99 protein-coding genes (2 of these 99 running past the window's edge) are annotated in these 115,343 nt (G+C 46.9%); 43 read left to right on the forward strand and 56 right to left on the reverse strand.

Annotated features, from left to right (window positions below; all coding sequences use genetic code 11):
* The 4 genes from MYF79_RS29405 to MYF79_RS29420 all read left to right on the forward strand — a co-directional run.
* Positions 1 to 13 carry the 3' portion of a hypothetical protein gene (locus tag MYF79_RS29405; protein WP_247811421.1) on the forward strand. Its footprint begins 1,580 nt before the window's first position, so the window shows 13 of its 1,593 coding nt (coding positions 1,581-1,593); its start codon lies beyond the left edge, outside the window; the stop codon is at positions 11 to 13.
* Between the two features lie 337 nt (positions 14 to 350).
* Positions 351 to 1,085, forward strand: coding sequence for a helix-turn-helix transcriptional regulator (locus MYF79_RS29410; protein WP_247811422.1), 735 nt, complete (start codon positions 351 to 353; stop codon positions 1,083 to 1,085).
* A 70-nt stretch (positions 1,086 to 1,155) separates the two neighbouring features.
* On the forward strand, positions 1,156 to 1,689 hold the full coding sequence (locus MYF79_RS29415) for a dihydrofolate reductase family protein (protein WP_247811423.1): 534 nt from the start codon (positions 1,156 to 1,158) through the stop codon (positions 1,687 to 1,689).
* Positions 1,690 to 1,886: 197 nt separating this feature from the next.
* Entirely contained in the window at positions 1,887 to 3,902 is a 2,016-nt protein-coding gene (locus tag MYF79_RS29420) for a M13 family metallopeptidase (RefSeq protein WP_247811424.1), read from the forward strand.
* Positions 3,903 to 4,019: 117 nt separating this feature from the next.
* Here MYF79_RS29420 and MYF79_RS29425 read toward each other — a convergent pair whose 3' ends face one another.
* Entirely contained in the window at positions 4,020 to 6,809 is a 2,790-nt protein-coding gene (locus MYF79_RS29425) for a sugar-binding domain-containing protein (protein ID WP_247811425.1), read from the reverse strand.
* Positions 6,810 to 7,090: 281 nt separating this feature from the next.
* Between MYF79_RS29425 and MYF79_RS29430 the strand changes: the two genes are divergently transcribed.
* A complete protein-coding gene (locus tag MYF79_RS29430) occupies positions 7,091 to 7,999 on the forward strand; it encodes an AraC family transcriptional regulator (RefSeq protein ID WP_247811426.1) in 909 nt (302 codons plus the stop codon).
* Positions 8,000 to 8,002: 3 nt separating this feature from the next.
* On the opposite strand, the gene MYF79_RS29435 is transcribed toward MYF79_RS29430, so the two are convergent.
* A complete protein-coding gene (locus MYF79_RS29435; protein ID WP_247811427.1) occupies positions 8,003 to 8,290 on the reverse strand; it encodes a putative quinol monooxygenase in 288 nt (95 codons plus the stop codon).
* A 204-nt stretch (positions 8,291 to 8,494) separates the two neighbouring features.
* Here MYF79_RS29435 and MYF79_RS29440 point away from each other — a divergent pair, with 204 nt between their 5' ends.
* The 3 genes from MYF79_RS29440 to MYF79_RS29450 all read left to right on the forward strand — a co-directional run bounded on the left by MYF79_RS29440 (position 8,495) and on the right by MYF79_RS29450 (position 10,932).
* Positions 8,495 to 9,334 (forward strand): SDR family NAD(P)-dependent oxidoreductase, encoded by an 840-nt coding sequence (locus tag MYF79_RS29440; RefSeq protein ID WP_247811428.1) that lies wholly within the window; start codon positions 8,495 to 8,497, stop codon positions 9,332 to 9,334.
* Between the two features lie 160 nt (positions 9,335 to 9,494).
* Entirely contained in the window at positions 9,495 to 9,920 is a 426-nt protein-coding gene (locus MYF79_RS29445; RefSeq protein ID WP_247811429.1) for a MarR family winged helix-turn-helix transcriptional regulator, read from the forward strand.
* Positions 9,921 to 9,933: 13 nt separating this feature from the next.
* Positions 9,934 to 10,932, forward strand: coding sequence for a phosphotransferase (locus MYF79_RS29450; RefSeq protein WP_247811430.1), 999 nt, complete (start codon positions 9,934 to 9,936; stop codon positions 10,930 to 10,932).
* A gap of 155 nt (positions 10,933 to 11,087) precedes the next feature.
* Here the strand turns inward: MYF79_RS29450 and MYF79_RS29455 are convergent, their stop codons facing one another.
* Together MYF79_RS29455 and MYF79_RS29460 are read right to left on the reverse strand one after the other, a co-directional pair.
* Positions 11,088 to 11,861, reverse strand: a complete 774-nt coding sequence (locus MYF79_RS29455; RefSeq protein ID WP_247811431.1) for an isocitrate lyase/phosphoenolpyruvate mutase family protein — start codon at positions 11,859 to 11,861, stop codon at positions 11,088 to 11,090.
* A 97-nt stretch (positions 11,862 to 11,958) separates the two neighbouring features.
* Positions 11,959 to 12,774: a helix-turn-helix domain-containing protein gene (locus MYF79_RS29460; RefSeq protein ID WP_247811432.1), complete on the reverse strand. Its 816-nt coding sequence runs from the start codon at positions 12,772 to 12,774 to the stop codon at positions 11,959 to 11,961.
* 531 nt (positions 12,775 to 13,305) lie between these two features.
* On the opposite strand from MYF79_RS29460, the gene MYF79_RS29465 reads away from it, so the two are divergent.
* From MYF79_RS29465 to MYF79_RS29475, 3 genes are all read left to right on the forward strand, one after another.
* Positions 13,306 to 14,496 carry a TCR/Tet family MFS transporter gene (locus tag MYF79_RS29465; protein WP_247811433.1) on the forward strand — a complete coding sequence of 397 codons (1,191 nt, stop codon included), beginning with the start codon at positions 13,306 to 13,308 and terminating at the stop codon, positions 14,494 to 14,496.
* 291 nt (positions 14,497 to 14,787) lie between these two features.
* Positions 14,788 to 16,428, forward strand: a complete 1,641-nt coding sequence (locus MYF79_RS29470; RefSeq protein ID WP_247811434.1) for a tetratricopeptide repeat protein — start codon at positions 14,788 to 14,790, stop codon at positions 16,426 to 16,428.
* Between the two features lie 99 nt (positions 16,429 to 16,527).
* The gene (locus MYF79_RS29475) at positions 16,528 to 19,152 is read left to right on the forward strand and encodes a T9SS type A sorting domain-containing protein (protein ID WP_247811435.1); all 2,625 of its coding nucleotides are present in this window, start codon (positions 16,528 to 16,530) and stop codon (positions 19,150 to 19,152) included.
* Positions 19,153 to 19,262: 110 nt separating this feature from the next.
* Here MYF79_RS29475 and MYF79_RS29480 read toward each other — a convergent pair whose 3' ends face one another.
* The 3 genes from MYF79_RS29480 to MYF79_RS29490 form a co-directional block, all read right to left on the reverse strand.
* Entirely contained in the window at positions 19,263 to 19,670 is a 408-nt protein-coding gene (locus MYF79_RS29480) for a DUF6157 family protein (protein ID WP_247811436.1), read from the reverse strand.
* A 127-nt stretch (positions 19,671 to 19,797) separates the two neighbouring features.
* Positions 19,798 to 20,799, reverse strand: a complete 1,002-nt coding sequence (locus tag MYF79_RS29485) for an aldo/keto reductase (protein ID WP_247811437.1) — start codon at positions 20,797 to 20,799, stop codon at positions 19,798 to 19,800.
* 6 nt (positions 20,800 to 20,805) lie between these two features.
* Complete coding sequence (locus MYF79_RS29490) at positions 20,806 to 21,405, reverse strand: NAD(P)H-dependent oxidoreductase (protein WP_247811438.1); 600 nt, start codon at positions 21,403 to 21,405, stop codon at positions 20,806 to 20,808.
* A 102-nt stretch (positions 21,406 to 21,507) separates the two neighbouring features.
* Between MYF79_RS29490 and MYF79_RS29495 the strand changes: the two genes are divergently transcribed.
* From MYF79_RS29495 to MYF79_RS29510, 4 genes are all read left to right on the forward strand, one after another.
* A complete protein-coding gene (locus tag MYF79_RS29495; protein ID WP_247811439.1) occupies positions 21,508 to 22,410 on the forward strand; it encodes a LysR family transcriptional regulator in 903 nt (300 codons plus the stop codon).
* 81 nt (positions 22,411 to 22,491) lie between these two features.
* Entirely contained in the window at positions 22,492 to 22,974 is a 483-nt protein-coding gene (locus MYF79_RS29500) for a GNAT family N-acetyltransferase (protein ID WP_247811440.1), read from the forward strand.
* A 452-nt stretch (positions 22,975 to 23,426) separates the two neighbouring features.
* Complete coding sequence (locus MYF79_RS29505) at positions 23,427 to 24,290, forward strand: AraC family transcriptional regulator (RefSeq protein ID WP_247811441.1); 864 nt, start codon at positions 23,427 to 23,429, stop codon at positions 24,288 to 24,290.
* Positions 24,291 to 24,355: 65 nt separating this feature from the next.
* Positions 24,356 to 25,006, forward strand: coding sequence for an HD domain-containing protein (locus MYF79_RS29510; protein WP_247811442.1), 651 nt, complete (start codon positions 24,356 to 24,358; stop codon positions 25,004 to 25,006).
* A 23-nt stretch (positions 25,007 to 25,029) separates the two neighbouring features.
* On the opposite strand, the gene MYF79_RS29515 is transcribed toward MYF79_RS29510, so the two are convergent.
* Complete coding sequence (locus MYF79_RS29515) at positions 25,030 to 25,350, reverse strand: ArsR/SmtB family transcription factor (RefSeq protein WP_247811443.1); 321 nt, start codon at positions 25,348 to 25,350, stop codon at positions 25,030 to 25,032.
* A 103-nt stretch (positions 25,351 to 25,453) separates the two neighbouring features.
* Here MYF79_RS29515 and MYF79_RS29520 point away from each other — a divergent pair, with 103 nt between their 5' ends.
* The 5 genes from MYF79_RS29520 to MYF79_RS29540 all read left to right on the forward strand — a co-directional run bounded on the left by MYF79_RS29520 (position 25,454) and on the right by MYF79_RS29540 (position 32,280).
* Positions 25,454 to 25,699: a hypothetical protein gene (locus tag MYF79_RS29520; RefSeq protein ID WP_247811444.1), complete on the forward strand. Its 246-nt coding sequence runs from the start codon at positions 25,454 to 25,456 to the stop codon at positions 25,697 to 25,699.
* A gap of 175 nt (positions 25,700 to 25,874) precedes the next feature.
* Positions 25,875 to 27,578: an alpha-amylase family protein gene (locus MYF79_RS29525; RefSeq protein ID WP_247811445.1), complete on the forward strand. Its 1,704-nt coding sequence runs from the start codon at positions 25,875 to 25,877 to the stop codon at positions 27,576 to 27,578.
* 27 nt (positions 27,579 to 27,605) lie between these two features.
* Complete coding sequence (locus MYF79_RS29530; protein ID WP_247811446.1) at positions 27,606 to 29,021, forward strand: FAD binding domain-containing protein; 1,416 nt, start codon at positions 27,606 to 27,608, stop codon at positions 29,019 to 29,021.
* A gap of 6 nt (positions 29,022 to 29,027) precedes the next feature.
* The gene (locus MYF79_RS29535) at positions 29,028 to 31,337 is read left to right on the forward strand and encodes a xanthine dehydrogenase molybdopterin binding subunit (RefSeq protein ID WP_247811447.1); all 2,310 of its coding nucleotides are present in this window, start codon (positions 29,028 to 29,030) and stop codon (positions 31,335 to 31,337) included.
* Positions 31,300 to 32,280, forward strand: coding sequence for an XdhC family protein (locus MYF79_RS29540; protein ID WP_247811448.1), 981 nt, complete (start codon positions 31,300 to 31,302; stop codon positions 32,278 to 32,280). The genes MYF79_RS29535 and MYF79_RS29540 overlap by 38 nt, the downstream gene beginning before the upstream one ends.
* 20 nt (positions 32,281 to 32,300) lie before the next feature.
* On the opposite strand, the gene pucL is transcribed toward MYF79_RS29540, so the two are convergent.
* Positions 32,301 to 33,146 (reverse strand): factor-independent urate hydroxylase, encoded by an 846-nt coding sequence (gene pucL / locus MYF79_RS29545; RefSeq protein WP_247811449.1) that lies wholly within the window; start codon positions 33,144 to 33,146, stop codon positions 32,301 to 32,303.
* A 77-nt stretch (positions 33,147 to 33,223) separates the two neighbouring features.
* Here pucL and allB point away from each other — a divergent pair, with 77 nt between their 5' ends.
* The 7 genes from allB to MYF79_RS29580 all read left to right on the forward strand — a co-directional run bounded on the left by allB (position 33,224) and on the right by MYF79_RS29580 (position 39,309).
* Positions 33,224 to 34,564 (forward strand): allantoinase AllB, encoded by a 1,341-nt coding sequence (gene allB, locus MYF79_RS29550; protein WP_247811450.1) that lies wholly within the window; start codon positions 33,224 to 33,226, stop codon positions 34,562 to 34,564.
* A gap of 199 nt (positions 34,565 to 34,763) precedes the next feature.
* The gene (locus tag MYF79_RS29555; RefSeq protein WP_247811451.1) at positions 34,764 to 36,011 is read left to right on the forward strand and encodes an allantoate amidohydrolase; all 1,248 of its coding nucleotides are present in this window, start codon (positions 34,764 to 34,766) and stop codon (positions 36,009 to 36,011) included.
* Between the two features lies 1 nt (position 36,012).
* Positions 36,013 to 36,759, forward strand: coding sequence for a (S)-ureidoglycine aminohydrolase (allE, locus tag MYF79_RS29560; RefSeq protein ID WP_247811452.1), 747 nt, complete (start codon positions 36,013 to 36,015; stop codon positions 36,757 to 36,759).
* 10 nt (positions 36,760 to 36,769) lie between these two features.
* Complete coding sequence (gene uraD / locus MYF79_RS29565) at positions 36,770 to 37,276, forward strand: 2-oxo-4-hydroxy-4-carboxy-5-ureidoimidazoline decarboxylase (RefSeq protein WP_247811453.1); 507 nt, start codon at positions 36,770 to 36,772, stop codon at positions 37,274 to 37,276.
* Positions 37,273 to 37,611 (forward strand): hydroxyisourate hydrolase, encoded by a 339-nt coding sequence (gene uraH, locus MYF79_RS29570; RefSeq protein WP_247811454.1) that lies wholly within the window; start codon positions 37,273 to 37,275, stop codon positions 37,609 to 37,611. The genes uraD and uraH overlap by 4 nt, the downstream gene beginning before the upstream one ends.
* 14 nt (positions 37,612 to 37,625) lie before the next feature.
* Positions 37,626 to 39,059, forward strand: coding sequence for a DUF6986 family protein (locus tag MYF79_RS29575; protein ID WP_247811455.1), 1,434 nt, complete (start codon positions 37,626 to 37,628; stop codon positions 39,057 to 39,059).
* A gap of 40 nt (positions 39,060 to 39,099) precedes the next feature.
* Positions 39,100 to 39,309, forward strand: a complete 210-nt coding sequence (locus MYF79_RS29580; RefSeq protein ID WP_247811456.1) for a KTSC domain-containing protein — start codon at positions 39,100 to 39,102, stop codon at positions 39,307 to 39,309.
* 18 nt (positions 39,310 to 39,327) lie between these two features.
* Here MYF79_RS29580 and MYF79_RS29585 read toward each other — a convergent pair whose 3' ends face one another.
* On the reverse strand, positions 39,328 to 40,152 hold the full coding sequence (locus MYF79_RS29585) for a ThuA domain-containing protein (RefSeq protein ID WP_247811457.1): 825 nt from the start codon (positions 40,150 to 40,152) through the stop codon (positions 39,328 to 39,330).
* 87 nt (positions 40,153 to 40,239) lie between these two features.
* Between MYF79_RS29585 and MYF79_RS29590 the strand changes: the two genes are divergently transcribed.
* Positions 40,240 to 41,580 carry a serine hydrolase gene (locus tag MYF79_RS29590; RefSeq protein ID WP_247811458.1) on the forward strand — a complete coding sequence of 447 codons (1,341 nt, stop codon included), beginning with the start codon at positions 40,240 to 40,242 and terminating at the stop codon, positions 41,578 to 41,580.
* A gap of 356 nt (positions 41,581 to 41,936) precedes the next feature.
* Here the strand turns inward: MYF79_RS29590 and MYF79_RS29595 are convergent, their stop codons facing one another.
* On the reverse strand, positions 41,937 to 42,914 hold the full coding sequence (locus tag MYF79_RS29595; RefSeq protein ID WP_247811459.1) for a 2-hydroxyacid dehydrogenase: 978 nt from the start codon (positions 42,912 to 42,914) through the stop codon (positions 41,937 to 41,939).
* Between the two features lie 487 nt (positions 42,915 to 43,401).
* Between MYF79_RS29595 and MYF79_RS29600 the strand changes: the two genes are divergently transcribed.
* Both MYF79_RS29600 and MYF79_RS29605 read left to right on the forward strand, forming a co-directional pair.
* Entirely contained in the window at positions 43,402 to 44,091 is a 690-nt protein-coding gene (locus MYF79_RS29600) for a M949_RS01915 family surface polysaccharide biosynthesis protein (protein ID WP_247811460.1), read from the forward strand.
* 19 nt (positions 44,092 to 44,110) lie between these two features.
* Positions 44,111 to 45,160, forward strand: coding sequence for a S41 family peptidase (locus tag MYF79_RS29605; protein ID WP_247811461.1), 1,050 nt, complete (start codon positions 44,111 to 44,113; stop codon positions 45,158 to 45,160).
* A gap of 188 nt (positions 45,161 to 45,348) precedes the next feature.
* On the opposite strand, the gene MYF79_RS29610 is transcribed toward MYF79_RS29605, so the two are convergent.
* The 3 genes from MYF79_RS29610 to MYF79_RS29620 form a co-directional block, all read right to left on the reverse strand.
* Positions 45,349 to 45,891, reverse strand: coding sequence for a YbhB/YbcL family Raf kinase inhibitor-like protein (locus tag MYF79_RS29610; RefSeq protein WP_247811462.1), 543 nt, complete (start codon positions 45,889 to 45,891; stop codon positions 45,349 to 45,351).
* 71 nt (positions 45,892 to 45,962) lie between these two features.
* Complete coding sequence (locus MYF79_RS29615; RefSeq protein WP_247811463.1) at positions 45,963 to 46,850, reverse strand: helix-turn-helix domain-containing protein; 888 nt, start codon at positions 46,848 to 46,850, stop codon at positions 45,963 to 45,965.
* Between the two features lie 41 nt (positions 46,851 to 46,891).
* Positions 46,892 to 47,566, reverse strand: a complete 675-nt coding sequence (locus MYF79_RS29620; protein ID WP_247811464.1) for a TIGR02117 family protein — start codon at positions 47,564 to 47,566, stop codon at positions 46,892 to 46,894.
* A gap of 338 nt (positions 47,567 to 47,904) precedes the next feature.
* Between MYF79_RS29620 and MYF79_RS29625 the strand changes: the two genes are divergently transcribed.
* Positions 47,905 to 48,576: a suppressor of fused domain protein gene (locus MYF79_RS29625; RefSeq protein ID WP_247811465.1), complete on the forward strand. Its 672-nt coding sequence runs from the start codon at positions 47,905 to 47,907 to the stop codon at positions 48,574 to 48,576.
* A gap of 329 nt (positions 48,577 to 48,905) precedes the next feature.
* Here MYF79_RS29625 and MYF79_RS29630 read toward each other — a convergent pair whose 3' ends face one another.
* The gene (locus MYF79_RS29630) at positions 48,906 to 49,748 is read right to left on the reverse strand and encodes a rhomboid family intramembrane serine protease (protein WP_247811466.1); all 843 of its coding nucleotides are present in this window, start codon (positions 49,746 to 49,748) and stop codon (positions 48,906 to 48,908) included.
* Positions 49,749 to 49,896: 148 nt separating this feature from the next.
* Here MYF79_RS29630 and MYF79_RS29635 point away from each other — a divergent pair, with 148 nt between their 5' ends.
* Complete coding sequence (locus tag MYF79_RS29635) at positions 49,897 to 50,430, forward strand: DinB family protein (RefSeq protein ID WP_247811467.1); 534 nt, start codon at positions 49,897 to 49,899, stop codon at positions 50,428 to 50,430.
* Here MYF79_RS29635 and MYF79_RS29640 read toward each other — a convergent pair.
* The 5 genes from MYF79_RS29640 to MYF79_RS29660 all read right to left on the reverse strand — a co-directional run bounded on the left by MYF79_RS29640 (position 50,404) and on the right by MYF79_RS29660 (position 58,204).
* On the reverse strand, positions 50,404 to 51,657 hold the full coding sequence (locus MYF79_RS29640; RefSeq protein ID WP_247811468.1) for an alkaline phosphatase family protein: 1,254 nt from the start codon (positions 51,655 to 51,657) through the stop codon (positions 50,404 to 50,406). The genes MYF79_RS29635 and MYF79_RS29640 overlap by 27 nt on opposite strands.
* Before the next feature lie 24 nt (positions 51,658 to 51,681).
* A complete protein-coding gene (locus MYF79_RS29645; protein ID WP_247811469.1) occupies positions 51,682 to 53,133 on the reverse strand; it encodes a SusD/RagB family nutrient-binding outer membrane lipoprotein in 1,452 nt (483 codons plus the stop codon).
* Between the two features lie 11 nt (positions 53,134 to 53,144).
* Positions 53,145 to 56,564 (reverse strand): SusC/RagA family TonB-linked outer membrane protein, encoded by a 3,420-nt coding sequence (locus MYF79_RS29650; protein WP_247811470.1) that lies wholly within the window; start codon positions 56,562 to 56,564, stop codon positions 53,145 to 53,147.
* 31 nt (positions 56,565 to 56,595) lie between these two features.
* On the reverse strand, positions 56,596 to 57,576 hold the full coding sequence (locus MYF79_RS29655; protein ID WP_247811471.1) for a FecR family protein: 981 nt from the start codon (positions 57,574 to 57,576) through the stop codon (positions 56,596 to 56,598).
* Between the two features lie 64 nt (positions 57,577 to 57,640).
* Complete coding sequence (locus MYF79_RS29660) at positions 57,641 to 58,204, reverse strand: RNA polymerase sigma-70 factor (protein ID WP_247811472.1); 564 nt, start codon at positions 58,202 to 58,204, stop codon at positions 57,641 to 57,643.
* A gap of 145 nt (positions 58,205 to 58,349) precedes the next feature.
* Between MYF79_RS29660 and MYF79_RS29665 the strand changes: the two genes are divergently transcribed.
* Positions 58,350 to 58,937 (forward strand): DUF4291 domain-containing protein, encoded by a 588-nt coding sequence (locus MYF79_RS29665; protein ID WP_247811473.1) that lies wholly within the window; start codon positions 58,350 to 58,352, stop codon positions 58,935 to 58,937.
* A gap of 29 nt (positions 58,938 to 58,966) precedes the next feature.
* On the opposite strand, the gene MYF79_RS29670 is transcribed toward MYF79_RS29665, so the two are convergent.
* Together MYF79_RS29670 and MYF79_RS29675 are read right to left on the reverse strand one after the other, a co-directional pair.
* Positions 58,967 to 59,587: a hypothetical protein gene (locus MYF79_RS29670; protein ID WP_247811474.1), complete on the reverse strand. Its 621-nt coding sequence runs from the start codon at positions 59,585 to 59,587 to the stop codon at positions 58,967 to 58,969.
* A 44-nt stretch (positions 59,588 to 59,631) separates the two neighbouring features.
* On the reverse strand, positions 59,632 to 60,051 hold the full coding sequence (locus MYF79_RS29675) for a hypothetical protein (protein WP_247811475.1): 420 nt from the start codon (positions 60,049 to 60,051) through the stop codon (positions 59,632 to 59,634).
* Positions 60,052 to 60,146: 95 nt separating this feature from the next.
* Between MYF79_RS29675 and MYF79_RS29680 the strand changes: the two genes are divergently transcribed.
* Positions 60,147 to 61,091, forward strand: coding sequence for a hypothetical protein (locus tag MYF79_RS29680; RefSeq protein ID WP_247811476.1), 945 nt, complete (start codon positions 60,147 to 60,149; stop codon positions 61,089 to 61,091).
* Positions 61,092 to 61,095: 4 nt separating this feature from the next.
* Here the strand turns inward: MYF79_RS29680 and MYF79_RS29685 are convergent, their stop codons facing one another.
* From MYF79_RS29685 to MYF79_RS29770, 18 genes are all read right to left on the reverse strand, one after another.
* Positions 61,096 to 62,097: a hypothetical protein gene (locus MYF79_RS29685; protein ID WP_247811477.1), complete on the reverse strand. Its 1,002-nt coding sequence runs from the start codon at positions 62,095 to 62,097 to the stop codon at positions 61,096 to 61,098.
* Between the two features lie 36 nt (positions 62,098 to 62,133).
* Positions 62,134 to 63,123, reverse strand: a complete 990-nt coding sequence (locus MYF79_RS29690) for a hypothetical protein (RefSeq protein WP_247811478.1) — start codon at positions 63,121 to 63,123, stop codon at positions 62,134 to 62,136.
* 10 nt (positions 63,124 to 63,133) lie between these two features.
* Entirely contained in the window at positions 63,134 to 63,958 is an 825-nt protein-coding gene (locus MYF79_RS29695; RefSeq protein ID WP_247811479.1) for a hypothetical protein, read from the reverse strand.
* 606 nt (positions 63,959 to 64,564) lie between these two features.
* Positions 64,565 to 67,555, reverse strand: coding sequence for a DUF5060 domain-containing protein (locus tag MYF79_RS29700; RefSeq protein ID WP_247811480.1), 2,991 nt, complete (start codon positions 67,553 to 67,555; stop codon positions 64,565 to 64,567).
* Between the two features lie 522 nt (positions 67,556 to 68,077).
* Positions 68,078 to 68,551 carry a hypothetical protein gene (locus tag MYF79_RS29705; protein ID WP_247811481.1) on the reverse strand — a complete coding sequence of 158 codons (474 nt, stop codon included), beginning with the start codon at positions 68,549 to 68,551 and terminating at the stop codon, positions 68,078 to 68,080.
* 44 nt (positions 68,552 to 68,595) lie between these two features.
* Complete coding sequence (locus MYF79_RS29710) at positions 68,596 to 69,039, reverse strand: hypothetical protein (protein WP_247811482.1); 444 nt, start codon at positions 69,037 to 69,039, stop codon at positions 68,596 to 68,598.
* 541 nt (positions 69,040 to 69,580) lie between these two features.
* Entirely contained in the window at positions 69,581 to 70,492 is a 912-nt protein-coding gene (locus MYF79_RS29715) for an IS3 family transposase (RefSeq protein WP_247809346.1), read from the reverse strand.
* A gap of 23 nt (positions 70,493 to 70,515) precedes the next feature.
* Positions 70,516 to 70,932 carry a hypothetical protein gene (locus MYF79_RS29720; RefSeq protein ID WP_247809347.1) on the reverse strand — a complete coding sequence of 139 codons (417 nt, stop codon included), beginning with the start codon at positions 70,930 to 70,932 and terminating at the stop codon, positions 70,516 to 70,518.
* Positions 70,933 to 71,497: 565 nt separating this feature from the next.
* A complete protein-coding gene (locus MYF79_RS29725) occupies positions 71,498 to 73,066 on the reverse strand; it encodes a hypothetical protein (RefSeq protein ID WP_247811483.1) in 1,569 nt (522 codons plus the stop codon).
* A gap of 223 nt (positions 73,067 to 73,289) precedes the next feature.
* Positions 73,290 to 73,610, reverse strand: a complete 321-nt coding sequence (locus tag MYF79_RS29730) for a hypothetical protein (RefSeq protein WP_247811484.1) — start codon at positions 73,608 to 73,610, stop codon at positions 73,290 to 73,292.
* A 101-nt stretch (positions 73,611 to 73,711) separates the two neighbouring features.
* On the reverse strand, positions 73,712 to 74,179 hold the full coding sequence (locus tag MYF79_RS29735; protein WP_247811485.1) for a c-type cytochrome: 468 nt from the start codon (positions 74,177 to 74,179) through the stop codon (positions 73,712 to 73,714).
* Positions 74,180 to 74,252: 73 nt separating this feature from the next.
* On the reverse strand, positions 74,253 to 75,269 hold the full coding sequence (locus MYF79_RS29740) for a DUF4421 domain-containing protein (protein ID WP_247811486.1): 1,017 nt from the start codon (positions 75,267 to 75,269) through the stop codon (positions 74,253 to 74,255).
* 431 nt (positions 75,270 to 75,700) lie between these two features.
* Positions 75,701 to 76,990: a RagB/SusD family nutrient uptake outer membrane protein gene (locus MYF79_RS29745; RefSeq protein WP_247811487.1), complete on the reverse strand. Its 1,290-nt coding sequence runs from the start codon at positions 76,988 to 76,990 to the stop codon at positions 75,701 to 75,703.
* Positions 76,991 to 77,009: 19 nt separating this feature from the next.
* Positions 77,010 to 80,132, reverse strand: a complete 3,123-nt coding sequence (locus MYF79_RS29750) for a SusC/RagA family TonB-linked outer membrane protein (protein WP_247811488.1) — start codon at positions 80,130 to 80,132, stop codon at positions 77,010 to 77,012.
* A gap of 324 nt (positions 80,133 to 80,456) precedes the next feature.
* Complete coding sequence (locus MYF79_RS29755) at positions 80,457 to 81,203, reverse strand: DeoR/GlpR family DNA-binding transcription regulator (protein WP_199653137.1); 747 nt, start codon at positions 81,201 to 81,203, stop codon at positions 80,457 to 80,459.
* Between the two features lie 118 nt (positions 81,204 to 81,321).
* Positions 81,322 to 82,515, reverse strand: coding sequence for an anhydro-N-acetylmuramic acid kinase (locus MYF79_RS29760; protein ID WP_247811489.1), 1,194 nt, complete (start codon positions 82,513 to 82,515; stop codon positions 81,322 to 81,324).
* Complete coding sequence (murQ, locus tag MYF79_RS29765) at positions 82,512 to 83,315, reverse strand: N-acetylmuramic acid 6-phosphate etherase (RefSeq protein WP_247811490.1); 804 nt, start codon at positions 83,313 to 83,315, stop codon at positions 82,512 to 82,514. The genes MYF79_RS29760 and murQ overlap by 4 nt, the downstream gene beginning before the upstream one ends.
* 24 nt (positions 83,316 to 83,339) lie before the next feature.
* Entirely contained in the window at positions 83,340 to 84,821 is a 1,482-nt protein-coding gene (locus MYF79_RS29770; protein ID WP_247811491.1) for a sodium:solute symporter, read from the reverse strand.
* 148 nt (positions 84,822 to 84,969) lie between these two features.
* Between MYF79_RS29770 and MYF79_RS29775 the strand changes: the two genes are divergently transcribed.
* The gene (locus tag MYF79_RS29775; protein WP_247811492.1) at positions 84,970 to 87,417 is read left to right on the forward strand and encodes a glycoside hydrolase family 9 protein; all 2,448 of its coding nucleotides are present in this window, start codon (positions 84,970 to 84,972) and stop codon (positions 87,415 to 87,417) included.
* Here the strand turns inward: MYF79_RS29775 and MYF79_RS29780 are convergent.
* Entirely contained in the window at positions 87,410 to 88,657 is a 1,248-nt protein-coding gene (locus tag MYF79_RS29780) for a glutamate-5-semialdehyde dehydrogenase (protein ID WP_247811493.1), read from the reverse strand. The genes MYF79_RS29775 and MYF79_RS29780 overlap by 8 nt on opposite strands.
* A gap of 28 nt (positions 88,658 to 88,685) precedes the next feature.
* Complete coding sequence (proB, locus tag MYF79_RS29785) at positions 88,686 to 89,720, reverse strand: glutamate 5-kinase (RefSeq protein ID WP_247811494.1); 1,035 nt, start codon at positions 89,718 to 89,720, stop codon at positions 88,686 to 88,688.
* Between the two features lie 151 nt (positions 89,721 to 89,871).
* Here proB and MYF79_RS29790 point away from each other — a divergent pair, with 151 nt between their 5' ends.
* From MYF79_RS29790 to MYF79_RS29815, 6 genes are all read left to right on the forward strand, one after another.
* The gene (locus tag MYF79_RS29790; RefSeq protein WP_247811495.1) at positions 89,872 to 92,181 is read left to right on the forward strand and encodes a GH92 family glycosyl hydrolase; all 2,310 of its coding nucleotides are present in this window, start codon (positions 89,872 to 89,874) and stop codon (positions 92,179 to 92,181) included.
* Positions 92,182 to 92,281: 100 nt separating this feature from the next.
* Positions 92,282 to 92,785, forward strand: a complete 504-nt coding sequence (locus MYF79_RS29795; protein ID WP_247811496.1) for a hypothetical protein — start codon at positions 92,282 to 92,284, stop codon at positions 92,783 to 92,785.
* A 757-nt stretch (positions 92,786 to 93,542) separates the two neighbouring features.
* A complete protein-coding gene (locus tag MYF79_RS29800) occupies positions 93,543 to 94,004 on the forward strand; it encodes a hypothetical protein (protein WP_247811497.1) in 462 nt (153 codons plus the stop codon).
* 217 nt (positions 94,005 to 94,221) lie between these two features.
* Positions 94,222 to 94,854: a hypothetical protein gene (locus MYF79_RS29805; RefSeq protein ID WP_089834732.1), complete on the forward strand. Its 633-nt coding sequence runs from the start codon at positions 94,222 to 94,224 to the stop codon at positions 94,852 to 94,854.
* A gap of 53 nt (positions 94,855 to 94,907) precedes the next feature.
* Positions 94,908 to 95,660: a sensor histidine kinase gene (locus MYF79_RS29810; protein WP_247811498.1), complete on the forward strand. Its 753-nt coding sequence runs from the start codon at positions 94,908 to 94,910 to the stop codon at positions 95,658 to 95,660.
* The gene (locus MYF79_RS29815) at positions 95,632 to 96,309 is read left to right on the forward strand and encodes a response regulator transcription factor (RefSeq protein WP_110056301.1); all 678 of its coding nucleotides are present in this window, start codon (positions 95,632 to 95,634) and stop codon (positions 96,307 to 96,309) included. The genes MYF79_RS29810 and MYF79_RS29815 overlap by 29 nt, the downstream gene beginning before the upstream one ends.
* Here the strand turns inward: MYF79_RS29815 and MYF79_RS29820 are convergent.
* From MYF79_RS29820 to kduI, 6 genes are all read right to left on the reverse strand, one after another.
* Complete coding sequence (locus tag MYF79_RS29820; protein WP_247811499.1) at positions 96,306 to 97,562, reverse strand: DUF2264 domain-containing protein; 1,257 nt, start codon at positions 97,560 to 97,562, stop codon at positions 96,306 to 96,308. The two genes, MYF79_RS29815 and MYF79_RS29820, sit on opposite strands and share 4 nt — an antisense overlap.
* Positions 97,562 to 98,755 carry a glycoside hydrolase family 88 protein gene (locus tag MYF79_RS29825; protein ID WP_247811500.1) on the reverse strand — a complete coding sequence of 398 codons (1,194 nt, stop codon included), beginning with the start codon at positions 98,753 to 98,755 and terminating at the stop codon, positions 97,562 to 97,564. The genes MYF79_RS29820 and MYF79_RS29825 overlap by 1 nt, the downstream gene beginning before the upstream one ends.
* Before the next feature lie 126 nt (positions 98,756 to 98,881).
* A complete protein-coding gene (locus MYF79_RS29830; RefSeq protein ID WP_247811501.1) occupies positions 98,882 to 99,949 on the reverse strand; it encodes a LacI family DNA-binding transcriptional regulator in 1,068 nt (355 codons plus the stop codon).
* 22 nt (positions 99,950 to 99,971) lie between these two features.
* Positions 99,972 to 100,736, reverse strand: coding sequence for a 2-dehydro-3-deoxy-D-gluconate 5-dehydrogenase KduD (gene kduD, locus MYF79_RS29835; protein ID WP_262922399.1), 765 nt, complete (start codon positions 100,734 to 100,736; stop codon positions 99,972 to 99,974).
* A gap of 19 nt (positions 100,737 to 100,755) precedes the next feature.
* Entirely contained in the window at positions 100,756 to 101,901 is a 1,146-nt protein-coding gene (locus MYF79_RS29840) for a DUF4861 family protein (RefSeq protein WP_247811503.1), read from the reverse strand.
* 5 nt (positions 101,902 to 101,906) lie between these two features.
* Entirely contained in the window at positions 101,907 to 102,743 is an 837-nt protein-coding gene (gene kduI / locus MYF79_RS29845; RefSeq protein ID WP_247811504.1) for a 5-dehydro-4-deoxy-D-glucuronate isomerase, read from the reverse strand.
* 276 nt (positions 102,744 to 103,019) lie between these two features.
* Here kduI and MYF79_RS29850 point away from each other — a divergent pair, with 276 nt between their 5' ends.
* Positions 103,020 to 104,666, forward strand: coding sequence for a UxaA family hydrolase (locus MYF79_RS29850; protein ID WP_247811505.1), 1,647 nt, complete (start codon positions 103,020 to 103,022; stop codon positions 104,664 to 104,666).
* Between the two features lie 65 nt (positions 104,667 to 104,731).
* Here the strand turns inward: MYF79_RS29850 and MYF79_RS29855 are convergent, their stop codons facing one another.
* The 5 genes from MYF79_RS29855 to MYF79_RS29875 form a co-directional block, all read right to left on the reverse strand.
* Entirely contained in the window at positions 104,732 to 106,090 is a 1,359-nt protein-coding gene (locus MYF79_RS29855; RefSeq protein WP_247811506.1) for an MFS transporter, read from the reverse strand.
* A gap of 806 nt (positions 106,091 to 106,896) precedes the next feature.
* The gene (locus MYF79_RS29860) at positions 106,897 to 107,562 is read right to left on the reverse strand and encodes a bifunctional 4-hydroxy-2-oxoglutarate aldolase/2-dehydro-3-deoxy-phosphogluconate aldolase (RefSeq protein WP_247811507.1); all 666 of its coding nucleotides are present in this window, start codon (positions 107,560 to 107,562) and stop codon (positions 106,897 to 106,899) included.
* Between the two features lie 2 nt (positions 107,563 to 107,564).
* Positions 107,565 to 108,563, reverse strand: a complete 999-nt coding sequence (locus tag MYF79_RS29865) for a sugar kinase (protein ID WP_247811508.1) — start codon at positions 108,561 to 108,563, stop codon at positions 107,565 to 107,567.
* Positions 108,564 to 108,577: 14 nt separating this feature from the next.
* Complete coding sequence (gene uxaC, locus MYF79_RS29870; protein WP_247811509.1) at positions 108,578 to 109,972, reverse strand: glucuronate isomerase; 1,395 nt, start codon at positions 109,970 to 109,972, stop codon at positions 108,578 to 108,580.
* Between the two features lie 15 nt (positions 109,973 to 109,987).
* On the reverse strand, positions 109,988 to 111,493 hold the full coding sequence (locus MYF79_RS29875) for a tagaturonate reductase (RefSeq protein WP_247811510.1): 1,506 nt from the start codon (positions 111,491 to 111,493) through the stop codon (positions 109,988 to 109,990).
* 179 nt (positions 111,494 to 111,672) lie between these two features.
* Here MYF79_RS29875 and mnmA point away from each other — a divergent pair, with 179 nt between their 5' ends.
* Positions 111,673 to 112,776 (forward strand): tRNA 2-thiouridine(34) synthase MnmA, encoded by a 1,104-nt coding sequence (mnmA, locus tag MYF79_RS29880; protein WP_247811511.1) that lies wholly within the window; start codon positions 111,673 to 111,675, stop codon positions 112,774 to 112,776.
* 150 nt (positions 112,777 to 112,926) lie between these two features.
* Here mnmA and MYF79_RS29885 read toward each other — a convergent pair whose 3' ends face one another.
* The 3 genes from MYF79_RS29885 to odhB all read right to left on the reverse strand — a co-directional run.
* On the reverse strand, positions 112,927 to 113,790 hold the full coding sequence (locus MYF79_RS29885) for a hypothetical protein (RefSeq protein WP_247811512.1): 864 nt from the start codon (positions 113,788 to 113,790) through the stop codon (positions 112,927 to 112,929).
* A 15-nt stretch (positions 113,791 to 113,805) separates the two neighbouring features.
* The gene (locus MYF79_RS29890; protein ID WP_247811513.1) at positions 113,806 to 114,966 is read right to left on the reverse strand and encodes an RsmB/NOP family class I SAM-dependent RNA methyltransferase; all 1,161 of its coding nucleotides are present in this window, start codon (positions 114,964 to 114,966) and stop codon (positions 113,806 to 113,808) included.
* 109 nt (positions 114,967 to 115,075) lie between these two features.
* Positions 115,076 to 115,343, reverse strand: the 3' portion of a protein-coding gene (odhB, locus tag MYF79_RS29895) for a 2-oxoglutarate dehydrogenase complex dihydrolipoyllysine-residue succinyltransferase (RefSeq protein WP_247811514.1). The gene runs 1,304 nt beyond the window's last position; the window shows 268 of its 1,572 coding nt (coding positions 1,305-1,572); the start codon falls outside the window, past its right edge — the gene reads right to left on this strand; its stop codon occupies positions 115,076 to 115,078.

Here is a 115,343-nt window from a genome sequence, read left to right on the forward strand (position 1 = left end):
TAATGTTAAATAACTTCTTTCAAGACTTAAAATATAACTTATGGGGGCTGCGATGTGCAGTCCCCATTTATTTTTTTCCCAGCTATTATCCGTGAATAATAATTTAATTCATTGGATCTCCTTTTTACGTTTAGCTTCATGATCATGCTTGGGCCCGTTGTACGGCAATTCTTCCCCATTTTTCCACTTTCAGTAAAAAATGGAGTAACAACAACACACACAAATGCAGCCGGTCTGCATACGCTTTTGTCCGGCAGTCTTCTTCATCGACGCAAGTTTGTAACTGGTTCATATATGGCAAACTTCGTACATTTAGATGTTGGCGCTAATCGTAACGCCAACCAGAAACAATGGAGTACAAAGAAATAAAACCCGGCAAAGAATTAGTCCCCTTTATTCATTCCTATTGGGAGTTAAAAGGGAACGAATATGATAGCCAATGGGAACGAAACTTTCCTGATGGTTGTGCAGGACTAGTGATAAATTTAGGTAATACGTGTTTGACAGACAATGGCTCGGTTTCTATGGAATTTGGCAAAACATACGTAGTTGGCGCAATGACTTCGTTCAAGGACAGTTTTATTGACAGCGAAACTCATTTATTAGGTGTTTGCCTCAAACCTGCGACCTTTGCCAATTTTTATAACCACGCTTCACAAAATGAATTGATTAACAATACTGTTGAGTTTGAGAAAAGCCATTCATTTAACATTGATAAGATCTGTGAAAACCCCTTGACCTATCTGAACCGGTATTTTTCTGACAGAATAAGGAACAAATACAACCCCTTGCAATCAGCTATAAACGACATTCACTCGACGAACGGACAAATTAACATTCATGAACTATCAAAAAGAAATTTTACGACAGTACGACAATTGGAACGTAATTTCAAAAAGCACATTGGATTATCCCCGAAAGAATATTCAAACATTATCCGCTTTCAAAACGCTTTGAACATCATCCAAAACTCAAATGAAAATCGGAGTTTGTTAGATATAGCGTTTGAATGTGGCTATTATGACCATTCGCATCTTGCCAATGAAATCAAGCGAAATACGGGACTAGCACCATCACAGCTTTAATTTGTCGCATTTTTACAAAGCGAGGTGGCCCGTCCGAAAGTAATTTTGCAGAAAACTAAAAACATACAAAATGCGAAAAATATCACTTTTCATTGCAACAAGTCTAGATGGTTACATTGCAAAACCTAATGACGACCTTAGCTTCTTAAAACTCGTTGAAAAAGAGGGTGAAGACTATGGTTACAGGGAATTTACAGACACAATTGACACATTGATTATTGGCAGAAGAACCTACGATTATGTACTTAAAGAAATCGGGCCATCTCATTACGACAACGGGCAAAGGGATGTCTATGTAATAACAAAAAATAAAAGACCGCAATTAGGCAGAACTACTTTCTATACAGGGAGCTTAACTGAACTGGTTGATCGCTTAAAATCTGAAAGTGGCAAGAATATTTATTGCGACGGTGGTGCAGAAGTAATCAATGAATTATTGAAGAGCGACTTAATAGACGAGTTTATAATTTCCATTGTCCCGGTTTTACTAGGTAACGGAATAAGACTTTTTCAGGATGGGAGACCTGAACAAACGCTTGAATTCATCACAGCAAAAACATTTGAAACAGGGCTGATACAACTACATTATAAACGGAAAAAATAGATATGTAACAGAACTATTAAATACAGTATTGATAATCAATCGCCTGCAGAAGCTTTCACTTTTCATAAATACCGGCATTGGCATGCCTTTAAGCTGCTATCCCAATCTTATCGGGCAGGATGTATCTGATAAAGTATAATCAGAATACGGTATCTTTATCAACCATTCACCATTATTTCGCCACAAATCTAAACTGCATGAAAAACTGGCTTTTACTATCCGTTTTCCTGGCTTCTTTTGCTGCCTGTCAACCAGGTACAAAAGAAAAATCCTTTATTGCCATCGAAGGGCTCGACTCTACCATCCGGCCGGGCGATAACTTTTATAATTATGTCAATTTAAAATGGTATGATACCGCACAAATACCACCCAGCCAGTCGGGCGTAGGTGCATACCGGTTTATGAACTTCCAGCAACGCCTCAAGTTACAGGGTATCCTTGATAGCGTATCAAAAAGTCATAATGCCCCTGGCAGCCTTGAACAAAAGATCGGTGATTTTTTTGCTTCCGGAATGGACACCAATATCATCAACCAACGGGGCTTTGAGCCAATAAAAGCTGGCTTATTCCGTATCAATGCCATTACCAGTATTTCTGATCTGCTTACATTCATGGCGGAAGAAATCAAACTGTCCAACGTATCTCTTATTGATTTCCAGGTTTTACCCGATCAGGAAAACAGTAGCATGAATATGGGACATATCTATCAAACTGGCATAGGCATGCCTGACAGGGATTATTACTTCAAGACCGACACTGCTACCCTTGCTATTCAGCAGGCATATAAAAAATATCTATTAGCTCTTTTTACCCTTACTGGAAACGATTCCGCGCTGGCACAGAAAAAAGCAGCACTTGTTTACGATGTCCAAAAGCAATTGGCAACGTCACATAAAACCAATGTTGAGTTGCGGGATGTAAAAGGCAATTTCCATAAAATGGCGCTGGGCGATTTAAATAAGCGACAACCAAATATAGGCTGGACAACTTTCTTCCAACATATAGGCGCCACCATGGATTCGCTGGATGTAGCACAGCCAGGTTATTATGATAAGCTGAACACACTCATCAAATCGATCCCGCTCGAAGACTGGAAGATATACCTGAGCGCGGGTTATATCAGCAATTATGCAGATTATCTCAGCCAACCATTTGTGAACGCGTCCTTTGAATATAACAAAGCCCTCACAGGACAAGCCATGCAGAAAACACGTGGCGAGACCATGTCCAGCGTGGTAGACACTTATCTTGGCCAGGCATTGGGGCAATTATACACGAAGCTATATTTCCCCGAATCGGCGAAAGCACGGATGCTGGAACTTGTAAATAACCTGCAGAAGGCATTCTCCAATAGGGTGGACCACCTCGAATGGATGAGTGACAGCACCAAGCAAAAAGCCAAGGAGAAATTATTTGCCATCACCAAAAAAATAGGATACCCTGATAAGTGGCGTGAATACAATAAGGTAAACGTTGTAAGGAATAAATACTTTGAAAATGTGGTATCGGCAGCCGCGAACAACTTCCAATATAGCCTGGCCAAACTTGGAAAGCCGGTTGACAAGACCGAGTGGTTCACTACACCTTCTACAGTTACTGCTTATAACAACCCTTACGCCAACGAGATCGTATTTCCCGCGGGTATTCTGCAACCTCCTTACTTTGATAACAATGCCGATGACGCGCTTAACTATGGCGGTATTGGTATGGTGATTGGTCACGAAATGACGCATACATTTGATGACCAGGGCGCCCAGTTTGATAAGAACGGGAACGTAAAAAGCTGGTGGACACCCCAGGACTATGAAAAATTTAAAGCCAAAACACAACAGGTCATTGACCTGTACAGCAAGTTCACCGTACTGGATAGCATTCATATTAAAGGTGCACTGACAGTAGGAGAAAACACAGCGGATATCAGCGGGGTGGCTGTAGCATATGATGCATTCAAAATGACCAAACAAGGCCAGGATACAACGAGGATCGGCGGCTTTACGCCCGATCAGCGGTTTTTCTTTTCAATAGCCAGGATCTGGCGGGTGAAAATGAAAGATGAATACCTGCGCTACTGGATCAATAACGATCCCCACTCGCCCCCCATGTGGCGTGTAAATGGCCCGCTGATGAACATGCAGGCTTTTTACTCCGCTTTTAATGTACAACCCGGGGAAAAAATGTACCAGGACGAAGATAAGCGGATCAAGATCTGGTAAGATGCTCAGACATGAAACCGGCTTAATTGTCTTCGCAGTGCGAAGACAATTAAGCCGGTTTCATTTTTACTTAAAGCGCCTCGAACGCAGCAGGCGTTTACCTTTGCGCCTTTCTGTTTAGTCGTACAGTTCCTGTATTTGCGCCAGCTTAACTGCAACTGTAGGATTAAATGCCTTTGTACCCATGTATGACAACAAACTATGATAAAGCTGTCTCGCTGCTAACCTTGTATCCAGATCATGTTGCAGATCGATAGAAGTCACTACTATCTTTCCCTTTCCTACCTTTGCTTCGAACAATATCCCCAGCTTCCTCGCTTCAAACCAGGTATCAATTAACTGTACAGCGGGTTTTAATTCAGCTGGGAAATTATCCAGGTGCATTGGTTGAGCAGTATGAATGATATCCCACCACTGCCAGTTAGAATGGTATTCTGTTGGAAAATCCTTAAAAAGAGGAGCAGCCGGATCACATAGAATACCCAATGTATGAGGAGCCTGTCCTTCGGTCCATGCTGTATTCCAGAAAACCGTAGACATCCCGGTTTTGATAGCAGCCCCCTTATTTTCAGTGATTTTATTGTTTAATCGTAATAGTACAGTAGCACCTGCTTCGAGCTTTGCGGCTATTTCAGGTGTGAGCGCATCTGCAACGGTGATGTCGTCACCGGCCTGCACATTTACCGTGTCGGGATACACCCAGAAATCCCAGTCGTTTACTCCTAATCCATCTGCTATGATCTCCAGGTTGAGCTTTTCTGCTTTGCTGATGCCGGAAAGACTGCAGGAGATATTACCTGCCGGGTTATCATTCTTCCAGTCAAGGTCTGCCGATAAAGCACCATTTGCTATTACCCGCTGGTGGTTGCCGGTGATCTTCCATTTTACCGGTACTTTCTTCAACTGCTCTTTACCGAAATGCGCAATCTGTACAGCGGCCATAAATACTTCCGAGTTCTTCCAGGTAAACTTGCTGATCACTGCAAGTGGTACTGTACTGGAAGAAAAACGGTGGAAGGCGGCAGGTGTGAAATAAGGTTTGCTGTCCCAGAAGGGATCCAGGATTCCCACCAGGGCAGTACCCTGACCAGGAAAATCGTGCAGGTCCAGTAACTGGTAACCTGCATAATCAGTACGCATACCGGCTTCTATATCTGCCTTATAACACAATGCCTGTAGTTTTCCCGATGCCATGAGAAAATCATGTGCCTGCGGCTGCAGGTGTTCTTTCTTCATAAAGTCGTAGAAGATATCGAAGTTCCTCGCCTGCAACAGGCCGGTATATTTCTTTCGTTCTGTAAAATCAGGATATACACACCACTGCCCTATTTCATGTGCTACAACCGGTCTGTCGTCTCTTAGCTTATCCTTAAAATTAAACTGAGAATTGGGCGCCTTCGCATTAATGAGGCTTTTCACGCCTTCTCCCCAGGCCTGGATACGTGGTTCCGGCATCACATGATAATCATTTTCCGCAATAGCCGGCCATCCTGAACCTGCACAGTAAAGACGTCTGTTATCCTTTTCTTTCCAATAGTTTACGAAGGCGGCCAGATACGGGTCGCGGTTTTTATCTCCTGAAGGTTCATTGGTCGGTACCATCATCAAAAAGGAGGGATGATTACCATAGGCGGCAACAATCCGGTTGCTTTCATCATACAGGAATTTATCTACAGACAGGCCATCTCCTACACTTGCCCAGCAGTCTACTTCAACAGAAAGATACACGCCGGCATGATCCGCAGCTACAAATGCAGCCTCCGGCGGGCACCAGGAATGGAAACGCATATGATTGAGGCCATGTGCCTTTATAATACGGAAGATCCGCGCCCATGCGGCTGTATCTGTAGGTGGATAACCTGTCAAGGGGAAAATGGCGCATTCCAATGTTCCCCGCAGGAATACAGGACGATTGTTCACCGTAATTTTTGAATTGGCTGTACCTACACTACGCATGCCAAAACTGATATTTTTGCTATCTGTACTTTTCTTATCCACTGTTCGCAATTGTACCCTAAGTTGATATAGCTTCGGATTAAACTCATCCCACAATACAGGATGGTCGCCCATAGGATAGGTGAACGATAATATGCTGTCACCACTGGTAAAAGACTTCTTTAAGGCAGGTAGCTGATCTGCGGATATAGAAAGGCTGCCTGCCGAAGTTGCATTACCGGTACGCCCCAGCATTACTTTAACCTGAACATGCTTGTTCAGGACATCAGGATAAAGCTGCACCTGCTTTACAAAAACAGGACTACCTGCTGCCAGTACAATGTCTCCTGCAATACCATTCCAGGTGCCTTGTGTCTGATCACTGGCACTGTGGGCATTGATGCCTACTTCTGATAGATAACGGTTGTCTACCCGGATAGTAAGCGTATGTTTACCAGGGCTGAGATGGCTCAGGTCGTATACGTGCGGGGTGGCCAGACTGCTGTCTGCTCCGATAAGCTGGCTGTCGACATAAACCATGGTACCCCAATGGCACCGTTCCAGTGTAAGACTGATATGTTTACCCGTCCATTGGGATGGAACGTCAATGGCCTTCTGATACCATGCAGCCCCCATATAATATTTTCCCGGCGTCAGCCAGAAGGGGAATTTGAAGTTGTCATCTTTCCGGTAAGGTGCATATTTCTCTTCTTTCAGAAAGGCTTCATATCTGTCACCAATCCATTTTGTGTTGACAGAAGGTTCATCGCCATACCCGTGGAATTGCATAGTACCGGGCAATTTAAGGGAATCCTTTAACTGTTGGGTATACCATTGCTGTTTAATACCCTGGTCCTCTCTATCTATGCGGAATCGCCATTTCCCCGCCAGTGAGATCCTGTTTTGTGCCGGCGCTGCAATGTAAATGGCCATCATTGCTGCCAATAATACCAGTTTAACGTGTTTATTCATTTCAGGCATGTTTTATTACATATATCAGTTGTCCAATGTTTGTTCTTTTGTTGGAAACCTGTCAGGAGCAACGGGGCGCCTTCCAGGCTTCCATACCCGCCATGTGGCCACCAGCTGAATACAAGGTTTACTGCACGGTTGAACAATTGCCTGCCAGGACTGCCGCCTGCGGATTCAAAGATTCAAAACTCCTTTACAAAAAAACTTTTTTTACTTTTAATAAGGAGCGACTATATGACTATTCTTGTGGACATTCTTACTTTTTTATCAAAAAAACTACCATGGCAAAGGGGCAGCGAAAAAAGGACGGCTTCCAGGGACAGAAGGCCGTTATCATTCCAAAATCTGTGCTGAACAATAATTGCAGCACACATCCACTGATCAGACAACTATACATCACTGATATAGGCTATTATCCGAAAGCCCGCTACCATTACAGGGAACGTTTACATGGTACAGATCAACATATTCTTATTTATTGTCATGAAGGGGAGGGAAGCACGATCATAGATAAACAGGAATACAAAATATCACCAGGTGATTTTTGCCTGATACCTGCTTTGACAAGGCATACCTATGCAGCTAATGCAAATAATCCCTGGACAATCTTCTGGATTCATTTCAAAGGGGAATCTGCTGATGACTGGGTTAAACAAATACATCAACATTTAAACAGTTACAAAGGTTTTATACCGGACAATGAAAAAACCATCCGCTTATTCAATGATATCTATACTCCACTGGAACGGGGTTTCAGCATGGAACACCTGATGTATAGCAATATGTATCTCTGGCACTATCTGTCTACTTTTATTTACCAGGAGAAAAACAAGTCCAGGATGAATAATACAGAAACGGACACCATAGACAGCGCTATCGACTTTATGCGGAAGAATGTAGATCAGAACCTGACACTGGAAAAGATCGCGCAGCATGTCCAGTTTTCGCCTTCTCATTTTTCGCTGTTATTCCGAAAAAAAACAGGGTTCTCTCCCATTGAGTATTATAATCACCTGAAAATGCAGCAGGCCTGCCAATATCTGCTGTTTACAAGACAGCGGATCAAGGAAATTGCACTGGAAGTAGGCATGTTTGACCAGCATTACTTTTCACGGATATTTAAAAAGACAATGGGAGTTTCCCCGCAGGAGTACAGAAATAAAAGAAGTGCTGAAGGAGGAGCAAGCTAAATTTCATATGAGATCTGTCAATAAAACAACCGGCCTTTCCTGCAGCTTTTCTTCTGCCAGCTCCCCAAATGCTTTAATGTACGGCTGTTGATTATGAGCATCCAGCCCCTCCTTACTTTTCCATATCTCATAAAAGGTAAACAGGTTCTTATCTTCAATGCCCTGATGCAGGCTGTAAAGCTCACATGCTTCCTCCTGACGGGTATGCAACACCATGTTTTGCAGTACAGCAGCGACCTCATCTCTGTAGACTTCTTTTGCTCTCACAATGGCGGTTAAATAAATTTTCATGACACCAATTTTAATGAAGGCAAAATTAGCAAGACCTGCCGGCATGGTTAAATCAGACGATTTATACTCCGCTATTATAATAATGATATATCCCCTCTTCCCCTGTTTGTGATGTACATCACGCATTCGCTACCCCAATCCTTTGCACCTTTGTATTGTCAGGGCAAGCACTTCACCACCCCTGGCTATATAAAACGAAAAGTCATGAACAATTCAAAAGTCTGGTATGTAACCGGAGCCTCACAGGGATTGGGACTCACACTCGTTAAAAAATTGCTCGAAAGCGGTTACCGTGTAGCTGCTACATCCCGTAATGCACAAACCTTAAAACAGGCGGTAGGTCTCATTGACGCAGAACGATTTCTCCCTCTTGTCGTAGACCTGAGCAACCAGGATTGTATCAATGAGTCCATCCAGCAAACAATTGCCACTTTCGGTCGCATTGACGTACTTGTTAATAATGCGGGATACGGCATGATAGGCATCGTGGAAGAAACTGCCGAACAGGATATCAGGAAGATCTTTGACGTAAACGTACTGGCAGCGGTGAATGTGGTAAAGGCCATATTACCTTTTATGCGCAAACAGCGATCAGGCTACATTATCAACATCGGTTCTGTTGCAGGATTTGTGGGAGCGCCAGGCTGGTCTGTTTACTCGGCTACCAAGGCTGCGCTGGCAGCATTCTCAGAAGTGCTTGCACTGGATGTTAAAGAATTTGGTATCAGGGTAACGGTCGCCGAGCCTTCAGGTTTCCGTACAAGATTTCTTACTGCAAACTCCCTGGCAAATATCGAAACCGGCATAGAAGGTTATACAGCAGTCAAATCTACGCGGGAACGCTATCTGGCCAATAATGGCAAGCAGTCCGGCGATCCTGACAAGGCATCAGCTATATTGATAGCGCTCGCAGAAAGTGAACAACCACCGCTTCATTTATACCTGGGACAGGATGCCTACAGGCGCGCAGCCGAAAAGATCGCCAACATGGCTGCGGAACTGGAAGCCTGGAAGCAGACGTCCATCTCGGCCGATTTCGGGTGATCCATATGTTTTCAGCCAGATATCTATTGAATACTGCTATGGCTACCGGTATGTCTGCAATGCCCCATATGACACCCAAATGCCATGATGAGAATTTTCTTCCTGTTTTTTGCTGGTAATAAGAAAATATATACCTTTGAATACTTGACTACTCAAGTATATGTCAACAATAAACCACTCTCTGAAGCTATTAATGAACCTGGCGAAGATGCAGGCAATCATGTCCCGCAAGTTTGACGGCTTAAGCGTGCATGGCATAGGTTTCTCCGATTTTATGATCCTTTACCTGCTGCAACAGGCCCCTGGTGAAAGACTTCGGAGAACAGACCTGGCGGAAAAGGTAGGTCTTACTGCCTCAGGTATTACCCGTATGTTGTTACCTATGGAAAAAACAGGCCTTGTAAGCAGGGAATCCAGTGAAAGAGACGCCCGCGTAAGCTATGCCGTGCTGACCCCTGCCGGTCGGCGGGTATATGAGGAAGCAAAAGAAACCGCCAATGCCATCGCCAAAGAGATTGTTCCCACAGAGATCACCAGGAATCAGTCACTTGCGGCATTATTCAAACTCCTTGGAACGACCATTTAAACCCATGCTATATATGTCACAGACATTATCCCAACACATCCCGGCTCCCCTGACAGCTGCTGTAGAAACAGCTTTGCAACAGGCCTTCGGTACTGCCAGCATAACGGATGTTTCGCTGCTGGCCGGCGGACTATCAGCCTCCCCTGTATTTAAGATCATTGTCAGGGATCAGCCCTATGTGCTGAAACTGGGCAAAAGCGGTTCATTTCCGGCTAACCTGAAACTGGCAGCAGATGCAGGCATTGCCCCTCCCCTGCACTACCACGACACAACAAGTGGTATTTCTATCAGTGGCCTTATCAACAATAAACCCCTGCGCAACGTTTTTGGCCCCGAAAGGCTTCCACAGGAACTGGCCGCAACCGTCAGGGCCATTCATAGTGTGCCTTATCAGGCAACGGCTGATAATCTGCAGGAAACCATTGATGGCATGATTGCTGGATTCAGGAAAAGTAATATCCTGTCGGGGCCTGTAATCGATGAATGTTTCAGCAACTATGATATTATCAGAAGTAAGTACCCATGGAACGACCAGGAGCAGGTATTTAGTCATAACGACCTGAATCCAAGTAATATCCTATGTGATGGAGAAAGGATCTGGATCATTGATTGGGACGTCTCCTCTTTAAACGATCGGTATATCGATCTTGCCAATGCGGCCAATTTCTTTGTATATGGCGAAGAACAGGAAAAAGCTTTTCTCGATACCTACTTTGACGGTGCGGCCGATGAGTACAAAGCAGCCCGCTTTTATATCATGCGCCAGGTAGGCAGGATCATTTACTCCATGCTGATGTTCCAGCTTGCGGCACAAGCTAAACCTAAGGATTATGCACATAACCAGGAGATGGAAGGCTTCACCCTGCAGGAATTCAGAACACAGATGGGCGCCGGCACACTATCACTGGCCACGTACGAAGGGCAGTTCATGTATGGGAAGGCCCTGCTAAATGAGGCGGTGCATCAGATGCGTACCCCCCGTTTTGCGGCGGCACTCGCGGTTATTGGCTAAGAAAGCAATAATACTAAAAGGGACTGACCACCTCATAGCTGATCAGTCCCTTCACAAAAAGTATATACGCAATGCCTGTATACAAGGCATTACTGCCAGCCCCGGCGGAGTCCATGTGTACAAGGGCATTCCTTATGCGCAACCGCCTGTACGAATTAGAACAAACTGGCAAAACTGCCTTCAGACCTGATCTTTGTGATAGTATCCTCCAGTTCTTTGTAAATATGCATGTTCAAAAACGGTCCGTCACTTACCCTTTTTACCCCCGCCTTTTGTAACTCATCGAAGGATGGCAGACCAGGTATACACATCACACTTACAGGCAATTTTGACGCGGCTGTGATCTCTTTAATATCGGCTATTTTGTTGATGCAGGGAAAAAACAATCCATGCACGCCGCTTTCCTGGTAAACATCGATTCTTGCAAGTGCATCTTTTAATGCGTTCGGCATATCGAGTAAAAAGCTATCAGACCTCAGGTTAACAAACATGCGGACGCCATCCCTCTGAAGCAGTTCCATTACCTGTCGCAGTTTCTCTGCAAACACTCCCGCATCTATGATATGTCTTTCCCCATCCCTTATAACAGAATCTTCGATATTGATACCGGACACGCCCAGCTCATACAGGCGCCTGATATTACGGCTGATCACTTCCGCATTAGGCCCGTACCCGCCTTCAATGTCTACCGTTACCATCGCATCTGTCGATGCGAGAATACGTTGAACAACGAATAAATAATCATCAAAAGCCATTTCCTCGCCATCAGCAAACCCCAGCGATGCCGCCACCGCGGCACTGGATGTTCCTACTGCCTTAAAACCCTGCGCACCATATATTTTAGCGCTCTGTGCGTTCCATACATTTCCGATACGCAAGAGGTCATTGTCATGATGTAGCGCCAGGAATTCGTCAAATCTGTTTTCCATATCTGTATTATTTTGAATGATGTATTTGATTTACCAGTTTATTTATTGGCAAAGCTATTACAGCAGGACAAGCACAAATTGTAAAAAACGGAAAAGATCAACTGGCAGCTAAAACCTGGTTGAGGGGGGAAGCCTGTTTGGCAAATGTATTGGGAGTAACGCCGGTAAAAAGCTTAAACTCTTTGATAAAGTGCGCCTGATCGAAATATCCTGAACTGTATGCAATACTGGTCAGCTTTTCCTCCTGCTGGGAAATAAGGTTCAGGCTATGCTGAAAGCGGTTTATCTTATAAAATAATTTGGGTGGCAAACCGGTATATTCTGAAAACAACATGTTCAGGTAGCGCGTAGATATGTTGTGGCGATGAGATAAGGAAACAATATTATCATCGCTGTAGTTCTTTTTAAGATAATGAACAATATCACCAACGAAGCTGATCTTGTTGTGCCTCTTTTCTGAGGCTTCCAGTTTCTTCCACAGATATGCTTCAATCAAGCCTACCCTTGCCTGCAGCTCGGGTGTTTCCAACAGCCTGTCGTGCAATGTCCTTAGGGAGGGACCTAATACATCAGCGGCATCAACTATTTTATTATTAAATACCGATACCTGTCCTTCGAAGAAATAAGCGGCCGAATGCGCGTAAAATTTAAACCCGAGCATGATGTTCCTGCCGGCGGATTGTATAGCCAATGGCTTTGTTATCTGTCCCCATAGCTCAATAGGCGGATTCGTATAAAAGGCATCTCCCTCTTTCGACCGCCACTTGCCCGTTCCCAAATTAAAGATCACTTCCATCGTGCCGCTGGGGAACACAATGTCGTCATAGCTCCTGTCCGAATCAGATTCGTAGTAGTAGAAGCATTTGATATATGGCTGCAGTTTTGCGCCCGGAAGTATTTCTTTGAAGATCATCAATACAAATATAACGGTATTGCCCAAGGCTGCATTGTAAAAAACGGAACAACTTTCCTGCTGCAGATTCACCGACTCAATCCCTGCTTTTACCGGTTTTTTCCGCGGGTTTTACCTTCAGCAGGTTGCAATCCCCTGCTGTACTGACTACTTTTGTATCATGAAAGAGATATTGTTTCAAGCTTGATAAACATACCTGGTTATATCTTATCAATCAAATAGTTACTATGAGACATCCATGCGAAACCATTTGCTTTGACGCAATTCCCCCTGTAATTTGGCGTATTTGCCTCCCCTGATATTAAGTATTTCACACTAAGTTTGTGTCAGAGGAAGCAGTTTATGCAAATACAGATCAACAAGAATCATATTAACATCCATAATAACACGTAGACCCCGCCGGCAAGGCCACTATTCAAATTCATAAGTCTCAATTTCAATTCTATGCATACAACCAGAAAGTCTGCAATTGGCTTTATTTTTATTACTTTATTGATTGACATTATGGGGTTTGGGCTAATCATCCCCGTTATGGCAGATCTGATTGCCCAGTTAAAAGGTATACCAGTGAATGAAGCCAGTCCCTATGGCGCATTGTTGTTATCCGTTTTTGCTATCACGCAATTCATTTTTGCGCCTGTAATAGGCAACCTGAGTGACAGGTTTGGCCGCCGCCCGGTTTTATTGCTTTCACTCCTTGGTTTTGGTATCGATTACATCATCCTGGCCTTAGCCCCAACATATGGCTGGCTGTTCATCGGACGCGTTATTGCAGGTATGACGGGTGCCAGCTTTACCACGGCCACTGCCTATATTGCTGATGTCAGCCCCGACGAAACAACCAGGGCGAAGAATTTTGGCATGATCGGTGCGGCCTTCGGCCTCGGCTTTATACTTGGGCCTGCTCTTGGCGGAGTACTGGCTAAGTGGGGCATTAGGGCGCCATTCTACGGTGCTGCCGCTCTCTGCCTGTTGAACTGCTTATATGGCCTCTTCCTGCTGCCGGAATCACTTAGCAAAGAGAACCGTCGTCCATTTGAATGGAGACGTGCAAACCCTTTCGGGTCGTTGAAATTCCTCACCAAACACCCTGAGATCGGGGGACTGGCATTCAGCTTTTTCCTCATTTACCTGGGTGCTCAGTCTGTGCAGGGCAACTGGAATTTCTTTACCGCTTACCGTTTTCACTGGAGTGAGGGAATGATAGCTTTCTCTCTCGCCGTGGTGGGTGTATTGGTAGGCGCCGTACAGGCAGGGTTGACAAGAGTGATCACTCCTAAGATCGGTAATGAAAAAAGCATATATATAGGTCTTTCGCTTTACACATTAGGATTGATCCTTTTTGCCTTCGCTACACAGGGTTGGATGATGTTTGCATTCCTGGTCCCTTATTGCCTGGGCGGTCTCTGTGGCCCTTCGCTGCAATCCGTTATCTCCGGACATGTGCCACCTAATCAGCAGGGAGAATTACAAGGTGCACTTACCAGCCTGATGAGCCTCACAGCCTTCATAGGTCCACTGATCATGAACACAACTTTCAGTTATTTCACAACAGATAAAGCACCGTTCTACTTCCCCGGAATCCACTTCCTGATCGGCGCGGTGTGTATGTTGCTCAGCATCATTATTACTTACAAGGTATTGTCACGTGAAAAGAAAGAGCATCCTGAACTGAGGAACGTGATTGCCGGTAAGGATCTGACAGATGTGCCGATGCATTAATGAATATTATTGTTGTACATAAAAAAACAGGCTGTATCATATTTTGATACAGCCTGTTTTTATTCGTTTACCCCTCATCCAGGCTTACGGGCAATCATACCCGTGCCGGCCAGATCATAAAAGCCCCGATCCTGCTGCAACAAACTCCACCGGTACTACATAAGCCCCGACTTTGTAACATTCTATCTGCATAAACGTTATACCCTTTATTTATTTTTTACTATTTTCAAAACATCCGCTCCGGCGGAGTGCCAACCAAGATCTGTATATCCAAGCCATCTCCTCGCAACGATGAAGCATATAAAATATTTAATAACCGCTGTACTCCTGTTCTCCAGTCTGTACGCCCATCCCAACAGCAGGCCTTACTGCGATTCCCTTATCAGGAAGGGCATCGATTCAATGTTTGCCAAAAAGTTCGTACCGGCTATCACGCTGCTTACAGAAGCACAACGTCTCTCCGGCGAAAAGCACTGGCAGAAACAATTGTTCCTGGCCACCAACAATATCGGCCTGACCTACTACTTTATGCTGGACTACGGCGAGGCATTACGGAACTATCTCATCGCCTACAACATCGCGATGGAAGAAAAAGACGCCACACTGGAAATGACCGTCCTGAACAACATTGCCATCCTCTATTCCAAGGAAAAAAACTTCGATAAAGCCATAGAATACTTCCTCAAGGCCTACAACATCGCCAGGGAAAAAAAGGACAGGATCAGGATCGGCAATTACGCCCTGAACCTGGGCATCGTGCACAATGAAATGCACAAGCTGGAAAAAGCCCGGGAATACCTTCGGGAGGCCACCACTTACCTGCAGGATGACGCCCGGAGATTGCTGAACGCCCAATACTCCTATGCCCAGAACCAATTTCAACAGGGCAATATCATCGAGGCCGGGCGACTGGCCACCAGATTATTTTCTACCGCCCGCGATTCGGGGTACAGGGATGAACAGATTACCATCTGTACCCTGCTGGCCTCCGTAAAACTGAAAGAGAACAACCTGGACCAGGCTATCTTCTACGCCAATGAAGCCCTGGCCCGCTCCCCCAACCTCGAAGAGAAAATAGAGATCCATCAGACATTGTCTGATGTCCATTTTAAGAACTATGCCTATGCACTCGCATTGGCTCACAAAGACTCCGTATTGCGGTTCCGGGATTCCATCAATATTGTCAAGAACGGGCAGCTATTTGAGAACAGCAAGCTGAAATTTGAGCTGCTGAACTCAAAACATACACTGTCCCTGAATGAAGCGCAGCTCAGCAGCCAGCGCCGCTTACTATATACGGCCCTGGCATTTATGGCCATTATCATTGCCTTTTTTATCTGGCTGATACGCATCAAAACAGTGGAAAATCGCCAGAAAGCAGTGATCGCTGAGCGAAGCCACAAGATCATGGCCCTGGAAATAGAAAATGAAAAAAGCCAGAAACTGCTGCTGGAGGAACAGCTGAAAGAGAAAGAAACAGCCGCCCTCCTGGAACAGGAAAGACTGAAAAACGAGATCGAGATCCGGAACCGGAAACTGTCGGCCAAAGCCCTGTACCTCTCCGGCAGAAATGAGCTGATCGACGAGATCATCACCACCCTCTCAAAAATGCCTGATTTAAGTAAGGACGGCAGCAGGCATATTTCCCAACTCAAAAGCTACCTCCGAACTGACGATGAATGGGATGACTTCAGTACCCATTTCCAGGAGGTGAACCAGGGCTTCCTGAACGCCCTTCGTCAGAACCATCCGAATCTCACCTCAAACGATGTCCGCTTCCTTTCTTACATATACATGAACCTGAACACAAAGGAAATCGCATCGCTCCTGAACATCACTCCCGAAGGTTGCCGTAAACGGAAAGAACGTATTACAAAAAAGATGCAACTAGCTGATAATACCTCACTTTTCGAGTATTTGTCGGGGTTATAACACAGATGTCACACTTTGTCCGGGTCCTGTCCTGTTAATTACATATGCGCTTTGGGAGAAGCGGGGTACTTTCACACAGCATCCAATCGACCAAAATACATGAGAAAATTTCTACTCTTTAACTTATTACTCTTACTGTTTTTTTCATCCAGGGCCCAGCAGTTTTCCTATGAAGCTACCGGCGACCATGGGAAGCTATGGAATGTTATCCAGGATCCCTCAGTGCCCGAAAGGCTATATGCCATCAGCCTGATCAATCATGTCATGGTTTCGAACGACCGGGGCAACAACTGGGAGATCTTTTATTCCTTTGAAAACAGTGCTACCCAGATATCATCACTCAAACTACTGCCCGGCAACAGATCATTTGCTTTTGTAGCCCAATCACCCGATATGTCTATGAGCGGCCTGTATGTGGTCGACATTGAAACCAAAGCCATCATCAAACACTATATTACACCAGATCAATACCTTGGTGCATGGGTAGCATCCTATGATATCTATGACCCGGAAGGAATGGTGGCCGTCATTAACACCCAATATATGGAAGGATTCTCCCTTGTGATCACAGAGGTCTATCTGACCAAAGACGGTGGTGAAAATATGCCTGGCATTTATTACAGCAGGGAAAACCAGAGCGTCCATATCAACAATTCCTTCTTTCACCCTGACGATCCGAAAAAGATCTATCTGGCCAGAGGTTTGGGCTCAGAGGGTGTGAACGGAGGATTGTTCATTTCCTCGGATGAGGGCAATACCTGGCGGGAAGAACTGGCCGGCAAGGGATCATTATCCGCCGTGGCCTTTAATCCCAAAGATCACAAGGAATTCTTTATCGGCTCCTTTATCAATTTTGGGGTTGCTCCCCAGGCGCTTTTCCATACACTGGACAGCGGGAAGACCTTTGAACAGGTACCGGTCAGCTTTACCGACCAGACACTGAATAATATTGTGCAGATAGTATACGATCCCGGAAATAACAGGAACCTCTGGATGACGGACGAAAATGAAATACTGAAAAGTACCGATGGCGGCGCCCACTGGTCATCTACCACTTTTCAACCCAGGTCGCCTGTATACTATTACGGTACCTCCCTGCTCGTCAATCCTAAAAATAGCAATGACCTGCTGATCTTCTCCGATGCCTGGCCGCAGCACAGCACCGACGGGGGAAAAACTTTCACGCAGGTCAAACTGCCTTTCTGTGTGGCCACCTCAGTAGGACTGGGCAATGGCGGCAACGGGCAGCTATATTATTCTGTGTTGGGCGGCTATGTATCTAAAAATCTTACTACCGGCAAAGCAGCCGCATACAATATCCAGGCCTACGACATGGTGAACGTCCGCGAAATGCAGGTCATACCAGATAGCACTGTGCCGGGACGCATTTTCCTGTTCCGCGCCAGTGACGGATTTGCCAATCCTTCTGAACTGTTTTACAGCGATGACCAGGGGGCCACACTCAGGCAGCTGCCTGCTGACCAGTTTGCGACCGGCCTCGGATTCATTCAGCGGGATCCCGATCATAAAGACCGCTACTGGATCTCCTATTCTTATTATTCATCCTTCTCCACCCTTTTCCGGGTCGATTTCAGTGATGCTGCCAATCCGGAGGTCATAGACGTACCGCTTACATTCAATGGCGTACTGACAGCCGCATATCTGCCTGCAGGCAACAGCGGCCAGACAATCTACATCTCTGCCGGCAGTAAGGTATATCTGTCGCAGGATGGTGGCGCCACCTGGGGGGAAAAGATCCAGGGACTGGACCTGACGGATGGTTATGACATGATATGGGACCTGAAAGCCAATCCTTTCGACGACAAAACAATGGCAGTCGCTACTACCCAGGGGATCTTCCAGACCACAAACGGCGGCGATCAGTGGATATTGTCGCTGGCCGCTACCGACCTGAAAAGGGTAAGCTATTCCGATGCCGTCAACGGGCATATTATCGCAGCTTCTTTTACCAGCAACTATACCGACACACGTCTCGTGTTCAGTACCAACAAGGGAGCCAAATGGTCAGATGTATCTGCAGATATGCTAGCCTACCTTTCCTGCGGTTCCCCTATTGAACTTAAATATTACGAAGATCATGCGGATATCTATTTTGCAACGCCTGACCTGGGTGTGGTAAAATACCAGCTGAAGCATCTTTTATCTCCTCAGCTGCTGTTCCTCACATCATTTACCGGCAGCCTGCAGAGAGGAAATGCATTCCTGGAATGGAGAACCAGGAATGAAGAAGGCTTATTACATTATGAACTGGAAAGAAGTACAAACAATAAAGACTTTTCCCTCATCAATACACAACAGGCAAGCAACAGTAACGGTACTTTCTATTACAAGTATGAAGACCTGGAATTTCCCGGCCTTGCAGCTCAATTTGGTAACGTTTACTATCGCTTAAAGCTGGTAAGTACCGATAACAGTTTTGCTTATTCAGATACGGTCAAACTGACCGCGCGGGATATGTACATTTACCCTGTGCCGGCCAGCAATGATATCAACCTGCATATACAGGGCCTTACCCAGCCGGCCAAATACAGGATACTACTGGTGGATGTTTCGGGCAGGCAATACTCCATTCAGCAGTACAATATTCCCGCAGGACAAACAACTATCAACATGCCTATCACACGCCTTGCCAGCGGCATGTATATCATGCTGGTAGAAACCCGTCCGGGAGATATAAGAAAGTTCAAGTTTATTAAGTTATAGCTGTCCTATGTAATCCTGTACCTACAAAAGCGCCTTTCGGGGCGCTTTTCTTTTCCCCTTGTATTTATATCTGTCCCCGGCTGTTCATCCATTGAAAAAATTAATAATCCTTAAGCCTTTTTTGAGCGTACGGCTTTCATTTGTGTAAGACTTCTGTCTTTTGAAAATCGTTGGTATTCATCAGACTCTACTGCATAGATCGCCATCCTTCCTTCTGCATCAAAATGAGCGCCCCAGCCATAACGCTTAGTGAGCGGGGAGGCCCGGAAGCAGGCCTGTCCCTTGGAAAAGAACTGCTCTCTCTCTACATCAAATTCTTTAGTTTTCAGCCGATTTTTTGCAGCGTAGACATGGAAAAGCACATCGTCTGAAGTAAACTCGTAAGGGTTATCGATCAACAATTCAAATTCGATATTGGCAATGGTCTTCTCGCCTCGCATGGGGGGAACTTCAGCGGCTTTTACAGGGCAGTCTTCCGCCACTTCTATGAACGTGTTGTAATAATTGGTGGTCTTCATCTACAAACTTTTTACGGGTCAGGTTAATATTACATTACCTGAAATATAAAAAAATCCTGGCAACTTTAGTTACCAGGATCAGAAACTCTTCCGAAAAAGCATATATTAGTTATTTAGCACCTCCTTTCTATACAGCCGTTTCCCTATATACTTTCTCAAGTTCCTTATTGATAAATCCAAGCTCTTCCGCCTTCAGTTCTAAGTTCATGGCCTGCGCATTCTGTTCCGCCTGCGCTGCATTACGGGCGCCCGCCAATACGATGGTGATACCTGGCTGTAAAGTGGTCCAGCGTAATACCAACTGTGACAGGGATGCTTTTTTGCTTTCTGCCAGCGGTGTGATACTATCCAGGAAGGTCTTTACCTTATCAGCAGAGAACTGGCCGAAATAACCGTTACGATGGTCATCTGCCTTCAGGGCTGCGTCCCTGAAATATTTACCTGTCAGCAAGCCTCTTTCCAGCGGGCTATAGGCAATGATCCCTATCTGATGTTCGATAGCATAGGGTACTATGTCCTTTTCGATACTCCTGTTCAGCATACTATAAGCAAGCTGGTTGGACGCCAGCCGGATCGTTTTCCCTGCGGCCTTCATCAGTGCAAGATCGTAGTTGCTGACGCCGGCAGCCCTGATCTTTCCCTGGCTGATCAGGGTATTCAGCGCCTCCATCGTTTCTTCTACCGGCGTGGTGGCATCCGGCCAGTGCAGTTGCAGCAGGTCTATATAATCTGTGCCCAGGCGTTTCAGGCTTGCTTCCAATTCCCTGATGATGTTTGCTTTTGAAGCCAGCTTATACACGGGAATTGTTTTTCCATTCTCAGATGCATCAAAGAAGTATTCGCCCTTTGCCTGGTTGCTGCCATCCCATACCAGTCCGAACTTTGTGAGCAACTGCACCTTACTTCTATCCCTGCCTTTTATAGCGGCGCCTATCAGTTCCTCACTCAATCCGAAGCCATAAAAAGGCGCGGTGTCTATGCTTGTTACACCATTGTCCAGCGATGCCTGTACAGCCGCTATAGAATCTTTCTTTTCATTACCACCCCACATATTACCGCCTATGGCAAATGCACCATATGTAATAGCTGATAACTGCAGGTCTGTATTGCCTAATGTCCTGTATTCCATGTTGCGTTAATTCAGATTTGTAAATACATGCTCGAGGTGTTCCCGGTACTGCCCCAGATCCCTTTTCACATCCGCATTCTTTTCAATATCATGGAAATGCATACCTGGTAAAGGTTGCAATCCGATGAATGCGTTCATGCGGTGAAAACCGAACAGGATCCCTTCATCCACACTTGTCTGCTTAAAGAATTCACCCGGCAGTGTAAATGCTTCCTTAGGAGCATTCCAGGAAGTGGTGACCATATATTTTTTCCCATGCAGCATACCACCGGTGCCATAGTTGATGGCAGGATTAGCAGCAGAACGTCCATCGCTGCGATAGATACCGGTACCATGCCCTTCTGTGAAAACTTTGTCTATATACTGCTTGAAACCGTGCGGCAGCTGAAACCACCAGATGGGCGTGTGATAGATCACAACATCGGCCCATGTATATTTTGCGACCTCTTCTTTCAGGTCGTAGTCATGATTGATGTTGGTGGTTTTAACTTCAAAACCAGGCCGGTTACGGAAAAATTCAGCGGTAGCTGCTGAGATGGTCTCGTTGAACCGGCCGCCGGAATGGCCGAACTGCTGACCTCCATTGATGATAAATACCTTTGTCATAGTGTGTTATTTTCTTTTTGACAAGACAAAAGTACCCCGGGCCCCGGTATTATTAAAACAAGTTAAATCATACCTTTGTATCAGAATTATAATAGTACTCATATGGTCAATCTTGAATGGTACAGAACATTTAAAGCGATATATAAAACAGGTACGCTGACCGGCGCGGCGGAAAGCCTGTTCATTTCACAACCTGGTGTCAGCCTGCATTTAAGTTCGCTGGAGAACTATGTGGGATATAAATTATTTGACAGAACAGGCAGGAAAATGGTGCCTACCGAAAAAGGAAAGGTCTTCTACAATTTCATTATTGAACCGCTCAATAAGCTGGAAGATGCAGAAAAGAACTTTCAGAAAAGCACAGAGAAGCATACGCCTACCATCAGCGTAGGAATGTGCTTTGAAACCTTCCAGATCACACTGGAACAGTATATCTCCACATTACCTTTCAATGTCATTATCCGTTTTGGGGACTATCCTGAGATGCTGGATAATCTTGACAAGGGCATACTCGATCTCATCATCACTCCGCAAAAAGGCACTTCCGGCAATATTGATCATGAAGCCTTTTCTTCTGAAACGATCGTATTGGTTGCCGGCAACGATGTAGATGCAAAATCATTCAACAAAGTAGCCAAAGGAAAAGATCCGGCAGCCATCGAGGAGTGGCTCAAAACCCAGAAGTGGTACGGTACTACCGGCGATATGGAACACCTGTTCAGGTTCTGGAAGCTGAACTTCAATCATCATCCCGACTTCAGGCCCAACTACATTGTACCTAATTTAAACTCCATCGTACGCTGCCTGAAAAGCGGGAAAGGAGTAGCCGTAGTGCCGGATTTCCTTTGCAGGAAAGAGATTGAAAACGGCGAGATCAGGTTATTGTGGGAAGGCGCTACTAAGCTGAAAAACACATTATACTTCGGTACACGTAAAAAGACCGCATATGCCGATGAGATCAACCTGATCAAGAAATTGTTCAGAAAAGTAATGCTGCCGGTATGATGAAAAGACAGGCTGCAAAGCTCATTTTCACTATCTTTCGGGAGGAATCATAAGGATTAACCAATAACAACGGAACACACCATGCCAATCACCATCAGAAACATTGCCACCACAGATAATGCCGCATTAGCCAGGATTATACGGGATACATTCGACGAATTTGATATTCCCAAGGTGGGAACGGTCTATTCCGATCCCGAGACAGACCGGCTGTACGACCTGTTCCAGGTACCTGGCAGCGCTTATTTTGTAGCCGAAGAAGACGGCGTAATACTGGGCGGTTGTGGATTGTTTCCCACAGCAGGCCTTCCCGAAGGCTGCGCGGAACTGGTAAAATACTATCTCTCCGGCAACGCCAGGGGTAAAGGTCTTGGAAGAACACTGATGGAACATACCTGTGCGGCAGCCAAACAACAGGGATACACACAGCTTTACCTCGAGTCCTTCCCTGATTTTGCCAAAGCCGTTACCATCTACGAAAAAGCTGGTTTCCGACACCTGGACAAAGCGTTGGGAAATTCCGGGCACTTCGCCTGTACCATCTGGATGCTGAAAGATCTGTAATATGAAAGCCGCAGCAACCCCGCGGTTTTCTTTTTCCTCCCCGTTTTCGGTTATTTCCACATTCAGGAAAAAGATGAACCTTGCATACCGTATTCATTGGTTTGCCCCTTCCGGACAACAACACCGGTAAAAGACATCACGGAAGCCATATCCTGATTAGAACAAACACTATGCTCGATTTCCATGTTATGTATGCCCCCGGGGTTATATATACGGCCCCGGGGTTGGTTATCGCCGGCATTACATACGCGCCATCCGGGGATTATCACCCGTGTTACAACACAACGTCCCGGGGTTATCACCGGCGTTACAACGCAACATCCCGGGGTTATCACCCCGGGCTACAAACACGCGGCTCCCTGACGGAGCCGATCACCACGTATGATGCCGTTATATATCTATACCGCTGGCTCGCCTCCCTCTCAACACGCATATTTTCGTAATTTTACCCTATGCATGCGGCTCATATACTGAACATCGATATCAATCCTGCATTGAGGGATTCTTTTTCTGTGGAGGAGATCAGCGGACAATTGTTCGAAGACGATACACTGCGACGCATTTCCTTCAATGAACTGATCCTGGTGAAGGAAGGATATGGTATCATTTCCATTGATGGCGCCAGCTATCATATTACGCCGCATAGTCTTTTCATTATTTCGAAAGGACAGATCTATGCCCTGGAAGGCAATAACCACCTGGAAGGATATGTACTGCAGTTCGGGGATTGCTTCTGGGAAAAAGCCCCGGCCAGTGCCAGTAACTGTAAGGCGGTGCTCTTCAATGATCCTTCCGGTCACCAGCAGATGCAGTTACATCAGCAGGATGAAGAAACGATTGTCAGCCTGCTGAAGACCATGCTAACTGAATTCAATACGCCTGACTACATAAACAAAGCCGATGCCCTTGCAGCCTACCTGAAGATCCTCATGATAAAAGTGGCCAACATCAACAGCCTGCTGCACACTGGGCACAGCAGCAATGAAAACAAGCTATACCGGGAGTACCTGGAGCTGGTTAGCCGCGAGTATCGCAACACCCACGAAGTGAACGATTATGCGGAGAAACTGGGCATTTCCTACCGGCAGCTGGCGGACCTCTGCAAACGTTGTGGCGGCAGAAGAGCCAAAGACATCATCAATGGTCAGCTGGTGGCTGAAGCGAAAAGAATGCTGCAATTCTCTTCCAAACCCGTAAAAGAGATCTCCTACCTGCTGAATTTTGCCACCCCTTACCAGTTTAGTAACTTCTTCAAGAAAGAAACACAGCTCTCCCCAAATGAGTACCGCTCACAGTTTGTGAAAATTGGTATCTGATCCGCAGTTTTTAGCATTTTCCGGAGCTCTCCCTCCCGGTAATTTTGTGGCATAAATTGAAAATTATGCCAGTAGCAAGATTAACAAGACTAGCCGGAATAGACATACCAGACAGCCAGGTGGCAAAACAGGCTACCGAATTACTGTTGGAATATGGTACAGAATTTCTCTACAACCATTCTCTTCGTGTATTCCTCTTTTCCTCACTCAATGCTAAAAGAAGTAACATCAAACATGACACTGAGTTGTTGTATGTCAGTTCGGTCTTCCACGACCTGGGCCTGACGCCTCATTACAGTAGTCCTGATAAACGATTCGAAGTAGACGGGGCCAATGCGGCAAGAGACTTCCTGAAAAGTCACGGATATCCTGAACAGTCGCTGCAACGCGTGTGGGATACCATTGCCCTGCATACCACTATAGGCATTGCCGAATATAAGGAGCCGGAAGTAGCGCTGATGTATGCAGGTGTGGGCCTGGATGTGATGGGGGAAGGATATGAGCACCTGCATGAAGAGCACCGGAACGAGATCATTAAGGCATTTCCAAGAACGGATTTCAAAAAGAAGATCATCCCTGCTTTCTTTGATGGGTTTAAACATAAGACAGATACCACCTTCGGAAATATCAAGGCAGATGTCTGCGCTTTTATGATCCCCAATTTCCAGCGGAAGAATTTCTGTGACTGTATCCTGCATTCGCCATGGAATGAGTAAGGCATCACCACGTCAACCAGGTGTCATTTGCCTTCTTTCTTTTCCTTTTCCAGGAAATCTTCCAGTGCGTCGAGCTTCTGCATCCAGAACGACCTGAACTGATCTGTCCAGTCAGACACTTCCTGCAGTTTCTGCAGATTGGCTTTGCAATAGCGCTCCCGACCCTGCTGGGTGATCATCAGTAGTCCGCACTCTGTCAGTATACGGATATGTTTGGATACCGCCGGCCTGCTGATGTCAAAATTGTCGGCTATCGCATTCAGGTTCAGTGTCTGGTGTGCCAGCAGATTGATAATCTCCCGCCTGGTAGGGTCAGCTATTGCCTGGAAAACATCCCTTCTCATCGTTGATAAACGTATTTTAAGCAACCGTTCGGTTACAAAATTAAGGAAAGCCGGCCTGCTTTCAATGGCCTCCATTTTGTTTTGATAAAAAGAAACAGACGCTATGGATACACATGAGCTAAAGGTTGAATATGGCGGCCAGCAATATCTCATCCAGGCAGGCATAGAGAAGATCGGTCATGAGTACAAGATCTCAGCAACAGTCAATGGTACTGAGATCATTTTCTATGCTGATGACAAACAGCGCCTGATACCAGATTATGTAGAAGAAGCGAAACACCTGAACCGGGAACTGCTGGACAAAATTGCCCTGACCATTGAAGAAGAATGCCTGCAAAGAGATGAATAAGTGTTTGTGTACCATCATTCAGATATTGTGTCAGGTTGTACTCATCATTTGTACAGCGTACCTGCTTTTCTCTTCTTTTTGAATGATCAACACTCCTGCATATCGGCAATTCCATGCCAGAGCGCTACAGACTCGGTTGGCGCGGCAATTGTAAAAAAACACCGAATTGTATGATATGAAAAAGCAACGCTTTCTCTTACTTGCTATACTGCTGTGCACAGCCTTGTCTGCCTTCGCACAATACCCTGACAGCAGCATCTCGAAAGATCTCTGGTATAAGAACACCATCATCTACAACCTGGAAATAGGCACTTTCAAAGACAGCGATGGTAATGGTACCGGCGATATCGAGGGACTGATACAGCAACTGGATTACCTGACGGCCCTTGGTATCAATACGGTATGGCTGGCCCCATTCCAGCCATCTCCCCGGAAAGATGATGGTTATGATGTATCAGATTACTATGGTATCGATACCACTTACGGCACCGGTGGCCATTTTGCGGAGCTCATGTACCAGGCCCGGAAAAGAGGGATCCGGATCATGATGGATATTGTGCTGAATCACACCTCAGACCAGCATCCCTGGTTTAAGGCAGCAGCGGCCAATCCTACATCGAAATACCACGACTATTATTCCTGGTCCAAAAAGCGGCCGGCAATCTGGAACAAGGGCATGGCCTTCCCGGGTGTGCAGACAGAGACCTGGACTTACAACAAGGAAGCAGACGCTTATTATTATCACCGGTTCTATGACTTCCAGCCCGATCTTAATTTCATGAACCCCATGGTGAAGTCTGAAAGTAAGCGCATACTAGGTTACTGGCTCAACCAGGGCGTTTCGGGCTTCCGGCTGGATGCAGTTCCTTTCATCATTGAAAAACCGGGCTCTGATCCGGACAAACCGGAACATGACCTCAACATCATTCCGGAAATCAGGCGTTTTGTGCAATGGCGGAACGGGGAGGCACTCATCCTGGGAGAAGCCAATGTGATACCGGAAGAGAACAACGACTATTTCGGTAAGGACGGCAGCGGTATGCATACAATGTTTAACTTTTATGCCAACCAGTACCTCTTCTACGCCCTTGCTACGGGCGATATCGCGCCCCTTAAAAAAGCCCTGCAGGATACCCGGGATATTCCCCCTACTTCCCAGTGGATGTTCTTCCTGCGCAATCATGACGAAATAGACCTGGGCAGGCTTACCGACAAACAGCGGGAAAAAGTATACCAGCAGTTCGGCCCTGAAAAGAACATGCAGTTGTACGACCGTGGTATCAGGCGCAGGCTGGCGCCCATGCTGGGCGGCAACAGGGCAAGACTGGAAATGGCCTACAGCCTCCTGTTCTCACTTCCCGGCACTCCTGTGATACGTTATGGCGATGAAATAGGTATGGGCGACAACCTGAACCTGAAAGAACGTCTCGCCGTCAGAACGCCCATGCAATGGACCAACGGAAAGAATGCCGGCTTCTCCACGGCCGGTCACACATTCCGGCCGGTGATAGATACCGGCGCCTTTGCTTATCAGCAAGTGAATGTTGCCGTACAGCAGCGGGACCCGGCCTCCCTGCTGAACTGGACCATTAACATCATCCGCCTGCGTAAAGAATGCCCGGAAATAGGCCTGGGCAAATGGCAGATCCTGGAAACAAATACACCCGGTGTGCTGGTCATGCGCTATGACCTGCACGACAAAACCCTGATCACGATCCATAACTTCAGCAATACCGCACAAAAAGTAAAGTTCTCCGCACCCGATGCCAGGTACTATAACCTGACGGGCCATGATGTAATACAGACCAGTCAGGGCACCTTTACAGCCGACATTCCTGAATATGGCTATAGCTGGTACAGGATGGAAAATTTTCGTTAACTTCAGAGAAACCACATTTTGTTACCCTTGCTGAAGTTTATTCTTAACAATGAAGACGTTGGTACCAGCCTCCCACCTGGTATGCCGCTGCTGGATTTCATACGTTACCATCAGCACCTGACCGGTACAAAAACCGGTTGCAATGAAGGCGACTGCGGCGCCTGTACCATCCTGGCCGGTGAACTGCAGCACGGATCACTGGTATACCGCTCTTATACCTCCTGCCTGATGCCGCTGGGCAATGCACATGGCAAACATATCGTTACCATTGAAGGCGTCAATATGCTGCCGGCGCTCAATTGCATACAGCAGGCCATGGTGGACAATGCCGCCACCCAATGCGGGTTCTGCACCCCGGGATTCGTGATGTCCCTCGCAGGCTTCTGCCTTGGCAGGCAGGCACCTACACCTGAAAATGCTATTACCGCTATCGACGGAAATATCTGCCGTTGCACCGGGTATAAATCCATAGAAAAAGCTGCTGCTGCCGTGGCTGCAGTACTTGCAGGGCGAAATCAGCAGGAACCGGCCCAATTTGCCGCTGAACAGCAAATCCTGCCCGAATACTTCTCCGGCATAAAAGAGCGGCTAAAACGCCTTCTTTTGTCCTTAAACGGGGAATTAAGCCCTCCTTCGGGAACAGTACCCCGTTTCGTAGGCGGCGGAACGGATCTTTACGTTCAGCAACCGGAAGAGATACAGGAACACCCCCTCCGCTTCCTCTTCGGCCAGGAAACGCTGAAGGGCATCACCCGGGAAGACAACCGCTGCGTGATCGGTGCATCCTGTACGGTGAACGACCTGCTGGCTTCTCCCGTCATGCGGACCTGTTTTCCTGCGCTGGAAACTTATGTCGGCCTGATCTCTTCTACCCCCATCCGCAATATGGGCACCATCGCGGGAAATTTTATCAACGCCTCTCCCATCGGCGATCTGACCATCTTTTTCCTGGCCCTGGATACTACCATCGAACTGAGTGACGGCGTCAGCATCCGAACATTACCACTGCGGGAATTGTATAAAGGCTACAAGCAACTGGATAAACGACCGGAGGAATATATGACACGCTGCTGGTTTGACCTGCCCGATGCCAGCACCGGGTTTCATTTTGAAAAGGTGAGCAAACGTACCCATCTCGATATTGCCAGCGTGAACACGGCTATCTGCATCAGTATGAAAGAAAACCTGATCGGTACGGTCAGGATCTCGGCAGGCGGCGTAGGACCTGTGCCCACATTACTTACAGATACCGCCGCATTCCTCACAGGAAAGGCGCCCGGCGGGGCGCTGATAAAGGTGGCCTGTGCTATTGCACAATCGGAGATCACACCTATCAGCGACGCCAGGGGTACGGCAGTATATAAACGGCTGCTGCTGGAGCAGCTCATTAAAGCGCATTTCATCACCCTGTTCCCTTCCCTGCAGGTGGAACTGCTATTATAACGTGGTATGAAAAATATTGATTCCAACACCCATGTCAGCGGTACTTCTGTGTACCTGGACGATGTGCCGTTACTCGCCGGCACCTTGTTCGGAGCGGCGTTTGGCTCCCCCGTAGCACATGGCGCCATCAGGGAACTGATACTGGAAGAGGCCCTGCAGATGCCGGGCGTAGTACGCATATTCACCGCTGCAGACATCCCCGGACACAACGAGATAGGCGGCATCATCAAAGACGAGCCCCTGCTGGCAGATCATCATGTCCATTTCTGTGGCATGCCCATTGCCTTCGTGGTAGCACATACCCGCGAGGCGGCCAGGGCTGCCGTAAAGCATATCAGGGTAAAGATCGACCCACTGCCCCTTATTACCGATCCCCGGGAAGCACAGGCCAAAGGCGAGCTGATTATCCCTCCCCGTACTTTCACACAGGGCGATATAGACAATGCATGGCGCCAGTGTACACACATCTTTGAAGGCAGTGCGGACATTAACGGCCAGGAACACCTGTACATTGAGACACAAGGCGCTTATGCTATTCCGCAGGAAAATAACAGCCTGCGTATCTACTCCTCCACCCAGGGACCCACTGCCGTACAGCGGGCGGTGACTTCCGTGCTCGGACAGCCCATGCATCGCTTTGAGGTAGTCGTTACCCGCCTGGGCGGCGGCTTTGGCGGTAAGGAAGACCAGGCCAACACCTGGGCTGCCCTCTGTGCACTGGCCGCCTGGCTGCTGAAAAGACCTGTTAAATATGCCCTTCACAGAATGGAGGATATGGCCATGACAGGCAAACGGCACCCCTATGCGGCAGATTTTAAAATAGGACTGGACGATGATCTGCAGATCATTGCCTACGAAGTATCCTTCTTCCAGAATGCCGGCGCTTCTGCTGATCTTTCTCCCGCCGTACTGGCCAGGACATTGTTCCACTGTACCAATGCATATTTTGTTCCGCATGTAAAGGCTACTGCCTGGAGCTGCCGCACCAACCTGCCGCCGAATACCGCTTTCAGAGGTTTTGGCGGCCCACAGGGCATGTTCGTCATAGAGGCCGCGATCGCAAAAGCAGCACAGGCACTGCAGGTAGACGCTGCCGTCATCCAGAAAAAGAACCTCATTCAGACAGGACAGGAATTCCCCTACGGGCAGATCGCGAAAAGCGAAGCACTGGCCTCCTGGGAAAAAGCCGAAACACTGTACAAGCCGGACGAGCTCCGTAAGGCCATCAACAGTTTCAATGCTGCCAATAAACTGTTTAAAAAAGGACTGGCCTGCATGCCCGTATGTTTCGGCATTTCTTTTACCAATACCATGATGAACAATGCCCGCTCACTGGTGCATGTTTATTCCGATGGCAGTGTCGGCATCAGCACAGGAGCTGTGGAAATGGGCCAGGGCGTCAATACTAAAATATTGCAGGTAGCTGCGCAGACATTTGCTATCGCTCCTGAAAGAATAAAACTCAATCATACCAGCACCTATACCATCGCAAACACCTCTCCTTCCGCGGCCAGCGCTACGGCAGACCTGAACGGGAAAGCCACCCTGATGGCCTGTACCGCCATCCTGGAACGCCTGAAATGCGTGGCGGCAGCCGGCCTGCAGGCATCGCCGGAAGATATCTCGATCGTACATGAACAGGTACTGGTAAAAGGCACTCCTTCTTCCTGGAACTGGCAGCAGCTGGTTACCGCTGCCTTCCGGCAAAGAGTGAACCTTTCAGAACATGCCCATTATACGACCCCTGAAATTTGCTTTGATGAGACAAAAGAGAAAGGCCATCCTTTCGCTTATCACGTATATGGCACTGCTATACTGGAAGTAACGGTCGACTGCCTCAGGGGTACTTACACCATCGACACGGTAAAGGTCGTACACGATTTTGGTCACAGTATGAATACAGACATTGACCGCGGACAAATAGAAGGCGGCATTGTACAGGGTATAGGATGGATGACGATGGAAGAAGTGATCTACGACAGGGAGGGCAGGTTACGTTCCAATGCCTTATCCACCTACAAGGTACCGGATATCTATTCCGTACCTGAAACGATCGCAATAGACGCATTACAAACCAATGACGACAACCTCGCGGTATTCCGTTCAAAAGCAGTGGGAGAACCGCCCCTGATGTACGGTATAGGCGCCTGGTTTGCACTCAGCAATGCAATACGGGCATTTCACCCGAACGCTGATATCCCTTTCAGTACACCTATGACACCGGAAAAAGTGTTGATGGCGCTATATTCAAAAACCATTCAGGAAACTAATCAGCAACATGAAGAAACAGTTAGCCACCTGGGAATTGATCTGTAAAAGCCTGCGGCAGAATATACCGGTTATGCTGCTCTATGTACTGGACAGCCATGGCAGCAGTCCGGGCAGACAGGGATTTTTTATGGCAGTAAACCATGCAGGGGATATTGAAGGCTCCATCGGAGGCGGTATCATGGAACACAAGTTCGTGGAAATGGCGAAGGAACAGTTAGGCCATTTCGCCACTTCGTATTCCATTCATCAGCAGTTCCACGACAAGGAATCGGCCAGGCATCAGAGTGGAATGATCTGCTCCGGCGATCAGTCTATCCTCATGTATAAACTGCTGCCCGAAAGCATCACACCCGTCAATAAGATCATTGCCTGCCTGTCGCAAAACCAGCAGGGCATCCTGGAATTATCGCCACTGGGCCTGCGCTTCACCGCCGAGATACATGGTGAGCCGGACTTCCATTACAACATGCAGTCAGAACTGGATTGGGTGTACCGGGAGAAGATAGGCTACCGGGATTTCCTGTATATCATTGGCGGCGGGCATTGCGCGCTGGCGCTGTCAGATATGATGGAGCGCCTGGACTTTTATGTACACGTCTTTGAAGACCGGCCGCAGGTACATACACTGCTGCAAAACAGTTCAGCGCACGAAAAGACGGTTGTGCGGGATTACAGCCAGTTGAAAGTAATGATCCCCGGCGGCGACAATCACTACGTAGTGATCATGACCGTTGGATACAGAACAGATGATATTGCGCTGAGAGCACTGCTGCATAAATCGTTCAGGTATTGTGGTGTATTGGGCAGCGCCGCAAAAATTGAAAAGATGTTTGACACCTATAGGGCGGAGGGCATTAGTGAAACACTATTGAACAGGATACATGCACCGGTGGGAATAAACATCAGCAGTCAGACGCCGGCAGAAATTGCGGTGAGCATTGCCGCAGAGCTGATCAAAGTACGGCATGAAGTGCCGGTCCTGCACTAGCTGGCCATGCTGCGACCCTGCTATTCCCGTGTCACAGTGGCCACAATCAGGCCATAAGGCTCGTCTGTGGCAATGAAGATCTCATTCTGGTTCTGTATATCAAACTGTTCCAGGTTGAATGGAATATGGTGTTTATTGGGCATTTCCAGATGGATCTCCCTGACGCCCTCATAAACCTCCAGCACTGCCTGCCCCATCGCGTATAAAGTTTGTTGCACAGAAAGGCTTTTGTGGCCGGCAAATGTCTGCAACAATAATTCACGTATGCCATTGAACTGTGCTGTATAGTCAGCGGGCAGTTTATCGTAGGTCCATTGTATTTCACACTTTGTGGCCAGGATGCGGTCCGCCGTTTCTTTCAATGTAGTATACTTATCCCTGATATATTTTTCAAAACCGGAATCGGTGGTTTTCAGGATCAGCAGGTCTGTAATACCGGACTGCACACCGACATCGGAAGCGCTCTTTATCACCCGGCATGTGCGTTTCTCCCCGCCACCACTGATGTATGCATGCGGATGCTCCACTCCATCAAATACCATCCGGTGATACAGGTGCTCTGTTATGTCGATAGTCGCTTCATCTACCTGCGCCTGGCTCGTTACAAAGTAATTCGCCAGGTATAAAGCAAAGTCTTCTATAGAGTGCTTAAAATGATCTTTCGCCAGGGCATACACGGTGTTTTTCTGTGTGTCTGTCGGCAGGATCTTACTGTTATCACCTATAGTATGCGCCTCATCAAAATCGCCCTTCAGCGATACATTCACTGTTACCTGTCGGAATTCGTGGTAGGCAGGGTGGCGGATGATCTTCGACAATTGCACTGCATTCTTACCGTAGCTGTTCTCTCCTAGTTTGATTTTCATAATGGGGCATTTTATTTGATGATAACATACCCTAATATAAAGAATTAATTGCCTACTTTTACTTAGAACCCCCATATATGTATGACCTCATTATAAAAGGAAATAATATACTCACACCTGATGGTTTACAACAGGCTGCAGTACTGGTCAGAGACGGCAGAATACACGCTATTCAGACCGGCTTGCCTGATGATGCCTCCAGCATCGTTGACATAGGCGATAAGGTCCTGATGCCGGGCATTATCGACCCGCATGTACATATTAACGAGCCGGGCAGAACAGACTGGGAAGGCTTTGACACAGCTACACGCGCCGCCATAGCAGGTGGTATTACTACATTAGTGGATATGCCACTGAATTCTTCCCCTGTTACTACTACCGCACAGGCATTGGAGCAGAAGCTCAGCGCCGCCGCACCACAGTTGCATGCTGACTGTGGTTTCTGGGGAGGTATTGTTCCGGGTAATGAAAACGAGATTGAAGCACTGATCAACAAAGGCGTGCTGGGCTTTAAAGCCTTCCTGACGCATTCAGGAATCGACGAATTTCCCAACGTTACAGCAGCAGACCTGGACAAGGCTATGCCCATCATTGCGAAGTATAAGCTGCCGCTGTTGGTGCATTGTGAATTGATGGCGGAAGACCGGCATCCGCCTATCCAGGAAAATAAGCGTTCTCACCGGCAATACATTGCCTCCCGGCCAGCCGCCTGGGAACAGGCTGCCATAAACCTGATGATCCGCTACTGCGAAAAATACCACTGCCGTGTACATATCGTGCATCTTTCTGCAGCGGATGCCATTCCGGAGATCGTGGCAGCGAAGGAAAAAGGATTGCCATTAACTGTTGAAACTGCCCAGCATTATTTGTATTTTAATGGGGAGGAAGTACCGGATGGTAATACCAGTTTCAAGTGCGCCCCTCCCATCAGGGACAGGGAAAATAACCAGCAGTTATGGGAAGCACTGAAAGCAGGAATGATAGATTTTGTGGCCACAGACCACTCTCCTTCCCCACCTGAGCTGAAGGAACTGGAGACAGGCGATTTTACCAGGGCCTGGGGCGGCATCTCTTCGCTGCAGCTCGCACTGCCGGCATTATGGACGGCAGGCAGGAGCCACGATGCAACATTAGCACAGATAGCGCAATGGCTTTGCGAAAAACCGGCCATACTGGCCGGCCTGCAAGACAAAAAGGGTAAAATAGCGGCAGGGTATGATGCAGACTTTGTAGTATGGGACCCCGACCGCTTATTTAAGGTCAATGCGGAAGAATTATACCATAAACATAAATTGACACCATACCTGAACGAAATGCTTTATGGTGTGGTAGAACAGACTTATATACGCGGCGTGAAGGTATTTGACCAGGGAGCATTTACAGCCCCTCACGAGGGAAAAACGATATTAAGAAAGTAATGAGTAGATCCGGATCCCTGCAGATAATAACGATGGCCCAATGCGGCGGTGACGAAGCGTAATTGCTGTACCAGGATTTCCGCAGGTGATACATCCCGGGTTACACAAAACATAATTCCGCATCCGGATTTCCACGGATCAGCAACAGTGCAGACAGGCCCCTTGATGACAATGAGTTCTTAATTCCCAAATGTCTGATATGGATTATTTAGAAAGAGCAAACGCAGTATTGTCCAGGATCCAGGAACTGGCATGCATCAGTGAAGATGCACATTGCGTGACCCGTACATTCGGTTCTTCCGCTTTCCTCAGCGGTTGCGGTAAAGTACTGTCATGGATGCAGGAAGCCGGTTTGCAGGCCAGGATAGACAATATCGGGAATGTCAGGGGCCGGTGGCCCAGTAAGGAGCCCAATGCCCATACCCTGGTCATTGCTTCGCATATAGACACGGTGAAAAATGCCGGTAAGTTTGACGGTCCGCTGGGAGTAACCATGGCCCTCGACCTTATCTCACACCTCCAACGGGAAGAGATCAGCCTTCCTTTCAACATAGAACTGATCGCCTTCAGCGATGAAGAAGGCGTACGCTTTCACACCACCTATCTTGGCAGCGCAACCGTTACCGGTCATTTTGATACCAGGTTGCTGGATAAGACCGACAGCGCCGGTATCACGCTCAGAGATGCCATCACGGCCATCGGCGGGAATATAGACGCACTGGCGGCAGATGCTATCCCTGCAGAAGAATGGCTGGGCTATTATGAGATCCATATTGAACAGGGACCAGTGTTATACGACCAAAACCTCCCCGTTGCCGTCGTGCAGGGCATAGCGGGGCAACAGCGCATCCGCGTCAGGTTTCACGGCAGCTCAGGGCATGCCGGTACGGTACCTATGGAAATGAGGAAAGACGCACTATGCGCCGCAGCTGAATTCGTCCTGGCAGTGGAACGCATTGGCCTGCAATACGCCGATAACCTGGTTGCTACCGTGGGCCTCCTGGAGGTTGCCAATGCAGCCAGCAATGTGATACCCGGTGAGGTGACCTGCTCGCTCGACATCAGAAGTACAGACAAAGTACTGCTTAAAAAAGTACGCCGCTCACTAAAGGATGTTGCTTCGCAGATATGTGCGGAAAGACAGCTGACTGCCGACTGGGATATTGTACAAAAAATAAAGCCGGTGGAATGCGATACAGCCCTCAATCATTTGCTGGCGCAATCCATCACGGCAGCAGGTTATAATGTGAAAGAGCTGGTTAGCGGCGCGGGGCATGACGCTGTTGTGGTAGCAGCCGTAGCGCCGGTATGTATGCTGTTTGTAAGATGTTACAAAGGCATCAGCCATCATCCTGAAGAACATGTGGATGCAGCAGATATCGCTGTTGCCATACAGGTATCAGACCACTTCATTCATCGCCTTACAGCAGTTTACAAAACGCAGTAACATGGAAATATCAGCACTGACGAGATCTGTAGTAAAAAGAAATCATGCCCTTATCTGCCCCGATGGATATGTAAACAGTGTAGTGCCTGGATGGACACATTGCAAAGTGAATGTCATCATCAATGAACAGATGGGCGCAAGATTGGGACAAACACTGATCACCGCAGAGAAAGAGGCTGTCATTGCAGGCGATACAGCCACCGCACAGATCTTCTTCTATATCATCAATGGGCAATGTACCGCCAGGGCCGATGCACAAACCAAAGTGCTGAGCGGCGGACAGTTCTGCTATGTGCCCCCCGGCCATCCCTACCGGCTGGAACATTTCACGGAAGGTACACAAATCGTCACCTTTCACAAGATATATGAGAAACTGGCAGGACATGATCATCCGCCTGTGATATTCGGAGACGCAGCTTCTGTACCGGGACCGGCTTTTCTCGGAGACCCCGCACTGCGGCTACAGGTATTGCTGCCGGAAAACCTGTCATTTGACATGGCGGTGAACATCTTCACCTATGATCCCGGCGGGCACCTGCCCTTCGTAGAAACGCATATCATGGAACACGGGCTGTTATACCTGCAGGGACAGGGCGTATACATGCTGGATCATGAATGGTACCCTGTTAAAAAAGGAGACGCCATCTGGATGGCGCCCTACTGCCAGCAATGGTTTACCGCAATGGGAAAAGAACCTGCCGTTTACATCTATTACAAAAACGTAAACAGGTTTCCCACTACTATATAAATTCCACTCAATGACTTTGACAGCACTTAATGCACTACCACCAGAACAATTGGAAGCCACGCTCAGCACCTGCTGTGGCGCTGCCGCATGGATTGAAAAAATGAAAAAAGAATTCCCCGTAAAAGACGAAGACGCACTGCTGGCTGCTGCCGCTAAACACTGGCATGCATGTACAGAACAGGACTGGCGGGAGGCCTTCAGCCATCATCCGAAGATAGGCGACCTCCATTCCCTGCAACAGAAATTTGCGGCTACAGCACAATGGGCAAGCAGGGAACAGGCAGGCACTATTGATGCATCTACCGTTATACTACAGGCCTTTGCAAAAGGCAATAAACTCTATGAAGATAAATTCGGCTACATCTTCATTGTATGCGCCACAGGCAAGTCGGCCCCGGAAATGCTGTCCATTCTTACAGAACGCTTAAAGAACAACCCTGCCGAAGAAATAAAGATCGCTATGCTGGAACAGGAAAAGATCACTGCCCTCAGGCTGAAAAAACTGTTAACTGCATGAGCCAGATCACCACACATATACTCGATACGGCCAGCGGCAAACCTGCACAGGATGTAGCGGTCAGCTTATTCCGGCAGGAGGAACAGCGCTGGACCTGCGTGGCGGAAAGCATTACCAACAAGGACGGCAGGGTCACAGACCTCCTGGCAAAAGATGTGATCATACCTGCAGGCATCTATAAGCTCAGGTTTGAAACAAAGCTCTATTTTGAGAGCCGTGGCATCGCTACCTTCTATCCCTTTATAGAGGTCGTCTTTTATATCAGCAGCAGTGAGCATTATCATGTTCCTCTCTTAGTAAACCCATTTGGTTACTCCACTTACCGTGGCACTTAAACATCCATCAGACTATGCAACTGGCAATAGCAGAAAATGAAAAAGAACAACTGCTGCAGGAACTCGGCAAAGCCAACCTGCGCTTCCAGCAGGTGTACCCCGGCGATAAACCCGACCGTCAGCCTGTTCATACTGTATATGGCGGCGCTAATCTCTTTAAGGCCGATACCTGCGTCCGGATGGGAGAAATTGCACGCAGGCACCTGTATACCTATGCGCCCAACTTCGTAGCCCTGGCCAGGGCCTTACAACTGGAAGGACATAGCCAGTTACCGCAACGGCAGGCGGATATTGCCCGCCTGGAAGAAAAACTGGAAACACTGTCTGACGAAGCCAGGAAACAGGAACCTGCATGGCTGTATTATACCGTCTATAAAAAGATAGTAAGAAAACTTACTGTGGAAGCGGTAGAAGATTTCCGTATCGACTTTGAAGACGGATTCGGCAACCGGCCCGATGAAGAAGAAGATGCCACGGCCATTGCTGCTGCAAAAGAACTGGCACAGGGCATGCAGCAGAAAACGATCTCTCCGTTCATAGGTATCCGTATAAAACCATTTACGGAAGACCTCAAACATCGCGGTGTGCGCACCCTGGACATTTTCCTCACTACACTGCTGCAACTGACAGGTGGTGTGTTGCCGCACAATTTCGTGGTCATGCTGCCCAAGGTGACCATCCCTGAACAGGCTGCCACCCTGGTGCGGTTGTTTGAGCTGCTGGAAAAAGCCCATGGCCTCACAGCCGGTGCCCTGAAAATGGAAACCATGGTAGAAGCCACACAGATCATCATGGATGACGAAGGCAGGAATCCGCTGATGCGCATCATACGGGCCAGCGAAGGCCGTTGTATTGCGGCTCACTTCGGTACCTACGACTATACCGCCTCCTGTGGCATTACGGCAAAGTATCAGACCATGGCGCACCCGGTATGCGACTTCGCCCATCATATAACCAAAGTAGCCCTGGGAGGCACCGGCATTTTCCTCTCAGACGGCGCTACCAACGTCATTCCCGTTGCGCCGCATAAAGGCGACCAGCTTACGTTTGCGCAATTGCAGGAAAACCAGGACAATGTACATCAGGCATGGCGCATCGGTTACGGGCATACTATGCATTCGCTGATCAATGGTTTTTACCAGGGTTGGGACCTCAATCCGGCGCAATTGCCCATGCGTTATGCAGCTACCTATCATTTCTTCCTGAGTAACTACGACGATGCTGTATTCCGGCTAAAAACCTTTGTGGAACGCGCCGCCATCTCCACGCTGACAAAAGACATCTTCGACGATGCGGCTACCGGCCAGGGCCTGTTGAACTTCTTCCTCAAAGCCATCAATTGCGGCGCTATCTCGGAAGAAGAAGCACTGGCCACCGGCCTCACCCTCGAAGAGATCAGGAGCCGTTCCTTTTACAGGATACTGGAAGGCAGGAGAAAGCACCGCTGAAGCCGCTGACATTGGCCCGGCAATTGTATGACGGGTTATTATGCCATCGTCTGTTGTATATAGGATGCATTACGACAAAGATACGGCCACCCTGCGGGTCATCTTCGTTTCAGGACTTGTCTACGACTATAAGAACGTCCCTGAAGAAGTGTATCTGGCCATGAAGACTTCCGGCTCCAAAGGCACGTACCTCAACAAACATATCAAAGGGCATTATGCATATGAAAAGGTCGTTGAAACAGACCGCTAGCAGTATGTTGAAACGGTATCAGCGCCCTCCCAGCCACAACAGTGCATCCAGCGTGAACTGGTCCTGTTCTTTGTTTCCAAAAGTGTGTGAAAGGTCTTTGTTGGTATGATGCTCGTAGTCAATATCATTATGCCCCATATTCATATAGATCATCCTGTATTTCTTGTTTGTCCACACTACAGGATAGTAACCGCTGTGCCAGATCTCATGCTGCTTGGGTCCCGTACCGAGGGGGAAGCTGCTTGAATCGATTGACAACAGGATGCTAATGTCCTTATTGGCTTTCAGGTCGTTCGACCAGCGATACCATTCATTGGGAGAAGCTTTGAAGGTAGTATGCAAATGTTTCAGCGCAGGATGTCCCGGCTGTTCTACCCGCAGAATAGCGGAAGTAGGCCTCCAGGTATTACTGCCATAGGAACCGGAGCCAAGGAATTCATTGTGATACCAGTCCCAGTTCTGCGGATAGTCGGATGGTGTGAGGGCAAAAGCGGAAAAGTGGAAACCCATCCAGGCGCCGCCATTTTCCATGTACTGCCTGAAAGCCTCCCGCTGTGCAGGCGTATCGGGCCTTGTATCGAGGAATAACACTACCTGGTAGCGGGCAAGGAATGCAGGATTCATATTGCTCCAGTCATTGGTGGAATCGTAGGTGAAGTGATGCGCCCTGGCCTGGGCGGCAAACCAACGGTTCGCTTCGTGCACAAAACTGATATGTGCCTGATCGTGCAGGGCCGTATAAAAGCCGATCACTTTAAAGGGCTTCCCTTTCTTTTGAGCATTTACGCTTATAAAAACCAGGCAACAAAGGACTGTCAGCAGGAACTGCCATATTCTTTTCATGAGACGTGGATTAATATAATTCCAAAATATAACATTATCTTTAGGTTCACAACATAGCCCCGCCGTCTTCAAACCTCACATTTTACCATGAAAAAGTTATTATGCCTCCTTTTCCTCCTCGGTGGCCTGCAGTATGCGCATGCCCAGGACTCGACAATTGCAAAACTGGACACTTTGCTCAGCACCTACAACCGCTTGTACAAATTCAATGGTACAGCCCTGATTACACAGCATGGTAAAATATTGCTGCATAAAGGTTACGGATTCCGTAACATCAGCGAAGGCGCCCGCAACGATACAGGCACCATTTTCCAGCTGGGCTCTGTTACAAAACAATTTACCGCCGTTCTCATACTGAAACTGGAAGAAGAAAAGCAACTCAGTGTACAGGACAAAGTATCGAAATACTTTCCTGATTTCCCCAAGGGAGACAGCATTACCATACAACATCTGCTGACACATACTTCCGGTATCTATAACTACACCAACGACAGGGCTTTTATGGAGAGCGAAGTATTCAAGCCGGCCAGCCGTGAAAAGCTGATGGCATTATTCAAGGATAAACCGCTCGACTTCTCTCCCGGCACCAAATGGAATTATTCCAATTCAGGCTATTGCCTGCTGGGATATATAGCGGAGAAGGCCGCTAATAAACCTTATGAACAACTGGTCAGGGAATATATTTTCAATCCGCTGCACATGACCCATAGCGGGTTCGATTTCAAACGCCTTGACAATAAGGACAAGTCCACCGGTTACTTCTTCATTAACCAGGACAGCAGCAAGGTGGCGCCAGGTGTAGATTCCTCAGTATCATTTGCTGCAGGCGCCATGTACAGTACCACCAGGGATCTGTATAAATGGCATCAGGCGGCCCAACAGTATAAGATCATTTCCAAAGCCGACTGGGAAAGGGCTTATACGCCTGTCAAAAACAATTATGGCTATGGTATGATCATCGACTCTACAAATGGGAAGAGAAGGATCAATCACGGTGGCGGCATTCACGGTTTTATCACTACCCTGATCAGGATCCCGGAGGATGATGTATGTATCGTGTTGCTGGACAATGCATCCGATAATACTATCGGCAGAATCGGCGAATCTGTTCAGTCTATACTCTATAACAGGCCTTATACGCTTCCTAAGGTACGGAATGCCATACAAGTGCCTGAAGTTAAGTTACAGCAATACACAGGCGAGTATGATATGAAAGGCTTTACAATTACGGTGGCTGTGAAGGATGGCATGTTGACAGGTCAACCCAGCGGACAGGGTCCTGCTACCTTATATGCAGAGAAAGAGGATTTCTTTTTCCTGAAGATCGCTGATGTACAGATCAAATTCACCCGGGGAGAAAACAATGAGGTGAACGGTATCATTCTCTATGAGAATGACAGGGAGAGAACCGGCGCAAAGATCAAATAAAATCTTCCTTGTGTCGGAATGACACGACCGGATAGCCATACGGATCTGAACAACGATTTCACAAGGAGGAAAACTCAAAAGTAAAAATAAGCACTGAGAATCGCTTAAAGGACTACCTTACCCAATCGGGTATCCGGATAAAGCCAGGGTGTATCATACTTTTGATACGCCCTGTAATTTATCCGGGTATCTATGGAGACTGATTATCGTTCAAGTGATTCTCAAAGCCTTCAATTTACTTTTTGGTCAGCCCCTATAGCCCTGAGCGTCACGTACTATAACCGAGCCAATATACACATACTGCAGCAACCCGCTTGCCGAAAGCACCAGCAGCTGTGTTGACGGGGGCATTTAGTTTAAGCCAGGTGTATGTTTTCAACAACCGCATGCTCCAAAGGACGTTTTCCGAGCGCCAGGATCACATTTTTTGCCGCGATCACCGCCATGGCATTACGCGTATCTACAGTAGCAGAGCCGATATGCGGCAGCACAGCAACATTGGGCATGTTCAGCAAAGGATTATCGGCTGCCATCGGTTCAGGATTTGTAACGTCCAGGCCAGCGCCCCAGATGGTACCGCTTTCCAATGCGGCGATCAGGTCTGCTTCATTATGCACACCTCCCCTGGCGGTATTGATAAAAATGGAAGATGGCTTCATTTTACTGAAGGCATTTTTATTGAAGAGGCCCTTCGTCTCCGGCGTCAGGGCCGTATGTACAGATACCACATCACTCTGCTCTAACAATTCATCAAAAGAAACACGTACTGCGCCAAACGCTTTTTCAGCTTCCTCATTTTTACCACGGTTATGGTAGATCACCTTCATATCGTATGCGCCTACACATCGCTTCGCCATCTCAAAACCGATCTTACCCAGGCCGACGATGCCCAATGTTCTTCCTCCCAGTTCCAGGCCGAGATTTGCAGTAGGGTCCCAGAAATTCCAGTTGCCACGTATAATTTCCTTATGCATGTGGAAGGCCTTCCTGGAAGCAGCCAGCATCAGCAGGAAAGCAGCATCTGCTGTTGCACCGCTTAATACGCCGGGTGTATTTCCTACGGCAATGCCCAATGCCCTTGCTGCTTCAGTATCAACATTATCGTAACCGACAGACATTAGCGAGACTATTTTGAGATGGCGGCAGGACTCCAGGAAATGGCGGTCTACCTTTACCGGACCGGACACCAGCACAGCGTCATATTGCTGCAACACTTTAATCAGTTCTTCTTCAGGCTGGTGGTAGTTTTCCGTCCACACAGCAATGTCAAGACCGGCATCTTTTAACAGCTTCAGGCCAGCTTCGGGAATATTCCTTGTTATATACACTTTCATATCACTATATGGTTTGTATTTACATTCCGTAACAAAATACATAAATGCCGGATTTCAGGGATACTTTCGGCTAACTTGTTCAAGTAATTTTGCACCGCATAACAAGATCGCCTTTTCCCTCGTACCATTTGAGAACACAGGTCAATGGTTAAAGCGCTTAGTTTATTTGTTTATTTTAGTTTAGTCAGGAAAGCCTTTTAAGCGCTGCTTAAGAGGCTTTGCCTTTTTAAAGGCTTCTTCCCCGGGTATAGATGACATGATGTATGTTTTTAGCCATCCTGCCAGTCCGGCGTCAATACTGGTAACAACAATTGTACTTCTTATTGTTTTGTTAAAGCTCTGAATTCTGCTCTATCTACATTGCAATAATTAGTGAATAATGATAACTTGCACAGCGTTCAATTGCCCGCCCATACAGCGTTAACAATTGATTTAAGATACTAACAATCTGTTTAAGATCATAACAATTCATTTAAGATTCATCAGTATGAGAATGTTCCTGGCAGCTATGTTTATTGTCGCAATAAGCGGGAAACAACTGTATGCACAACAGGTGAAAACCAAGAGTGTGATACTGTCACAAGATCTTATTTCAGCAACATTTACAGACGATGACATAAAACAGTACAACATCAAATATCCTATCAGGAGAGTATACGCTTATGATGACCAATCTGGCCCTAATTATCTCATTCTCTGTGAAAGCATAGATGATATAGTAAAGGACGATACACTGCACCGGAAGATACAGGCCGTCAACGTGCGGAAAGTTGATAAAACGTGGGAGCTGAATGACTTTATAAACAGTAATGACCAGAACAGTGGACAGGAAACCTCCATATGGTTCTGGACAAAGTTCTGCGAAGTAAAGGACCTGGATGGTGATGGTAATATTGATCCGCTTCTTGTTTACGGCAGCAGTGGCGATAACGGGTATGACGACGGAAGGATCAAGATCATTCTCAATTATAAGGGACAAAAGATCGCTGTCAGACATCAGAACTCAACGCTGGATGAAGGACGGCATATCCAGGTGGATGCCGCTTTTTATACACTTCCGCAACCAATACAACAACACATCAGGAAACTGATGCAGACCTTATCTGACAAGGGTTTTGCATTATATCCGCATGAATACGAAAAAGCGATGGCACAAAAGAAACTGCTGATTGATTAAACCAACTTACAACCTTTTTATGAAACTAAACTGCTATAAACCCGTTGCCCTGCTGGGCTTACTTTCCCTCCCTCTTTTCATGTCGGCACAAACGACAGCGATATCAACCAAAGAGGCTGCACCTGTAGTGAGTAAAGAAGCTACACACGAGATCCTTGAAAAGATCAGCAAAGGACTGGATGAAAGCTATCCCTTCCCCGATATATCAAAGAAATATATCGCTGCGCTGAAGAGCCAGGAAACAAAGAAGGCATACGAGAATCTCACTGCTGAACAACTGGCAAAAAAGATCACGAAAGACCTGCGTGATGTGCATAAAGATGTACATCTGACCATCTTCTTCAGTAAAGATTATTTTGAGCAACTGACCAGGACATATACCAATACCAGCACACCGGAAGACGAGCAGAAGGAACTGGAAAGGAAAAGAAAGAACAACTACGGCTTTGATGCGGTAGAACTGGACAAGAAAACATCTACTGCCTATATCAAAATATCCGGTGGTTTCCACGGAGACCAGGAAGCATTTGAAATGGCTGCCAATGCGATGAACATGGCTGCCTATTCAAAGAATATCATTATTGACATCAGGGACAACGGTGGTGGTACCGGTATGATGGGCCGCTTCCTGGCAGGTTATTTCTTTAACCCCGGTGATGAACGTTATTACCTGCATGGCTATCACAAAGACAGGACAAAAGATATCCAGGAATGGACATATCCTTTTGTACCTGGCAAAAGAATGGCAGACAGCAAGCTTTATATACTCGTAAATAAACGTACTGCATCCGCTACTGAAGGCTTCGCCTTTGCCATGCAGAAAATGCATCGTGCTACCGTTGTTGGCGATACCACCGCCGGCGCAGGTATTGCTGGCTCTATGATACCATTGAAAGAAAACCTGGTAGTATTCCTGCCGGTGAAAATGGTAGCAGCACCCGATTCTGACCAGGGATGGGAAGGCATCGGCGTACTACCCGACGTAGCTGTAAAAGGTGAAGATGCAAGAACTGAAGCAGAACGCATCATCAAAAAAGAGCAGGAAGAAGTGGCCACAAAAACTAAATAGGTAATTATAAATATCAGGCCGGTAAGAGGCTGTATTGTTCATAAAAATGCCCGCGAAAAGATAAATCTTTCGCGGGCATTTTTTGTGTATGATATCGCTGCTGTTGTATTCAGCCGGCAGCTAAAGACAGGTTTCGTTCTAAGTGATTATCTACGCCGTTTTTCTGCTGGTACTACTCTCCTGCTATATCATGGATGCTGTGAATAAGCAACAATAGATGCCTTTGCAAGCAGGTTTAAATTAAGGAACACGCCTACATATGCAGCAGGTGCATTTTTATCCAGCTCCAGTTTTGTTTTCAATGCATATACGGTAATGAGATACTGGTGAGGCAATCCGGGAAGTGGTGCTGGTCCGATATAACCGGGGGCTCCTGCGTCGTTGATACCATTCACAGCGCCGGCAGGTAAAAGATGGTGGTTCAGATCTCCGGCGCCTGCTTTCAGCTCTTTTACATCTGCGGGAATATTGTATACCACCCAGTGCCAGAATCCACTGCCAGTGGGCGCATCCACATCATACATAACAACAGCGAAGCTTTGGGTACCGGCAGGTGCATTCTCCCATGACAATTGCGGAGAGACATTCTTCCCATGATACCCCATCTGATTCCATAACTGGTCATTCACAAATTGTCCGCCAAGATCATTGCTTTTCAGCGTGAAGGTCTGCGCCATTGCAGCAGAACAGCCGAGTATGATCACTGCGATCAGTGTGCTTATTCTTTTCATAGTGCCTTGTTTTTAGTGATACAAAGCTACTATGCAGCTATGCGCAGCTATTAGGGCTAATCGGTCAAAACCTAAGGCTGAACAGTCAATTTCTGTTGCTGGTATTCGCTGGGTGTAAGACCATAGATCTGTTTGAAGGACTGCGTAAAACTGGAATGATTCTCATATCCTATTTTATGATAGACCTCACTGGGCTTTTCACCCCTTGCCAGCAGCATCGTGGCGGCCATTTCCATCCGCTTCTGCAGAAACCATTTTGCAGGGGTCATGCCATATACTTTATTGAACTTCCTTTTATAAGTAGACAGGCTCATATTGCAGAGAAAGGCCAGCTCCTCCACCGTCACATTATTATATAGATTTGTTTCGGCCGACTTCCTGATAACCATATCCTCTTCCGATTCATGTACCGCGGCCCGCAGGCTCAGTAGCTGCTGCGGATAATGTTCCGCAATGTACAGGAGCAACTCCTCAAATTTCAGCCGCTTCATATCCATGGATAAGGGTTTTCCTCCTTCCAGTATCAGCCATAAAGAGTCAATAAAATTCCTCAGGAATCCATCTTTGTTAAAAACAATAAAAGGTTCGCCTGCGCTGCTACTTTCGGTTCTGTCCGGACAAACATGCGGATATTTCAGAAAGAAGCCGGTTAACACGTTCTGCTCGAAAGAGAGCATGACACTTTTATATAGCCCGCCATCCGATATCTGCTTTTCACTCATAATGCAATTGCCGGCCGATAAGAGCAGGAATTGCGAATTATCTATTACGGCATGTTTCTCGGCATAATACACCCGCTTCTCCCCTTCCATCAGGAAACTGAACAGGTTGTGGCCCAGCATGATCTTACTTCTCGACCGGGTTTCGCCGGTTTGAAAAGACAATATATGGATATCGTCCTGCCTGTCATTATCAGCCAGCAGGAAATAAGGAAATGAATAGCTATCTGGAATTGCCATAAAGCAAAGTTACACAAATACCGGATCAGGGGTATCCTCCCTTACCTGTACTGGTAGAAAATGCCCTTATCGAAGGGCGTCCACAGACAGGCTTTTTGTCCGCAGTGTTTCAGACCGCTGTTTGCCCAGGTATTGCAGGTATGGAACAGGCTATAGCTTCCTTTTGCCTCGTAGAAGGCATCCGTTTTGCCGTAATTGGCATTGGTGACGATATGGATAATATTACCATTGGCATCCCTGTCAAAACTCTCCCGTATATAACTGATCAGCCTTGCATATTGGGCACTGTCAACATTCAGCCTGATACAATCCTTACTTTCCCTGATACCACGATAATAAGTGGCATGGATAGCGGATGTACTTAAACCTGTTGCCGCCTTAAAAGCAGTGCTGAACTTCAGATCTGCCCAGGTGGGCGTTTCCAGGTAAAAGCCTTTGTCGCCCCAGCCAAAAGCGATCCATTGCGCGCTGGTATCCTTACCACTTGTATTCTCAAAAAGCACCTCCTTACTCCAGTCTATCTGCTGATTGCGTACTGGCATGACGAGGTCTGTATGCACCCCGTTGGTCAGAATATAAAGGGGAATGTCTGCGCGGGCAGTGTCTTCTTTTGCCACAGCGATACGGGATAATAAATAAGCGGCAGAGAGGTAGAGGGCCACCAATAATACGGGGGTTAAAATTGTCCACCCAATGATCTTAAACGTCTTCTTCAAGTTGCTGGTATTTAACGGGATGATTGTTCTTATAAGAAATATTGATCTGATATTGTTGTTACCGGGCGTTATACATTTCCGTGTTATGACCAGGTGTCGTGCGTTTCCCCCGGGTTGAAAACCCGGGGCTACAAACACGCGACTCCTACGGAGTCATTTCAGCGACCTTCGCCGTTGCTTGTTCGTCCCTTTGCCGTCACTTGTTCGTCGCTTGTTCGTTGCTTGTTCGTCGCTCCGTCGTCCCTGTTTGTTCTCCCGGCGCCGTTATTTAAGAAATTGTGAACCCTTTGTTTCACAGGCACAAAGATATATATTACAGGATATTAAATATAAAATCCATGGACACCTACGAAGAACACTTCGAAAACTCCTGTAAGTTAAGGAATGAATACTGGGAAGCAATCGGAGCACTGGACCCTGACGTTATTGCACATCTGATCAATCCAGCCTTTATGGGCGGCCCGGCCTGGCCTTCCCTCAGGCAGGCCTTTGTCACCGTCCGGCTGCCGGAACATACCATCATTGCCAGCGACGGATTGAGTGATCCTTACGACGATATGGAAAGCAATACCACCAATGCGGCTTACAACGGTTTCGGCATGGAGGTATATGTAGTGGCGGAAGAGATCACCGGCCGGGTAAACACCACCTGGGAATTCCAGCTGGCTTACCAGGCAGCACAACTGGTAGCGAATCATGGAAGCGTGGTAAGCCTGCTGGATGAGATGACCTATATCACGACTGAATTTTACAATGTGGATGTTCCTAAGGAATTTGTCAACGCTGAAGGAAGAGTGGGCGCCATACTGGGACTTCCTGATAAAAAGCTACCCGCTACGGTGCAGCTTACACTTGAACCGGTAAAAATGGTAAACGTAAAGCTACTGACGCTGGCCGAGCTGGATTATGTGATCGCACATGGAGAGGAAGGCCGTACAAAACTGGCCGAGATGTTGATCCAACAGGGAAATGCGACGCTGTCAAGTTTAAAAAGGCCATCAGTGGTTTAAGCTAATGTAAATCGTATGGATTGCTTTATACCGCGATTGACACCTGCCGCCCGTTTTGATACATTCCGGGGGAATATCCTACATCGGGTTCCCATCCCCCGGGTTGCACCCGGGGCTACAAACACATCGCTCCTACGGAGCGGTTACACATTGTAGCATTCACACCGACTGCGAATATTTCTCCAGCGTATCCCTTTCCTTCACAAACACATCGCTCCTACGGAGCAGCTATACATTGTAGCACTCACACCGACTGTGAGTACCTCTCCAGCGTATCCCGTTCCTTCACAACACATCGCTCCTACGGAGCGGCTATACAATTGTAGCATTTACACCGACTGTGAGTACCTCTCCAGCGTATCCCGTTCCTTCTTTGTCAGGCTTTTTATGCCCTTCTTATGGATCTTTTCCAGGAGGAAATCTATCTCCTGTTGTCTATCCATGCGGCCGAGGTTATACCGGTCGTCAATATCGTAGTCGCCGACATGGGTTTTGAAATACTGGTTATCAACCAGCAGCATATGGGGGCGGGTGATGATCAGGTATACGGCCAGCGCCCCAGGGAAAAGAATGGACAGTATGGTGGGATAATTTTCCGCAATTGCTTCGGGCACCATACAAACAGCTACCAGCATGCCTATCAGGGCGCCGCCAAGATGTGCTTCATGCCCGATATTATCCTTCTTTGACCTGATGCCATAGATGGAATAAAGCACATACAGCAGCCCATAGATCCACGCGGGAATAGAGAAGGGCAGGCCGAAGAATCCTATTCTCATGCCCGGAAATAAAGCGACAGATGCAAAGATGATCCCGCAGACAGCGCCGGACGCCCCTACGGCACTATAGTCGCCATGATGCCGGTGTATCAGTAACGACAACAGGTTCCCTCCTACCAGGCTGGCAAAATAAAGCGTCAGGAAACTGGATGGCCCCATCCGCAATTCCAGGCTGGTACTGAAAGCATAAAGCGCAAACATGTTGAAAAACAGGTGCATCCAGCTCACATGCAGGAACCCCGACGTAACAAGGCGCTTGTAATCCTTGTATACGAGAATATTGTCCACTTCAAACGAATATCTGTCAAAAAAGGAATGATCTTTCAATCCTCTGTAAGACACAATAATGTTTACAACAATCAGTGCCAGGTTAATGAGACCAATGTATGCCATTCAATGTGGGTTTTAGAAAAACTATAGGGAACGGTCAGCCGGATATCTTGCTCACTGCAATATTGTTATTACTGCAAATATATCCAAATCTGCCGCCACGAATTCGCGCTTTACGGAATTTTATTTAATATTAGCAAAAATCGCACCCATGATATCCAAACCTCAACCTGGCGAATTTCTGCCCTACCAGGGAGTATACATCGACTGTGTAGGTAACGCCGAAGTTCCCGCTATCCTCCAGGAACTGAGAGACAGCACGTACGCTTTTTTCACTTCCATCCCTGAAGAAAAGGCAAGCTATGCCTATGCTCCCGGTAAATGGACCATTAAAGAAACACTGGGACACATGATCGATACGGAAAGAGTATTCGCCTACCGGCTCTTATGTTTTGCCCGGGGAGAGCAACAGGGCTTACCAGGCTTTGAACAGGACGATTACGTCCTGAATTCATATGCCAACGACCGCACCTTGCAGGACCTGGCAGATGAATTCAGGATCGTACGTGATTCGTCTGTTTACCTGTTACGTCATCTGAAGAAAGACCAGGAAGCCATTATCGGGAAGGCCAACAACAACCCTATTTCAGTACGGGCATTGGCCTATATGATCCCTGGTCATGAATTACATCACTTAAGGATATTGAAAGAACGTTACTTACCTGGACTTGGTATCCAGGCCTAACCACTCATTCACCGTATTGGCGGCAGTTTCCAATACGATCTTATAAAAGCCGGATGGCAGTTTTGTTACATCCAGCAGCGCATGACGGTCCTGTACGGGTACTTCTGCCAGCAGTTGATACTCGTCAGTACCGCCTGTCTTGAAAAGATTGCTTGTCGTTACCCAGATCTTCACCTTACCTGTGTCCTGCAACGCCGTCCACTTAACATCAATATGCCCTTGTATAAAGTTGGCTGAAGTATTGGCGATGGCCACCTTCCCGATCATCGGGATACCATCTACTTCCCTGGCTGTATGCTGTGGAATATCCATATTCAGGTAACGCGCAATGGTTGGCATAATATCCACAATAGCCGGTTCATAATAACGGGCATAGTCATTGGCAGGCTTGTAGCTGGTCACCATCCAGGTGCTTCGCTGGCGGGGCGACTGTCCGCCATGATTGCGGCCGGACTTTTCATCACGCCCATGATCTGTGGTGATCACCAGCATCCAGTCTTCCGCAAAATGCTGCTGCCTGTAAGTAATTGCCTCCCACAGGCGTCCCATCTGTTTGTCCATCATTTCCACGGCATTGTAGAACTCAGGACTGTCGCCATATCCGTGCCCCATATCGTCAGTATACTCCAGGTATACCCAGGTCAGGGAAGGCGCATCTTTCTTTATGCCGGCGCTTGCTTCGTCGATCACTTTCTCGTCGATGCGATGCATGAAATCTCTTTTCTTATCATGCGGAAAGTTGACAGTATCCAGCTCATAACCATCCGCATGCAGGTCGATCTTTACATTGCCAGCCTCCGGCAATCCGTCGCCCGCCAGTTTGGTACGGTTATCCAGCCAGCTGGAATAGATAGCCGTTTTCTTTTGCGGATACTGTGTCTTAAACAGCCGGAAAAGGTTATAATAATGGTAGTTAGGCGCTTTGATGTCGTTGTCGGGCACATTGTGCTTGTTCACCCATACCCCTGTGAGCAGGCTGTTATAGCCCACCGCTGAAATGGTAGGCGTCTCATTATAAGTACCCTTGCCTCCTCCTACATGCATGCGGGTATACCTGCCCACTGCAGCAATACGGTCAATATTGGGCGTGTTCAGTTTTTCCAGCACATCTGCAGGAATACCATCCGCAATAACAAATACTACTTTCTTCTCCCGCTTTTGCTGGGCCTGAAGGCCTCCTGCCAGCAAGAGGCTGAGGCAGGAGACCAGGTATATTTTCTTCATCATGAACATAAAAATATAAAATACGATTTATTCTGCTTTCAACAGCCACATTACCCCATTGATATTATCATCTCCTGCAAACTGCCTGTTGATAGCCGCTTCCACATTTACCTGGTTGGTCTGCGATTCGGTTACAGGGTACATCCAGCGTTTCGGCACTTTCTTGTTGTTCAGCACACCGGCGCCTGATACGTCAAATACCGGCAGGCCGGTACGGCGCTGCTCGTAGAAGAAATGCCAGTCGCTGTTCATAAAGGAAGCAATATATTTCTGTGTCATGATCGCTGCCAGCTGTCCGGTAGCCGGGAATGGATTCAATGCCAGGTAAGCGTCAATCGAGGCCTGATCTATACCATAGAACAGCATAGAGGCCTGAACGCCTTTCCTGTAATAAGCAGCCGCATCGCCGTTGATCCAGCCACGCAATACCGCTTCTGCCAGGATGAACTGCAGTTCTGCATAACCGATGGCAATACTGGGCTCATTCACAGGGTTGTTGAAGTAACGGGATTTGATCTTGGAAACCTCACCAGCCAGTACCTTGTTACTGTTATCATTTACCGGATCGCTGCCCCTGGCGCCACCATAAGCGCTAAAGTCATTGTCAGGCAATGAAGCATACTTAGGCGCTTTCTCTGCAAAACGGAACAGGCGTGGGTCTTTCAAACCTTTCAGCAGGTCCACAAAAGTAGCATCCAGGTAATAAGCCGTTTGCAGGTCATTATCATTGTATGTCGGATAACGGGTGCCCAATACGTCATAGAATACCAGCTGACCGTTGTCGGCATTACCTGTCATCAGCGGATAGGTATTGGGATCGTTTACGATCTCGGCGAAGCGTCCCTTCACATTCAAAGTTGTATTGTTCTCCTTAAGTGATAAACTCATCAAAATGCGGAGCGACAAGGTATTGATCAGCCTTTTCCACTGCTGCATAGAACCATTGTAGAGAATATCTCCCTGTACTTCTGTAGTTGTACCGGAGATCAATGCATTCGCTGCTTTCAGATCATTCAGCACAGAGATATAGATATCCTCCTGTTTGTCATACACTGGTGCAATCGTATCCTGTTCTCCTTTTAATGCCGCGGAATAAGGAATGTCACCAAATGTATTCGTCAGCTGCATGAAGTAATAGGCCCTGAAGAATTTTACCAGGGGAATATATTCCGGCTTCTGCATCCTGTTAGCTTCCTGCTCCATTTTTGCTACCTGGCGCAGTTCCTTATAGGTATCAAAACCAGCTCTTGTCCAGCCATAATATTGCTCGTTGGACACACTGTTCACAAATACCATCTGCCGGGTAGCCAGTGTAGCGCCAAGGGTGGTAGACTGAAATGCTTTCTGGATCACTGTTGACAACAGCAAATCCGGGGTAGCATTTGTTGGCTTATTGGGATCTGTCTGAAAATCGTCGAACTTCTTACAGCCTGCTGCAATGATCAGCAGCAGTACCGCTATGCTATATATTTTTCTCATGGTAGCTGACATTAGAATTTAAGATTAAGGTTCACACCAAAGCTCCTGGTAGATGGTGTCTGCAGGTTATCCACACCAGCATCCGGATCTACGTTGGGCATTTTAGAGAACAGCAACAGGTTACGGCCTACAGCAGAAATGTCTGCTGCGCGGAAGATGTGCCCTTTCAGCCATTTGGATGGCAGCCTGTAGGTAAGCGTCACCTCTCTCAGTTTCAGGAAAGTCTGTGAGTAATAGTTGTAGTTCACAAACTGGCTGTTGCTGGTGTTCGTCATGTAGTCGATATAATTCACCGCTTGCTTGTTCGGCGCAAAGGTCCTGTTGTCCGTAACGATGTTCCCATCCCTGTCGTAAGTAGCCTGACCGGAAGTCACGATCACACCCTGTCCTACGTAAGTGGATTTACCTTCATTCGCTTCATCCCTGAAATGATTTACTGTACCGGGATTGGTACCACCCCACCACATTTTCTGGTTGGTAGTGGAATACATTAAACCGCCGATGCGACCATCTACCAGGAAACGGAAACTGAAATTGCCATAGGAGAAGCTGTTTTCCAGGCCATAGATCAGGTCAGGATCGCTGTTGCCCACCAGGCGCTGTATATTATCCTGCAGCGGGAATCCATCAGCCCTGTAAATCACGTTACCGGAAGGATCTTTCTGATAAACAGAAGCGAAGATCTTATCGGCCCTGTCGCCTGCTTTCAGGTATCCGAGCCTGTCGCCACCGGTGATCTCTTTCAGGTAACGGCGATAAGTGCTCAGGTTCAGCAATACATCCCATCTGAATTTCTCTTTACGTACCGGTGTAGCGGTAGCTACGATCTCAATGCCTCTGCGTTGATACACGTGGCCATTCTCCAGGCGGCTGGTAAAGCCACTACCCAGTGATACCGGTATTTCCAGGATGTTATTAAAATCTTTCGTCTGGAAGTAAGTAAGCTCCAGGCCCACTTTGTTGCCAAAGAATTTGGTTTCCACACCGGCTTCCCAGCTGTCGGACGTTTGCGGATGCAATGACTGGTTATAGATCACATCCTTGTAGGTCAGACCTGGTTTACCATTCCATGTGGTGCTCTTATCATACGAAGGAAGATATCCGTAAGTGTAACTGTTATCCAATGTACCGCTGGACACCCTGGATACCGCACCTCTTGCCTTCAGGAAAGAGAACCACTCAGGCAGACGTACCAGTTGCGATACGATCACGGAACCTGACAGTGATGGATAGAAGAAACTATTGTTGGCAATTGGTAATGTAGAGATCTTGTCATTACGCCCGGTAACAGAAAGGTAGATAGCGTTATACAATTCTACATCCACCACCCCGTAAAGACTCGCTGTTCTGCGTTCTTCCAGTGAGTTGGTTGACTGTACGGGATTCGCAGAGTTACTCAGGTTATAGAGCCCGGGAATAGTCAAACCATCCGTGTTGCTGGATGCATTTTTCTGATTGCGGTAATAGTTGGAGCCGCCGGCCTGTGCATGTATCTTGAGTTTATCGCTGAAAGTATGGTTGTAGTCAACGATCAGGTCAGATACGATGTCAAAATAGGTGCTGGAAGTAATGGTATATTGTCCCCTTGACTTATTGCCATAACCGATATAGCTCTTAGGCTCATTATAGTTACGGTTCAGGCTATACTGGTTAATACCGTTGCGGAACCTGACATTGAAGGAAGGACTGATCTTATAGTTCAGATCAACTGATCCGAATGTATTGTTCTTATCATACCCTCTCAGGTACTCATAGGCCTGGAAGTAAGGGTTGTTATAATAGGAGATGTTGTAGTGACGTTGCTGAACACCTTCCTTACCGGGCACCCAGTAATTGCGCAGGTCGCGCACATCGATGTCCGGTCCTGTCCAGAGGATCAGGTTGTACAGGTAGTTGGTAGGGCCATAACCTGTTTCCGGGAAGTTGTGCGTGTACTCTTTGTTATAGCTCATACGGCCGTTCACACTGAAATTCTTACTCAGGTTGTAGGTACCTGACAGGTTGAAGGAAGTATTCTTCAGATCTGTATTGGGTACAATTCCCTGCTGATAGATATGTGAGGCAGAAACCCTGAAACTACCGTTGTCTCCGGCTTTGGTGAAACTGAGGTTATTGCTGCTGACAATACCGGTACGGAAGAAATTCTTGACGTTGTTCTTACCGCGTGAGAGGAATGGTAATGGTACCAGCTTGCCTGTAGTAGGGTCTACAGGGCTGTTGAACTGGGGCGTTTCCCAATAGCCACTTGGTGTGGACGCATCACGCTGATCCAGTTTAGGTCCCCAGATCCAGCCGAAGCCTTCGGGGCCACTACCAGAACCATCTATATATTCATATTCGCCTTTGAAGCCGTTACCATAAGTGGTCTGCACTGTAGGTATGCGGATAAAGCTGGTCTGCAACTGTGTGGAAGAGTTGAACTCAACACTCAGATCTTTGGAACCACCTCTTTTTGTGGTGATCATAATAGCGCCATTTGTACCGATAGAACCATATAAGGCAGAAGCAGAAGAACCTTTCAGCACGGTCATGCTCTCAATATCATCTGCATTGATCTTATACAGATCCGCAGTCTGGTCGGGAATACCATCTATTACGATCAATGGCTTGGCGCCACGCAGAGAGATACCCGGGTCCTGGAACAGGTCTGTCGTATTCCTGATGGTCAGACCTGCTACGCGGCCTGTCAGGGAACTGATCACGTTTGGTTCACGTGCCTTTACCAGGTCAGCGCCTTTTACTTCCTGGGCAGCATAACCTACCTTGGCTTTCTCTTTCTTAATGCCTAAAGCGGTTACCAGTACTTCAGATAATTTCTTTTCATCATCCTGCAGGGTTACCTGGTAACTGACGCTTTTATCCACAGTCAGCAGGTAGGGCTGATATCCTGTAAAGAAGAACTGTAATACTTCTCCTTCATTGGCCTTGATCTGGAAATCGCCATTCTCGTTAGAGATAGTCCCGCGCTTAGTACCTTTCACCATGATAGACACACCAGGCAAGGGCTGTTTCTTTGCATCAGTCACTTTACCGGAAATGGTCTTCTCCACGGGATCTTCCACTGCTACGGGCGCAGCGCCGGCTTTGACGATAATATTATTGTCAAGGCATTTGTAATTAAATGCTGCCTGACCTGCCAGTTGCTGTAATACATTTTCCAAAGTTGTATTGCGTGCATTCAGGTTCACTTTCCTGGCCATCAGCCCGGATTGGTCCATGCAGATAATGGAGTAATGCGTTTGTTGTTCGATCATTTCGAACACTTCTTCTAATGACTTGTTCTGTACGATCAGTGAACAGGGCACCTTGTGCAGATCTACCCGTGCGCCTGCCTGTACAGAAGCGAATGGAAGGGATAATACACAACAAAGCAACATACATAAGATGGCTTTACTGCGTGCGATACTCAGATGTTGGTAAAAACGAAACATAAATTCATGCATTTAGCGTGATTGATAGGCATTACTTTGTGGTGAAACGGATCTGTTTTCCGTTGATGGTGTAATCAAGATTGTCCGTTGCTTTGATCACATCCAGTATATACTTCAGCGGTTTGTCATTGAACCTGGCAAACAGTTTGTAACCTGCCACAGCAGAATCGGCGAAGGAGATCTCGACATCATATAATTGCTCCAGTCTTTTTGCTACAACTGACAATGATTCATTACGGAATACCAGCAGGCGCGATGTCCATCCCGTAATGGATTCCACATCATACTGCCGGGTATAGGCGTGCTGCGCATGACGTTCATAATACAGTTCCTGTCCCGGCTGCAGTTCATACAACTGCTTTTGTGCAGGTACATTTACCTGCACCTTTCCATCTACCAATGACACGGCCGCACTATCCACTCCTTTATAACAGGTTACATTAAAGCGGGTACCCAGCACCTGCACAGACAGTTCCCCTGCCTGCACTGTGAAAGGCTGGTGCGCATCTTTCGTGACGTCAAAAAACGCCTGTCCCTCCAGCATAATGTTCCTGTCATGTTTTCCAAATTCCTGTGTATAGCGGATGGTACTCTTTGGCGCCAGGTGTACAATGGTTCCATCAGGCATCGTGTCTTTCAACAGCTGCCCTGGCAACGTCCTTTTCTCTATATAGGCGAGTGCCTCATGGCGTGGTTGCTGCCTTAAAAAGAGGATGCTGCTGATAATAATACCCGCAACAGCAGCGGCGATACCTGCCTGCCAGGAATAACGTCTTATTAATCCTTTCTGCCGCTGGCTACGGATGCGTTGCTTTACATCCTGCAAAGCCGTGGCTACGAGGGCTTCATTATGCTGTTGCTGACTGGCCAGCCATATTTCCTGCAGTACGCGATAGGTTTGTCTGTTTTCTTCCGCACTTTCCAGCCATTCAGCCAGGAAATCTTCTTCCCAGGGCAGGGCCTGTTCATTAAAATGCCGGGTGATCAGTAAATAAAGGTCCTTTTGTTCCAATCTTTTTTGCGTTTACAAGACAAGGACGAAAAGAACGATCCTGCTCGTGACAGCAAAAACGGAGTTAACATATTGGTAATATTGGGTAGGAAGTCTTGAGAATTTTCAATGCGCGGAACATATGTGTCTTTACGGAGTTAAGAGATATATTTAACAGATCCGCAATCTCGTCATAACTGAATCCTTCATAACGGTGCATCTTAAACACCAGCTGCATCTGGGGTGGCAGGCGGGTGATCAGCTGTTGTATCTGCGAGGTAACGTCTTTGTATATGAGCTGATGGTCCGGCTGTTGATGATCATCACCGGCAGCTTCCGCCAGCACCTCGTCCGGCAGGCTGAAAATGGTCTTGCGCCTGCGGTAATAGTCAAACACCCTATTCCTGACAGAGACATATAAATAGGCGCTTAAAGTAGTAGAAATAGTGATCTGGCGGCGGTTATGCCACAGCGTGCAGAACATCTCCGCGACGATATCTTCTGCTTCGTCGGTCGGGTAAGGCAGGAGTACTTTGGCAAACTGCAACAATCCTTCATAGTAGCGTTTGAAGATAGCATCAAATGCATCTTCGCTTCCGGAGATGAAGAGTTGCAGGTGTTTGTCTTCGTCGAATAAATGGCGTGCCATTATCGCAAAGCTAAGGGGTGGCAGTCGGTTTCAATGTTAGGTTTTTATTAAGTCTGGATTATATAATATTGATGCCGTCTCCCCGACATCTTTATGCCGATGTTTTTTTCTTTATATCTTTATTGCCATAAATCGAGTACTTCTAATGAAAGAAAAGGTAATCAGGGCTTTATATGATGAGAAGACTATAACTGTCTACCAGGCGTACAATAAAACAATTGCATTGCATGCCATTAAAGCCCAGACATTCGTTTCTCCTCCTTTCAAAAGGGAGCGGATGACATGGATTAAACCTTCTTTTCTCTGGATGATGTACCGTTCAGGATGGGGAACCAAAGAAAACCAGGAATATATTTTATCTGTTAAGATAAAGCGGGAAGGATTCGAATGGGCATTACAAAATGCCTGTCTGTCGCATTTTGATAATGCCGGCCATGCAACCTTTGATGATTGGAAGAAAAAGCTACAGACATCGCCCGTACGTATTCAATGGGATCCTGAAAGGGATATTTATATGCAGCCGTTACATGAACAACGTGCTGTTCAAATGGGGTTGTCGGGGATCGCTGTAGAGAAATATATAGATGAGTGGATTGTGAGTATTGAGGATATTACAGCTTATGCACAAAATATCCGTGAGCTTATTAAAGCTGGTAAAATAGATCAGGCAAAGGAGTTGTTGCCGGTTGAGAGGCGTTATCCTTTGCCTGATGGCATCCAGTTGATGCATTGATTAAATGAAATTAAAATATTCGCCCAAACTCATTGATTAGTACTGCCATCGGCCAAACGAACGAGGTTAAAATCAATTCTTTTATTAAATGGTTTGTCAATAGAAGTGATGTAATACTCCCTATCAAGCAACGGCTTTATAGTATCAAATTCATCTTCATTAAAAATGAAAATGTTTCTTTGGTTCACTCTATATCTCGTACCATCCGCTTTTATAGTTGAAATACCATTTCTATTACAGTAAGCAGAAACTATCAGCTGTTCAAAAATATCACGGAAATCCTCTTCATTCAGATGATACAGATAACCTGCGTCATTCCATATGATAAATCTATTCTCAGGTTCAGTTTCAAAATTCAGTAACAAATCAAAAAGCGCATGGGGATTTGTACCTAATTCATAACCAACTGGCAAAGCCAAATTAGCCTGATAAACAAATGATTTATAGTCCGGGATCAATCTCCCGTATAGCGTTGCCACTTCGACATTTCCACTCCTGATGAGGAACTGTGTATAATTAGTAATAAACCAGATCATTTTGTCACGATCCTTCTCTATTACAATAAAATCATTGGCAGACGCAGCTTCCAATAAGCGATGCCATTCAAAAACCGGTTGGTCAATGTTGACTTTAATCTCATTCAAATGCATGTATAAAGGTTATGTCTTAGATTCCAAATGGAACCTGTTATCACTTACTTTAATAAAAACCACAATACCTGGAACATTCCTTGTACAGGATCGCCGCTTTCGGATTTTAATATATACTTTTCTCCTGTCTTATCAGTTAAAATAAGTCTGCTAAATCGGCCAGGCGCGATGCCTTCTGCGCGCTCTAATAAAAATGCAGGCTCTACATTGACCAGGTTATCAAACAATATTTCATATGGAACACTTTCTGCCCCTGGTTTAGCGATTACCCGCCTATTGGTAAGCAGGGACCATTCCTGCTCATTATTGAAATAAACAATTATGCCCTTTTCGCCTTCTTTAAGCCGCTTTAATATACCTGTATACAAAATGCTGTTTTCCTCCGTTACTATTTTTGTAAGTACTCCCTCACCACCTTTCCGTTTGAATATAGCGACCATAACAGATGATCTGTCTTTCTCCATAATTATTTTACGATAAAATTGAGTAAATTTAATAACAATTCCCCGGCATCTCTATCCCCCCTTATCAGATTGTCATTTCACCTAACTCCAACCACATGAAAACGTGTATACTCATTATCTGCATGCTGCATATCTTATCGTATCGCTTATTCGCTCAGCAGACAGACACCGCCAGCTACTACCAGCAGCTGGAAGAAAAGTACCAGCGGCTAAAAGACTCTACCTCCCGCTTGTCTCCGTTTATTCCCGCTGTTTCGTCGGTACTCGTCAATCACCGGCAACTGGAATTAAACTTCTTTGCATCTATTATATCTGCTAACAATTACAGGGATGACGACGGCCACCTGGGCGACCTCAATGTCCGTCAAACGTACCTCTACCGCACATTACAGGCAACATATGGCGTATCAAAACACGCACGCTTCAATGTCGGAATAGATGTAAATATTGTGATGGGAAGGATAGACCAGGACAGGAACAGTTCTATATTTAAGGTCTTTGATACAGATGTGGAAGGTAACAGCAAATCAGCAAGAGCCATTACATCTGTAGCGGCGAGGATCAGGTGGAGGCCCCTGAGAAGGAATTATAATTTCACCATACAAAGCAGTGCCATCTTCCCGACGGGTATCAGTCGCGCGAAGCAGCAGGTATTAGGTTATAACCAGTTTTTTCTGCTGACACAATTCCTGTACAACCAGCCTTTGAGTGAACGCCTGTTCCTCTTTTCCCAGCTGGGTTTGCAATATGGATTTGAGAGAGACAATACCCCGGCAGCCTTCTTCTCTCCCATCTCCCTGTACTTAAGTTATTTAATCCCCAGGAAAACTATCCCCTTTATTTTGTTTAATTATATTCCTATGTTCATGAAAGATAACAGCTGGTCTTACAGCCGCTATACGATGCAGCTTGGCGGCGGATTACAATACCAGATCACCCGCCGGCTGCTCATCAATGGCTTTTATGCCAATGATATCAAAGGAAAGAACTACCCGGACTTCAACACTTACAGTCTCAGTTTGCGCTATGTGCTACACTAATGTATCACTGATCGCATTGCAGGTCAGGCTCATTGGATCTCCTGTCAAACGTACATGTTGAGATAGTACCTGTTTTAGAAGAGATCAGCACCATTTTCAATACACAGGGATTCGCTGTAGGAGAAGAGAATTGTCCGGCGAAAGTTTCACCTGTCGTCTTATTGGTAAACTCAATGTAGTTTAAGTCATTATAGTCCTTGTTCTTATCAAAGTGATATTCGTAGCTGCCGGTCACGTCATAATTGAATGTACCGTCATCTGTATTGAGATCAACGAAGTTATTCCCATCCTGCAGGGAGAACAGCCCGCAGCTCCAGTTGTTCGAAATACCCGGAACATAGTTGGGCGGTGGGATTGTAATGATTGAGAAGTTAACGCTGGCAGGCCCTGCAGGTGGCGGACCTGATACCTGGAAATTGATCGTAGACGTGCCTTTAACAGTTTTCACCTTTACGGTCGCCGTGCCTGCAGGCAGGTCTTTGGGTACGGTAACGGTGATCACCTTCTTATTGTTAGTATAAACAACAGCATCTTTATCATTAAAGGTGACACTGATAGCACCTGAAAGATTATCGCCGTAGATCAGTACAGGATATTCTGTGAAGTTGGCCGCCGGAATGATCTTACTGAGCGTTGGCGGCAAGGGATCTACATTGTCCGGTTCTTTTATTACTTCGAACTGCAGTTCATTGGACTTTCCTCCACTGGTGTACACTGCGATCTTGTTCATACCTACAGTGGCTCCTGACGGCACAACTGTTGTAATAGAAGTGCCGGTATTACCCACAATTGTAGAAGCGGTACTATTGAACGTGATCTTGTCGGCATTACCAATGTTCTGCCCATTTACAGTTACAGGATCGCCCACGATACCTTTCAGGGGAGAGACAGAACTAAGTGCCGGCACCGGGGTGACCTCCTTTTTGGATTTGCCGCAGCGCGGGCCTGTAAACAGGATGATCAGCAACAGCAGGAATAGCTGTCTGCCCCTTATCAACTGTTTCATAAGTGTCGTTTTATATTACTTTGAATAAGCTGTCTGTTACATGGCCAATCTGCTTAAGAGGATCTGCGCCCTGTTGTCCAGCTCCTGCAGCCTTCTTTCGAGTTGCAGCTGCGAAGCCTCTATTTCACGCATAACGGTATCTTTAAATTCTTTTCTCCGCCCGCCTTTTATCTCTCCCCTGTTATATTCATTGATATCTCTTATCTTTAAGTTCAGGGTGAAGATATTGGCGCTATGCAGTTCACCCAATGCATAATTGAACCATTCCCGTACTTCAGTGGCCTTTGCTTCACTTTCCCATAAGTCCGCCACCATTTCCTCATATCCGCTATGTTTCCTGTTAATATCTTCAAAGGCTTCATTATAACTGGTCACGGCGTCTGTAAGCACCTGCATCGCCTGCGGGTCATCAAACGCATGCCTTGCGGTGAACTTGAAGGCATCTTTCAGATCTTTTGCCTCGTTCGTATAGTTATTGATAGCAGCAGCCAGCTGTGGATAAAAGTCCTTTCTTCTTCTGTCAAGATCTATCTGGTCTTTCAGATCTTCCAGCTTGATGTTGGTCATCTTCTGGATCTCATCCCGGAAAGCAACCAGTGACTGCTCTATACCATCCTGTTTCACGCCCAGTTGCAGCAGGCCATTCTTGATCTCATTATTGCTTCTGGCTACAGCGCGGGTGAGAATATCCTTCGGGGAATCTCCCACAATGAAAACAGTGGCAATACTGCTATCTCTCGGTACTGCTACACTTCCTCCGGGTGGATACAGAATGCTCTGGTCACTGTCCACCAGTTCCAAGGTTACGGTACTGACATTGTTGTTAATGGGAATAATGAATTGTCCGTCTGAACCAGTCGTTCCCCGCCCCTGGTCTACGAGCCTGACGGAGATATTGTTCAGCGCTTTACTGCCGTCGAAAAGCACCACCCTTCCTTTAAATCTTCTGACGTTCTGGCTGAAACAAACATGCGTAAGCAATAGCAAACATATTGCAAGGCGGCATCTCAAACATCCTTTTGGCATATATATCAGATTAAGGGGTCTTATCTATTCTCAGATCAATCGGTATTGTCGATGAAATAGTCACTACTTCGTTGAACCTGGTGATCCCATCTGTGACCACCTTCAATTGCGCCTTCTCTCCTGGTGGCAATGGTACTGTCAGGGAAAAATTTCCATTGGGATCTGTGTAACAGGTAGCCAGTCCGCTGGAAAAATCAAGCAAGGCATGCACAACGGCCATATTCTTCTGATCCAGCACGGAACCTCTAACCAATGTGGACAATGATTCTTTGGTCCTGGTAACATGGATATCCACATAATCTTCATTCTTAGAGATCAGCACCTCATTGGAATCTGCCAGTTGATAACTGTTAATAGCAGGTACTATCCTGACTTTCCTGTTGTGATACTTTTCCGGTATATTATAGAATGCCACCTCTCCATCATGGATATTCACTGTTTTTGGTTCTTTCCCGATATACAAGGTCACCGTACCTTCATTCAGGGTAGTCATGGGACGGTCATTGCTGACAATGCGCATTTTCACATCAAACTGTTCCTTCCTGTTGAAGTTAGGCATAATAAAGCCACCGCCTACTACGAGGGCGAATATCACGATAGGACCTGTCAGCTGCAGCTTTCCGTAAGAGACGCTTTCATTTGATGTAAAGGAAGCATACGATTTCATTGCACCGGCAAGAAAAGCTGCACTGCTGAATCCGAGGGGGATGAGAATGATGTAATAAATATTTCCCGTGATCCCAAGATCTTCCAGTTCTTTACCAAAGAAGATCAATACACCTGCAGCCAGGAAGGACAACAGGAAAGCCACCCCACTGATCCATATCCAATTCATACGGCGCCTTGAGGCTGAGCGTCCGTTTGCAACAGTCTTCATATTATTATTCACATGAACTTATATACAAGCCATAAAATAAATGCTATTGGTGATTGGCATACTGTATCGCCTGGCTATATACCTGGATTATTTCTTTAGTGACGAATGAAATATTGCGGCCTCACATGTATTTCATCTTCGTGCTACGCGCCTAAACCATCATCTTATTGCGCTATAGAGGAAATTGGGGTGAGGGATCTTTATAACGAATTTGCTTATGTTAAGTTATAAATATTTTTTCAAACTGCTATCAGTATTTTTTACTATTATATAAAATTGGTTCATAGATGAAACGCAGTTCCACAGAGGACTATAGGAGATTATTATAATTTATTTATTTTAATCATCGGTCAATAGTACACTGATGATAGGACAGTGATGAATGCAAGACACTTTGCACATAAAAGATCAGGGCTTAGTTATACAGAGGGTAATAAGCCGCGCAAATACAGGCAGCCGCCCCAATTACTTTGAGACGGCTGCACTGCATACTGCCTGGAATGCATTTACAAACACTACTTATTCACAGCTTTCTAACGCTTCTGGCAGTCTATGTAACGATGACTATAAAACATCAAACACCAGGGTATCAGACAGGAACCAGTCTCCACCCAGGTTGTCGATGGTAATGTTGTGCGTACCAGCTTTAAGCACCACAACATATGAGAGATTGGCAAATGCTACCTGGTCTGTCAGCAGCACACCATCTGCATAGATACTCACCCGCGCACCATTCTGTGACACTGAAGCAACTGTCAGCTTAAAATATCCGTCCTGGGGAAAGCTGACATTGATGGTAGCAGGATTATAGAACTCCGGATGAGCAGGTTTGCCATATACATACATGGCCAGGTTGGCAGCGTCCGGTGTTAATGTACCGTCAGCAGCCAGCGTAAAGGTGTTCACCGGTGGTTTACTGCCCCACTGGTATCCCGGTAGCACTGTTCTGGCACCGGCAGTTTGTCCGGGCGCTGGAAGGCCCGACGCAAGTGATGGCACAAAAGCATAATGATCCACCTGTGTCCAGTCGCCACCGAGATTGTCTACCGTGATCCTGTGCAGTCCCGGTGTGAGCGCAACCACATAAGAGGTGTTAATAACAGCAGATTGGTCAAGCATTTTAACGCCGTCCACATATATGGTTACCCGTGGAAAACCTACCGAAATGGTAGCAGCGGTACGCACCTCGAAATATCCCGCCTGTGCGTAGTTGACAACAAAGGTAGGCGGATTGCGGTATTGCGTATTGGCCTGACTGCCGTACACAAACATTCCGAGACTGGAGGCACCTGGCCTTATACCGCTATTATCTACGGTAAAGACAGCAGCAGTTGTTGCAGCCCAACCCAGTACAGGCGACACAGATACAGGCGAGCTAAGCGCATCCGGCGTGCTAAGGGTAGCAGTAAATGCAATATCCCACGGCAGTTCCGGCAGATCGAAGCTTAACACACCATTGGCTGTGGTGGCTATCCGGGTATCGACAGGTTGCGCGGGAGCGGTAGTTGCGGCGGGCGCACAACTGTAAAAGTTGACGGTGTAGGTCCCGTTGCTCATACCGGGCATATTTACAATAGCGCCGGCAGGCACTGGTGGCGGAGGTGTGGTCGTGTTGTTATCTATAAAATACTGGTGGTTGTACAGCCTGTATTGGATATAACCTGCCGCCTGGCTGCTATCAGCGCTTTTCAGGGCATATAGATTTAAAGGCCCTACTGCGTTGATAAACCTGAATTGGCCCACCAGTACCCAGTCAGTCCCCAGGTTGTCGACTTTAATAGTATGCTGTCCAGCACTGACAGGCACCGTATAGATACCGTCTTTCTGAGCCACCTGGTCAAGCAGTTGTACGCCATCCACATAGATATTAACGTTACCGCCATGAGGGCTGACATCTGCCGCTATCACGCTAAAGCTTCCGTTCTGCAGGTAATTGACATGAAAGGTGGGGGGTCTGCGCAAAGTACTGTTGTTTGTTACGCCCCAAACAAACTGTGAAAGCTCGCTTAGCCCCGGCGTCAGCTCGCCTTCATTATCCAATGTGAAGTCAAGAACAGGCGGAGGATTGTTGGGATTGCCCGCATCCACAGGCCACATTCCTTCGGGTTTGATGGTCAGGTCGGCCGGAGCTGTATTATAGTACGTCGGGGACGCTTTCTGATAATTACCGCTCACAAAAGGCACGATATCCTTAAACGCAGCCAGCCTTGAAAAGTGCGGATACAGGTTTTGGTCGTCCACCCAGTGTTCCCACCAGGGTATAGCACTGCCCATGGCGCCACTTAGCAGGGTTGCCCACATTGCATTGTGCATGCTGACGCCGTTCGGATCCACTAATTTCTCATCAGTAGCAATCACTGTCATGCCAAACTCGCCGTCCAGTACCGGTTTTGAATAGGTACTGAGACGTTGTTGATTCAGGTTGGCGAGCAGGCGTGGCATACGTGGATCCTGCTTGTACTTATGCACCTGCGTAAAATCGATACTGGTACTACGCCAGGTACCATCGCCATACTTCTCATCACCAAAGGATGTCGTAACAAGATGGTAAGGGTCGATCGATTTCAGATAGGCAGCCATTTCGTTATGCCATTGATCAATGACAGCCGAGTTGTCAAACTGTATAGTGTCGTCGGGCTTACTCTTATAGTAGGGTGTGTTGTCCACTTCATTGAACAATTCCCAGCTTTGCAGGCTGCCTGCATATCCCCATCGTGCTACCAGGTAGCGCAGGCGGTTTTTGAAGATCTCTTTCGCGGTACTGTTACTAAAGAATGACAATGGATCATCGCAGGGACCACCCTGTGCTACATTGTATGGATTGTTTTGCCACTCATCGCCTGCTACGAACTGGTTATGATAGTTGATGCAAAGCATAATGGCATAACCGTTGGTTTGTCCGCGGGTGAGCAGGTAGTCGATCTGCTTGGCAGCTGTTTGCTTGTACTTTTTCAGCTTGTCAAATCCCGTTATACCTCCAACGTTGGTCCATTCCAGGGCCACTCCCCAGGTAGCCATCCAGATGCGGACAAAGTTGACACCTGTAGGCTCCAGCTTATTGAGATGATAGTTATAATTAACAATAACATCACCATCGGGGAAGGCCAGATTTTCTCCCACGGGGATGTATTGTGCACCGCTATCCCATTGGAGATAACTGGTGTTGGTCTTACGAATGTATCCCTTGCCGGTAGCTGACACACCGGAGCAGTTGAAGGAATATACAGGACTTGTGGCAGGGGCTCCGCCTTGCAGCCTGCCGGAGAGAACATACGTCCACGCACCTTCTTCATCCGGCGTAAAACGTACACGGAATGCGGCCGGGCCATTGATGGAAAGATCGCCGGTAGATGGATTGAGGTTGTAATCCTGCATCCAGAAAGCATCCACCGTTCGCTGCACACCTCCGGGGGAGGTAAAGGTAGCCTGCACGGCAATGTCTGTGTAATCGTAAGGGTTGGTGTAAGTAGCACTGAGGTCAATAACGGCCTCAAACAGATCCCATTTGGCCACGGTGGCCTGGGTTGGGCTAACGCCATTAAATGTAACTGGCATGATAGAAAATTAAAGTGATCAATAATAAATATGGTACCTGACTTGTGCGGGATGTCTCGTCATGACGGGTTACAAATTTGATGGGATCATCCTGGCACTTTTTTGTAAAAATGTAAACGTTGGAAAAGGGTTTAATTAAGGAGACGGTTATTCAATATTTCCATTTTTAAAATCTCTGTTTGGGGTTACAACAAATCGAAAATACTAATTTTTTTAGTAGAAAAAAAGTTTCTGAAAAATTAAGTCTGGAGCTAACTGAGCCGTAGTATTAAATGAAATTCACACTCAATCCGGTTAGAAAATAGACGAAGACTAAAATGAAAAAAGGAGGATGTATATAAACGAGCCGTTTTAGGCGCCTGAAAGGAATTACGCATAGACAAACTCAGCTCGTAAGTTTGATCGTACTGTTGAGGCTAAAAATGGCGGCAAATTGAAAGCAACGCAAGAGATCCTACCAGGCAGGTGGTGATGTAGTTTGCAAGTGGGATATTGGGGACATCAATAAGATTTTACTCTTCTTTAGGCCAATTCTTTCATGATATACTTCAGCATATCGAATGGCCCATAGGGCTCCCATTTCGCATTCAGGATAAATTCTTCTGCCAGGGAAATAAACTCCTCCCGCCTATTCCATCTGTATCTGTTATTCCTGTTCAGGATAATAAAGTTAAATGCAGCCAAAGGTTCATTCAGATCTGATGTCAACATACCAAGCGCCAACATGTCGCCAGGGTGAGTAATCAGGTTCCCATCAACAATACACCTCGCTTTAGCACCGCCTGTTACGTTATCAAGTTGCTCTATTTGATAGAACAGGCTATCCTTTAGCGGATGCCCGTCCAGACAGGCAACGTGCATACCGGCATCGCTGAATACAAAGAGGGGGTCTTTGGTATTACTTGTCAAGGGCGGAGCTGCCGTAATTTCGTCAACACAATTCAGCTTTTGTCCGCACAATACGCATTTGCTTAATCCTTCAAAAATGATTGCCATCTGGGAACTACATTAAGAGACTCCGGATTTGCGCTGAAGCCCTGTTAGTTGAAATAAATATCAATGTAGTCTGTAACGTTATTGCCCTCACAGTTCTCCATTTCCTGCAGTCGCCAGTACTTTCTCGCACCTTTGGCGAGGAAATGATAGGTACCGGTCCTTTCGCATACATTCCCTTCATTAATGCTTTCGTACAGGCTCATAATCGTACCGGTGAATATCAGTTCAGTGGCAGAAGCAACTTTCAAGGTGCCGTCAATCGTTACAAAACTGTTGCTTTGTGCATCACGCTGTTCTCCTTTGATGGTGTAGGTGTTCTTGTTCTTTTTGCGGATCTGTACCTTACCAGGCTTGTCCCAGCTGATCCATTGGAGGGTGAAATTATGCGTGCCTTCACGGAGCGTGGGGGTGGTTTTCTTCTGGGCATAGGAGCTGTGAGTACAGATCAGGATAAAGATGAGACACAGCCAGGCGGATATTCTTTTCATGTTTGAATGAATCATTTTAGCGGCCAAATTTAGACAAATTAATAGTTCCCAACTATATCCGATCAGGCTCCGCTACCAACGGTGTACCAATGGCCTTAACTTACGTTCAACTTACGTCTTGAACGTAAGTTGAACGTAAGTTAAGGCCATTGGTACTATAGTGGTACCGAACTGCTAATGAATCAATACATGGTTTCAGAAATAGCTGTGTAAAGCTTAATTTGCGCAGCTGTAAAGTACACAATGAATTTACAATTACCTGTAATGTCAATCCTGAAACTCCGCACAAAAACTGTAAAGTTTTTCTGTATGCCTTATCGTGGTATAGGTTACACTTTTGTTGATATAACCCGTTTGAATTTCACACTATTAAACGATAATCCTGAAAAGGTTGTTTTTTCTGGATTTTAGTCCCGGATCGTGTTGACAGTATCCGTCTTGATTGTCTTATCCTGGTATAGGTTTACACTTTTGGTGAGATAATCCGTTTGAATTTTACAATATTAAAAGATAATCCTAAAAAGGTTGTTTTCTTTAGATTTTAGTCCTGGATCAGGTTGACAGTATCTGCTGTTAATCCTGATTTTGGACCATCTTTTTTCTTGGTTCGCCATCTCCTTACTAATTCCCCTTGTTTTGTATGTGCCTGATTCGGAGTCAGATAGTCGCAGCTTGTATGAGGCCTTTGTTCATTGTAGATGCGGATAGTCTCTGCTACTATAGCAGCCGCGGCTTCATAGTTTTTAAATAACCGGTCCAGGCCAAATTCTAACTTTAATATTCCATTTACTCGCTCAGCAATGGCATTTTCATACGGGTTGCCCTTCTCGGCCATACTAATGCCGACGTGACTATCATTAAGTAATTCTATGTAGTTTTTACTACAATATTGTGACCCTCTGTCAGAGTGGTGAATCAGGCTATATTTGATGGGATTCTTTATATCCGATAAAGCCATTTTTAAGGCCTCAATAGGCCCTTCGGCCTCCAGTGATGGATGTAAGCAATAACCGACGATTTTTCTTGAATAAGCATCAGTTATCAGGCTCAAATAACAGAACCGGGAGCCTACCAAAGGAAGGTAAGTAATATCACTAACCCACACCTGGTTAGCCTGACTAAGCTTCAGCTCTTTAATCAGATTAGGATATTTTTTGAAGGGATGATTAGAATCGGTAGTCCGTATTTTCTTACGTTTTCTTTTACGGACAAGCATTCCATTTTCAGCCAACAGATTGAAAAATCGATCCCTGCCTAATTTAATTTTATGATGTTGAAGAGTTTGTGAAAGCATTCTATGAAGTTTTCTGGCGCCCAGTCGCTTTTGTGAAGCTCTGATTTGCTCCGCTTTGTCAAGAACGATGGCCATTTCCAGGCCAAATTGATGATCGCTGTTTTTCCGCTTATAAAAAGCTTGTCTGCTTTTACCAAACAGTCCGCAAACATTACCCAAATCCTTGTCCGGATAATGTTCTTTTACTCTGCAGACGGCTTGGTACCAGGCTTTTTTTGGATCTCAATATTAAATTGTTCTTCAGCAACTTCGATCATTGTCTGAAAAGCAAATGCCTTTAAATTGGCATGTTCCAGCTTTTTACGGAGTTCTTCATTTTGCTTTCTTAAAGCATCAAACTCCTTTTTTTCCTGTTCTGTCATGGCCGTAGATATTATGGGTTTTTCCAAAGTCGTTTGCCTAAGTTCGGAAGAAAAAAGAGAGTACCAATAAGCTATTTGTGGTTTAGTGATCTTATAACGAGCTGCGACCTGGCTCATGCTTTGGTCTCCGGCCATGTAATCGGCTACGACTTTGTTCATGAACGACTGCTCATATTGGAACTGTGGTCCCAGGCGTCCCTTGCGTCCACCTTTGTTCTGATTGTTTGAATTTTGCATGTTTTACACTTTTTAAGGTGTAAACCTATTTCAGGACCTGACAGATACCGCTTTGATACCGCTAATCTTACGTTAATCTTACGTTCATGGACGTAAGATTAACGTAAGATTAGCGGTATCAAAGCGGTATCAAGACGGGTCTAAAACAGGGTCATGACATACCTGAGATCCGGTCGAGATTCGCTCAAGGTAGCCTCATCCTCCCTTAATCTTCCGTTCCTGAACGGAAGATTAAGGGAGGATGAGGCTACCTTGAGCGAACCTGTACCGAACCTCTGCTAAAGTTTAAGCACCTATTGCCTCATGAAAAGCCAGGTTCCCCTGTTGAGACCTTTAGATGAAACACGCATTCAATATAATGTAAATCAATATCTTAAACCACATTAAGAGGCAGCAAAAATGCGTATTTCCCGCATGTCTTTTCTACTTAGCTTTGTGATATGATCAGAAAAAAAAGTGCAATGACCGGGCGGAAAAAAGCGCTATAATTCTCCCGGAGTGATGAATGGCTACAAGTTCTTTGACATAAAAAAAGACCTCCTGAAATGGACGGCTTTTGCGCATTTTACGGCACCAGGATCTCGATCCAGGGATTCATTAACGTATAGGGTCTTACCGGTGGTCCGGCCACAGTATTATGCGCCCGGATGGCGTCTATTGCTGTGTCACGGTCCTGCGAACCGCCGGGGATAAACTCATGCTCGCCTGCCGCATTGACGACCAGCGCCCAATATTGGTAATGAGATAGCGTCAGGTACACACGGCTGTTGATATAATCCAAAACAACTTTAATATTATGAATGTGAGCGGTACCAGCTCCTGTGTATTCCGCAAATCCTACCGGCGCTGTTGGGGCGCCTGCGCCTCCTGCGGCCGTACCGGAACCTGTTCTGGATGTAGCGGTGTAATGTGCATGCAATGCGGCTGCTCCGGCAGGAATAGCCGCTGCCGTCGCCGGCGTGGCTCCAGCCCGGCCGTTACCAGGCAGGAGACCTGTAGAATCTTCATGCCAGCTCCTCAATGTTCCCGGCACCGTCGATGTAGCATTGCGAATACGGGCATCCAGATCGTAGGGGGTTCGCTCATCTACCATAGTTCCACCACGCAATTGATTTTTTACATCAAAGAGTAAATTCAACAGTGGTTTAGGCAAAAACTCCTTTGCATTATCCCATGACAACTGTTTGATCTGCGGTCGCGCCACTCCCGCATCGGCCGCAACACGCGGGGCTGTTTCCTGTGTTGTAGGCGCCAGCAGCGTTGCCCCGGCAGCACGGCCAAAAGCACTTTGCGCTGCGGCCTCTGTAGCCCAGTTAATGGCAGGAGATGCAGCATCTGCAGCAGCCTTCTTGACGGCCCTCGAACCTGCCGTTGCCGCATATGTAGCTGCCCATGTAGGCCTTACATTCTCATGCGCATAACCCTCAACCGGAGTTACGGAATAGGCCGTCCTGGAGTTAGGCACACTAACCGTGGCTGCTGTTCTTGTAGGTATGGGCGCTCCTCCCTTCGGAGGCGTGGCCATCACCAGCGTATGGTCGGCTATAGTCGTGGTAACCCTCCTGAGGATGACGTTGACCAATGCAACAAGACCGTCAAGCGCCCTGACATGGGAAGCGTACAAAGGGGCTGCCGCGGCGGCAGGTGCTGCGAGCGCCGCTTTGTAGGCCGCAATGGCGCCTATTTCACCTGCGTTCTCGTTTCCTTCATCTCCCGCAAATGCCACGTTTCCCGGCCCTGTTGCCGGCAATCTATTGTCAGCACGGCCTTCGGCCAGCGCAAGGTCGCTCTTCACAAAAAAATTAGTATAATCACGGATCTGTGCCATGGTAAGACCACCAGCACCGCCAAAGGTGTTCTGATATTGTGTGGCAGTGAAATTTATCACACGCTGCACAGGCGCTACACCCGGCACAGACTTTTTAACAGCGCTATTGTCTGCCATGGCCTGAAAAGCCTCTAACTGCCTCACCCGCGGACTTTCCATAACGGCCTGCTGCAGTTTTCTCTGTGCAATCGCTTCCGGGCGCTTGTCCACAGCGTGAAAACCAGCATTACCTTCCTGCTGCACTGATGCAGGACTGTTTGTAGCTGCCTGTCTGTTTACAGTAGATCTATCGGCGTGAGCACTCATACCAGTGTAAGTTTTTTGATACCTGCCATTCCAGGGGTTCAGGACATTAAACACAATAGCACATTCATTCCGGTATATTAGATATAATATACTTCTAAATATATAGCTATTTATTAATACAAATTAATATTCTTCCAATGCCGGCCTGGCTATGTAAGTACCTGCATAAAAAAACCGCCTCAATTTAATGAAAGCGGTTTCTTTTAAAGATGTTGAAAGTGTGTTACTTCTTCTCCAGCTGATATTTTGGTATCACCAGGAAGTGTACAATAGTGTGAGCCGCTAAAGAGAGTACAACCACGATACCGGGGATCAGCAATTGTTTGCCTGGCGTATCAAATACATCCAGTATGGATGATTCATCTTTACCAGCATATAGCACGGCCAGTAAAAACAATAATCCACCACTGATCCATAAGGTAAGATGAGAATAAAAGTATCTCAGTTTCCTGTACCCGCTTTTTCCAAACGAGGTGAACAGCAGCATAACGTGGGCAATGAAAAATACCAGTGCCAGTGCAAGGAGGGAGTGAAAAGCAGTCATAAGTGTCTTTTGAAGTTCTGAGGTTTGTAATAGTTAATACGACAATAGGTAGATGTATCTATATAAAGATATCGTTTTTAACTATTTCCTCCAAACACTGATCAATGCTGCTGAGGCGCTTCCTGTGCTGCCTGTGGAGCTGGTGGCGCCGGTGGTACCTGTGATGCCGGTGGTTTGGATGCAGGCTCCTTCTGCCCGTTGTGACAGGTATAACAGGTCACCGTCATCACTTGCGCGCCCTGCGCATCTTTACCGGATTTGAAATATTTCTTATTGATGCGCATGGTCATTTTCAGCATCTCACGGGCTGTTTCCTTTTCTTCCTTGTCGTCACTGGCAAAATCCAGTTTCTTGGGATTGTCCGTCTGCCTGACATGGCAAAAGTCACATTTTACGCCCAGCGCCTTATTGTAACCGCGCATCTCTTTTTCGAGATCTTCATGGCTGATGTTTTTAGGCAATACTTTCAGATTCTTTGCTCTTTCTTCCTGCTGCGGCAATGATAATGAACATAGTGAGGCCGCCAGCAACAGGGACAGTGGTACAAGATAAGACCGTTTTAAATGCATAACGTTATAATATTAAGCTTCCTTAAATTCAGGCTAGGAACTTACAAAAAAGTCTTTACACTCTTACAAATTATTATATGACTCCCAGGATTTTATGTTTAAGGGAGGAAAAACGGTACCCGAGTGTGACAGAGAAATCACTGTTCTGCAGGTGAAGATGGGCTGCCGGCAGGTGATTACGGGCATAATCATGGCTGGCGCTGAGGTAACTGAAAAAGTGCTCGCCATTATACCCACAGTTCATACGCGCCAGCGCACTGTATACAAGTGTGATCTGTTTCGGATTAAAACGGCTGTCGTATAGCGGATACTGCCCACCTGCCCCCAGCAGTAAAGTAGGATTGATGCTCCAGTGCCCTCCATCCATCACCAGATTGAAAGCGTAACCAACATAACCGATCGTGGAAACCCAGGTAGGCTGCGGCTTTACAAGCTCATACACCATAGAGTCTTTCATCTCGTTGCCTACCAGGTTTGCATGTGAAAAGCTGAATTGCTGGTATTCAGGACTGACCATAAACAGCCAGCTTCCGGCGGTGCGCTGCTGCAACTTGCTGTAAAAGTTGGCTGCACTATAGGAAAAATGCTTAGGGTTGGCAAAAAGATAAAGGTTCAATGCGTATTTCCGGTAGCGGATATCTTCAAATGTAACGGGCGGTTCACTGCGACGGCGGCGAACCTCAAACAACATCCCGTTCACATGCTGATAACTGGCTTCCAGTCCGAAGCGGCTGCCAAACTGCGACAATTCCAGGTTGCGGCTGCGCAGACCAGTTTTCCGGTCGGCCAGACTGGTATAAGGCAATGTGAATTCATAAAAGAGCGAGAGGTATTTATAGTTGAGGTTTACGCCGGTATAACCGCTGTTATTGGCCAGCAGGTGCAGATAATCGCGGGGCGTCTTCTTGGTCTGGAAAATAAAGCTGCTGCCGGCATAACCGCCGTAGAGCTGCATATTGTTATCTTTCTGAAATGGCTTTATCCATGCACTATCGTTCGCATGCTGAGCGTACAAACAGCCTGCTCCCGAAAATTGTAAAAGAAGGAACAGGCTGATGTGCAGTTGTAGGTTTAAAAAAAAATATTTCATCTCATCTCATAGTCAACGCTATCACAGATATTTCTACCAACGGGCTTTTTACAGGCAGTGTAAGCACAAGATCCCTGCTTCCCTGATTTCCCTTCCAAGATAGTTCATTTCTGAATTACCGGACAGAAATTGCACATATTTAACTTTTTGATTAAAACCTGGCAGTGCCAGTTCCCCGATGTCTATAGCGGTACCTGTACATACAATTTCCCGGCCGCCGGATGGCTTTTCAGTTGCATCCACTCTCCCATCGCAGTTAATACGCCCTTGCACAGGGATCGTATAAACCTTGTACGGCAGGACCCGGGATTCCTAAAATAACAAACTATCCGGAAATACCCAATACAAAATAAACTAATCTGTAAAAAGTGAAAGAGCCGGATCCTGTATTAACACAAGCCCGGCTCTTTCTTTTTTAAAGTCCCCCAATCCTAAAATGTCGGATCGTCAGGTATGTTGACGTTATCATTCCTTTCTACGAAAGGAAATGGCAGCCAGCTACGTTTACGTTCTGCCACCGGTCTGTCAAACCTGCGCTGGTCTTCCAGTTCAAGTCCGCTCATGAAGAGTTCTATATGACGATGCTTGTAGATCAGTTCCAGCAGTCTGTCTTTCGTGGCAGCCACTTCGGCGGGCAAGCCTGCACCTACGCCAAACGTATCGGCAGCGGGCGCCTTGGTCACTACTTTGTTCAGTTGCAGTAAACCATTCACCAGGTCATCTTTACGCGCATAACATTCTGCTTTGATCAATGTGATCTCACCTGGCAGATATACGGGAATACTTTGGGTCGTAGCGGTAAAGAATCCTTTTACACGAAAACGCGGATTAACATCAGTCCCTACATAAAATGGTACGCGTTTATCTCCAGGGTCAGGTTGCAGACCCACAGGAAGCCCCATTGTAGAATCCACTACCTGGTAAATGTTGTTGGTGGCTGTTACCAGTGTGAAGATCGGGTTTGTGGTCAGTGAATTGTAGTTGAAAGTCGAATAAACCGTTACCTGGCTGGCAGCGGCCAATGCAACGTCATAATCGCCTGCAAACAAGGCATAACGCGCCTTCAAAGCATACAGGGTGTTCACAAGATCGAGGCCTGCAGGTATGTTCGCTTTAAAGCCTGCACTAATAGCATTGGCATTCACAACAGTCAGCGCATTATCGATCACACGCACCGCTTTTCTGTATCCTTCCTTACTGGTGATGAAAGGTACATCCACACCAATAGTATCAGGTACATGTGTCCAGAACATAGCAAGATTGCCCAGTGCCAGCGCCTTATATATGGAAGCATAAGCAATCACACCGCTGGCATAACCAGGGTCGGTGATAACGCTGTTCGCAGCATTCAGCACACGGTTGGCATCAAAAATGATCTTGTTTGACACTGCCCACATACCGGTAACAACAGCGTTTGTGTTCTGCACGGCGGCAGCGCCTGTGTATAGCTGGCCTTCATCTGCATTACCTGCGTTGACAACATAAGTGCCGCGGGTCAGCAGACTGGCGGTAGCAATAGAAGTGTATAAGGTACTTGTCCTGTTGGCAGTATACCAGTTCTGCAGCCCCACCGCTACGTCTGTCAAGGCATTCGCTGTGCTGACAGCATCATCATAAGCGGGGCCTGAAGGGTCTGTATATTCTTTTTTACAGGATGCGGCTACCAACAGCAGCATACCTGCCAGAAAAGAACGACTGTATTTATTGAGATGTATTTTCATAAAACTACTTTTTGATGATTTAGAATCTGGCACGAAGCGCTACATTATATGTCCTGGGAGCAGGTACACTACCGAAATCGATACCACGCAATACAGTGCTTTGTCCTGCCGCATTTACCTCAGGGTCATATCCTTTGTAGTTATCCCATGAATACAGGTTACGGCCGCCTATGCTAAGCGTCAGATCACTTAGTCCTTTGATCTTACCGAAGTTATAGCTGAAAGCCACTTCCCTCAGTTTTACAAAAGAGCCATCATCTATTCTCCATTCCTGGATATTGTAGTTGCCGGCAATGAATCCACGGGGCAACTGTCCCAGGTCTTCCTGTTCGGCTATCTTTCCGTTGTCCACACCTTGCCTTGTTCTGAAATCAGCGTTAAATACATCAACTCCCTGTACGATATCCAGCTGTGTGTGCAGACTGAGTCTCTTATAGCTGAAATCGTTGGTGAGGGTACCTGTCCAATCGGGATTAGGATCGCCTATTTTCTTCTGCAGCGCAGCCACACCTGTAGTTGGCGGTAAACCGGTATTCGGATCTCTTACAGGAGTGTAAGAAAAAGGCGAGTGCTGTACACCGCCCTCTGTAACCGGAATACCATTGGGTTTTGTCAGCTTATTACCATTAGCATCGCGGGCAAAGAAACTACCATAGAAGAAGCCAATGGGCTCTCCATTAGCAATAGCAACCGGCGCACCACTCACGGTTGGATACAGCAGGATGGACTGCCCGATGTCCAACGCTTTATTCCTGTTACGGTTGAAGATAGCTGTCATATCCCAGTTGAAACTTTTGCTTTTCACAGGCGCTACATTCAATACTACTTCAAAACCCTTATTGGAAAGTGAACCAATGTTATCCAGGCGGGTGCTGTAACCCTGTGTTGGTGCGATAGCACGGGCAATCAGCAGGTCTTCCACTTTCTTGCTGTAGTAGTTAACGGAGAGGTTGATACGGTTGTCCCAGAAGGCCAGATCTGTACCAAACTCCAGTTCCTGCTGTCTTTCAGGTTTGATATTGGGATTGGTGTAAGTGGTCGGCGATGTGAAAGATGCCGCACCGATAAAGGCAACTGCCCTGTAAGTATTGAAGCGGCCATAAGCAGGGATACCTGTCAGGTTGCCGGACTGACCATAGGCAGCCCTGAGTTTAAACAGGTTCCACCAACGGGATACATTCAGCGATTTCCAGTAATCTGTACCTGATAACACATAACTGCCGCTTAGCTTTGTGTAGAGCTGGTTGCGCTCATCTTCGCCAAATACGGAAGAACCATCCATTCTCAATGCCCCTGTAACAAAGAGCTGATCACGGTATTTAAAGTTCTGTTGTATGTACTGACCGGAGATAGATAAACGGGTACGCTCATCTGCACCGGGTATAGGTGTAGCAGCGCCGCTCACCGTCTGTACGAATGGAGGCAATCCCCTGCCCTGTTGGAGGGAATAATGCCCACGCTGGTATTGCAGGGAATATCCTACCTGCGTTACAGATGCCAGGTCAGCAGTGATCTGCGCATCGTAGGTAACGTTCACATCATGGTTGATCAGGAAGGAATTATTAACACCGGCACTGGCATAACCATTCTGTGTAGGATCAAGCTTTGCGCCACCACCAAAGAAGCCAAGGCTTACATTGTATGCAAAAGGAGGAATAAAGGTGGTGCCGTCCTGGCTGTAGTTATCGATCCCCATGTGATAATCTACGGTCAGGTTCTTGATTGGCCTCAGCTTGATACCGGCGCCGGCAATCAACCTGTTGGTCTGCTGTTGCTGCTGAAAATCCTCAATGACAGAAACAGGGTTCACACGTCCGCGCTCTCCCACTGCCAGCAGGTTACCCAATGCATTACGCTGATGAATATCGTAGTAGTTACCAATGATCGTAACGGAGTTGGTAGGAGAAAAGAAAGAGTTACCATCCGGCTTTTCATTGGTCTTACTGTAAATGTAGTTCATGGTAGCATTGAAGCTGATCCATTTGTTGAGCTCCTGGTCCAGGTTCAGGCGAAAGCTGTAACGGTTGAAATCAGTATTTCTTACAATACCCTGGTTGTACAGGTAACTGGCAGATGCATAGTACCTGGTTTTGTTCTGCCCGCCTGTTACAGATACGTTGTTGTCTGTACCGATACCTGTGCGGAAGATATAGTCCTGGTAGTCGTAACGTTTTACAGGTGTTGTACGCACGATGGTATCTGTCAGGATCGTCTGTGTAGACACGTCAGGCGTACCACCAAACTTAACAGGCGCCTGGTTAACGTCCAGTTTCTTACGCAGTTCGTTCACATTAAAGCTGGTAGAGAAACTTACCACCGGCGCACCGCCCTTGCCTTTCTTTGTAAAGATCTGCACTACACCGGCATTGGCACGTGAACCATAGATGGCAGCTGCAGCCGCGCCATTCAATACTTCTATGCTTTCAATATCTGCAGGATTGATATCTACCATACGGTTCTGCCCCACATTACCGGCAAAGTTACCACCGGCATAGGAAGCGTCAGCATTTGTGACGCGGGTAGTGGAGTTGTCGATGATCACACCATCGATAATATACAGTGGTTCAGTAGAACCGCTGATAGTACTGATACCACGCAGTTTTACAGACATTCCGCCGGCAGGATCGCCGGAGTTCTGTGTGATCTGCGCACCGGCAGTTTTACCCTGCAGTGCTGTCAATACGTTGCCGGTAGCGCCTTTGGTGAGCTCGTCCGATTTTACAGTGCTGATATACGTACCCAGTTGTTTACGCGTAGTACCGAGAGAAGCACCTGTTACCACTACTTCATCCAGTTTGGATACCGAAGTGCTTAACTGCTGATTAAGCGTATAGGTAGTGGCGGTACCAATTGTTAATGCACTTTCTGCAGGAGCAAAACCTATTCCTGTAAATACGAGTGTATAACTGCCGGGTTTCAGATCGGCATTGATGTTATAGACGCCATCTACTGATGTAGTGGCGCCCAGTTTGGTTCCTTTGATCGCTACGGTAATACCGGGCAGGGTAGCGCCCGTTTCGTCTGTAACCTTACCTGACAGCTTTACCTGCGCAAAAGCAGCGAAGGCAGTAAAGCATTGTAAGACCAGCAAAAGCAACAGATACCTGCACCTGGCAAGCCGGAATAATTGATAGCTCCTCATAAATGATTTTTAATAGTAAGCGAAATGTAATGGCATGGATATCCCCCGTCATTCGGCAGTCTTGACTCCGAATAACTGATTGACCACACTGGTTGATAAACGCGCGTTATATGTACAATGAATTCCCGGTTATAACCGGGACGATCAATAAGTTCTCATAACAAACTCTTTTTAGTTAAAGCGATAAATATTTGCATAGATGTTCCTTGTTGTCCGGGAACATCGTCGGTGAATAACCTAATAGATTACAGGCTGGTTGATAAGCACGTTTACATGTTACAATACGTTCCTGCAATGTGGCTGGAACAAGTAATAGCTGTTTTATTATAAAATCTGTATACCCTTCTTTTTATATGGCTGCAATTTTTTAGCATCGGGTGGCAGCTCAGTAATTAATATATCTATCTCATCCACATCACAGATCTTTAACTGTTCGGATGTATTGATCTTCTCTGAAATGGTCAATACCACTACTTTCTTGGCAGTGCTGATCATGGCTCTTTTTACCTGCACTACATCCCAGTCATTATCTGTTAAACCATCTTCCGCATCAATGGCATTGTTTCCGAGGAAACACAGGTCTGCTTTGATCATTTTTATCTTTGAAATAGCCTCCCCCCCTACTGTGATCTTTGATCCTTTGGATAGTTTATCGCCTATCACGATCACTTCTATATTCGGGTGATTGGCATATTCAAAAGCAGCAGGGAGGCTTACAGTAATGAACGTGGCCTGTAACTCTCTTGGCAGCACACGGGCCAGCTCTGCTATCGTAGTCCCCCCTGTAGTTAATACAAACATGCCGTCATGTATCAGTTCAACGGCTTTTAAAGCTATGGTCTTTTTATCTTTTACCGCGTATACATCCTGTGATGTGATACCCTGATGAAATGAATTGGAAAGTGCGCCGCCATGCACTTTTATGATCTTCCCCTCCTGTGCCAGCTCTGCAAGGTCACGGCGGATAGTATCTTCCGATACCTGTATCTGTTCGCTCAGATGAGAAGACAACACCTTGTTGTGCAGGTTTACCTGATGAAGTATGTATGCATGGCGTTCTTCCTTTAACATCTGGCGATGATTACTTTGGTTGAATACAAGGATCAATTTCTGCAAAAAAACGCAGAAAACAAAATATAACCCGCATTTTTTTGCTGCTTTTAGCCGGATTAAAAAGATTCATGCGGGTTTATGCCGGAAATGACAGTTTTCCCATGGTAATAGCCGGCATACCGGGCTTACCGAAGTTGATGCCTTCTCCACAAATCGCTTCATTGGCAAGTATGGCAAAGAGCACGGCTTCTTTTGCATCTCCGGCTATGCCCAATTCATCGGTAGTATGCCATTGCAGACGTGGCAGCTTTTCCCTGATCAAGCTTGTCAGCAAAGGGTTATGTGCGCCTCCGCCACTTGCATATATCGCATAGTCTTTTTCCTTCCGCACCACCCACTGCAGAGCCTCGGTAATCGTCTCTGCGCTAAAATGCGTCAGTGTAGCCATGATATCATATGGGGAAAGATCGGTGGTCTTGCTGCGCTCCTGTGCCATTTTTACATATGCTTTGTTAAACAGTTCAGGCCCTGTTGTGCGGGGGAATGTAGCTTTCAAAAATGGCTCGTCTTTCAATGCCGCCAATAAACTTTCGTTCATCGTGCCTTGTTTAGCAAATACAGCATCTTTATCGTATTCCACGTCGAAGAACTCTCTCGCAAAAGCATCCAGCAATGTATTACCTGGCCCCGTATCTGTTACAAATACGCATTCCGGATCAAGGTCTCCCGGCAGAAGCGTAAAGTTGGCGATCCCCCCCATATTCAGCATGATCCTGTTTTCGCCCCTTTTGGAGAACAGACAATAATCTCCATACAAAGCGAGCGGCGCACCTTCTCCACCTGCAGCAATATGCTTCTGTCTGAAATCACTCAGGGTGATAATCCTTGTATTTACAGCGATATGATCTCCATCTCCTATCTGCAAAGTGGCATTCAGGAAACCAGATCGGTTGTGTAAACGTTTGGGACTATGATACACTGTTTGTCCATGGGAGGCAATGAGATCTACTTCACCCGGAAGAATACTCCATTTCCGCAAGCAATTCGATATCCAGCGAGCGTGCAGGATTCCCAGCCATGGATTTAAGAGGCAAAGCTGCTGAAAAGAGATCGTCTCTTTTGCAAACACCTTCCGGATCTCATCTTTCACGCGTGCCGGGTAAGGCACCGTTTCAAAATGTTCCACCGTAACACGCGTATCCATTCCACTGCCACTGACAGCACATAGTGCTACATCCAGCCCATCCAGTGAGGTACCCGACATCAGCCCGATAATGCGCCTTACCGGCTTTTGCGCAATTGTAAACAGCCGTTGGAGGTTTGTGTTCATGATTTCCTGCTTTCTATGGCGGCCCTTACACTTCCTTTTTCTGCTATCAGCTGGCGTGCGGTGGCTTCATCCACATTCAGCTCACTCATCACCATCCTTGTAGCACGGTCTACCAGTTTATGGTTGCTCAGTTGCATATCTACCATCTTATTTCCCTTCACCCTTCCCAGTTGTATCATGATGGATGTGGAGATCATATTCAGGATCAGCTTTTGCGCTGTGCCTGATTTCATGCGGGTACTGCCGGTCAGGAACTCCGCTCCTACTTCCGCTTCCACAGGATACTCCACTGCGGCAGCCAGCGGACTGCCTGTGTTACAGGTTACACATCCCGTTACAATACCTCTTTCCCGCATGGTCTTCACCCCTCCTATTACATAAGGCGTGGTGCCCGACGCCGCAATGCCTATGACCACATCCTTATCATTGATATGAAAACTATCCAGGTCTTTCGCTGCCTGCTGCCTGTCATCTTCAGCAAATTCCACTGCCTTGCGGATGGCTTTATCGCCCCCGGCAATGATACCCACTACCAATTCATGCGGTACACCAAATGTAGGCGGGCATTCTGATGCATCGACAATGCCCAGCCTTCCGCTGGTACCGGCGCCAATGTAGAACAGGCGACCTCCTTCTCTCATTTTCTCCACTGCTGCCATTACCAGTCTTTCTATCTGGGGAATGGCTTTCGCTACCGCCTGGGGCACTGTAGCATCTTCACTATTGATCCCTTCCAGCAGGGCGCGGACACTCATCTTCTCCAGGTCATTGAACCGGGAAGACATTTCAGTTGTAAGCATAGTTCTAGCATTAATTTTTACAGATCAGGACAGCAGTCCTTTTTTCTGAAAGTTCCGGGAGCTCAGCCACAAACCGATGAACATAAACAATCCGTTAATGACAAGCAATTCCAGGCCTATTTTATAGTCTTTGAAAAGATATGTCTGCGTCATTTCCAGTACATAACACAGCACCGGTGCAGCCAGCGCAATACCAGGCACCATGTTATCATTCACCGTACGTTTGGTCAGAATACCGAAAGCAAACAGCCCCAGTAGCGGCCCATACGTGTAGGAGGCCACTTTCAGTATGACAGAGATCATACTCTGGCTGTCAATATGTTTAAACACCAACACTATCAGCAGGAATACCGCAGTGAAGGCAAGGTGCACGATACGCCGGGTCTTCTTTTTTTCTTTTTCCGACAGATCTTCTCTCCGCTGAATGTTCAGGATATCGATACAGAAGGAAGAGGTCAGCGCTGTGATAGCGCCATCAGCACTGGGGAATAATGCGGAGATCAGGGCGATGATAAAGATCACAGAAATAGCTGCCGGCATACGCTGGGCATCCAGGGCCAGTGTTGGGAACAGTTTGTCGGAGGCCGCTGTCACACCAATGGTTTCAGCATATAAGTACAACAAACCACCAAGGAACAGGAACAGGAGTATTACTACGCCGAAGATCAGGCTCAGTGTCATCACATTCTTCTGTGCATCTACCAGGCGCTTTACGGAAATGTTCTTCTGCATCATTTCCTGATCCATACCTGTCATCGTGATCGTGATGAAGGCCCCGCCGAGTATCTGTTTGAAAAAGAACAGGGGACTGTTCGGATCTGTGAAGAAGATCTTTGACATGCCTTTCTCTCCCATGGCCTGCAGGCTGCTGCCGATGTTCAGGTCAAGGCGGTTCAGGATATACACGATACAAATGACAAGACCCGCCAGCATACAGGTGGTCTGCAGGGTATCGGTATATACGATCGTTTTCACACCGCCCTCGAATGTATACAGGAGGATCATCAGCAGGATGATCAGTGTAGTGAGCCAGAAAGGTACCTGGAACTGATCTTTGAATGCTTCCTCCAGTAAGTTCTGCAGGATATTTACCACGAGGTACAACCTGGCTGTGGCCCCCAGGGTTCTTGATAATATAAAGAAGGAGGCGCCTGTTTTATAAGACTTCGTGCCGAAGCGCGTACTGAAATAGTTATAGATGGAGGTGAGCTGCAGGCGGTAATATAAGGGCAGCAGTACGAATGCGATGACAACATATCCCATCATGTTCCCCAAAGCCACCTGGAAGTAACCGAAAGCCGTTTTACCTACATCTCCGGGCACGCTGACAAAGGTGACGCCGCTGAGCGAAGTACCGATCATCCCGAAAGCCACCAGCATCCAGTTACTGTTACGGTTGCCTATAAAGAAAGACTCATTGTTTGAATTACGGCCGGTATACCAGGCTACGATCAATAGGATAACGAAATACGCAATGACAATAGAAAACAAAAGGCCTGGTGTCATAACAAGGTAGAATTTCAGTTGATTAAAACCGCACAAAAACGCACATTCACATTTCAATATAAACACAAAAACGCAAAAAACGCAGAATTGTATGCAGAAAAACGAATAAATTTATATTTTCACAGTACTTCCACCAAACCGCGTATATATGAAAAAGCTGCTCCTGCTGGTATTGTCCGCATTTTTCAGCCTTCCCCTTCTCGCAGACTGGATACGCATTAACCAGCTCGGTTATGCGCCGCACAGCTGCAAGGTGGCAGTATGGTGCAATAAAGAACAAGATACATTAAAATATTTTGAACTGGTCAATGCCCGAACAGGCCAGGTAGTATTCAAACACGCTGCAGGCAGGGCCGCAGGGGCTTACGGACCTTTCCGGCAAACGAGCAGGCTGGATTTTTCTTCCTTTACGAAGACCGGACAATATTATTTACAGGCAGGTGGGGCGAAGTCGCCCGTATTCTCCATCAGCGATACAGTATATAAAGGCACTGCTGACTTCTGCCTGCGATATATGCGTCAGCAGCGGAATGGCTTCAATCCCTTCCTGAAAGATTCCTGCCATACGCATGACGGCTTTCCGGTATATGGACCCGACAGCGTTTTTGTGCCGGTTTCGGGCGGATGGCATGATGCATCAGACTACCTGCAATATGTCACCACTTCCGCCAATGCCACCTGGCACCTGCTGGCAGCCTACCGCGACTTCCCAAAGGTGTTTACAGACTCATTACAGGCCAATGGACTGTCTGGCAACAATGGCATTGCCGACGTACTGGATGAGGCAAAATGGGGCCTGGATTGGCTCGTAAAAATGAATCCACAGGACGACAGGATGTATAACCAGGTAGGCGACGACCGTGATCACCAGGGCATGCGTATTCCCCGGCAGGATACTAATTTCTATGGCCGCGGATTGGAGCGCCCTGTATATTTCTGTACAGGTGCACCGCAGGGTTTATTGAAGTATAAGAACCGCAGCACAGGCATCGCCTCTACCGCAGGAAAATTCAGCAGCTGCTTTGCATTGGGTACCCAGTTGTTTGCAGGTTTGCAGTCATCTTATGCAGCTACATTGAGGCATAAGGCGAAGGCCGCCTATGAACTGGGCATGCAGCATCCGGGCGTTTGCCAGACGGCGCCCGGCCGTTCGCCTTATTTTTATGAAGAAGATAACTGGACGGATGATATGGAACTGGCAGCGGCCTCCATGGGTGGTCCGTATCTCACTGATGCCCGGACCTTTGCCAGACAGGAACCTGTTACGCCCTGGCTCGGACAGGATACTGCCCGCCACTATCAATGGTATCCGTTCATCAATCCAGGGCATGCGGAACTGGCCAGGTTATCAAAAGGTGCACAAAGGGACACATTGATGCGTTACTATAAGGAAGGTATAGAGCGTGTATGGCATAAGGCTTCGCAGAATGCTTTCTACCGGGGTATTCCTTTTATATGGTGCAGCAACAATCTCACGGTAGCCTTTGCCATCCAGTGTTACTGGTACCGGCAACTAAGCGGGGATGATACTTACATACAACTGGAACAGGCCTGTTTTGACTGGATCTTCGGCTGCAATCCCTGGGGTACTGCTATGGTATATGGCCTGCCACAACATGGCGATACGCCCGCTGATCCTCACTCCTCCTTCACTCACCTGAAACAGTACCCTATAGACGGTGGCCTGGTAGACGGACCTGTGTATACCAATATCTTCAGGAACCTGATCGGCATACAGCTACAGGAGGCTGACGAATATGCCGAGTTCCAGAGCGACCTGGCCGTATATCATGACGATTATGGCGACTACAGTACCAACGAACCTACCATGGACGGAACAGCGGTATTGATCTATCTCCTGGCGGCGCAGGAAAATGCGGCGATGTCGAAAGGATATACCATTACACAGGGAGGCATCACAAGAATGGACAGCAGCAGGAAGGAGATAGCACTGGTGTTTACGGGAGATGAATTCGGCGAAGGCCTGCCACATATTAACAATGTACTGCAACAACAACAGGTGAAAGGATCGTTTTTCTTTACGGGCAATTTTTATGGCAATACCCGTTTTCAGCAACCTGTCAAACAGCTATATGCCAATGGCCATTACTTAGGGCCGCATTCTGACAAGCATCTGCTGTACTGCGACTGGCAACAGCGGGACAGCCTGCTCGTTTCACAACAACAATTCACTGCAGACATGCAGGCGAACCTTTCTAAAATGCAGCAACTGGGCATCGATACGGCAAAGGTGCATACCTATATTCCACCTTATGAATGGTGGAACAATAGCATTGCTGCATGGTCAGCAAAGATGGGATTGCAGATCGTTTGTTTTACGCCGGGTACCGGCAGTAATGCAGATTATACATATCCGCAAATGGGTGCATCTTACAAAAGCAGCGAAGCGATACTGCAATCTGTAAAAGCATTTGAGAGGAACAGACCAGCAAAGCTGAATGGTGTAATATTGCTGATCCATGCAGGAACAGACGCCAGAAGAAAGGACAAATTCTATCTGCAGTTAAATACCCTGATCAGGTACCTGAAGCAACAGGGTTATAGTTTTAAAAAGGTAGATGAGCTGGTTATCTAACCTGCCCATCTCCTCTTACAAACCATTTTTCAGTTACGAGTTTCTCTAATGCAAAAGGACCTCTTGCATGTAATTTCTGCGTAGAGATGCCTATTTCAGCGCCTAATCCGAATACCCCTCCATCTGTAAATCTTGTAGAGGCATTCACATATACGGCGGCAGCATCCACTTCATTGAGGAAACGTTCACTGATCGCAGTATCTTTTGATATAATAGCTTCAGAGTGTTTGGAAGAATACTCCTGGATATGCTGCAGGGCTTCGTCTGCACCGCTTACCACTTTTACCGAACATTTGAAGTCCAGGAACTCGCGCCCAAAATCGGCGGGTGTAGCGCGTATCAGGTAAGGGTATTCCAGTGCCTGCAGCAGGTTGTACGATACTTCATCGGCAAAGATCTCTACATCATAATCCCGCAGGGAATCGCCCAGCAGGCGCAGTAGCCCTGGGGCCACCTGTTCATCGACCAATACTGTGTCAAGCGCATTACATACGGAAGGGCGGGATACTTTTGCATTGGTGATCACTTTGCTGGCCATTTCAAGGTCTGCCGTCTTTTCCACATAGGTATGGCAAACACCGGCGCCGGTCTCGATCACAGGCACTTTGGAATTGGCGCGTACATAGTCGATCAGTTGTTGTGAACCGCGGGGAATGATGATATCAATATACTTTACTGCTGTCAGCATTTCACCGATCAGGGCCCTGTCTACCGGCAATAACTGCACAGCATTCACATCTACCCCGAACGCTTCCAGCACTTCACGGATCAGCTTTACCAGTATGATATTCGTATGGAAGGCATCGGTGCCGCCACGGAGTACGGCTACATTACCGGACTTGATACACAGGGCGGCAACATCCAGCGTTACATTCGGGCGGGATTCATAGATCACGCCCACTACGCCCAGGGGAGCGGTACGTTTCTGCAGGTGTAAACCATTGGCCAAGGTCCTTTCCAGCAGCAGCTGGTTAGCCGGATCGGGTAACTGCGCTATATCTTTCAGACTGTCGGCCAGTTGTTGTATACGGCTGGCATTCAGTAATAACCTGTCTTTTTTGGGGTCTTCGTCAGACATCTTGTCCAGGTCCTTTTTGTTCTCCGCCACAATATCAGCGGTATGCGCTACAATCTGGCCGGCCAGTTGCAGCAATAGTTGCTGCTTCTGCCCGTCAGGCAACGTTTTCACAGAACGTGTAGCTGCCTGTGCCTGTACCAGTAAAGGTTGTATGGATTCCATCTTCCGCTTGTTTTACTTTGTTTATGTGTTACAGGAGCACAATATCATCGGCGTGCGCAATTTCCAGGTTCTGCGTTTTACCGTCTTCCGACAGGAGGTCGGAAGAGACCTTGGCGCGTGCCACGGCGATCACATTATGTTCCTCGTCGACGATCTCGAATACCTCGCCACCTTCAAATCTTTCCAGCACGGTCAGTACGCCCACTGCCAGCAAGCTACGTCTTTTCTGCAGTGCTGTCAGCGCACCCTCGTCAACCAGTACCCTGCCGGTTACCAGGCTACCGCTGGCCAGCCACTTCTTACGGGCCGGCATACTGCATGGCTGCGGCAGGCACAAGGTACCTGTTTTTCCGGCGATGGCATTCAGAATGCCATCAGGAGTGTGTATACCGAATATCACCACCCTAATACCCATGCGGGTAGCGAGGCGGGCGAAGGTCAGCTTGGACACCATTCCTCCCAGTCCCAGGCTGGATTTTTTAGTATCTGCCAGTGACAATACAGATTCGTCGATGGCGTCTATCTGCGGTACCACATTGCCCTGCCTGTCCAGTACACCACCTACGGAAGTGCTGAACAACAGCATGGAAGCGCCGAAACCTACGGCTATCAGGGTGGCCAGTTCATCGTTGTCGGAGAATTTCAGCTCCAGATCGCTCACCACGTCGTTCTCATTAGCTACGGGTATCACGCCGCTGGCCCAGAGCTCTTCATATGTTTTTTTCAGTTGCAGGAACTGCGCCCTGTTACTGAAATGCCTGCGTTCACAAAGGCTTTGCGCAATGGCAATGTCGTAGGGGGAAAAATACCGGGCGTACTTGCTGAGCAGCAAAGGGTTGCCGATGGCTGCTGCCGCCTTACGCTCACTCATAGTGCCACCGTAATGTTTCAGGTATTTCTTACCTGCAGCAACCGCTCCTGACGATACCAGTACGATATTATATTCTTCTTTCAGATCTGCTACCTGCCTGGCGATGGAGGCTACTATTGTTTCATCCAGCTCCCCGTTCTCGTGTGTGATGGAGGCTGTCCCAAATTTTATTACTAATATCGGTTTTGTCACTGCTCGCTGAATTTGCCGACAAAATATTGAAAATGCCTCATTTTTTCATTATTTACATTTCATTTAAAGTCTTTTACCGGGCTGTGACATCCTGTTTATACCGGAACTATTATTTTGCAAGGTTCTCTAATCGTTAAAACACTTATTGACAATGGGCTCACGCTTGGCTACCCGTCTTTCCTTATTCACCGCATTTTCTATATGCACCCAGCTTTCCCTGCAGGCGCAGGACAAAAACCTGGTACAATACGTAAAACCCATTATCGGTACAGAAAAAATGGGGCATACCTATCCTGGCGCCACTGTTCCTTTCGGGATGGTGCAGTTAAGCCCGGAAACGGATACGCTCCCTTACGAGATGAATGGACGGTACAATCCGGATGTCTATAAATACTGTGCAGGATACCAGTATGTTGATAAAACCATCACAGGATTCAGCCATACACATTTCAGCGGTACCGGTCATTCGGACCTGGGCGATTTCCTGATCATGCCTACAACGGGTAAACTGTATCTGAACCCGGGCACTGCCAGCAATCCTGAGAGTGGATACCGTTCCACCTTTTCGCACGATAACGAGGTAGCTGAAGCAGATTACTACAAAGTAAAACTCGATAAATACAACATCACCGCCGAGCTGACCGCCACTAACAGGGTGGGCTTTCATCAGTACACTTTTGCAGACGCAACAGACCAGGCGCATATCGTACTCGATCTGATGGCGGGTATCTATAATTATGGCAATAAAAATGTGTGGACCTTTGTAAGGGTTGAAAATGACACACTGGTAACGGGTTATCGCCAGACTAACGGATGGGCGCGTACGAGAGTAGAGTATTTCGCGATGTCTTTCTCCAAACCTATCTCGCATTATGGTCATCAGAACTATGCCAATGATGTGTACAGAGGCTTCTGGCGTAAGTTCGACGTAGCGCACGACTTTCCTGAAATGGCAGGCCGCAATATCAGGGCCTGGTTCGATTTTAAAGTGCAGGCAGGAGAAAAGGTCAAGATCAAATTCGCATTGTCGCCGGTAAGTACGGAAGGTGCGCTGGCCAACCTGCGTGCTGAGATACCGGGATGGGATTTTGAAAAAGTAAAACAGGACGGACAGGCGCAGTGGAACAAAGAACTGCATAAGATCACGGCACAGCTGAACAGCAACGATGAGATGATCAACTTCTATACTGCCATGTATCATGCTTTCCTGAGCCCGACCACTTACATGGACGTTGATGGCAGCTACCGTGGCCTGGACCAGAACAATCACAAAGCGGAAGGATTTACCAACTATACCACTTTCTCCCTGTGGGATACCTACAGGGCATTGCATCCATTATTCAACGTGATACAGCCTAAACGTAATGCCGACATGATCCGGTCCATGCTGGCACATTACGATCAGAGCGCACAACATATGCTGCCTGTATGGTCGCATTACGCAAACGAGAACTGGTGCATGATCGGTTATCACAGCGTATCGCTCATTGCTGATGCGATCATTAAGGGCAATGCCCCATTTGATGCGGAGAAGGCACTGGCAGCCTGCGTAACAACTGCCAGGCACCGCACTTACGATGGCCTGGGTTACTATATAGATATGGGTTATGTGCCGGAAGATAAAAACAGCTCTTCTGTATCCAAAACGCTGGAATATGCTTATGACGACTGGTGTATAGCACAGATCGCAAAGAAACTGGGCAAACAGGATATCTATGATGAATTCATCAAACGTTCCCAGAACTACCGCAATGTGTACGACGCAAGTATTGGTTATATGCGCCCGCGCCTGAACAACGGAACATTCCGTGCGGCATTTGATCCGTTGAAAACAGATAACCAGGGCTTTATTGAAGGCAATGCATGGAATTACAGCCTGTATGTGCCACAATATCCTGCCGAGCTGATTGCGCTCAACGGCGGTAAGAAGAGATTTTCCGGCCACCTGGACAGCCTGTTCACGATGCACCTGCCGGATGAATTCTTTGCTGAAACTGAGGACATCAGCCGCGATGGTATCATTGGCAATTATGTACATGGAAATGAACCATCCCATCACGTAGCTTATCTCTACAACTGGACAGGCGAGCCATGGAAAACACAGGAAAGGGTACGTATGATCCTGAAGAAAATGTACCACCCGGGTGCGGATGGCCTGGGAGGAAATGATGACTGCGGCCAGATGAGCGCCTGGTATATATTCACCTCGCTGGGCTTTTACCCGGTATGCCCGGGGTCTGATCAGTACATACTGGGAAGCCCGGCAGTAAAAGAAGCCACTATCCAGCTGGAGAACGGCAATACTTTCACTGTGGAGGCGCCTGGCCAGAGCGATAAGAATGTGTATGTGCAGAAAGTAACGCTGAACGGACAACCAGTGCTGACCAACAGCATCAGTCATGCAGATATCATGAAAGGAGGCCGCCTGGTGTTCCAGATGGGAGCGAAACCAAAGAAATAATCCGCATTCCCGGATAGAGAAAGAGGGATGGATGAGAGGATATTACTCTTGTCCATCCCTCTTAGTTTTTACGTAAATTTATATATACTAACCCGTATATATGAAAGCGATCCCGCATCAGTACAGCTTCAGGTTTCATAACCTGGGCATTGGGGATATACAATTGGGCAAAAAGCCGGAACAGATACCCGGCATGTTACCTTTTCCCTCCTATACCGGTAAGCATTATTTTCGGGTGTATCCTGATGCCGCTCATTATCATGCATTTAACGGAAGCGCCAGGGGCACTATAGAGAAGGATGATCCCGGTATTGACCTGCAGCACCTGTTGACGGGTATCAACGAAAACGGGTTTATAAACCGGATATTCCTTTATCCGCTGGTGCCGAATGAGCAATTGGCATGGCGATTGAGTCAATTGTACGGTGAGCCGTTGACGGGTAAAGCGCAGTCGGGAGAACAAAACACATGGATTACGGAGAGTGAAACGGAGGTAACGCTATTCAATCCGGCAGATAATAAAACTGCCAATACGGTCATTTCATTTCGCTTTTTTTATGACTTTTCAGCACTGAAGGAATATATCATTGAAGGTAGTACGTAGTGAACATATGCAAAAGAAAAGGCCTGCTAAAAAGCAGGCCAGTTATGGTACTTTGGGGGGGACAATACAATTAGGGTTTTCAAAGGGTACAATATTTTAAATCAGCATTCAGGCTTAATTGCCTTCTCAATATTAGAGAAAATAAAGTTCCGGAAGTTGTCATTAAAAGCGTGTAAGGATCATGTGAATCCTCATTTAGAGATACCTGTTACAACACGAAAATAAACATCGGGAGAGCAAAATGCCTGTGATTCATGCCAATAGAGCATTTCAAAGAGATAAATAACTGATAAACAGCAATTCCTATACAGGTAAGCGGGGCGAAAAAACCGGCAATGAATCAAGAGGAAATGTATAAGTACGTAAATGCAAACTTCGTAAATCACGGTAAACAGCCAACCGGTATTTCACGGTATCCGGCATCTCGATTTTCAGGCTATATATAATGTATGACCAATTTTGGGCTTAATAGCCCGAAAAAAGTTGTTCTTATATGTTATTTTTTCTGTCTACCGATATTATCCGGTAAATTTGTGCCGATGTTTACGCAGAAAATTCTTCATATTTATACAGAAATACAGCATAAATACACGGGTTTTATATTATAAAAAACTACATATAAACTGACCTGGAAGTAATTACAAATTTCTTATGTCTGTAATGTTGTGATTATCACAAACTTACAATGATTTCCCTATGCTTTAAACCCTAGTTTTAGCTTGTAAATGAGATTGATAAACCTAAAATACAATATCTTATGTCAGCCGCTAAAACCATGAAAGTTGGTCAGTTCGTAGACAACAAGCACGTCACTATGCTGCGCGAAAATTATACAGAGAAGAGATGGAAAGCGAATTCTGAGCGTCTTGGCAAACCCGATTCTCTGAGCGTATGGTATAGCCTTGACGAACTGAAGCAATACATCGCTACCGCAGAAGAAGCTGGAGCTGACGGCATCAGGGTTTATTTCGGGGTATACCCTTCTGTTTTTCCGGAAAACATTTTATTGCAGGATAGACAAACTATCGTTTTTGTGGCTACAAGACAGAAAATCAGTGAAACCGGTAAAACCGAAAACAAAGACATGTATGTTTCCACACCGAAAGGGCCAGAAATGGTGGCATTCAACTGGGGATTGCCCTGCCCTCCCGGCTGTGTAGGCGACCCGCAGTGGAAAAGCGTTTGTGAAAATACAGAGCTGCAGCCTGCGAACCGATAGCGTTTCCCCATCCCTCATAAATCAAGTTTTAAGCTGCCTGATGGTATCCGGCAGCTTTTTTTATAGCATCTGAATTTATTTTATCGCCACTTTTACTAATTTACCGGCCGCGTCAAAGTCATTAATAACAGTTTAAAATATTTTCCACCAATATTCTATGTCATGTGCACATATATATATGCTCTTGATTTCTAAAGCGGTTCTATCACGAATACCTATGCATGTATTTATTATCATTATCTGCTTTATCATCGCATTGCTGGCTAAGCTTCAGAAAAACCCTCCACGGTACCTGAATACGTTTATCATATATATCCTGGTGACCATTGCTGTAGAAATGATGGCCTGGTGGTATAACATACATAACAAGCACAACCTGATCTTCTATAACTTTTATGGAATAATCAACTTCACTTACCTGATCTTTCTGTTACGTTCATTCATGGCCAATAAGAGAATGATCAATGTAATGGGAGTCCTTATGATCATTTATCCGGTATTGGCACTTATTAACCTGGTCTTTATACAAAAGCTGGACACTTTCAATACTTACACATTTCTATCGGGTTGCATCATAGTGGTAACAGCCAGCATCTGTTACTTTTATGAGCGTATCAAATATCCGGGGCCGCATAGCCTGCTGCACGAGCCCGCTTTCTGGGTATCCACCGGCCTGCTGTTCTTTTATACCTGCAGTCCGCCGCTAACGGGGGTACTGAATGCCATCTCACTAATGCCATTCTATAACTATAAAACGCTTTATATCATAAATCTTATGGTAAATATTATCCTATATTTATTGTTTAGCATTTCGTTCATATGCAATCTGATTTTCAGGAGGTATTCCTAGTCATTTTTACATCCCTCTTCCTACTTGTTTTACTGGTGGGCTTCATCGTTATTATGTTGATATTGAATCAGAAAAGCAGGCAGGCACAGGTGCAGGAACTCAGATTAATGAAAGAAAGGTATGAACAGGAACTATTAAGATCACAACTTGAGATCCAGGAGAATGTGTTCGGACATTTGTCTCAGGAGATACACGATAATATCGGGCAATCCCTCACGTTCGTAGCATTATCCTTATTAACAGTACCGGTAGAAAACAACAGTGAAGCACAGGAATATATAGAAGAGAGCAGGAAAGCTTTGCAAAAAGCCATCACGGAACTAAGAGACCTTTCACGCAGTTTACATACTGACCGCGTTACCGAAGTAGGCCTTGCCAACTCCATTGATTTCGAACTGGAGCGACTGAAGAGGACCAATTTATACGAAACTTCCTTTAATTTTGCTGACATTCGGAACCTGCTGGACCATCAAACAGAGATCATACTTTTCCGCATCGTACAGGAAATGCTCAACAATATCGTGAAACATGCCAAAGCGAGTAGAGTAGATGTCAAACTTTCCCATAATACAGACATCCTGGTGATGGAGATCAAGGATAATGGCGTAGGATTCGATCCTGAGGCACTGTTCGCGAAACAGGAAAGGTCAAAAGGACTGGGACTGATGAACATTCGAAAAAGAGCATCCCTGATAGGAGGCACATTCCATATCAATAGTGCGAAAAATAGCGGAACCGCCATTCGTATCACTATACCCGTAAATAAACAGTCATTTCATGAGCATAACCAGGAAAGCGAAATATAGTGTTGCCATTGCCGATGACCATGTGCTCGTAAGAAAAGCACTTGGCAGGCTGATTAATACCTTTGCTGATTACTTCATACTTTTTGAGGCCAGCAATGGAGAAGAAGTGATCAAGATCATCAATAACCGTGAGTTACAGTTGCCGGATATCCTGATACTGGATGTAAACATGCCCGGCATGAACGGTTATGAAACTGCTACCTGGATCAATAACCATTTCCCTCAGATCAAAGTACTTGCGCTCTCTATGCTGAACGACGAGTCCGTGATCATTAAGATGTTAAAATCCGGCGCCAAAGGTTATATTATGAAGAACGTTGAACCTGACGATCTGAAAGAAGCCTTTGATTCTATTATTAAGAAAGATTTCTATCTGCCTGATTACATTTCCGGGAAGGTGATCTCCGGCCTGCAGAAAGATGTATTATCACTTAGCGAGAAAATAGAACTGACACCTAAGGAAAAGACATTCCTGCAATTCCTTTGTACAGAACTATCGTACAAGGAAATAGCACAGAAGATGTTTGTAAGTCCCCGAACCATTGATGACTATAAGAGCAGTCTTTGCGACAAACTGAAAGTTAAAACCCGTGTGGGGCTTGTTATTTTCGGTATCAGGTACGGACTGATAGACATCAATACCGACTAAAGCGCATGGTCTTTCTTCACTGTTTTGCCCGCCCATGCTTTTTGACCGGTCCACTCTTCAGGTGAAGCCGTCCAGAAAGCATTTTTTTCTGGTAGTCCCAGTGCCAGGAAACCTGTAGTACACAGGTATAAACTGCCGGTGGATGTATATACATCTGCTATTTCCGGCTGATGGCCACAAAAGCCTAATTGCAGCCAGCCATCTTTGTCGAACGTGCCAGGCGTTTCAAAGATATTCTTCATCACAGCGGTCAGCGCCGCCCTTACCTGGCCAGGTTTCAGTTCAGCCGGCAGCTGCTCATGAAGCGCCAGTTGCACCAGCGGCTGAAAAACAGCATTCCGGTAGGTCATGGAACGGCCTACCACAGGAAAAGTACCCTCCGGAGAGATCAGTCGTTCCTGGATCACGCCGTAACGCTGCATCCTGGTAATGGCCTGATCGTATTCTTTTTGATTGATCTTACCTGCATATGACAGTACTTTCAGAATATCTGTCAGCATAGGTTGTATAACAAACCCATTGTAGTAATCAAAATGGAAATCAGCCCCATCGCCATACATACCATCGCCTTTATACCACTCCTCGTGCTTTTTCACTGCATAATCCACCCGCATGCCATCCCACTCTTCTCCAAAGAGCAATAATGCAGCTTCAATGATGGCTGCAAACAGCAGCCAGTTATTGTACCCCGGCCTGATGCCGCGCAGGCTCTTAAACCCGGCTATCACCTGTTGTTTAACGGCAGCAGAAAGGGGCTGCCATAGCTGTCTGGGCGCCCTGATAAAAGCATGTGCAAGAAAGGCGCCGTCAACAAGCGGCTGTCCGTCAAACTGGCCGGTAAAGTTCATATAGTCAGGGCTCCCCGGCTGCACTGCCTGTTCCGTGGCCTTTAATGCATAATCGATAAAACGGGCCCTTATTTTACCTTCAGGCGTATTATCGGGCCCCAGCTCCAGCCAGGAAGAGATCCCCGCCATAGTACGTCCAAAAGCCTCTAAATAGGTCACCTTTTCGACCGGCTTGTTATAACCTGGCGCTTTCTCGGTTGGCATTTTCTGCCGGAGCTGTCCGAGGCTCAGATTCTTCATGACCGGTTCAGCTATACGGGTCAGGAGTTGCACCCAGTATTCCCGGTCTGCCTGTAAAACAGCACTTCCTGCAGGCTGCTGTGCTGCCTGCAGGAAGTTGCCAGATGGTACCGCTCCGGCCATACCTGCCAGCGGAACTGCTTTTATAAAGTGACGTCTGTGCATTACTTAGACCATTGTTTGTATCGTAACAAAGCTTCCACAAAATAATAGTCTGCATATGTGAGCGGTACATCCACTTCCGAGTTGTGTGGCAGAGAACCAACGCTATGCATCAGGATAAAGTTATTGTTCTCCCCCTCTTTTGCCAGATAAGCCGGACCAGCCAGGCTTTCCAGCATCTTCTCCCCTGCGTTCCAGTACCGTACGGACAGCTCTCCTTTTGTATAACGACTGAGCTCCAGCAGGGCCGATGCCGCTACCGCACCGGCAGAAGCATCTCTTGGCACATTTGGAATGCCCGGAGCATCGTAGTCCCAGTAAGGGATCAGATCTGCCGGCATACGGGGATGGCCCAGGATGAAATCAGCAATGTGCTTTGCCTGTTCAAGATAGGCCTTATCTTTTGTTTCCCGGTACATCATGGTGTAGCCATACAGGCCCCAGGCCTGTCCGCGCGACCATGCAGAAGTATCGTTCGCCCCCTGATGCGTGTTCCTTGCCAGTACAGCGCCGGTAGTCGAATCATATCCTATAACATGATAAGAACTATAGTCCGGACGGAAATGGTTCTTCATAGTTGTATTGGCATGTGTACGCGCAACCTGGTCAAAAGAACGGTCTTTACTGGCCCTGGTAGCCCAGGTCAGTAATTCCAGGTTCATCATGTTGTCAATGATCACGGGGAATTCCCATTGTCCATGATCCCATGATTTGATACATCCTACTTTAGGATTAAAACGGGTGCAGAGAGAGCGTGCACTTGTCAGCAATATGTCTTTATACTTAGGATCTTTGGTGATACGATACGCATTCCCGGCGCTGCAATACAACATAAAGCCCAGGTCATGCGTGCCTTTATTGTTCTTCTCCCTTTCCACCTGTGCAGTGCGTTTCAGGGCTTCCTGCTTCAGGGTATTGTCTTTTGAATATTCATAGAGGTACCAGAGTGTACCTGGATAGAATCCTGCTGTCCACCAGTTTGTTTTAGCGGTAACAAGACTACCATTCGTGTTGCTGGTGGTACGTGGCAATACGCTGTCGGGCACATGCTGCATCATCAGTTTATACTGATGCACGGCGCGGTCCAGTGCGTTGTTGACAAGCCTGGTCATTTCCGGCTTAGCCGGTCCCTTCTGGGCATGTACAATACTGCAGGATAATAATAAAGCAAAGAAGAGGAGCTGTAGTTTTTTCATCTCGTGTAATTTTATTGACCGCATTACTGGCATTGCGGCTACTTACCAAATATATTTACGCAATCGTTTGCACTTTAGTGGATAATAAAAGCAGGTTTACTGCTGAGAGCAGGCCTGCCTTTGTTTTTATTTAACTTTCTTTTTTACGCTTGTTTTAGGTTTTGCAACCGACGCCGCTGAAGATGCACGTTCTATCAGCTGGATAGGCACCAATTCTTCCGAGTAACGTTGTGGCGTTGTTGCGGGCTGCCGGAGTAATTCCAGCAGTGCATTGGCCACCCGCTCTCCCATGATAGCCGGGAACTGGTCAACGGAAGTGATAGAAGGAGTAATGATCTCTGCACGCGGATCATTGGAGTATCCCACTATTTTGAGATCTTCCGGTACCCGTACATTTATCTTCCGGCAATATTCAAGAATGGTAATAGCTGTTGTGTCATTGGCAGCAAAAATACCATCAGGATAAGGCGTCCGGGAAAAGATCTTCTCACAGGCCTGTAAAGCATTTTCTTTCGTCAGCTCCTGGTAGAATATCCTTGATTTCTTAAACGGGATCTTATGCTTGCGCAGGGCATCTTTATAGCCTGCTACCCTTTCCACGTACAGGTTACAGGTGAGCGGTCCCGAGATATGCACAATGTCCTTACAGCCTTTTTCTATCAGGTGTTCTGTAACCTTATAACCTCCCAGGTAATCGTCTCCTTTTATTACTTTCACCTTATAGTCTTTCGGCACGCGGTCAAAGAATACCAGCGGAATATTGTTATCCTTGAAGATATCAAAATGTGAGAAATCGGTCGTATAGAGTGTGCTGGAAACCGCCAGTGCGTCGATCCTGGTAGAGTACAGGGTCTCAGCCAGCGCTATTTCCTGTTCAAGGGAATCATTGGACTGACAGATCAGCACATGATACCCATGTTCATGCAGTTTATTCTGGATAACGGTACTGATGGTAGCAGGAAAGAACATAGAAATACGCGGCACTACCAAACCGACGGTACGGCTTTTACTGTTGCGCAGACCAGCGGCCATGGCATTGGGGCGGTATCCGAGCTTATTGGCCATCTTCTTTACCTTTTCCTTTGTGCGGGTGCTGATGTTCGGATGATTGTTCAGTGCGCGGGAAACGGTAGATACGGAAAGTTTCAGCTCTTCCGCAATATCAACGATTGTCTTTTCTGTTCTTTTGCTCATAGATCAATATTCAGGGTGCAGTTTATCGCCCCATCCACCCTCCGTCTACAGTCAGAATGGTACCATGCACGTAATCAGATGCCGCAGCAGCGAGGAACACAACAGGCCCTTTGAAGTCTGCCGGTTCTCCCCAGCGCCCCGCCGGGATACGCTCCAGTATGGAAGCGCTGCGTTTTTCATCTGCGCGCAATGCGGCTGTGTTATCAGTAGCAATATATCCCGGAGCGATCGCATTTACATTGACCCCCTTACCGGCCCATTCATTGGCAAAGGCTTTTACCAGTGAACCTACCGCTCCTTTACTGGCGGCATAACCAGGTACATTGATGCCTCCCTGGAAGGTGAGAAGCGATGCTGTAAAGATAATCTTTCCGCTGCCACGTGCTATCATTCCTTTACCGATTTCGCGGGTCAGGATAAATTGCGCGTTCAGGTTAATATTGATCACTTCATCCCAGTATTCGTCCGGGTGCTCTGCTGCCGGTTTACGCAGGATGGTACCCGCGTTATTCACCAGGATATCTATCACAGGATGTTGTTCCGTCACTTCTTTGATGAAGGCATACAATGCCTCACGGTTACCCATATCGCACTGGTAACCATGGAACTTCCGCCCTGTGGCCTTTACCGCCTTTTCCACTTCACTGCCTTCCTTTTCCAGCGATGCTGACACACCGATGATGTCAGCGCCCGCTTCAGCCAGCCCCACCGCCATGCCCAGGCCAATTCCTCTTTTACATCCTGTTACCAGCGCGGTTTTGCCACTCAGGTTAAATGATTGTAAGATCATATAAGTATTATACTTTTTACTGATTGATGTTTACTTCCAGCGGAGCCGCCAGCTTTTCGGCAAATGCCTGCAGGTAAGCGAACCATTGCGCAGCATTGGTATAATGCCCCGCCTTGTTCCAGGCTGCACCAAAATAATATACAAAAGGCTGTTTAGCACTGGCTTTGGCGTGCGCCAGCAAGTGCTGTGCGGTTAACTCCATCTGCCCCTGGTGTACCGGCAATACCAGTCCCAGGCCGGTAATACCGTCAGCGCCATGCTCCGGCTCCCAATATCCGGCGATGCCTGTTTTCTCATCGAGCAGGATGGTGCCCGGCGCCGGACGTTTTACTATACCCGCTACTACCGGTAAGCTATCCCCTTGCTTCAGGGTGTATTGTACACTCATTTTATTGAGCTGGGAGCCGGCGTCCAGTGAGACCGTTTTCACGACAGACACTGTTGTGTTGCCCACCTGCCAGGCTTCATAGCCCAACTGGAAGGTACAGCGCAATGGGCCACTGTCCAGTACTTTCCAGGTTCTGTAATTACGCGGATAATAGATAGAGTCGTTGACGTAAGGCGCTATGTCGCCACCGCCCAATGTCATACCGACATGATAATAGTCAAGTCCCTGGCCATTATCATGGTGGTAATCATTCGTTTTATACCATTTATTCAGCACAAGATCGCTGGTGCGTTTAGTCCATACGTCTATACCATGTGCATTCTCAGACGGAAAGTTCTCCAATGCAGCCCCATACATGCGGAAGGCAATACGGTCGTTCTCCCAGGCAAAATCATCCTTCCTTTCCGGCACATAACGCGCATAAGTGCGGGACGCTAATGTAGCCGGCTTGCCTGGTACAGCGGTGAGCACCACCTTGCCATGAGCGGGAACGCTTACCTGCACCAGCAATAACTGAGGTTGCGGAGCACCTTCATATGCCAGCTGGTAAGGCACTTCCTTTCCGGTCTGTTTGTTGATCAGCTTAAAAGGGCCGGTAACAGCACTTAGTCCGGCATAGGGTATTTCCACAATTTCTTCATTGCGGGCAACAGCAGCAGGATTTTTAATCGTGATGCTTGGCGGTGCAGCAACTGGCTTTTTTTCCGTGGAACCGGCCAGCAGGCTGGAATGCCATATACCTGTGGCCATTAACAACAAAAGTATCCGCTTCATGTTTTTTATTTGAGATCAGGTATTGCGCAAACATCCATATCGCCATAATCCAGGTTCTCACCGGCCATTCCCCATATAAAAGTATAGTTGCTGGTGCCGGCGCCGGAGTGAATTGACCATGGCGGAGAAATTACAGCCTGTTCATTCTGCATCCAGATATGTCTTGTTTCCTGTGGCTGGCCCCAGAAGTGGCATACTGACTGTCCCTGGGGTACTTCAAAATAAAAGTACACTTCCATGCGCCTGTCATGAGTATGTGCAGGCATCGTGTTCCATACACTGCCGGGCTTCAGCTCGGTCATTCCCATCTGTAGCTGACATGTGGGCAGTACGGTACTTACAAGTAATTTATTGATAGTACGATGGTTAGCCGTTTCCATAGCGCCAAGCGTAACTATTTCAGCATCCTTACGGGTAACAAGACGGTTAGGATATTCGTGATGCGCCGGTGTTGAGTTGAGGTAAAACTTAGCCGGAGCAGCGGCATCTTTGCTGCTGAACAGCAATTCCTTCCTGCCTTTCCCAATGTATAGCGCCTCCTTAAATCCAATCTCGAAAGTCTCGCCATCCACTTTTACCATGCCTGGGCCACCTACGTTTATGATGCCCAGCTCTCTCCTTTCCAGGAAATAAGCGGCTTTGAACTGGTCTGGCGGCGTCAGTGCCAGCGCCCTGGTAACGGGAAATATTCCGCCCGTTACAAATCGATCGTAATGACTGTACACCAGTTTGATCTCGTCCTGTATAAAAAGCTGTTCTATCAAAAGTTCCTTCCTGGTCTGTGCGGTGTTCCAGCTCAGCACCTCTGCCGGGCTGGAGGCATACCTGGTTTCTGCAGTCATAGTTCTCGACATATTAAATTAAGAAATGATAATTCATGTTGGGGATGCTGTATCAGTTGCATCTCTTTTCATAACCTAAATGAAGGTAATGCTTAAAGCGGAAAATTGCAAACGTTTGCATTAAATAGGGAAAATAACAGGAGTGCTAATCTCATAACGCTAAAATGTTTTAGCTAAACACTTGTACCGCCTGGACTGTTCTAAAGGCAAAATCTCATCAAGGATTAAGATTTTAGTATTAACAGTGGGTGCGGTTATTTTTATACTTTAGCTATTATGAATACGTTTCTACAAATACATCCTGACGACAATGTACTGGTAGCCTTGCAGGACCTGCAACATGGCACAGCTGTCAGGTTCAATGGTTCCACAATTACTTTGCTGAAAGATGTTCCCGCTAAACATAAATTCATGATCTCCGACATTCAGGCCGGCGATCCTATTACTATGTACGGTGTACTTGTTGGTAAAGCAAATACTGCCATCCGCAAGGGAGAAATCATTACTACTGAGAATATTAAGCACGATGCCAATGCTTTTCACGAAAAGGAAGGCACCATTGAATGGCAGAAACCTGATGTCAGCAAATGGAAAGACCGCAGCTTTATGGGCTTTCACCGTAAAGACGGGCAGGTAGGCACCCGCAACTACTGGCTGGTGATCCCACTGGTTTTCTGCGAAAACCGCAATGTGAGCGTGATCAAAACAGCCTTTGAAAAAGGCCTCGGATTCTCTCCGACAGAAGTATACAACGAGCAGGTACAGGACCTGGTATCCCTCTACAAAAGCGGCAACCTGGAAGCTATAAAAACTTACAAGGCGGAAGCTGTAACGCTCACCAACAAACGTAATACAGTCTTCTCTAATATCGATGGCATTAAATTCCTTACACACGAAGGTGGCTGCGGTGGCACACGGCAGGATTCAGATGCACTCTGTGCACTGCTGGCCGGTTATATCCACCATCCTAATGTGGCGGGAGCCACCATATTAAGCCTGGGATGTCAGCATGCTCAGGTATCCATCCTGAAAGCGGCATTGAATAAATTGAATCCGCAGTTCGATAAGCCGGTACTGGTGTTTGAACAGCAGAAAAGCCCTTCAGAATTTGAGATGCTCTCAGATGCGATCAGGGAGACCTTCCTGGCACTGGTAGAAGCTGACAAGATCTCCCGCCAGCCGGCTCCGCTCTCCAAACTGGTGATCGGCCTGGAATGCGGTGGCTCCGACGGTTTCTCCGGTATCTCAGCCAACCCTGCCGTAGGTCATACATCCGACCTGCTGGTGGCGCTGGGCGGCAGTTCCATCCTTTCTGAGTTCCCTGAACTGTGTGGCGTAGAACAGGAACTGATCAACCGCTGTGTTGAGAAGAATACTGCCGACAAATTCATCCATATCATGCGGGCTTATGAAAGCCAGGCAGAGTCTGCAGGCTCGGGTTTCTATATGAACCCTTCGCCTGGCAATATCAAGGACGGCCTTATTACCGATGCCATCAAGTCTGCCGGCGCTGCTAAAAAAGGCGGTATTTCTCCCGTTGTGGACGTGCTGGACTATACGGAATACGTTACCAAACCAGGTCTGAACCTCCTCTGTACGCCTGGTAATGACGTGGAATCCACTTCTGCGGAAGTAGGTTCCGGCGCCAACATCGTATTGTTCACCACAGGTCTGGGTACCCCAACCGGCAACCCGATCGCTCCTGTCTTAAAGCTGGCTACCAACACCAAACTGGCTAACCGCATGCCCGACATCATAGATATCAATACAGGTACTATCATCAGTGGTGAAAAGACTATTGAGGAAATGGGAGAAGATATCCTGGAATATGTGATCAAAACGGCCAGTGGCGAGCTGAAAACGAAAGCTGAACTGTTAAATCAGGATGATTTCATTCCATGGAAACGTGGGGTGAGCCTGTAACTCATCATATTAAAAAAAGGCGGGGCTCATCGTGCGATGAGCCCCGCCTTTTTTTAATATGATGATCAATCCAGTTTTACCTGCTCCATCCTTGGAGCGAAAAGGTGCATGATAAACCAGGCCAACAGATACATTGAACCACTGATCAGGAACAGGATATTATACCCTGCACCGATATTGCCCTGCGCTTTATAGTAATCCAGCAGGTACCCCACTAATATCGGGAACAGGCTCCCTCCTATCGATCCGGCCATTCCACCGATGCCCACTACTGAGCTGACAGCATGTTTAGGGAACATATCCGAAGCCGTTGTGAAGATATTGGCAGACCATGCCTGGTGTGCGGCTGCGGCCAGACTGATCAGACCTACAACCACCCATATATTGTTAGTGCTTTTGGCAAACATGATCGGTACAACGCAGATAGCAAACAGCAACATGGATGTTTTACGTGCCTTGAACACCGGCCAGCCAATTTTGATCAGCCAGGAGGAGAGATATCCACCGCCAATACTACCTACCGTGGTGGCGGTATAAATCACGAATAACTGCAGGTTGGGCTTTTTGAAATCAAGATTGAAGGTAGTTGCAAAATATGAAGGCAACCAGAAAAGGAAAAACCACCAGATGGGGTCTGTCAGCAGCTTACCAAATACAAATGCCCAGGTTTGTTTCACTCCCAACAGTTGCTTCCAGCTGATGCTTTTCTTCTCATGAGGTGCGGATGCGGAAGCTACCGCTGCAGCGGTTACCGGCTTAACACCGGCAGGGAGTTCCTCTGTAGCAGCCATTGCGTCATCACTATGAATATGATCGTATTCTGCCTGTGTCAGTTTCTTATGCCGGGCGGGAATTTCGTACATAACCGCCCAGAATATCAACCAGATAAATCCTATTAATCCCGTCCAGATGAACGCATGTTGCCAGCCATAGGTACCAGCCAGCCAGGGAACTACAATGGGAGCAATTACCGCCCCGATATTAGCGCCTGAATTAAAAATACCGGTGGCCAGTGCCCGCTCTTTCTTCGGGAACCATTCTGCAACAGTTTTAATGGCTACGGGGAAGTTGCCGGATTCTCCCAGTCCCAGGAATACACGCGCCAGTCCAAATCCGAATGTTGTTTTTGCAAGTGCATGCCCCATTGCGGCAATGCTCCATACAACGATAGATAAGATATATCCCATCTTGGTGCCGATCCTGTCTACGAGGCGGCCGAATACCAGGAGCCCGACTGCATAAGCTGCCGCAAATGCCGACATCATACCACCAAAATCCTTCTCTGTCCAGTTGAATTGGTCCGGGGCCATTAGAATAGGCTTCAGCAGGCCTATTACCTGGCGGTCTATATAGTTAATTGTAGTAGCAAAGAAGAGCAATGCACAAATGCGCCAGCGATACTTACCAATTGTAGTGGAATCCATGCCTTTCATTTTGGAATTTATAAAGTGTTATCAATTTACAACACTCCGGTGAATAATGCAAACGTTTGCATGTTTTACTGTTTTTTCGCTCGTTTTGATACTTATCCGGCAAGGACAGCGGCATTTTTTTTGATTTCCTTTACCGCTTTTCATCACCGCGAAGGCCGTACGCGGTTTTCAGATGGGATCCCTGGCTGTAGTTCTTTGAAGTTCCCGGCTATTAAGCTTTGAGGAGCGCGTTGGGCTTTAGTATTACTATTTAACCCCTGCAAGGTCGCGTCAGCATACTTCAAATAACTAAGGCCAGGGATCTCCATCTGAAACCGCCGGATACTTATGTTCTTCCAACTGCATTTATGAGATACATTGAGCAGCTTGCCGTTACCATTACCATACTGTACCTTAACCCTTGCTGTTACCATCACCGTTATCTTACTTCACCTTCGTTACTTTACTTCACCTTACCTCACTGTTACCTTACCTCACTGTTACCTTACCTCACTGTTACCTTACCTCACTGTTACCTTACCTTAACCCTTACTGTTACCATTACCACTGTCAGATGGCATTCCATATGCCTGGTTAACCATAGCCCAGCGTGCGTCTGCAACAAGGCCTCTGCCCTCAGCCAATACGTTTACACGCTCCTTTATTCATACCGACCACCTGATGAATGCTGGTTACATTTGGCGGTTTTCCACGTAATTACTTATGAAGTACAGCGAGACGATAGCTTCAACCCGGGCTCCTTCACCAGCTGTCTTTCTTAGTCAAGACCTGTCAGGGCACACACGCAGGTAAGGTGCTTATTTACTGATGCTTTTTACCAGTTCTACAAGACCGGACATCTGCACACGTAGTGCGGCCCAGTCCTTTTTATCTATCAATTCTTTATTCAGCAGGTTGGAACCCATTCCTACACATACTACACCTGCATCCAGCCATGATTTTACACTCTCCCTGGTTGGTTCTACTCCGCCGGTTGGCATAAACTTCATTTTAGGGAACAGCGGCTTGATCGCCTTTACAAAACCAGGTCCCAACACATTGCCGGGAAACAATTTCGTCAGCGGCGCTTCATGCTTTTCAGCTACTGCAATTTCCGAAGGGGTCATACAACCGGGTATCCACACGATATTCTCTTTACGGCAACTGTCTGCTACACCGGCATCTATGATGGGGCTTACGATGAAGTCGGCACCCATATCTGCGAATACCTTTACATCTTCCCCGTTTTTAATCGTACCAATGCCCAGATACATATCAGGCATAGCCGCTTTCTTCTTCTCCTGCATGGCGGCAAAATTGCGACGTGCACCTTCGCCACGGTTCGTGAACTCAAACACACGGAGCCCTGCATCATAACAGGCCTGCAATACTTCTATACATACTGCGGCATCATCATGATAGAATACAGGAATTACTTTACTGCGCTCAAATGCGGCAATGATCTCTGCTGCTGGTGCTGCCATGTCTATATCAGTTTTAAGATGTCTGCTTTATCTGTTAAATTAAAATCTCCCCTGACGAATAATTTGGACCAGGCTGCTGCTGCTGCAAAAGAAATGGTCTGTTGTGCATCCATCCCGCTTACCTGCGCATGTATCAATCCCGCCATAAAACTATCTCCGCTGCCAACACGGTCTACTACTTCATTCGTTTCATACTGTTTTGATACTTTCAGTGCTCCGCCTTCATACCAGGTGGCATAATAAAGGTTATGTGTAAACGCATTGGAAAAGCGGAAGGTAAATGCCACCTGTTTGCAACGGGGATATTTCTCTGTAATTTCTCTGGCCACCGATGCAGCTTCTGCGAGATACGTGTCTTTCGTAGCTGATTCCAGCGCTACCGTATTCAGAGAGGTATCCAGCATCTGATGGGCGGCCCAGATATTTCCCATCACCACATCACAATATTGTACCAGTTCCGGCATTACCGCAAATGGTTGTTTACCATACTGCCATAACTTACTGCGATAGTTAAGGTCTGTTGAGATCTTCAGACCTTTGCGTGTAGCCGCTTCCAGCACTTCTTTGCAGATAGCGGCCGTATTTTCATTCAGGGCGGGTGTCAGGGCACTCCAGTGGAACCATTCAGCATCTCCCAGCAGGCTGTCCCAATCTACCGAACCGGGTTGCATCTGGCTGAAAGATGAATACTTCCTGTCGTATACAACACCTGCATTTTTCAGGTCGGTGCCCTGTTCCAGGAAATAGATGCCGATACGGTCACCTCCTTTCAGCATACGATCTGTTGCTATTCCCAGCGATTCCAGCTGCTCGAGCACCTGTGTGGCAATACCATTGTCAGGCACCTTGCTGATATACGAAACGGGTGTACCCCAACGTCCCAATGCTGCGGCTACGTTGGCTTCTGCACCGCCTACGAACAGGGCGGCGCTGTTTTTGTTCCACTCCGGCGACAAGCGTAATAATATCTCTCCAAATGAAATTACTTTAACTGGCTTCATGCTCTTGTTGGGTCTTAAAATCCGAAATACGATCTGGCATTGTTGAAACTGATGTCCTGCACCATCTTACCCAGCCATTTGATATCTGCGGGCAGCTCTCCGTTCTCTACATCGTTACCTATGAGGTTACACAAAATACGTCGAAAATATTCATGTCGGGAGTAGGAAAGAAAACTTCTCGAATCCGTCAGCATACCCACAAACCTGCTCAATAATCCCATATTGCTCAAGGTGTTCATCTGTTTCTCCATACCGTCTTTCTGATCGAGGAACCACCAACCCGATCCGAACTGCATTTTTCCGGGTACAGTGCCATCCTGAAAATTTCCCACCATGGTGGCAAATACCTCGTTGTATGCCGGGTTCAGATTATATACTACTGTCTTCGCCAGTTTGTCATTTTTATCCAGCCTGTCCAGGAACACAGACATCGCCTGCGCTACCTGCCAGTCGCCGATGGAGTCAACACCGGCGTCTGCACCAATGCGGCTCAGCAAACGGCTGTTATTATTGCGGATAGCGCCTACATGGAACTGCTGTACCCAACCACGCTCATGATTCCATTCACAGATAGTATGCAGGGTGCCTGCTTTAAAAGCGTCTGCTTCTTCCGGTGTAAGCGCCTGCCCCTTACGCAGTTTTGCATAAGAAGCAGTCAATCCTTCTTCGGTAAAACTACCTGCATAAAATGTACTGATACCATGGTCGGACAAACGTCCGCCATTTGCATGAAAGTAGTCGTGACGGGCGCGCAATGCATCTATGAACTGACTGTAATTATCCGTATTGATACCTGCTGCTGTGCCAAGTTTATCTGCATAGCTGTTAAAAGCTGGCACATCTTCCACACCTATTGCCTTGTCGGGCCTGAAAGTAGGCAATACACGCACGTTAAAAGAAGACTGGCTGATGGCCTGGTGATGCTCCAACGTATCGCAGGGATCGTCAGTAGTACATAATGCATGTACCTTGAAATGCTGTAACAGGGCCTGGGTAGTCCACTTCGGTAACTGATCGTTGCAATGTCCATACACCCATTCTGCACTGTCTTTATCCAGTAACTGCTTTACGCCAAATGGGTTCAGCAGTTCCATATGCGTCCAGTGATACAGCGGGTTCCGCATGGTATAGGGCACGGTTTCTGCCCAGCGTCTGAACTTTGTATAGTCGTCCGTATCTCCTGTAATATCCGCCTCGGCTACCCCGTTTGCACGCATTGCACGCCACTTATAGTGATCTCCTTTCAGCCACATGGCGGTCAGGTTCTCGAACTGACGGTTAGCCGCTATTTCATCCGGAGGCAGGTGATTATGATAATCGATGATGGGCATCTCTTTTGCATAATCGTGGAATAACTGTTTGGCCGTTTCTGTCTGCAACAGGAAATCAGCATCTAAAAATTGTTTCATAAACGATCTGGTTCCTTATAATACTTTACTGTAGCTATCTGCATATGCCTTTACGCCTTCCTGCAACATCCCCTGCAGATGTGCGGAAACTGTTTCCACAAAACCGGGGACCTGCGACAGATCACTTTCCCATAAACGTTTGTCGGCACTGATGGCCTGGACCATTGCTGCGATAGCAGCGCCTCCCCTGCCAATGATATCCGCCCAGTACGTTGCAAAGATGGCGATATTGTCGTCTGTGATAGTGTAATATTCTTCGCCCCGTTGGCCAAAATACTGTCCATTCTCCTGCTTCACAGGGCGCAGGAACAACAGCATGGCGGCAAAGCCCAGGCACATGGACGCCGGCAATGCTTTCTGCTGCTCATAAAAACGGGTAATGGTGCGTACGTTCCGCGCATTCATCTTCATACTTTCCTGGAAGGTGATGCTCAGCAGCTTATGCGCGATATTCGGGTTGGCAAAGCGGTCCAGCACGTCTTCCGCAAATTCAGGCGCCTGCGGACAGATCTCCCTGATGGTAGGCAGGATCTCTTCGATAATAACTGTCCGGAAGAAGGAACGCATATAGGCATTCTCCATACATTCAAAAACAGTGTTCAGGCCAGAGAGATAGCCCAGCGGTACTGATATGGTATGACTTCCATTCAGTATCCTGAGTTTTTGTTCACGGAAAGGCGTGATATCCGGCGTTATCAGCATCCGGGCGTCCGTCTGATGGAATCCCAGGATTTCCCGGACACGCTCATCTCCTTCAATGGCCCAGAGGAGGTAAGGTTCTGCGTCGATCCATAAACTGTCGCTATATCCGGCCTTAGTTTCCAGGGCCGCCAGGTCTTTCGGTTTTCCTGGCACGATCCTGTCCACCAGCGAGCTGCAGAAATAGTTATCACTTTCTATCCACTGGAGGAACGCCACCGGCAGGTCATTATATTTTGCCAGTTTCAGTACTATCTCCTTCAGCAAAGCTCCATTGTTCACCACCAGCTCGGTCGGTACGATCACAAAGCCGGTATGCGAAGCCCCTTTAAAATACTGGAAACGCTCCCAGAGCACGGCCAGCAATTTTCCAGGGAAAGATGCCGGTACGCCATCAATTTTTTCGGCTACGTATTGGATACCTACCTCGGTAGTATTCGAAACGATTGTTTGCAGTGCGGGCTGGTGTACTGCATCTAATATCTGCCGCCAATCTGCATTCGATTGCAAAACACGACTAACGGAAGCGTTGATCAGCACCTCATTCACCAGTTCCCCTTGAGAAACGCCCTTGATATTGGTTGTATACAGGTTGTCCTGCTGGCTGAACTCATTGGTATCTCCGCCGGTAGACTTTACCACTACGATCCTTCCGCCGTAAACTCCTTTTTTGTTGGCTTTATCCACCAGGTAATCCACTAATCCTCTAAGTAATACGCCTGTACCGAACTGTAATATCTTCTCCGGATGGTTAAAATAGCTCTCTGACACCCCCAGTTCCGGATGCTTCAATACATGAGCTTTATTTAAAATAGGTAACATATTAGTTTTTTTATTAAACGCAGAACTCTGACCATTAAATATAAAACGAATACTTGACAGTCCATAGCACCTGTTCAATATCGGAGTAGAATTACTCTTTCCCATTCATGTCATAATATTACCCCCGGGGAGGCTTCTCGACTAATTTCTGTAATTTTGCGCACTTAATATTATTAACGATGAGCAGACATGGTAAGGTTCTGGTAGCGATGAGCGGCGGTATAGATAGTACCGTTACCGCCCTGATGCTTCATGAACAAGGGTATGAAGTGGTGGGAATCACCATGAAGACCTGGGATTATGCATCTGCCGGCTCCAGCAAAAAGGAAACCGGGTGCTGTAACCTGGATTCCTTCAATGATGCCCGTGCAGCAGCCGTACACCACGGTTTTCCTCACTTCGTACTGGATATCCGGGATGAATTCGGGGATTTTGTTATTAATAACTTTGTAGACGAATATATAGCAGGCCGCACACCTAATCCTTGCGTTCTGTGCAATACCCATATAAAATGGCGTGCGTTGATGAAACGTGCTGACGCCATGGATTGTGCTTTTATTGCTACAGGACACTACGCACAGATCAGGGAAGAAAACGACCGCTTTGTGCTCAGCAAAGGTATTGATGACCTGAAAGACCAAAGCTATGTATTGTGGGGACTTCAGCAGGATGTGCTGGCCCGTACCATACTTCCCCTGGGTAAATACCGCAAGACTGAGATCCGCCAGATGGCGTTCGATTTCGGTTATCCGGAACTGGCAAAAAAAGCAGAAAGCTATGAGATCTGCTTTGTGCCGGACAACGACTACCGCGGTTTCCTGAAGCGTAAAGTGGACGGACTGGAAGAACAGGTAAATGGCGGCAATTTCGTACTGAGAGACGGCACGATCGTCGGTCATCATAAGGGTTATCCCTTCTATACCATCGGGCAGCGTAAAGGGCTGGATATTGCCCTGGGACGCCCGGTATTCGTAACCGAGATCATCCCCGAGACCAATACCGTTGTACTGGGTAATGAAGATGAACTGAACCGGAATGAAATGACCGTTGCTGGTTTGAACCTGATAAAGTACGACCACATTCCTGAAGGTATGGAAGCCATCACCAAGATCCGTTATAAAGATAAGGGTGCGCTCAGCAATCTTTACAATGTAGACGGCAAAGTGAAGGTGAATTTCTACGAACACGTGAAAGGTATCGCTCCCGGTCAGTCAGCCGTTTTCTATGAAGGAGACGATGTGATTGCGGGAGGCATTATACAGCGAAGTGTTTTACCGCAATGATATTCAGATCAAATATAAAAAAGGTGCTTCATGACTGAAGCACCTTTTTTATATTTGCGAATTTGAATATTGGTTAACCAGCCCTGGAAAAACTGATTACGAAGCACTGAAGACGCTCACGATATATCTGATCTCTACACTACCGCTTTTCTACCTGTAAGTGATCTTTCTTGCTACAACTATCGCCTGACTTTTATCTACTGCCTGCTTTTTCCTGGACGTCCAGTTTCCTTTATTGTCATACGTATATTCAAACGTATAACTCAAGGTTGCATCCATTTCACCAAAACCACCTTTCGTCGTAGTATCAGCCCGGTAATATTCCCATTTTACGAGGTTTCCATGGCTGTCATATTTTTCGATCACCTTACTGTCTGCAACTCCATTCTGATAACAGTATAAAGTGACCGGCCTGTTCTGCCCATCATACTCATATACATATGTTGCTCCCTTGTAGCCCTCGCCGAATGCCCGTGTCACAGTTATAACGTCGCCATTCTTCCGGATATAAATACTATCTACATTATCTTCCTCTCCCTTCCTGATCAATAACGAATCTCCTGCTTTATTATACTCATACAGATGACGGGTTTCAATACTGAAAATACGATTCATCTGTTCAATACGCCGGCCGGCTGCATCATATCTAAAGCTATCAATATTGTAGTTGCTACGGCCATCCGAATTGATAAGTGACAATATTCTGCCAGCAGTATCATATCGAATGGTGAGTGTATCTTTCGGCATTCTTCTGGTAATCGCAGAAATCCGGTGCAAACGATGATCTTTAAACCAATATTCCTTCGAAACCGTATCCGTCTCTACAGGACTATCTTTATAAATAACTTCTGAAATATGGTCTACCTCACCCTCAAATGTCTCGGGTCTAAAATCCGCGATGATATTTTCATTCAATATCTTCTCCCTGATCACTGTGATCCTGTCCGCTTCCTGATCGGATGATGATGATTTACATGCTGCCAGGAACAGTAACAAATACAATATTCTCTTCATAAGGTGATAAGGTACTTACTTTTTTAACATCTTTACCGCAAACATACTATCCGCCCGCTGCTCATATCCTGGTATCACGCCGCCTTCCTGTACCTGCAATCCGCTACCCTCTTCCAGGAATTGCACCACCTCTTCGTTCTCTTTTCTGAAGACGGAGCAGGTAATATAGATCAGTGTTCCGCCGGGCTTCAGCAATTGCACTACATTGGCAGCGATCTTCTTTTGCAGCTGCTGATATTCGGTGATCTGTTTCTCGTTGAAGAAAGAAAGACTTTCAGGCGTGCGCCCCCAGGTACCCGATCCGGAGCAGGGCGCATCGAGGATAATATGATCGAAGCGACGATCTTTGATCACTGATGATGACACGGGTGCTGTCAGGTCCATCACAACACTTTCGTAGTGCCGTATTCCAGCCTCTTTAAACCGCTGATGCAGGTTTTGAATGATAGAGGTCCGGATATCGCTTGCCAGCAGTTTTACGCCCGGCTGTTTATCCAGCAGCAAGATCGATTTGCCACCACTGGCCGCACAGCTATCCCACCATTGTTCGCCTGCCTGCGCATTGAACATTGCACCTGCTTTTTGTGAGGAGGCATCCTGTATCTCATACCAGCTCTTATCGGTGATGATCGCATCTATCTTCGTACTGTTGGGCAATGCGATAGTATCATCTCCCAATACTTCAAATGCAATAGCTGCCTTTTCCAGCAGGCGCAGTATCGAAAACTGCTTATTGTTACGTGTTCTGATAAACAGATGCGGCTGCACGAAAAAAGAGCGGCTGAAAGCGAGGCTGTCTATACCCTCAGATAATTCCTTTGTGAACGGGAATACATCCGTCACATTTCCATGTCCCAGCAATGACAGTTTTTCTTCAACAGGCAACGTGATCTTTTCGTTCAGTTCCGGATGAAAGAACCTTAATATTTCATTCCCTTCCTGTTCACACAGGAAAGAGCCCAGCAATATTCTTTCGGAGGTGCTCTTCGCCCCTTTCCACAGGTGTCCCAGCCGGTAATACTGGTATACCAGCTGAGAGATCTGTCGCCTGTCCCTGCTGCCCATGTAAGGATGCTGCTTAAAGAATCCTTTCAGAAAGTGATGCAATGGCAGGGAACCATCGTAGGCGATAATGATCTTCTCTGCAGCAGCTAAATAATTTTCCCAACGGATCATATTGCGATTGATGCGGCCGCTTAAAATGCAAAACGCTTAACGCGATTGGCAACAAGGCAATCAGGCGTTAAGCGTTTCGCAATTATACGCGTTCCGCGTTTAGCGTTAATTACAATTTCAATAATGCTTTCAGCGGATCTTTACCGAACAGTAACTGTTCAGGACTTTCCAGCATTTCTTTTACACGCACCAGGAAGCTCACAGACTCACGGCCATCGATGATACGGTGGTCGTAGCTCAGCGCAACGTACATCATCGGACGGATCACTACCTGTCCGTTGACAGCCATCGGGCGTTCCTGGATCTTGTGCATGCCTAAGATAGCAGACTGAGGGATGTTAATGATCGGAGTACTCATCAGCGAACCGAACACGCCT

The sequence above is a fragment of the Chitinophaga filiformis genome (assembly GCF_023100805.1).
Lineage (GTDB): Bacteria > Bacteroidota > Bacteroidia > Chitinophagales > Chitinophagaceae > Chitinophaga > Chitinophaga filiformis_B.

What these genes read in the sequence shown, in the direction of transcription:
- MYF79_RS29410 (WP_247811422.1), top strand. Translation starts at nt 351, where the DNA reads ATGGAGTACAAAGAAATAAAACCCGGCAAAGAATTAGTCCCCTTTATT.
- MYF79_RS29415 (WP_247811423.1), top strand. Translation starts at nt 1,156, where the DNA reads ATGCGAAAAATATCACTTTTCATTGCAACAAGTCTAGATGGTTACATT.
- MYF79_RS29420 (WP_247811424.1), top strand. Translation starts at nt 1,887, where the DNA reads ATGAAAAACTGGCTTTTACTATCCGTTTTCCTGGCTTCTTTTGCTGCC.
- MYF79_RS29425 (WP_247811425.1), bottom strand. Translation starts at nt 6,809, where the DNA reads ATGAATAAACACGTTAAACTGGTATTATTGGCAGCAATGATGGCCATT.
- MYF79_RS29430 (WP_247811426.1), top strand. Translation starts at nt 7,091, where the DNA reads ATGGCAAAGGGGCAGCGAAAAAAGGACGGCTTCCAGGGACAGAAGGCC.
- MYF79_RS29435 (WP_247811427.1), bottom strand. Translation starts at nt 8,290, where the DNA reads ATGAAAATTTATTTAACCGCCATTGTGAGAGCAAAAGAAGTCTACAGA.
- MYF79_RS29440 (WP_247811428.1), top strand. Translation starts at nt 8,495, where the DNA reads ATGAACAATTCAAAAGTCTGGTATGTAACCGGAGCCTCACAGGGATTG.
- MYF79_RS29445 (WP_247811429.1), top strand. Translation starts at nt 9,495, where the DNA reads ATGTCAACAATAAACCACTCTCTGAAGCTATTAATGAACCTGGCGAAG.
- MYF79_RS29450 (WP_247811430.1), top strand. Translation starts at nt 9,934, where the DNA reads ATGTCACAGACATTATCCCAACACATCCCGGCTCCCCTGACAGCTGCT.
- MYF79_RS29455 (WP_247811431.1), bottom strand. Translation starts at nt 11,861, where the DNA reads ATGGAAAACAGATTTGACGAATTCCTGGCGCTACATCATGACAATGAC.
- MYF79_RS29460 (WP_247811432.1), bottom strand. Translation starts at nt 12,774, where the DNA reads ATGATCTTCAAAGAAATACTTCCGGGCGCAAAACTGCAGCCATATATC.
- MYF79_RS29465 (WP_247811433.1), top strand. Translation starts at nt 13,306, where the DNA reads ATGGCAGATCTGATTGCCCAGTTAAAAGGTATACCAGTGAATGAAGCC.
- MYF79_RS29470 (WP_247811434.1), top strand. Translation starts at nt 14,788, where the DNA reads ATGAAGCATATAAAATATTTAATAACCGCTGTACTCCTGTTCTCCAGT.
- MYF79_RS29475 (WP_247811435.1), top strand. Translation starts at nt 16,528, where the DNA reads ATGAGAAAATTTCTACTCTTTAACTTATTACTCTTACTGTTTTTTTCA.
- MYF79_RS29480 (WP_247811436.1), bottom strand. Translation starts at nt 19,670, where the DNA reads ATGAAGACCACCAATTATTACAACACGTTCATAGAAGTGGCGGAAGAC.
- MYF79_RS29485 (WP_247811437.1), bottom strand. Translation starts at nt 20,799, where the DNA reads ATGGAATACAGGACATTAGGCAATACAGACCTGCAGTTATCAGCTATT.
- MYF79_RS29490 (WP_247811438.1), bottom strand. Translation starts at nt 21,405, where the DNA reads ATGACAAAGGTATTTATCATCAATGGAGGTCAGCAGTTCGGCCATTCC.
- MYF79_RS29495 (WP_247811439.1), top strand. Translation starts at nt 21,508, where the DNA reads ATGGTCAATCTTGAATGGTACAGAACATTTAAAGCGATATATAAAACA.
- MYF79_RS29500 (WP_247811440.1), top strand. Translation starts at nt 22,492, where the DNA reads ATGCCAATCACCATCAGAAACATTGCCACCACAGATAATGCCGCATTA.
- MYF79_RS29505 (WP_247811441.1), top strand. Translation starts at nt 23,427, where the DNA reads ATGCATGCGGCTCATATACTGAACATCGATATCAATCCTGCATTGAGG.
- MYF79_RS29510 (WP_247811442.1), top strand. Translation starts at nt 24,356, where the DNA reads ATGCCAGTAGCAAGATTAACAAGACTAGCCGGAATAGACATACCAGAC.
- MYF79_RS29515 (WP_247811443.1), bottom strand. Translation starts at nt 25,350, where the DNA reads ATGAGAAGGGATGTTTTCCAGGCAATAGCTGACCCTACCAGGCGGGAG.
- MYF79_RS29520 (WP_247811444.1), top strand. Translation starts at nt 25,454, where the DNA reads ATGGATACACATGAGCTAAAGGTTGAATATGGCGGCCAGCAATATCTC.
- MYF79_RS29525 (WP_247811445.1), top strand. Translation starts at nt 25,875, where the DNA reads ATGAAAAAGCAACGCTTTCTCTTACTTGCTATACTGCTGTGCACAGCC.
- MYF79_RS29535 (WP_247811447.1), top strand. Translation starts at nt 29,028, where the DNA reads ATGAAAAATATTGATTCCAACACCCATGTCAGCGGTACTTCTGTGTAC.
- MYF79_RS29540 (WP_247811448.1), top strand. Translation starts at nt 31,300, where the DNA reads ATGAAGAAACAGTTAGCCACCTGGGAATTGATCTGTAAAAGCCTGCGG.
- pucL (WP_247811449.1), bottom strand. Translation starts at nt 33,146, where the DNA reads ATGAAAATCAAACTAGGAGAGAACAGCTACGGTAAGAATGCAGTGCAA.
- allB (WP_247811450.1), top strand. Translation starts at nt 33,224, where the DNA reads ATGTATGACCTCATTATAAAAGGAAATAATATACTCACACCTGATGGT.
- MYF79_RS29555 (WP_247811451.1), top strand. Translation starts at nt 34,764, where the DNA reads ATGGATTATTTAGAAAGAGCAAACGCAGTATTGTCCAGGATCCAGGAA.
- allE (WP_247811452.1), top strand. Translation starts at nt 36,013, where the DNA reads ATGGAAATATCAGCACTGACGAGATCTGTAGTAAAAAGAAATCATGCC.
- uraD (WP_247811453.1), top strand. Translation starts at nt 36,770, where the DNA reads ATGACTTTGACAGCACTTAATGCACTACCACCAGAACAATTGGAAGCC.
- uraH (WP_247811454.1), top strand. Translation starts at nt 37,273, where the DNA reads ATGAGCCAGATCACCACACATATACTCGATACGGCCAGCGGCAAACCT.
- MYF79_RS29575 (WP_247811455.1), top strand. Translation starts at nt 37,626, where the DNA reads ATGCAACTGGCAATAGCAGAAAATGAAAAAGAACAACTGCTGCAGGAA.
- MYF79_RS29580 (WP_247811456.1), top strand. Translation starts at nt 39,100, where the DNA reads ATGCCATCGTCTGTTGTATATAGGATGCATTACGACAAAGATACGGCC.
- MYF79_RS29585 (WP_247811457.1), bottom strand. Translation starts at nt 40,152, where the DNA reads ATGAAAAGAATATGGCAGTTCCTGCTGACAGTCCTTTGTTGCCTGGTT.
- MYF79_RS29590 (WP_247811458.1), top strand. Translation starts at nt 40,240, where the DNA reads ATGAAAAAGTTATTATGCCTCCTTTTCCTCCTCGGTGGCCTGCAGTAT.
- MYF79_RS29595 (WP_247811459.1), bottom strand. Translation starts at nt 42,914, where the DNA reads ATGAAAGTGTATATAACAAGGAATATTCCCGAAGCTGGCCTGAAGCTG.
- MYF79_RS29600 (WP_247811460.1), top strand. Translation starts at nt 43,402, where the DNA reads ATGAGAATGTTCCTGGCAGCTATGTTTATTGTCGCAATAAGCGGGAAA.
- MYF79_RS29605 (WP_247811461.1), top strand. Translation starts at nt 44,111, where the DNA reads ATGAAACTAAACTGCTATAAACCCGTTGCCCTGCTGGGCTTACTTTCC.
- MYF79_RS29610 (WP_247811462.1), bottom strand. Translation starts at nt 45,891, where the DNA reads ATGAAAAGAATAAGCACACTGATCGCAGTGATCATACTCGGCTGTTCT.
- MYF79_RS29615 (WP_247811463.1), bottom strand. Translation starts at nt 46,850, where the DNA reads ATGGCAATTCCAGATAGCTATTCATTTCCTTATTTCCTGCTGGCTGAT.
- MYF79_RS29625 (WP_247811465.1), top strand. Translation starts at nt 47,905, where the DNA reads ATGGACACCTACGAAGAACACTTCGAAAACTCCTGTAAGTTAAGGAAT.
- MYF79_RS29630 (WP_247811466.1), bottom strand. Translation starts at nt 49,748, where the DNA reads ATGGCATACATTGGTCTCATTAACCTGGCACTGATTGTTGTAAACATT.
- MYF79_RS29635 (WP_247811467.1), top strand. Translation starts at nt 49,897, where the DNA reads ATGATATCCAAACCTCAACCTGGCGAATTTCTGCCCTACCAGGGAGTA.
- MYF79_RS29640 (WP_247811468.1), bottom strand. Translation starts at nt 51,657, where the DNA reads ATGATGAAGAAAATATACCTGGTCTCCTGCCTCAGCCTCTTGCTGGCA.
- MYF79_RS29645 (WP_247811469.1), bottom strand. Translation starts at nt 53,133, where the DNA reads ATGAGAAAAATATATAGCATAGCGGTACTGCTGCTGATCATTGCAGCA.
- MYF79_RS29650 (WP_247811470.1), bottom strand. Translation starts at nt 56,564, where the DNA reads ATGTTTCGTTTTTACCAACATCTGAGTATCGCACGCAGTAAAGCCATC.
- MYF79_RS29660 (WP_247811472.1), bottom strand. Translation starts at nt 58,204, where the DNA reads ATGGCACGCCATTTATTCGACGAAGACAAACACCTGCAACTCTTCATC.
- MYF79_RS29665 (WP_247811473.1), top strand. Translation starts at nt 58,350, where the DNA reads ATGAAAGAAAAGGTAATCAGGGCTTTATATGATGAGAAGACTATAACT.
- MYF79_RS29670 (WP_247811474.1), bottom strand. Translation starts at nt 59,587, where the DNA reads ATGCATTTGAATGAGATTAAAGTCAACATTGACCAACCGGTTTTTGAA.
- MYF79_RS29675 (WP_247811475.1), bottom strand. Translation starts at nt 60,051, where the DNA reads ATGGAGAAAGACAGATCATCTGTTATGGTCGCTATATTCAAACGGAAA.
- MYF79_RS29680 (WP_247811476.1), top strand. Translation starts at nt 60,147, where the DNA reads ATGAAAACGTGTATACTCATTATCTGCATGCTGCATATCTTATCGTAT.
- MYF79_RS29685 (WP_247811477.1), bottom strand. Translation starts at nt 62,097, where the DNA reads ATGAAACAGTTGATAAGGGGCAGACAGCTATTCCTGCTGTTGCTGATC.
- MYF79_RS29690 (WP_247811478.1), bottom strand. Translation starts at nt 63,123, where the DNA reads ATGCCAAAAGGATGTTTGAGATGCCGCCTTGCAATATGTTTGCTATTG.
- MYF79_RS29695 (WP_247811479.1), bottom strand. Translation starts at nt 63,958, where the DNA reads ATGAATTGGATATGGATCAGTGGGGTGGCTTTCCTGTTGTCCTTCCTG.
- MYF79_RS29700 (WP_247811480.1), bottom strand. Translation starts at nt 67,555, where the DNA reads ATGCCAGTTACATTTAATGGCGTTAGCCCAACCCAGGCCACCGTGGCC.
- MYF79_RS29705 (WP_247811481.1), bottom strand. Translation starts at nt 68,551, where the DNA reads ATGGCAATCATTTTTGAAGGATTAAGCAAATGCGTATTGTGCGGACAA.
- MYF79_RS29710 (WP_247811482.1), bottom strand. Translation starts at nt 69,039, where the DNA reads ATGAAAAGAATATCCGCCTGGCTGTGTCTCATCTTTATCCTGATCTGT.
- MYF79_RS29720 (WP_247809347.1), bottom strand. Translation starts at nt 70,932, where the DNA reads ATGCAAAATTCAAACAATCAGAACAAAGGTGGACGCAAGGGACGCCTG.
- MYF79_RS29725 (WP_247811483.1), bottom strand. Translation starts at nt 73,066, where the DNA reads ATGAGTGCTCACGCCGATAGATCTACTGTAAACAGACAGGCAGCTACA.
- MYF79_RS29730 (WP_247811484.1), bottom strand. Translation starts at nt 73,610, where the DNA reads ATGACTGCTTTTCACTCCCTCCTTGCACTGGCACTGGTATTTTTCATT.
- MYF79_RS29735 (WP_247811485.1), bottom strand. Translation starts at nt 74,179, where the DNA reads ATGCATTTAAAACGGTCTTATCTTGTACCACTGTCCCTGTTGCTGGCG.
- MYF79_RS29740 (WP_247811486.1), bottom strand. Translation starts at nt 75,269, where the DNA reads ATGAAATATTTTTTTTTAAACCTACAACTGCACATCAGCCTGTTCCTT.
- MYF79_RS29745 (WP_247811487.1), bottom strand. Translation starts at nt 76,990, where the DNA reads ATGAAAATACATCTCAATAAATACAGTCGTTCTTTTCTGGCAGGTATG.
- MYF79_RS29750 (WP_247811488.1), bottom strand. Translation starts at nt 80,132, where the DNA reads ATGAGGAGCTATCAATTATTCCGGCTTGCCAGGTGCAGGTATCTGTTG.
- MYF79_RS29755 (WP_199653137.1), bottom strand. Translation starts at nt 81,203, where the DNA reads ATGTTAAAGGAAGAACGCCATGCATACATACTTCATCAGGTAAACCTG.
- MYF79_RS29760 (WP_247811489.1), bottom strand. Translation starts at nt 82,515, where the DNA reads ATGAACACAAACCTCCAACGGCTGTTTACAATTGCGCAAAAGCCGGTA.
- murQ (WP_247811490.1), bottom strand. Translation starts at nt 83,315, where the DNA reads ATGCTTACAACTGAAATGTCTTCCCGGTTCAATGACCTGGAGAAGATG.
- MYF79_RS29770 (WP_247811491.1), bottom strand. Translation starts at nt 84,821, where the DNA reads ATGACACCAGGCCTTTTGTTTTCTATTGTCATTGCGTATTTCGTTATC.
- MYF79_RS29775 (WP_247811492.1), top strand. Translation starts at nt 84,970, where the DNA reads ATGAAAAAGCTGCTCCTGCTGGTATTGTCCGCATTTTTCAGCCTTCCC.
- MYF79_RS29780 (WP_247811493.1), bottom strand. Translation starts at nt 88,657, where the DNA reads ATGGAATCCATACAACCTTTACTGGTACAGGCACAGGCAGCTACACGT.
- MYF79_RS29790 (WP_247811495.1), top strand. Translation starts at nt 89,872, where the DNA reads ATGGGCTCACGCTTGGCTACCCGTCTTTCCTTATTCACCGCATTTTCT.
- MYF79_RS29795 (WP_247811496.1), top strand. Translation starts at nt 92,282, where the DNA reads ATGAAAGCGATCCCGCATCAGTACAGCTTCAGGTTTCATAACCTGGGC.
- MYF79_RS29800 (WP_247811497.1), top strand. Translation starts at nt 93,543, where the DNA reads ATGTCAGCCGCTAAAACCATGAAAGTTGGTCAGTTCGTAGACAACAAG.
- MYF79_RS29805 (WP_089834732.1), top strand. Translation starts at nt 94,222, where the DNA reads ATGCATGTATTTATTATCATTATCTGCTTTATCATCGCATTGCTGGCT.
- MYF79_RS29810 (WP_247811498.1), top strand. Translation starts at nt 94,908, where the DNA reads ATGTTGATATTGAATCAGAAAAGCAGGCAGGCACAGGTGCAGGAACTC.
- MYF79_RS29815 (WP_110056301.1), top strand. Translation starts at nt 95,632, where the DNA reads ATGAGCATAACCAGGAAAGCGAAATATAGTGTTGCCATTGCCGATGAC.
- MYF79_RS29820 (WP_247811499.1), bottom strand. Translation starts at nt 97,562, where the DNA reads ATGCACAGACGTCACTTTATAAAAGCAGTTCCGCTGGCAGGTATGGCC.
- MYF79_RS29825 (WP_247811500.1), bottom strand. Translation starts at nt 98,755, where the DNA reads ATGAAAAAACTACAGCTCCTCTTCTTTGCTTTATTATTATCCTGCAGT.
- MYF79_RS29830 (WP_247811501.1), bottom strand. Translation starts at nt 99,949, where the DNA reads ATGAGCAAAAGAACAGAAAAGACAATCGTTGATATTGCGGAAGAGCTG.
- MYF79_RS29840 (WP_247811503.1), bottom strand. Translation starts at nt 101,901, where the DNA reads ATGAAGCGGATACTTTTGTTGTTAATGGCCACAGGTATATGGCATTCC.
- kduI (WP_247811504.1), bottom strand. Translation starts at nt 102,743, where the DNA reads ATGACTGCAGAAACCAGGTATGCCTCCAGCCCGGCAGAGGTGCTGAGC.
- MYF79_RS29850 (WP_247811505.1), top strand. Translation starts at nt 103,020, where the DNA reads ATGAATACGTTTCTACAAATACATCCTGACGACAATGTACTGGTAGCC.
- MYF79_RS29855 (WP_247811506.1), bottom strand. Translation starts at nt 106,090, where the DNA reads ATGGATTCCACTACAATTGGTAAGTATCGCTGGCGCATTTGTGCATTG.
- MYF79_RS29860 (WP_247811507.1), bottom strand. Translation starts at nt 107,562, where the DNA reads ATGGCAGCACCAGCAGCAGAGATCATTGCCGCATTTGAGCGCAGTAAA.
- MYF79_RS29865 (WP_247811508.1), bottom strand. Translation starts at nt 108,563, where the DNA reads ATGAAGCCAGTTAAAGTAATTTCATTTGGAGAGATATTATTACGCTTG.
- uxaC (WP_247811509.1), bottom strand. Translation starts at nt 109,972, where the DNA reads ATGAAACAATTTTTAGATGCTGATTTCCTGTTGCAGACAGAAACGGCC.
- MYF79_RS29875 (WP_247811510.1), bottom strand. Translation starts at nt 111,493, where the DNA reads ATGTTACCTATTTTAAATAAAGCTCATGTATTGAAGCATCCGGAACTG.
- mnmA (WP_247811511.1), top strand. Translation starts at nt 111,673, where the DNA reads ATGAGCAGACATGGTAAGGTTCTGGTAGCGATGAGCGGCGGTATAGAT.
- MYF79_RS29885 (WP_247811512.1), bottom strand. Translation starts at nt 113,790, where the DNA reads ATGAAGAGAATATTGTATTTGTTACTGTTCCTGGCAGCATGTAAATCA.
- MYF79_RS29890 (WP_247811513.1), bottom strand. Translation starts at nt 114,966, where the DNA reads ATGATCCGTTGGGAAAATTATTTAGCTGCTGCAGAGAAGATCATTATC.